This window comes from Streptomyces sp. NPDC002176, from assembly GCF_044903645.1.
Lineage (GTDB): Bacteria > Actinomycetota > Actinomycetes > Streptomycetales > Streptomycetaceae > Streptomyces.
Genome location: NZ_JBJDQW010000003.1, coordinates 729,695 through 844,595 on the forward strand (window position 1 = coordinate 729,695; position 114,901 = coordinate 844,595).

Here is a 114,901-nt window from a genome sequence, read left to right on the forward strand (position 1 = left end):
GCAGGCGGGCCCGGACGCGGTGCCGTCCCGCTGGCCGGACGCGCTGGACCGGCTGCTGACCCTGGGCGGCGAGGACGCGCTGTACGTACCCGGTCACGGAGCGGTGGTCGACGCGGCTTTCGTACGACGCCAACGGGACGCCCTGGCAGCGCGTTTCGGCGTGTCCTGAGTGTCGCGCGGCAACTTCTCCTATCGTCTGCGAAATGCGCGACTACTCCCCCGACCTGACCGCTCCCTGGAAGAAGCCGCAGCCGGTGCCCGAGGTGGCGGCGGAGGCGGGGCTGGTGGTGGAGGAGCCCGGTACCGGGTTCTGCGGGGCGGTGATCCGCTGCGAGGCGGGCACGGTCACGCTGGAGGACCGCTTCGGCAAGCACCGGGTGTTCCCGCTGGAGCCACGCGGCTTCCTGCTGGAGGGCCGCCCGGTCACCCTGGTCCGCCCGGCCGCCGCCCCGCTGAAGCCCGCCCGCACCGCCTCCGGCTCGCTCGCCGTCCCGGGCGCCCGTGCCCGCGTGGCCCGCGCCGGGCGGATCTACGTCGAGGGCAGGCACGACGCCGAGTTGGTCGAGAAGGTCTGGGGCGACGACCTGCGCATCGAGGGCGTCGTCGTGGAGTACCTGGAGGGCGTGGACGACCTGCCCTCGATCGTGGCCGAATTCGGCCCCGACGCGGATGCCCGGCTGGGCGTCCTGGTGGACCATCTGCTGCCCGGCACCAAGGAGTGGCGCATCGCGCAGTCGGTGACGAGTGAGCACGCGCTCGTGGTCGGCCACCCGTACATCGACATCTGGGAAGCGGTGAAGCCCTCAGCTCTGGGCATCCCCGCCTGGCCCCGCGTCCCCCACGGCCAGGACTGGAAGAAGGGCGTCTGCAAGGCGCTCGGCTGGCCGGAAAACACCGGTGCGGTGTGGCAGGCGATCCTGGCGAAGGTGACGTCTTATCGGGACCTGGAGCCGGAGTTGCTGGGGCGGGTGGAGGAGCTGATCGACTTCGTCACAGCAACGGGAAGCGGTGAGGCTTGACGTCGGGGAGGGTTCCGAAGCCGCTGGTGTCGATTTCGATTCCGAGCGCCTCGGGCGTCAGCGTCTCGCCGAACTTCTGCTTGTGCTGCCTCTTGTAGTCGGCCCGCTCCCCTTTACCCGTGGGCTTCTCCAACAGAACACACTGCGCCATGATCGGGTCGATGATCAGGTAGACCGGGATACCGGCAGCGGCATAGATCGATCGCTTCACGCTGTAATCCCGCTCGACGCTGGTCTTGGACACCACCTCGACGACCATGGTGACCAGGCTCGCCGGGAGGAGCCGTCCCGAGGGGGGAAGGACTTCGGGAGCCACGACCACGAGATCCGGGACGGGCTCACTGGCTTCGTCGACGATGTCGACATCTTGGGTCTGCAGGGGATACCAGCGATCCAACGGGATCTGCCTCTGCGTGAGCAACACGATGAGGTTGTGCACCAGATCCGGGCTCGCCATCATCACGATTTCCCCCCGCAGAAGCTCCACCTTGAGTCCGTCGGGCGGGACGAATCCCTCGAAGAACTCCGCGACTCCACGTTCGTCCACAGCGGTCATCTCCGTGGCCTCCACATTCGCCGCTTATTGTCAGCGGCAGCTTATGAACCAGGTTATGGACCAACCCGGCGTTCCGCAGTCATTCACCCCGGCGAGTGATCAGTCCACCAGATCCCGCACCACCGCGTCCGCCAGGAGCCGTCCGCGCAGGGTGAGGGCCGCGTGGCCCTCGGAATACCGCTCAGGGCGGAGGAGGCCGTCCGTCAGGGCGCGGGCGGCGGCGGCCAGACCGGCAGGCTTGAGCAGGGACAGCGGGACGCCGTCGCGGAGGCGGAGTTCCAGGAGGATGCGCTCCACCCGGCGGTCCTCCTCGGAGAGGAGTTCGCGGCCCGCGCCCGGGGTACGGCCGGAGGCGAGCGCGGCGGCGTACGCGCCGGGGTGCTTGACGTTCCACCAGCGCACCCCACCGACGTGGCTGTGGGCGCCGGGGCCCGCGCCCCACCAGTCGGCGCCGCGCCAGTACAGCTCGTTGTGCAGGCAGCGGGCGGCCTCGGTGGTGGCCCAGTTGGAGACCTCGTACCAGTGCAGGCCCGCCGCGGTGAGCAGCTCCTCGGCGATGAGGTACCGGTCGGCGTGGGTGTCGTCGTCGGTCATCGGGACCTCGCCGCGCCGGATGCGCCGGGCGAGCTGGGTGCCCTCCTCGACGATCAGGGCGTAGGCGCTGATGTGGTCGGGGCCCGCGCCGAGCGCCGCTTCCAGGGAGGCGCGCCAGTCGTCGTCGGACTCGCCGGGGGTGCCGTAGATCAGGTCGAGGTTGACGTGCTCGAACCCGGCGGCGCGGGCTTCGGCGACGCATGCCTCGGGGCGGCCGGCGGTGTGGGTGCGGTCGAGGATCTGGAGGACGTGCGGCTTGGCGCTCTGCATGCCGAAGGAGAGCCGGTTGAAGCCGCCTTCGCGCAGGGTGGCGAGGTAGGCGGGGTCGACGGAGTCCGGGTTGGCCTCGGTGGTGATCTCGGCGTCGGGCGCCAGGCCGAACTCGTCCCGGATCGCGGCCAGCATCCGCACCAGGTCCCCGGCGGCCAGCAGGGTGGGGGTGCCGCCGCCGACGAAGACCGTACGGACCTCGCGGGGGTCGTCGCCGAGCACCTTGCGGGCGAGCCGGATCTCCTCGACGACGGTGTCCGCGTAGTTGTCCCGCGAGGCGAGGACACCGCCCGTGCCGCGCAGCTCGGTGGCGGTGTAGGTGTTGAAGTCGCAGTAGCCGCAGCGGGTCGCGCAGTACGGGACGTGCAGATAGAACCCGAGGGGCCGCTCGGCGGCACCGGCGAGCGCGGCGGCGGGCAGCGCGCCGTCGTCGGGGACGGACTCGCCGTCGGGGAGTGCGGAAGGCATGTCCTCCATTGTCCCGCACCGCGCGCGGGACCCGGTTCACCGTGCCTGTCACTGCGCCTGGAGCACCAGCAGGGCGAGATCGTCCTCGGGTTCGTCCTCGCCGAAGCCATGCACCAGGTCGCGGATGCGGTCCGCGATGTGCTCGGCGCTCAGGCCCGTACAGCCGGACAGGGCCCGGGCGAGGCCGTCGCCGTCGTCGAACTGGTCGGTGCCGGAGCGGCGCTCGGTCACGCCGTCGGTGACGCACAGCAGGCTGTCGCCGGGGCGCAGCTCGATGGTGTCGCTGGTGTAGGTCTCGTCCTCGACGACGCCGAGCAGGGTCTGCGGGCGGGCGACGGTGCGCACCTCGCCGCCGGGGCCCAGCACCAGGGGCAGCGGGTGTCCGGCGGAGGCGAGGGTGCAGCGGACGCCGCCTTCGACGGGGGTCAGCTCGCCGTAGAGCAGGGAGAGGAAGCGGGTCTGTGGGCCGTCGCCGGGGGCGAAGGGGCCTCCTCCGGCGGCGATCAGGGCGCGGGCTGCGGCGTCGGCGGCCTCGGTGGCGTCGTCGAGGAGGAGCTGGTTGAGGCGGTCGAGGACGTCCGCGACGCCGTATCCCTCGCGGGCGAGCAGCCTGAGCCAGGGCCGGGCGAGCCCGATGACGACGGCGGCCTCGGGGCCCTTGCCCTGGACGTCGCCGACGGCGAAGCACCAGCGGCCCCGGCCCGTCGGGAACAGGTCGTAGAAGTCGCCGCTGGGGCCGCCCTGGTCGCGGGGTTCGTAGACGAGGGCGCTGGTCATGCCGGGGATCTCGGCGACGGCGCCGGGGAGCAGGCCGCGCTGGAGGACGGCGCTGATGGTGGCCTGCCGGGCGTACTGGCGGGCGGCGCCGATGGCGAGGGCGACCCGGCGGCCGAGGTCCTCGACCAGGCCGGTGACCTCGTCGGGGAAGCCGAGCAGTCCGCAGCGGCCGATGAGGAGCGTGCCCAGCGGGCGGCCGCCCGCGATCAGCCGGTAGGCGAGGGCGGTGCCGTGGGTGCCCTCGGGGCCGAGCGCGGTGCCGGGCCAGGGGTAGGGCTGGGGTCCGGAGCGCACGCCGTGGCCGGAGCGCGGCGGCTCCTTCTCCAGGGCCCCCTGGAGGTCCTCGATCCGGCTCTCGCTGGCGTGCCAGACGCGGGCGGGGCCGTCGGTGCCGCCGCGTACGGTCGCCTCGTCCTCCAGCCAGATGGCGCACCAGTCGGCGAGCCGGGGCACGATCAGCTGGCCGGTGAGGGCGGCGACCAGGTTCTCGTCGAGCTGTCCGGCGAGGAGGTCGGAGGCTTCGGCGAGGAAGGACAGGGCGCCCCGGCCGAGCCAGTCCCGGTCGCCCGCGGCGCGCTGCGGCTGCGGGGCGAGGGCTTCGGCGGCGACCAGTGCGGGGGCGGGCGCGGGGCCGTCGGGCTCCTCGGTGCCGCCGGGCGGCAGCCGGGCCCAGACGGTCTTGCGGCCGGTGCGGTAGGTGACGCCCCAGGACTCGGCGAGGGTGGCGACCAGGCGCAGCCCGCGCCCGTGCTCGGGGGTGTCGTACGGGGCCTCGCCGTCGGGGTCGCGCGGGGCGCGGGCGGGGTGCTGGTCGTGGACCTCCACGACGAAGGCGCCGTCCTCCTCCAGCCGCCAGTCGATCTCGACCGCGGTTCCGGCGTGGACGACGGCGTTGGTGACGAGTTCGCTGACGACGGCGGTGGCGTCGTCACCGAGCCGGGCGTCATCCGGGCCGGTGAGGCCGAGGTCGGCCCAGTCGGTGAACGCGGCGCGCACCAGGGCGCGGGCGGAGCCGGGTGCCGCGGGGCTGCCGGGGAGGGTGGCCCGGCCCGCGGCGAGCGTGCGCGTGCCGGAGAGCGCCGGTGCGCCGTCCGCTCCGGCGTCGCCCGCCCGTTGCACGGGTATGGCCGCCATGTCCATGCGGCCAGGGTGACAGACAGGCGGGACGCATAAGCACCGAGTCACCGAAGTGAACGCCCGTGACGACGAACTCGGCTACCGCCCGGCCAGAAGACGGTCAATTCCGGTCATGGCCGAAAGCGAACCCGCCGGAGCGGCCGAAAAACCACCCCGGCGGGTGCTCCTCACGCCTCGCGGGCCCCGCTGTACATCTCGTCGATCAGACCCTTGTACTCCCGCTCGACCACGGGCCGCTTCAGCTTCAGGCTGGGCGTGATCTCGCCGTGCTCCACGTCGAGGTCGCGCGGCAGCAGCCGGAACTTCTTGATGGTCTGCCAGCGCTGGAGCCCCTGGTTGAGCTCCTTCACGAAGCCGTCGACCAGCTCGACGGTCTGCGGCGCGGCCACCACCTCGGCGTACGACTTGCCCTCCAGGCCGTTGTCGGCGGCCCACTGGAGGATCGCGGGCTCGTCGAGGGCGATGAGGGCGGTGCAGTAGTTCCGGTCGGCGCCGTGCACCAGGATGTTGGAGACGAAGGGGCAGACCGCCTTGAACTGGCCCTCGACCTCGGCGGGCGCCACGTACTTGCCGCCCGAGGTCTTGATGAGGTCCTTCTTGCGGTCGGTGATGCGCAGATAGCCGTCGGCGGACAGCTCACCGATGTCGCCGGTGTGGAACCAGCCGTCGGACTCCAGCACCTCGGCGGTCTTCTCGGGCTGCCGGTGGTAGCCCTCCATGACGCCGGGGCCGCGCAGCAGGATCTCGCCGTCCTCCGCGATGCGCACCTCGCAGCCGGGCAGCGGCTTGCCGACCGTGCCGGTGCGGTACGCCTCGCCGGGGTTCACGAAGGAGGCGGCGGAGGTCTCGGTGAGGCCGTACCCCTCCAGGATGTGGATGCCGGCGCCGGAGAAGAAGTAGCCGATCTCGGGGGCGAGGGCGGAGGCACCGGAGACGCAGGCGCGCAGGTTGCCGCCGAACGCCTCGCGCAGCTTGCCGTAGACGAGGGCGTCGGCGGCCTTGTGCTTGGCGGCCAGCGCGAACGGCACGGAGGCGGTGCCGGTGCGGCGGAAGCTGTCCTGGGACGCCTTGGCGTAGTCGCGGGCGACCTCGGCGGCCCACTGGAAGATCTTGTACTTGGCCGCGCCGCCCTCGCGGGCCTTGGCGGCGACGCCGTTGTAGACCTTCTCGAAGATGCGCGGCACGGCGGCCATGTAGGTCGGCCGGACCACGGGCAGATTCTCGATGATCTTGTCCACGCGGCCGTCGACCGCGGTGACGTGGCCGACCTCGATCTGGCCGGAGGTGAGCACCTTGCCGAAGACATGGGCGAGCGGCAGCCAGAGGTACTGCACGTCGTCGGCGGAGATCAGGTCGGTCGAGGCGGTGGCCCGCGCCATGTAGGCCCAGTTGTCGTGCGGCAGGCGCACGCCCTTGGGGCGGCCGGTGGTGCCGGAGGTGTAGATGAGGGTGGCGAGCTGGTCGCGGGTGATCGCGCCGACCCGCTCCTTGATCAGCTCGGGGTGCTGCTCCAGGTAGGCGTTGCCGCGCTTCTCCAGCTCGGCGAGGGTGATCACCCAGTCGTCGGTCTCGGCGCCCTCGGGATCGATGACGACGACCTTGGTCAGCGCGGGCAGCTCCGCGCGCCGCTCCACCGCCTTGGCGACCTGGGCGGCGTCCTCGGCGATCAGCACCCGGCTCTCGGAGTCGGAGAGGATGAACGACGACTCGTCGGCGTTGGTCTGCGGATAGACCGTGGTGGTGGCACCGCCCGCGCACATGATGCCGAGGTCGGCCAGAATCCACTCGACCCGGGTCGAGGAGGCGAGCGCCACCCGCTGCTCGGGCTCGATCCCCAGCTCGATGAGACCGGCCGCGATCGCGTACACCCGCTCCGCCGACTGGCCCCAGGTCAGCGACCGCCACTCGTCGGGGCCCTCGCCGGAGGCCGCCGGGACCGGGTACCGGTATGCCTCGGCGTCCGGTGTGGCCGCCACGCGCTCCAGGAAGAGGGCCGCCACGGACGGCGGACGGTTCTCGATCAGGGTCTGTGTGTCGCTCACGACATCCTCCGGGGCCCGCGACGGTGCGGCTGACTCGGTGCGGCTGGGTGGACTCACTGGTTCGAAGCTGTTGTTTAACCCGCGAGTAACTAGCGAGCAGGCATCAGGGTAAGGGGCGACCGGCCACCGCGTAAGAGGCCACGGCCTGTGACTTCACACCGGAACCCCATCGAGATCCGCCCCCGGACGACCCCCCGTACGAGCGGGGGCCCGCCGTACACATGTACGGCGGGCCCCACTTTGCCCGTTTCGCTCCGACAACTCGGCGCCGGGGCGGGCTACTTCTTGCCCTTGCCCGAGCCTCCGCCGCTGTCGTCGCTGGAGAGCACCGCGATGAACGCCTCCTGGGGAACCTCCACGGAACCCACCATCTTCATCCGCTTCTTGCCCTCCTTCTGCTTCTCCAGCAGCTTCCGCTTACGGGAGATGTCACCGCCGTAGCACTTGGCGAGGACGTCCTTGCGGATGGCGCGGATGGTCTCGCGGGCGATGACCCGCGAACCGATGGCGGCCTGGATCGGCACCTCGAACGCCTGCCGCGGGATCAGCTCGCGCAGCTTGGCGACGAGCCGGACACCGTAGGCGTACGCCTGGTCCTTGTGGGTGACCGCCGAGAAGGCGTCCACCTTGTCGCCGTGCAGCAGGATGTCGACCTTGACCAGGCTGGACGCCTGCTCGCCGGTGGGCTCGTAGTCCAGGGAGGCGTAGCCGCGGGTCTTGGACTTCAGCTGGTCGAAGAAGTCGAAGACGATCTCCGCGAGCGGCAGCGTGTAGCGGATCTCGACCCGGTCCTCGGAGAGGTAGTCCATGCCGAGCAGGGTGCCGCGCCGGGTCTGGCACAGCTCCATGATCGAGCCGATGAACTCGGACGGCGCGAGGATCGTGGCGCGCACGACCGGCTCGTACACCTCCGCGATCTTGCCCTCGGGGAACTCGCTCGGGTTGGTCACCGTGTGCTCGGTGCCGTCCTCCATGTCCACGCGGTAGACCACGTTGGGCGCGGTGGCGATGAGGTCGAGGCCGAACTCGCGCTCCAGCCGCTCCCGGACCACGTCCAGGTGCAGCAGGCCGAGGAAGCCGACACGGAAACCGAAGCCGAGGGCGGCGGAGGTCTCCGGCTCGTAGACCAGGGCGGCGTCGTTGAGCTGGAGCTTGTCCAGCGCCTCGCGCAGCTCGGGGTAGTCGGAGCCGTCCAGCGGATACAGGCCCGAGAAGACCATCGGCTTCGGGTCCTTGTAGCCGCCGAGCGCCTCGGTCGCGCCCTTGTGCAGGGAGGTGATCGTGTCACCGACCTTGGACTGCCGGACGTCCTTCACACCGGTGATGAGGTAGCCCACCTCACCCACGCCCAGGCCGTCCGCCGGGAGCATCTCGGGCGAGCTGACACCGATCTCCAGCAGCTCGTGACTCGCGCCGGTCGACATCATCCTGATGCGCTCGCGCTTGTTGAGCTGGCCGTCGATGACACGGACGTACGTCACGACACCGCGGTACGAGTCGTAGACCGAGTCGAAGATCATCGCGCGGGCGGGGGCGTCCGCGTCGCCGACCGGGGCCGGGATCTCCTTCACGACCCGGTCCAGCAGCGCGTCCACGCCGAGGCCGGTCTTCGCGGAGACCTTCAGCACGTCGTCCGGGTCGCAGCCGACCAGGTTCGCCAGCTCCTCGGCGAACTTCTCCGGCTGCGCGGCCGGCAGGTCGATCTTGTTCAGCACCGGGATGATCTTGAGGTCGTTCTCCATCGCCAGGTACAGGTTGGCGAGGGTCTGCGCCTCGATGCCCTGCGCGGCGTCGACGAGGAGGACGGTCCCCTCGCAGGCGGCCAGCGACCGCGAGACCTCATAGGTGAAGTCCACGTGGCCCGGCGTGTCGATCATGTTCAGGATGTGCGTCGTGCCCTGGTCGGGGCCCTCGGTGGGGGCCCAGGGCAGACGCACCGCCTGGGACTTGATCGTGATGCCGCGCTCGCGCTCGATGTCCATGCGGTCGAGGTACTGAGCACGCATCTGCCGCTGCTCGACGACGCCGGTCAGCTGGAGCATCCGGTCGGCGAGCGTGGACTTGCCGTGGTCGATGTGCGCGATGATGCAGAAGTTGCGGATCAGAGCCGGGGCGGTACGGCTCGGCTCGGGCACATTGTTAGGGATCGCGGGCACGCAGGGTCCTGTCTCTTGAGGCGCCTTGTGCCTCGGGTCGGATCGATACGTAGACTCCATGGTCCCACGGAGAGCGACCAGGGAGCGTTTTGGGCCGCCGTCGGGGCCGCTGGTACTGTAGAGCGCTGTGCCTCATGCCCTCTCAGCGCGAGGCGCGACTGAAAATTTCTGGATCACCGGTACGGGACCTTTCACGGGCCCGTGCCTGAACCTGTAAAGGCTCCTTTCGTGGCGAACATCAAGTCCCAGATCAAGCGGATCAAGACCAACGAGAAGGCTCGGCTGCGCAACAAGGCCGTCAAGTCCTCCCTGAAGACCGCGATCCGCAAGGCCCGCGAGGCCGCTGCCGCGGGTGACGTCGAGAAGGCCACCGAGTACCAGCGCGCTGCCGCGCGTCAGCTCGACAAGGCCGTCTCGAAGGGCGTCATCCACAAGAACCAGGCCGCCAACAAGAAGTCGGCGCTCTCGGCCAAGGTCGCGGACCTCAAGGGCTGAACCTCCTTCTGATCTGACCGCCGGAAGGACCCAGAGCGGGCCCTCTCTCTCCGCTCCCGTCCGGCACCCCGAAGCCACACGCGGCCTGCGTTCGCCACGCGGGTGTGGCTTCAGCAACTTGGTCCCGAGGCCCCGGTGCCCTTCCTTCCCAGGAAGGCGCCGGGGCCTTCGGCATACTCCTCTACTGAGCCCGCCCCCGGGAGCGGGCCGCCCTGGCGATGGTCACGACCGCCTTCTCCAGCGCGTACTCGGGGTCGTCGCCGCCGCCCTTCACGCCCGCGTCGGCCTCCGCGACCGCGCGCAGCGCCACGGACACCCCCTCCGGGGTCCAGCCCCGCATCTGCTGCCGGACCCGGTCGATCTTCCAGGGCGGCATCCCCAGCTCACGGGCGAGGTCGGCCGGACGCCCGCCCCGCGCCGAGGACAGCTTGCCGATGGCCCGCACGCCCTGGGCCAGCGCGCTGGTGATCAGCACCGGTGCCACCCCGGTCGACAGCGACCAGCGCAGCGCCTCCAGCGCCTCCGCCGTACGCCCCTCCACCGCCCGGTCGGCGACGGTGAAGCTCGATGCCTCGGCCCGCCCGGTGTAGTACCGGCCGACCACGGCCTCGTCGATCGTGCCCTCGACATCGGCCACCAGCTGGGCCACGGCCGCGGCCAGCTCGCGCAGGTCGCTGCCGATCGCGTCGACCAGCGTCTGGCACGCCTCGGGCGTCGCGGACCGCCCGAACTCCCGGAACTCCCCTCTCACGAACGCCAGCCGGTCGGCCGGCTTGGTCATCTTCGGGCAGGCCACCTCGCGGGCGCCCACCTTCCTGGCCGCGTCCAGCAGGCCCTTGCCCTTCGCACCACCCGCGTGCAGCAGGACGAGCGTGATCTCCTCGGCGGGCGACCCGAGGTACGCCTTGACGTCCTTGACCGTGTCGGCAGAGAGATCCTGTGCATTGCGTACGACCACGACTTTGCGCTCGGCGAAGAGCGAGGGACTGGTCAGCTCGGCGAGGGTGCCGGGCTGCAACTGGTCCGGGGTGAGGTCGCGTACGTCCGTGTCGGCGTCGGCGGCCCTCGCGGCGGCCACCACCTCCCGCACGGCACGGTCGAGCAGGAGGTCCTCCTGGCCCACGGCAAGGGTCACCGGGGCGAGAGGGTCGTCATTCGCAGTCTTTCTTGCCATCACTCACAGCATCCCACGCGGCACCGACAACCAAGCGGGGCGTGCACCCTGGGCGGTCCCTGAGCGGACCCTGAGACGGGGGTCAGGGGCGTGAGGGGCGCGCGGTGCGGGGCGCGGGCGTGGGGTGCGGGCGCTGAGGTGCGGGGTGCGGAGGCGTGGGGTGTGCGGAGGCGTGGGTGCGGGTGCGGGTGCGTAAACAGGGGGCGGGGCTCACGGCTCCTCCCGCCAGCCCTCCCACTCACCCGCGAAGGCGTCCAGCTCGGCGGGGTCCAGCCGCTCCGCCTCGTCGTGCAGAAGCACCAGCCACTGAGCGTCCTCGGCATCGTCCTCACCGGCCAGCGCGTCCCGTACGAGCCGAGGCTCCTCGTCCACGCCGAACCGTGCCCGAAGCGCTTCGGCGGCCTCTTCGGCGGAGTCGCGGTCGGGCAGCACCAGGACATGTCTCACATCGCTCACGCGGCCATTCTCCGGCACGGCGCGGCGGCCCGATCGGCCGGGCGGGTGCTCAGACCCTGGGGACGATCTGCACGTCCAGGTCGACCCGGATGCTCGGGCCGATCGCCGCGATGCCACGGGCCAGCAGGGTCTGCCAGTTGATCGTGTAGTCGTCGCGGTGGAGTTCGGTGGTGGCGCGGCAGGCGGCGCGGGTCTCGCCCTCCATGCCGGTGCCGAGGCCGAGGTACTCGGTGTCGAGGGTGACGGTACGGGTCACGCCGTGCAGCGAGAGCCCGCCGGTGACGGCCCAGCGGTTGCCGCTCCGCCGGACGAACCGCTCGCTGTAGAACTCCAGCGTCGGATACCGCCCCACGTCCAGGAAGTCGGGCGAGCGCAGGTGGTCGTCGCGCATCCGGACCCCGGTGTCGATGGAGGAGGCGTCGATCACCACGTGCATCGCCGAGTTCTCGACCCGGTCGGAGATCCGTACCGCGCCCGCGAAGGCGTTGAACCGCCCGTGGATACGGGCCAGTCCGATGTGCCGGGCGGTGAAGACGATGGAGGAGTGGACCGGGTCGATGTCCCAGTCGCCGCGCATCGGGGGCTCGGTGGGCGGCGCGACCTGGAGGGTCACGTCACCGAGCGAGGCGAGAGAGTTCTCCGTGACCATGGCCGTGGCCCGGTAGGGCGTGTACCCCTCGGCGGACACCGCGAGCCGGTACTCACCGGCCGGGACGGTCGCCATGAAGGAGCCGTAGGGGTCGGTGCCGCCGGTGACGACCTTGCGGCCCATGCTGTCGCTGATGCTGAACTCCGCCGAGGCGACCGGCTGGTTGACCGGATCGAGCACCCGGCAGCTCAGCACCCCCGCGTCGGCCGGGGTGCGGACCGCCGCCAGTGGACTCGCCCGGTGGACCCGGTCCGTTCGTTTCTCCAGCCACCGGCCGAACATGTACGCCACTCCTGTGCGTCTCTGCATCCTGTGTTGCCGAAGGGTCATTCGATCACCGATGCGGCTTTCGAGCAAAACGGGCCCACATCACGGGAGTACGGCCCATGCGCCGGAAGTCACCCGAATTGGCCGCCCCGGACGGTGGGTACCGCGCTCAGCCCGATCCCGAACTCATCCCCGTACACCGCGAGCACCTCCTCGTCCGTCCCCAGCTCACGCACCGTCTTCCGCCCCTCCGCGTCCGTGGTCGTCAACGTCCGCCCGCTGAGTGTGATCCGCCCGCCGTCCTCCGTGATCCGCGAGCACACCAGCGACCGGGTGAAGTGCGACTCCGGCGAGGTCGAGTGCCACCAGGCTCCCGCCCGGAAGTCCGGGAGCGTCCGGGGCCGCGTCTCCAGCCGGTACTGCGGCTTGCCGTCCCGGAGAACGTCCAGGTCACCGTCCCCGACGTCTACCACCCGGAACGTCCCACCCGTGTCCACCTGATCCCCGCGCTCACCGAACTCCAGCGGACCGTGGCTGTGCGCCCCGAAGCCCACGTCGGCGATCAGGTCCCCGCCGTCCACCGTCCGTACTAGAAGGGCGAGATGGTCGTACGGAATACCGAGCCGCCCCTCGCCGACGTGGACCCGGCCCGCGAGGAGCTGGGCCTCGTAGCTGAGGGCGGCCAGCAACAGGCCGAAGGCACCGTTGAGTTCGTAGCAGGAGCCGCCCCGGCGGGCCGCGACCACCTTATCCAGCAGCGCTTCCTCCGTCAGGACGACGGGCTCACCGAGGTGGATCGACAGGTTCTCGAAGGACACCGTCCGCAGATGGCGCACCTGCAAGGTCCCGCACGTCGTGGGCGAGCCCTGTTCCTGTAAGAAGGAGGGAAAGGAACATCACTGGACGAGCACGAGTCAGCGCGGGAACAAGGACATGCCCACCTACACGGGCAAGAAGGACGGCAGGGGCTGGAACGGCCGGACCATCCAGATTATCGACTTGGAGCCGCTGATGGAGAAGCTCCTCTTCAAACGCCTGGAGGAGGTCGAGGCGGCGACCGAGGCGGACGAGAACGACCTCCGCCCCGAGCTGGAGGCCAGTCTGGCCCGCTGGGAACGCTGGAAGAAGTAGCTGAGGGACGAACTCCTGGATGGCGACCGTCCAGTCGGGAAATCCGAGGGGAACATCGACCCACTGAACGGCCGGATGGCCGGGGCCCGTAAAGAGATCGCCCAGTATGCGGCCCAAGGCCAACCTCTCCGAGGTTAGCGCCGTCGAACTGCGGGAGAATTGGAAGAGCTACTCCGTCGCCCGGAAGCAGTCGGTGCCGGGGCCTGATCAGAGAGATCCTGATCCACCCCGCGACCCGGCCATTCAACGTGTGGAATCCGGATCGAGCTGAGGTGAGATGGCGGTGAAGGGCGGGGCCCCATGCCCCGCAAAGTGGATCGACTCATCGCTCACGATCCGCCCTAGCGCGTCACCGTCGTAGTCGTTTGTCCCGCACCCCGCCGATACCACCATGTCGGGTCCAAGGCGAAGATGACTGCTCGGCGCGGCCACCGGTGTCAGGTTGAGGCGCACAGTGTGCGTCACCCGCTCCTCGCTCGCCTTCTTCCCGCTCGCTTCCACCACCCAGAACTTCGCTCCGCCGCCAAGCTCGTCCGACTCGCTCATCTCCATGGCCAGCTCAACTTCGACAGAGTCGTACCGAAGGTTCAGGCCGTCCTTCACTTGAATCGTCGTCATGGCTGTGTGTAGCTCTGTATAGAGGGTCTGGATTGCGGCGGCAAGGTTGGTGCGAGGCACAGCGGACTCCACTTCATCGGAGAGAGTGATCGGGTGACGCTGGCGAGGTCCCGTCGTGGCCAGACCTCAAACGCTCAACGGGTTTGCCTTCCGCCATGGCGCGTCGGCGTCTTCGAGGGTGTCCAGGATCAGCTCGCACCAAGTCACTGCGGCGTTGACCGTAAGGCGAGCATGGCGGATCCCCAGGCCAGAGGGCACGCTGGCCTGCCCGTGACCGCTGCCGAATCCCTGGTTGCGCAATTCGGCGACACCGACGGCGATGTTCACCGAGCCGGAGAGGATTTTCTTCACGGACTTGCTGCCGTCGGGTCCGTTGGGGGCCGAGCCGGCATCTAGCCTCAGCGCCTTCTGGACCGTGTTCACCAGCGTGGGAAGCTGGGCATTCCTGTCGACCTCGACGTTCAGCTCCCGGAGAGCCGTCTTCGCTGTGGCCTCGATGAGCTGCTTGGCGGCCCCGATCGCCCCGTGCGGATCGGTGGTCAGGTCTCGCCTTATCCTCTCCAGTTCGACCGCGATCCCTGAACCGTCGCTGAGGGTGCTCAGGTCTCGATCCAAAATGCGGACCGGTGCTCGCCGCCAGGAGATCCGGCCGCTCTTGTCAAGCAAGAAGCCGTCTCGCTCCAGTCGAACACCGATGTCCTCCAGCCACTTCGGAGTGCCCTGCTGGCCAGGGTCTCGGTACGCACGAATGAAGTCCTCGAAGACGAGGAGAGCCCGGCGGACATGCTCGGGATCGCCCCAGTCGACGCCCTCCGCATAGAGCATAAAGGTGGTCCGTCGCTGACCTGCATCGTCGTACTTCAGCTCCTCGGGCGGGATGGGCGCGAACCCATGGTCCTCCCACAGCTCGGCCACGATCCGGATAGTCAGATCCGTGGCAAGAGAGCGGAACGCATTACGGGTTGCTGGGCTCACCAGCTCCCGGCGGGCAGAGGCGGTCATGGTCTGAAGATACGAGTAGACCCTGACAGCGTCATGGCCTTTTCAGATAGAGGCCCTCAGTCGGTCTGTACCGCCCGCCTCAGCCATCTTCACCCGGCACAGTCAGTCGGGGCCGCTGTGGCCACGTGCCGCTCGCCCCGCAAGCCGATCATGTCGTCGCTCTTGCCAGCCTTCAACGCGCGAGCCGCCGTCTCGTCCTCCCGAAACCGGGGCCACAGGAACTCCACCATGACCTCGTTGATCTGCCTCATCGCTCCCCCTCGTCACTACTTGCTGAAGGGCTATTGAACCCCTCCAGGATCATCCCGAGACCCCGAGCAAGCGCCTCTTCAGCTCGGCCAGGGCGCCCTTCGAGACCACCGCGGCCTCCAACAATTCCTGAGCCGACCGCCGGTGAAGGGGGTCCAACAAGGGCACCTCCCTGACCTTCTCGACCAAGGTCTCCGGAGTGCTCGGGACGGGCCCGACCTCCTTGACCCTCTGGATCAGATGGGCGTGCATGGCCATCTTCTCACCCTGCTCCACCAGCTCCCTCCACTCGGCAGCGGCGCCCTCGGGCAGCTCGTCCAGGCACGCCTGGCACGTACGGGGGAGGTGGCGCGCCTGGCGGAGGTAACCCGCGCCTTCACGGAGCTGTACCTCACTCGGCGTCACCTGATCGCCCCGGAGGCTGAGAACGCCGCCTATGCGGGCCCAGCTCACCCCCTCATAGGAGCGGAAGCCGGACCCGTCGGGGTGACCTAGCTCCCATCCCCAGGCGTTCCTGGGGGATGGGTCGCCTGGGGCCGAGCCCTCAATCCGATCGCGCCTGCAGTAAAGGGGAGTTACCGTCCTCCCATGGACGATTCACTCTCGTTCGAGAGCTTCCTCGAAGGCGCCAAGAAGGCCGCCCACAGGGCCATGGACGACCACGGGCGACGCGAGTACGACGAGTTCGCCCTCCACGGGGGCGTCGCTTTCGAGCGACTCGCCAAGGCCGTCCTGGTCAAGAAGAATCCGGTCTACCTCCTGGACATGCGCAACGGGAACCACGACCTGATGCTCTACTTCGGTGGCCATCTGGAGATGGCAGGGGAGAAGGTCCGCACCGTTGGCGCCAAGGACGCCATCAAGCGGCTACGGACAATGGGACTGCTTCCTCCTGGCAGTCAACTCGACAAGCTCATCGAACTCCGCAACGGAACTGCTCACACAGGCGGTAGCGACGAAGCGAAATCGCTACTGGCACCGCTTGCGGAGAATGTCGCGCTGCTATTGAAGGACATGGGCATACCCATCGAAATCTTTTGGGAACGCTGGGCGAGCACGATCCACATGGCTGTGGACAAACGGCGCAACGAGATCGAGCGGGACGTCGAGATTCGCATTCGGCAGGCCCGCCACCGCTTTGACGACCGTTTCGCAGGACTGCCTGATGAGGCCATGAAGAAGCTTCTCCAAGAGACGATACCCCTCTTCGGAGGACTGCTGGGAGCAATCTCGATCAAGTCCGGTGACGACTTGGTGGCCCTGATCGGTTCCACTCCTTGTCCCGCCTGCAAGGGTCAGGCTCAGGTGAGAATGGCCCTCATCAAGTCCTCGCCGACTACTGGTGAGCTGATTCCGCAAAGCCTTCAATGCAGCATGTGTGCGCTGAAGCTGGAAAGTCCGGAAGAGGTCGAAGTTATCGGCACCCGCGCCATAGTGACTGGGACCCCCACCTCGGCACCCTTCTCATGGAACAAAAATCCTCCCGGCTTTGATATCAAAGAAACGCACATCGGCTGATCCCACTGCGTAGCCCTGGACCCGGCCAGGGCTATCGCGTGCTCGGAAGCGTCGTGCGCATGTCACCGTCGTCGGTCCGGAGTCGGTGGTGAGGGCCTCGAGTGCGTTCGCGGACGAGGTAAGGGACTTCAGGAACCAGCTTGTCCATGCCGCGCTCCGGGGCCACCCATTCCACCACAAGGGGAAGCTCGAACGACCACTGGAAGCCTTCGCCAAGGCAGCCCGAACTGCGCTCGAAGACGAAGGCCATCCACCGGCTGGGACTACTTGAGGGGCAACTCCGCCGACATGACGGCGTATACGGGCGAGTCCGGGAAGGGTTGGCGCTCGCCGACCTTCTTGAAGCCCCAGCCTTCGTACAGGGATTGCACGCGCGGGTGGGTAACGTCGACCAGGAGGACGGCCAGATCCTCGTCCCTGCCGTCCAAAAGAGCCCTCGTCACCCGCTCCGCCGTCCCGGTCTTGCGATGGGACATACGAACGGCCAGCTCGGAGTACGAGAACGTGAGGTGCTTGTCCGGGACTTCCTCCAAGTGCTCGCGCCACCACTCGCGGTCTGCCGTCGCCGGAGCCCCGTAGGCGAAAGCCACCGGAACGTCCCCGTCATACGCGATCACGCAGGCGAAGTCGGGGTTGCCGCCCCAGTGGTCCACGAACCAGGGAAAGCGCTGGTTGAACTCGTCGTCCAAGTCGTGCGCGTACGCATCACGGTGGACGTCGATGAGGGCCTGGCGGACCTGCGGGAGGTCCTCGTGGGTGAAGTGGCGGATCACCAGCTCTGGCGCTTTCAAGCTCGGCTCCATTCAGTGCGGTAGCGGTCTCCCCACTCTCGAGTGACAGCAGCGCGGGGCGCAAGAGTGATCAGGTCTCTGTAGTAGTCGCCGAGGAGAAATCGCATTCGCCCCGGGGATCGGTGAGTCGGCCATCAGGTCGAAGACGCCAGAGGCCGTAGCAGACCGAGCTCACCGGCGACCCGCTGCGGGGGCGCGGCCTGCTGATCGTGGACAGGCTGACGGACCGCTGGGGCACCGAGCTGTACCGGTGGGGCAAGCAGGTGTGGGGGCGAACTGCGGGGGGGGGACGAGCGATGAAGGACGGCAAGCCCTGGGTGGGCGACGAGGTACGCGACGGCGCCACCGGCAGGAGGGCCATCGTGACCGACGTCCGAAGGAACCAGGCGTACATCCTTCGGCCCCGTGCGGGTGGCGGCCCGAACTGGGTCGCCGAGGACCCCGAGGGGCTGACCGTGATCACGCCGAGGCGGGACGGGCCCGCATTCAGTCCCGGCTGACCTTCAGATCCCCGTGTGGTCCGCCCGTTCCGGTCAGGGCCAGGGCTCCGTCCCGGTCGGTGCGCAGGACCGTGGCTCCGGTGGAGCGGAGGGCCGACACAGTAGAAGGGGCCGGGTGGCCGTATGGGTTGCCGGTGCCGCAGGAGATGAGGGCTACTCGGGGGGCGGTGAGGTGGAGGAGGGCGGGGTCCTGGTAGGCCGAGCCGTGGTGGGCAACCTTCAGTACGTCCACTCGGGCCAGGTTCGCCGCCTCCGGTGTGTGCAGCAGCTCTCGCTGGGCGGGGGGTTCGAGGTCTCCGAGGAGGAGCAGGCGGAGGCCCGCGGTGTGGACCAGGAGGGTGATGCTGGCGTCGTTCGGGCCGTCCGGGGGCACCGGTGTATCGGCCTGTGGCCAGAGGACGCGCCAGGTGAGGGGGCCCGCTCGGCGTTCCTCGCCTGCCGCTGCTGTGGTGAGGGGGATGTGGTGGGTGGCGGCCTCGCGGCGTACCGACTCGGCCTGGTCGGCGGGTTCGGTGAACGCCGTCGTCTCGATCTCGGCCACCGAGCGGCCCCTCAGTACTCCGGAGAGTCCCCCTACGTGGTCGGCGTGGAAGTGGGTCAAGACCACCAGGGGGATGCGGGTGATGCCCAGTTCGCGCAGGCAGCGGTCGACCGGTGCCGGGTCGGGTCCGGCGTCCACGACGACGGCGGCGCCGGGTCCGGCGGACAGTACGGTGGCGTCGCCCTGGCCCACGTCGCAGACGGCGTAGCGCCAGTCGGGCGGGGGCCAGCCGGTGACCGCGCGGGTCAGCGGGGCGGGGCGTACGACCACCAGCAGGAGGAGCAGGGCGAGCGCCCCGCACCACCACGGGTGCCGGATCAGGCGCCGTCCGGCCAGGACGAAGGCCGCGGTGACGGCGGCCAGCAGCAGCGCCCCCTGCCAACTGCCCGGCCAGTCCACGCCCGCGCCGGGCTGGGCCGCGCCGGTACGGGCCACGGTGGCGATCCATCCGGCGGGCCAACCCGCGCACCAGGCCAGCGCCTTGGCCAACGGCATCGACGCCGGTGCCGCCGCCAGCGCCGCGAACCCCAGTACCGTCGCGGGGGCCACGGCCAGCTCGACCAGCAGGTTGCACGGCACCGCCACCAGGCTCACCCGGGCCGACAGCACTGCCACGACCGGCGCGCACGCCGCCTGCGCCGCTGCTGCCGCCGCCAGCCCCTCCGCGAGCCGGGCGGGCACGCCGCGCCTCCGCAGGGCCTCGCTCCAGCGTGGCGCCAGGAGGAGCAGCGCGCCGGTCGCCAGTACCGAGAGGACGAAGCCGTAACTCCGGCTCAGCCAGGGGTCGTACAGGACGAGCAGGAGTACGGCCGTGGCGAGCGCTGGGAGCAGGGATCTGCGGCGGCCGGTCGCCAGGGCCAGCAGGGCGACCGCACCGCACGCCGCCGCGCGCAGCACGCTGGGATCGGGGCGGCACACGATCACGAACGCCACGGTCAGCGCTCCCGCGAGCAGGGCCGTGGTGCGCAGGGACAGGCCGAGGAAGGGTGCGATGCCTCGGCGTTCGGCGAGGCCCGCCATTCCCGGTGGGCCGATGAGCAGGGCCAGCAGGATGGTGAGGTTGCTGCCGGAGACGGCCAGGGTGTGCGCGAGGTCGGTCGCCTTGAAGGCGTCGTCCAGGTCGGGGGTGATGCGTGAGGTGTCGCCTACGACCAGGCCCGGCAGCAACGCACGTGCGTCCGAAGGGAGTTCCTCGGTCGCTTCGCGCAGCCCGGCTCGGAGCCGTCCCGCCAGGCGTTGCGGAGGGGTCGGCCCGGACACGGTCTGCGGTGGCGGCCAGCTTCGTACGCGCAGGATGGCGGCGGTACGGTCACCGGCCGTCGTGGGAGGTGCGAGCCTGCCGGTCAGGCGGAGTCGGGTGGAGGGGAGCAGCCGGAGCCAGCCCGCACGTGCCTCGGCTCCGCCAGCGTGTGTTCCGGGCGCCGGTACATCCGCGTCCACTACGAGGAGTACGGGACTCCGGGTGAGGAGGGGCCCCTCCCCTCCCCCCACCCCCTCCTCCCCCACCCACCGCACCTCGCCCCTCACCAACACCCCCACCGGCGCCGCGCGATCCCCCCGCACCCGGGGCTTGCTCAGCCACGGGTCGCCGGTCAGTTCCACCTCGGCCTCCACGGTCCCGAACCTCCGCGCCGCCTCCGGCACCGGCCCGCGCCGTACGTCCGCCCCGTGCAGCCCCGCCGAGACGGCGGACGCGGCGACACAGAGCAGTACCGCCGCCACCGGGGTGCGGTGCCAGCCGAGCCGCAGCCGAACCCGGCCCCGGAGCAGCACGACCCCGGCGACGAGGCAGGCACCCGCGACCCCGAGGCTCCACTCCAGCGGAACGTCCAGCACCAGCGCCGCCGTCGCCCACGCGGCGAGCGCGGGTGGTACGAGCCGTAGGTCGAGCGGGCCCTCTTGCCGGGGGTGGGAGTCGCCCTTCCAGCCGGGGTCGTGCTCGGGCGTCACGGCCCCACCCGTGCCCGGAGGTCCGAGAATCGCCGGTCACCGATGCCGTCCACCTGGCGCAGCTCGTCCACTGAGCGGAAACCCCCGTGCTGGGTGCGGTAGTCGATGATGCGCTGGGCCAGCACCGGGCCCACGCCGGGCAGTGTGTCGAGCTGTTCGACCGTCGCCGTGCCCAGCGAGACCGGCGCCGAGGAAGCCGCCCCGGGTGGTGCGGGACCCGCGACAGCACCCGGCGCTCCCGACGCTCCCACCACGATCTGCTCCCCGTCCACCAGGAAGCGCGCCCGGTTCAGCCCCTCGGCCCGCACCCCCGGCCGCATTCCCCCAGCGGCCTTCAGCGCGTCCGCCACCCGCGACCCCGACGGCAGCCGCCGAATCCCCGGATCACGCACCTTGCCGCTGACGTCCACCACGATCTGCGCGCCCGGCGACCCCGTCACAGCGACGGAACCGGCGCCAGCCCCCGGCGCTTCCGGCCCCTTCACCCGCACCGGAGCCTCACGCACCACCTGAGGCGCGCTCACGCTCTCCGTACGCCCCGCCCAGAAATGCTGACCGGCGAGCACGGCGGCCAGCACCAGCACCACCCCGAGCGCCAGCACCCCCCGCCGCTCGACCCCGCACCGCGCCTGCACCCACATCGGCACCCGGTCCCGCAGCGCGAGCACCACCCGCTCCCGCCGACCGGAATCGACAAGTCGGCCCTCGCCACCCAGGGCCCCCGCACCCAAGGCTCCCCCACCGCGGGCCCCCGCCCCGAGAACCCGCGCCCCCCGAACCCCCGCGTCCAATCCCCCCGGCGGCCCACTCCCCGACTCCCCCGGAGCCTCGCCGAACAACCGCCCCGCCCGCCGCCGCACCTCCTCCCCGGGCACCGGCGCACGATGCCGCGTCCGCCGGCCCCGCTCAGGCGGACGCCGATGCCGCACGCGGCTGTCGGAGGAAGGTCCCCTGCCGGGACCGCTGGTCGGGGTGGCCGTACGAGTCAGTGATCGAAGTGTCATGACCCGAGGATCGGGCACTCCGCCGCAGCAAGTGGATCTTGCTCGATTTCCGTGGAAAGACAGCCCGTTGTGGATAACTTCGCCACTCACACGAGTGAGAGGCCACCTCGCGGGTGCCTTACCGAGGCGAAACCACAACCCCCAACAATCCAGGCCCAGTGTGCGCCCCGATCACCGCCCCCACCTCGCTGACATGCAACTCCGCCAGCCCAGGCACCCGTTCACGCAACCGATCCGCCAACACCCCGGCCCGTTCAGGCGCGGACAGATGATGGACGGCGATGTCCACCTCCGCGCCCCCCGCCCGCTCCACCACGATCTCCTCCAGCCGGGCGATCGCCTTGGACGCCGTGCGCACCTTCTCCAGCAGCTCGATGCGCCCGTTCTCCAGTCGGAGCAGGGGCTTGACGGCGAGGGCGGAGCCCAACAGGGCCTGGGCGGTGCCGATGCGGCCGCCCCGGCGGAGGTAGTCGAGGGTGTCGACGTAGAAGTGGGCGGAGGTGCCCGCAGCGCGTTTCTCGGCGGCGGTCACCGCCTCGTCGACCGTGCCGTCGCCCTCTGCGGCCTCGGCGGCGGACAGGGCGCAGAAGCCGAGGGCCATGGCGACCATGCCGGTGTCGACGACCCGGACCGGTACCGGTGCCTCGCGGGCGGCCATTACCGCCGCGTCGTAGGTGCCGGACAGCTCGGCGGACAGGTGCAGGGAGACGATGCCGTCGGCACCCGTGTCCGCGACCTCGCGGTAGGTGCGGGCGAACTCCTCCGGGCTGGGGCGGGAGGTGGTGACCGCGCGCCGCTTCTGGAGGGCCTGGGCCAGGGAGCGGGTGGAGATCTCGGTGCCCTCTTCGAGCGCCTGGTCGCCGAGGACCACGGTCAGCGGCACCGAGGTGATGCCGTGGCGCTCCATCAGCCCCGGCGGCAGGTAGGCCGTTGAATCGGTGACGATAGCGACATGGCGGGACATGAGCTGGAGGTTACCTGCCGTAGCGCCCGCACGGCAGTCCGGCCCCGGAGGAGGGCGTGGGTGGTCAGGCGGTGCTCTCCGGGCGGGGCTTCTTCTGCCAGGGGTAGGCCGGGCGGGCGGTGGGCGGGGTGATGGCGGGCTGGGCTTCGGGGACCTCGGGCCAGGTCTGGCGGTGGGGCGCCCCTCCGTCGGCACCCGGGGCCTCGGGCCAGGGGGCGGTCGGCGTGGTGGTCCAGTGGCGCAGGGCGCCCGCCTCGATGTCGATCTGGCTGCTGAGGGCGTCGAGGTCGTCCTCGGCGAAGCGGCTCGCGCGGTCGCGGGCGGCCCAGCGCAGGGAGTCGGCGGAGGCGGTGATGCGCTCGGTGCGGGTGCGCAGCTCGGGCAGGCGTGCGGTGAGAGTGGCGCGGTCCGGCTCGGACTCCAGGTGCCTGAGGACGACGTCCAGCTCGCGACCGTGCACGCTGAGCCGCTCGAAGAGGCCGAGGGATTCCTTGAGCGAGGCGTCCTCGGCCGGGCCCGTGTGCAGCGCGTCCTGGGTGGCGCGCATCGAGGTGCGCAGGGTGAGCCGGAGCTGGGCGATCTCCCCGGCGGGGCCGGGGCGGGTGAGCGACTTGGCGCGCAGGGTGTGGTCCTCGACCGTGCGGCGGCCCTGGGCGATGGTGCGGTCCACGCTGCGCTTGGCGGCGCCGACCGCCTTCACCGTGGCGTAGGTGCCGAGGACGACGAGCAGCACGAAGAGCACGGCGAACACGGTGATCACTGCTTCCATGACGCGTTCCTCCTCAGACCGCGGCCGCGAGCCGCCTCGCTCCGCGCCGCCTCGTTCTCCACCGTCTCCACGGTAAACGCAACGGGCAGGCCCCGGGTTCCATCGGAACCCGGAACCTGCCCGTAGGGGATCACCCCGACACGAGGCCCGACACGAGGCCCGGCACCCGGCCCGGCAGCCGAAGCACCGGCCGCTCAGCCAGGAACACCCCCTCAGCCGCTGACGATGTTCACCAGCTTCGGCGCCCGCACGATCACCTTCCGGATCGGCGCGCCACCCAGCGCGGCGACGACCTTCTCGTCGCCCAGCGCGGCCTTCTCCAGCTCCTCGTCGGAGATGCTCGGCGGCACCTCCAGGCGGGCCTTGACCTTGCCCTTGATCTGTACGACGCAGGTGACGGTGTCGTCGACCAGGTACTGCGGGTCCGCCACCGGGAAGTCCTGGTGGACGACGGAGTCGGTGCGGCCCAGCTTGCGCCACAGTTCCTCGGCGATGTGCGGGGCCAGCGGCGCGATCATCAGGACCAGCGGCTCGGCGACCGTGCGGGGCAGCACACCGGCGCTGCCGTACGCCTTGGTCAGGTGGTTGTTCAGCTCGGTGACCTTGGCGATGGCCGTGTTGAAGCGCAGCCCCTCCAGGTCCTGGCCGACGCCGTCGATCGCCTTGTTGAGGGCGCGCAGCGTGTCCTCGCCGGGCTCGGCGTCGGTGACGGTGACCTCGCCGGTCGTCTCGTCGACGATGTTGCGCCACAGCCGCTGCAGCAGCCGGAACTGGCCGACGACCGCGCGGGTGTCCCAGGGGCGGGAGACGTCCAGCGGGCCCATCGCCATCTCGTACAGGCGCAGGGTGTCGGCGCCGTACTCGGCGGAGATCTCGTCCGGGGTGACGGCGTTCTTCAGGGACTTGCCCATCTTGCCCAGCAGCCGGGAGACCTGCTCGCCCTGGTACCAGAAGGCGCCGTCGCGCTCCTCGACCTCGGCGGCCGGGACGGCGATGCCCCGGCTGTCGCGGTAGACGTACGCCTGGATCATGCCCTGGTTGTACAGCTTGTGGAACGGCTCGGCGGACGAGACGTGTCCCAGGTCGAAGAGGACCTTGGACCAGAAGCGGGCGTACAGCAGGTGCAGCACGGCGTGCTCGGCGCCGCCGACGTACAGGTCGACACCGCCGTGCGGCATGCCCTCGCGGGGGCCCATCCAGTACTGCTCGACCTGCGGGTCGACCATCTCGCGGTCGTTGTGCGGGTCCAGGTAGCGGAACTCGTACCAGCAGGAACCGGCCCAGTTGGGCATGGTGTTGGTCTCGCGGCGGTACTTGCGCGGACCGCGCCCGTCGCCCAGGTCCAGGGTGACGTGGACCCACTCGTCGTTGCGCGACAGCGGGGTCTCGGGCTGGGTGTCGGCGTCGTCGGGCTCGAAGGTGCGCGGGCTGTAGTCCTCGACCTCGGGCAGCTCCAGCGGGAGCATCGACTCGGGCAGCGCGTGGGCGATGCCGTCCTCGTCGTAGACGATCGGGAAGGGCTCGCCCCAGTAGCGCTGGCGGCTGAACAGCCAGTCGCGCAGGCGGAAGTTGACGGTGCCCTCGCCGATGCCGTTCTCGGCCAGCCAGTCGGTGACGCGGGCCTTGGCCTCGGGGACGGCCAGGCCGTCCAGGGTGACGGACTCGCCCGCGGAGTTGACCAGCTTGGCCTCGTAGGAGGAGAAGGCGTCGTCCCAGGTGCCGGTGTCGGTGCCGCGGCCGTCGGTCGGCTCGACCACGCAGCGGATCGGCAGCTCGAAGGCGCGGGCGAACGCGAAGTCACGCGTGTCGTGGGCGGGGACGGCCATGATCGCGCCGGTGCCGTAGCCCATCAGGACGTAGTCGGCGATGAAGACCGGGACCTGCTCGCCGTTGACCGGGTTGACCGCGAACACGCCGGTGAAGACGCCGGTCTTGTCCTTGGCCTCGGCCTGGCGCTCCACGTCGGACTTGGCGGCGGCTTGCGCGCGGTAGGCGGCGACGGCCTCGGCCGGGGTGGCGTGCCCGCCGGTCCACGCGTCGTGGGTGCCCTCGGGCCACGCCTCGGGGGTGAACTTCTCCACCAGCGGGTGTTCCGGGGCCAGCACCATGTAGGTGGCGCCGAACAGGGTGTCGGGGCGGGTGGTGAAGACGGTGATGCGCTCGCCGTCGACGGGGAAGTCGACGCGGGCGCCCTCGCTGCGGCCGATCCAGTTGCGCTGCTGCAGCTTGATGGCGTCGGGCCAGTCCAGCCCGTCCAGGTCGTCCAGCAGGCGGTCGGCGTAGGCGGTGATGCGCATGTTCCACTGGCGCAGCTTGGCCTTGAAGACCGGGTAGTTGCCGCGCTCGGAGCGGCCGTCGGAGGTGACCTCCTCGTTGGCCAGCACGGTGCCCAGGCCGGGGCACCAGTTGACCGGTGCGTCGGAGGCGTAGGCCAGGCGGAACTCGCCCAGGACGTCGGCGCGCTCGGCGGCGGTCAGCTCGCTCCACGCGCGCGTGTGGCCCGGTACGGGGCGCTCACCGGACTCGAAGAGGGCGACCAGCTCGGAGATCGGGCGGGCCTTGCCGGCCTCGTCGTCGTACCAGGAGTTGAAGATCTGGACGAAGATCCACTGGGTCCACTTGTAGTACTCGGGGTCGATCGTGGCGAACGACCGGCGCTTGTCGTGGCCCAGGCCCAGCCTGCGCAGCTGGGCCTTCATGTTCTCCATGTTGGCCTCGGTGGACACGCGGGGGTGCGTGCCGGTCTGCACCGCGTACTGCTCGGCGGGCAGGCCGAAGGCGTCGAAGCCCAGGGTGTGCAGGACGTTGTGCCCGGTCATGCGCTGGAAGCGGGCGTAGACGTCGGTGGCGATGTACCCCAGCGGGTGGCCGACGTGCAGGCCCGCGCCGGAGGGGTAGGGGAACATGTCCATGATGAACTTCTTGGGCTTCGCCGCCAGCGTGGCGTCGTCCGCCAGGTCCCCGGTGGGGTTGGGCGCGTCGTAGGTGCCGTCGACGTCCCAGAAGTCCTGCCAGCGTGCTTCGATCTCGGCGGCCAGGGCGGCCGTGTAGCGGTGCGGCGCGGCCTCCGCCGACGCGGCAGCGGTGGCGGCGGGGTTCGTCTCGCTCATGATCCTCAAAGCTCCATCGATCGTCTCTGCCCGCGGAAATCGGCCCACGGAGATCTGCCCGCGGAAACGAAAAAGCCCCTCACACAGGAGGGGACGCCGCGCCGATGCCGACCGTCCGTGGGGACCGGCGGTCGGTACTGATCAGCGCGGCTCGCTAAGCAGAAGGCGTACAGCACGCATGGCCACAGGGTACCGCAGCCCTTGAGCAAGCCGCGACGCGCGTGCGTATGCAGGTGAGACATGTCCGTACGGCCGCCAGATCTGAATCCGGGTCAAGGATTACTTCGCGTAACAGTCACTAAGGGACGACGCCGCAGGTGATTCGTCCGTTGATAACAACGCAATAACTCAAACCTCGTACTGATCGGTATGGCTCCACCTAGAGTTCGGCAGCGGGACCGCCTTCCCGAAACTGCTCGGAGTTGCCCCCATGAACCCTCGTCGTAGTAACAGCTCGCTCCCCAAGCCCGGCCGGTCGGCCTACGGGGTGGCGTCCGCTGTCTTCCTGCTGTTGATACCCGTGATCGTGCTGGTCGGAAGCAGCCAGTTCCAGGAGTTCCTGAACTTCGGCGCAGGCGTGCTCACCCTCGTCTCGCTCAGCTCCTCGGTGATCTGGGGGCTGGTCGCCCAGGACCGCATCCTGCTGAACACGCGCCAGCGGATCATCGGCCAGGCGGTCCACCGGACCATGTCGGTCGCCTCGATCGCGTTCCTGCTGCTGCACATCACCGCCAAGATCGCGCTGGACCACACCACGCTGATCGCGGCCCTCATCCCCTTCTCCGGCGGCCTCACCGCCAGCGGCGGCCTGATCGGACTGGGCTCGCTGGCCGGGCTCCTGATGATCTTCGTCGGCGTCACCGGCGCCCTGCGCAGCAACTTCGCCGCCCCGGCCCCCGTGGCCGCCCGCTGGCGCGCGATGCACATGCTCGCCTACCCGGCGTGGTGCGCGGCCCTGGTGCACGGCCTCTACGCGGGCCGTCAGGCCAAGCCGGTCTTCGTGATCCTCTACGGCCTCGCGCTGATCGGCGTGATGGCCGGCCTCGCCCTGCGCGCCGCGCCGCGCCCGGTCAAGCAGCGGCTCGCCGACCAGCTGATCGGGCTCCTCGGCGGCGGCGATCGCCTCGACCTGGACCGCCTGGAGGCGAGCCGCAGCCGGATGTCCGAGCCGGGCTTCGACAACCGGCGCGAGCCCCGCCGCGCCCCCGAGACCCCGTCCGGCCCGCTCTACCAGTCCCCGGCCGCGGACGCCACGGCGGGCTTCGCCGCCGCCTACCGCACGGCGAACGGGCCCGGGCAGCAGCAGTTCGGCGCCCAGGGCGGACGCCGGGACACCCCCGCGGACATGCGGCCCACCGAGGCGATGCCCCGGATGAACCCCACCGGCCCCGGTCCCGGCCCCAGCTGGCCGGTGCCGTCCCCGCCCCCGGTCCGCGAGGCCCCGCCGTCCTCCTACGACCCGCTCCAGGACACCGGATACAACATCCCCGCCTATGGCAATCCGGGCACCCCCGGATACGGCGGAAGTGATGTGTACAACACCGGTGAGACGAACGCCCGGTACGGGACGTACAACTCCTCCGAAACGTTCAACAGCGGTCCCGCCCCTGAAGCGACCCCCGGCGCAGGCTATGACGCGCCGGGTTCGGGCGAGCCCTGGAACACGCCTTCCGGAGGCCATAGGTGAACGAGGCCCTGCCCGACGTCCCCGAAGTCCGCGTGGTCGGACTTCCCCAGCTCACGTCGGGTTTCGACCTTGTGGAGCGGCTCGATCTGCCCATGCATCTGAAGGTGCACGGGCCGCTCGAGCCGCTCGGCGGTGAGCAGCTCGCGCAGCTCTCCGAGAGCATCAACCTGAAGGGCCGCGGCGGCGCGGGCTTCCCCTTCCACAAGAAACTCCGCTCGGTCGCCGAATCGGCGATCAAAAAGGGTGTGCGGCCCGTCGTCGTCGTCAACGGCAGCGAGGACGAACCGGCCTGCCGCAAGGACACGGTGCTGATCAACCGGGCCCCGCACCTCATCCTGGACGGCGCGCTGCTGTGCGCCGAGGCGATGGGCGCGCGCACCCTGGTGATCGGTGTGACCCGCGAGTCCACCCAGCGCTCCATGGAGGCGGCGCTCGCCGAGCGCGGCCTGAGCAACTCCCGCCGCTCGGCGCTGCGCGCCTGGGTGCAGCGCAACCCGGTGCGGATGGTCACGGGCGCCGCCGCGGCCCTGATCCGCTCGGTGGACGGCGGCCCGGCGATCCCGCCCGGCCGCAAGATCAGCGCCTCCCAGAGCGGCGTCGGCGGCGTCCCCACCCTGCTCTCCAACGCGGAGACCTTCGCCCAGCTGGCCATCGCCGCCCGCATCGGCCCCGAGCGCTACGGCAACACCGGTCTGTACGACGAGCCGGGCACCGTGATGCTCACGGTGTCCGGCGCGGTCGCCCGCCCGATGGTGATCGAGGCCCCCACCGGCGTGCCGCTGCGCTACATCCTCCAGCTGGCCGGTGCCCCGCCGGTCCCACAGGGCGTGCTGACCGGCGGCTACCACGGCAAGTGGATCGACGCGGCGACGGTGAACGAGGCGGTCGTCTCGCGCAACTCGCTCGACGCGGTGGGCGGCGCGCTCGGCGCGGGCGCGATCCTGCCGATCAGTCAGGAGACGTGCCCGCTGGGCGAGTCGCTGCGGGTGGCGCAGTGGCTGGCCGACGAGAGCGCCGGGCAGTGCGGCCCGTGCTACCTCGGACTGCCCGCCGCCGCGCGGGGCATGGAGGACATCATCAACGGCGGCGGCCCGGCCGCGCTGGAGGCGCTGAAGCAGGTCGCCAAGAACGTGAAGCGACGCGGGGCCTGTTCGCACCCGGACGGCTCGGCGATGTTCCTGGAGTCGACCATCAAGGCGTTCACGGACGACCTGGCCGCCCATGTCCTCGGCAACGGCTGCGGACGCCCCGTGGAGGGCGTGCTCCCGCTGTTCGAGGGCGGCCAGCTGCCCGCCGGGATCACGGGCGGCGCGGCACCGGAGGAGGCCGGCGGCAGCCGCCAGAAGATCTACGTCGACTGGACGCTGTGCCGGGGCCACGGCCTGTGCGCGGACATCCTCCCGGAGGTCTTCGAGCTGGGCGCGGACGGCTTCCCGACGGTCGCCCAGGCCCAGGTGCCGCGCTACGCCGAGGCGAAGGCGCTGCGCGCGGTACGCCGCTGCCCGGCGCTCGCCCTGCGGATCGAGGAGGACACCCGCGGCCAGGCGCCCGCGCGGAACCTCCCGGTGGTCTCCCAGGGCCGGGGCAGGCGCGCACTGGGCCGCTGACGCGACTGGGCGGGCCGTCCGCGAACGGCCCGCCCGGCCAAAGGCTGGAAGACGTCAACACGACGAAGGCGGACCGTCTTTACGACGATCCGCCTTCGTTCTCTGTGGAGCTAAGGAGAATTGAACTCCTGACCTCCTGCATGCCATGCAGGCGCTCTACCAACTGAGCTATAGCCCCTTGTTGTTTTCCGCCCGGTTTCCCCGGCGGCGATGCCAACATTACACGGACCCCGGGGTGGAACACCAAATCGGTTCCGCAATGTCCGTTATGCCGCGATGCAGGTCAAGCGGTGACGAAGGAGTAGAACCGCTTGAGCGTGCAGTGCTCCTCCAGCAGCCGTCCGTAGATCGGCTCCCCCTCCAGCTCGCGGTACGTCTCGATGGGGTCGCCTTTTATGATCAGCGCCCGCGCGCATTCCTCGCACCAGTACTGGTAGTCGGGGTTGATCGGCTCCATGTCGCGGACGATCGGGGTGCCGCTCCCGCACCAGTCGCACTTCCGCCTGTGTGCACCCATCGCTCAGCTCCAGCTATGGCCACAGGCCACCCGCGCGGAACCTCCAAGGATGCTCGCAGGCATCGCCACTCCCTCCCGTCGGGCCGAGCCCCCTTCCGGCCGTCTGATTCTGCCACGGCCGGGCCTGCACGGTCAGCGACGCCTCAGTACCGGTCCGGACACGGTCACCCCCGCACCGACCCCGTTCACAGAGGTATACGACCTTGGAACGTGAACGACTCAAGCCGGGGAGAAACAGAAGATCCCGCCCCTCGAAGGGACGGGATCTTCATCACCGATCTGTGACCACTCGGTACGAGTGTCGATCTGTGGAGCTAAGGAGAATTGAACTCCTGACCTCCTGCATGCCATGCAGGCGCTCTACCAACTGAGCTATAGCCCCTCGCGTTCTTCCCGCTCCGCGGGCCGAACAAGAAGAACTTTAGCCTGTGACCTGCCGGAAAGTGAAATCGGCTCAGTCGTCGTCGCCGAGGACCGGCTCGGGCAGGGTGCCCGCGTTGTGCTCCAGCAGCCGCCAGCCGCGGGCGCCCTCGCCGAGCACGGACCAGCAGCAGTTGGTCAGCCCGCCGAGGCTCTCCCAGTGATGGGACTCCAGGCCGAGTAGCCGGCCGATCGTCGTACGGATGGTGCCGCCGTGGCTGACCACCACGAGGGTGCCGTCCTCGGGCAGCTTCTCCGCGTGCCGCAGCACGACGGGGGCGGCCCGGTCGGCGACCTCGGTCTCCAGCTCGCCACCGCCGCGCCGGACCGGCTCGCCGCGCTTCCAGGCGGCGTAGTCGTCCCCGAACCTGGCGATGATCTCGTCGTGCGTCAGGCCCTGCCAGGCACCCGCGTAGGTCTCCCGCAGGGCCTCGTCCCGGACGATGTCCAGGCCGGTGAGGGCGGCCAGCTCGTCGGCCGTGTCCGAGGCGCGCTTGAGGTCCGAGGCGATGATCGCGTCCGGCCGCAGCGAGGCCAGCTGCCGGGCGGCCCGGCGGGCCTGGGCCACGCCGGTCCCGGTCAGCTCCACGTCCGTGGTGCCCTGGAAGCGGCGCTCCACGTTCCAGGCGGTCTGGCCGTGCCGCCACAGGATGACGCGGCGGCCCCGGCTCGGGCGGTCGGTCACCTCACCGGTGGCGCTCATCAGCGCTCCTGGCCGGGCTGGTCACCGGCCTCGTCCGCGTGCAGCTTGGCGTGCTCCTCGGCCTTGCCGCGGGTGGCGCGGGCCTCCTCGGGCAGCTCCAGCTCGGGGCAGTCCTTCCACAGGCGCTCCAGGGCGTAGAAGACGCGCTCCTCGCTGTGCTGGACGTGGACGACGATGTCGACGTAGTCCAGCAGGATCCAGCGGGACTCGCGGTCGCCCTCGCGGCGCACGGGCTTGGCGCCGAGCTCCTTCTGCAGGCGCTCCTCGATCTCGTCGACGATCGCCCGGACCTGGCGGTCGTTCGGGGCGGAGGCCAGCAGGAACGCGTCCGTGATCGACAGCACGTCGCTGACGTCGTAGGCGATGACGTCGTGGGCGAGCTTGTCGGCGGCCGCCTGGGCGGCGGTGTTGATGAGTTCGAGAGAACGGTCGGTGGCGGTCACTGTGCGGCTTTCGTTCGAGGACGGGGTGTGATGACGAAGAGTTCGGGGCGGCCTGCCGGGCGCGGGGCGCTTTCCGGAAGGCACCGGAACTCCAAGGGTCTCACGGGCGGCCGGGCGCACCCCACGTGTTCCGGTGCTCACGTGGGGTGTGCCGCGTCGCGTTCAGGAGGTTGTGGGCCGGTAGTCCTGGCCGAGGACGACGAGGACGTCGGCGCCGGAGGAGACCGCGCCCTTGGTCACCGACCCGGCGGGCAGGCCCAGGGTCTTGGCGACCTCGGCGGCGTTCTGCCGGTCGGCGGCGTCGGAGTAGACCACCTTGGAGGCGGCCCGGGCGCCGGAGGCGGTGCCGCCCTCGATGAAGCCGAAGCCGCCGCCGAGCAGGGTCACGCGGGCCTTGTCGGTGTCGTCCTTGGCGCCGGTGGCGTTCTGTACGGCGACCCGGACCGCGGAGCCCGCGTCGGGGCTCTTGGCGGTGCCGCCCAGGATGTTCTTGACCACGCTGTCACTGGTCCCGGCGGTCAGCGTGCCGTCGCTCTGCACCGGCAGCGGGACGGTCCGGTACTTCCCGCCCTTGGCGAGGTCGGCCAGCTTGGCGAGGAAGGTGCCCAGGTCCTTGTCGGTGAGCGGCGGGTCGAGGATCTGCGCGAGGGTCTGCACGGTGGTCGTCGCGGCCGACGGGTCGGACGACAGCTTGCGCAGCGCGCCCTGCATGACCGCACCGAACCGCTTGAGCTGGGCGTTCTCGGTCTCGCCGGGCCCCCGGTAGGTGGCGTAGGCGACGGCCATCTTCCCGCTGAGGGTCTGCGCCTTGCCCCGGTGGACGAGCGGGGCGGCGCCCTTCTTCTTGGCGTCGGGGTCGGGCACGTCGGTGTCGGTGTCGATCTCGATGTCGCCGACCAGCTCCACGAGGTTCTGCAGGTACGGCGTGTCCAGGCGCCAGGTGCCCTGGATGTCGGTGCCGAGGACGGTGTCGAGCTGGTCGCGGGTGCCGGAGGAGCCGTCGTCGTCGACCGACTTGGCGAGCGTGGTGGTGGTGCCCGAATCGTCGCTCAGCGCCAGGGAGTTGGGGAGCAGGACGGTGGTGCCGCGCCGGGTGGTGGTGTTGTCGACGAGCAGCACGGTGGAGGTGTCGCGCGTGCCGGTGTTGTGCAGGTGGACCACGATCACGTCGCGCTTCTGGGCGCCCGCGGCGACGGTGGTGCCGGTCCCGGCGCCGGGCGAGGAGACGCCGGGCAGCTTGCCGTCGTACCAGAGGTAGCCGACGCCGCCCGCCACGACCAGGCCGAGCACGACACCGAGGGCGACGACCCGGCCGCGGGCGCGACGGCGGGCCTCCTCGCGGCGCTCGGTGCGGTTCTCGGTGAACTTCAGCCAGTCGATGACGTCCTCGGACTCACCGTCCGGCTCCTCGGCGAACGCGAACTCCCCGCCCTCGCCCGCCTCTTGGCGCTCCGGTCCGGCCGGGGGCGGCGGTGTGCCGGGCTCCTCGCGCGGCTGCGGCTGCGGCTGTGACTGCGGCTGGGCGCCGGGGCCGGTCTGCTGCGGGATGTGCGCGGTCCGCTCGGTGACCCTCGGCTGCTGCCCACTGGTCGCCGCCTGCCCGTAGGGGTCGTAGCCGGGCGCGGGGTCCTGGCCGCCGTTCCCGTACGGGTCGTAGGGGGCGTGCTGGGTCCCGTAGGGGTCGTAGGCGGGGGGTACGGGCTGCTGCTGCCCGGTGTCGTAGCCGCCCTGGGGGTAGCCCTGACGCTGCCCGTAGGGGTCGTAGGTCTGCTGCTGCGGCGTGTGGCGGGGCGGGACCTGCTGGTACACGGGGCGGCCGTAGTCGTCGTAGCCGACGATCTCGTACTGGTCCTCACCTCCGTGACTCTCGTCGCCGTACCCAGCTTCGTATCGGTCGTTCACCGGTGCCCCTCTCGGCTCACTCGCCGCGGTACAGCTCACGCTTGTCGATGTAGCGGACGACGCCGTCCGGGACCATGTACCAGATGGGGTCGCCCTTGGCGACTCTCGCCCGGCACTCCGTGGAGGAGATGGCCAGCGCGGGCACCTCGACCAGGGAGACCCCGCCCGCGGGCAGACCGGCGTCGGTGAGCTGGTGGCCCGGGCGGGTGACGCCGACGAAGTGGGCGAGGGAGAAGAGTTCCTCGGAGTCGCGCCAGGTCAGCAGCTGGGCCAGGGCGTCGGCGCCGGTGATGAAGAACAGGTCGGTGTCGGGGTTGAGAAGGCTCAGGTCGCGCAGCGTGTCCACGGTGTAGGTGTGGCCGCCGCGGTCGATGTCGATGCGGCTGACCGAGAACTGCGGGTTCTCGGCGGTGGCGATGACCGTCATCAGATAGCGGTCCTCGGCCGGGGAGACGTTCCGGTGCGACTTCTGCCAGGGCTGGCCGGTGGGTACGAACACCACCTCGTCCAGCTGGAACCGGGCGGCGACCTCGCTGGCCGCCACGAGGTGTCCGTGGTGGATCGGGTCGAAGGTGCCGCCCATGACGCCGAGCCTGCGCCGGTCCGTGCGGGCGGGGCCGTGGCCGGCCGTGCTCGCGGCCGGATCGTTCACGGTGCCCTCCGCCGGACCGGTAGGCATGTCCTGCTCTCCCATGCGTGCAGACCCTACCGGCCCGGCCTGCGGCTTCTCGCCGGGGACCGGTCGGGTTTCAGCGGTCGCGGTTGAAGCGCGTGGTGATCCACAGCAGGAGCAGCAGGATGATCAGGGCGCCGCCGCCGGTGACCGCGGGGTTCAGGCTGTTGTGGTTGCCGCCGTGCTCGCCGCCCTCGGCGGCGAGAGTGACCAACTGGGCAGCGGTGCTGTGGAAGCTCATCTTCGGCAGGACCTATCGCGTGTGGGCGGGATAAAGACGTCGCTTCATCGTAAGCGGGTGCCCCCGCGACGATCACGCCGACTCCGGCAAAGGGCCCTCGGGGCGCGGCGCGCGGGAACCTCCGCCGCGCGTCAGTCGTCCTTCTGCTTGTAGCCGCGCAGGAGGAACCAGGCGGTCAGCGCGCAGCCCAGGACCATCACGATCAGGACGATCCGGAGCAGGTTTCCCGGCCCCTGCTGCTGGACGGCGCTCGCGGCGGCCTCGGTCAGCCAGGTGGCCGTGGGGTGGTGCTCCATGCGTGACTCCTTAGGGGTGCTGCCCGTCCACGGTATCTCCGCCTAGGCTGGGCCCGGTCCGGGGGGCGCAGCGGGTTTCCGAAGACGCAGGGGGAAGACATGTCCGACGACCGCCACGAGCAGGCCGGCCACGAGCGGGTGCCGGGCAGGCGCCGCAGCCGCTTCCCGGGGATCTCCTCGCGGGCCTACGAGCATCCGGCCGACCGGTCCGCGCTGGTGGCCCTGCGCAAACTGACCGGTTTCGACACGGTGTTCAAGGCGCTGAGCGGGCTGCTGCCCGAGCGGAGCCTGAAGCTGCTGTTCCTGTCCGACTCGGTGCGGGTCTCCGACCGGCAGTTCGCCCACCTGAGCGACATGCTCCGCGACGCCTGCTACATCCTGGACCTGGAGAAGGTCCCGGCGATGTACGTCACGCAGGACCCGAAGCCGAACGCGATGTGCATCGGCCTGGACGAGCCGGTCATCGTGGTGACCACCGGTCTGGTCGAGCTGCTGGACGAGGAGGAGATGCGGGCGGTCGTCGGCCATGAGGTGGGCCACGCGCTGTCCGGCCACTCCGTGTACCGCACGGTGCTGCTGTTCCTGACCTCGCTGGCGCTGAAGGTGGCGTGGATTCCGCTGGGCAATGTGGCGATCATGGCGATCGTGACGGCGCTGCGGGAGTGGTTCCGCAAGTCGGAGCTGTCGGCGGACCGGGCCGGGCTGCTGGTGGGCCAGGACCTCAGGGCGTCGATGCGCGGCCTGATGAAGATCGCGGGCGGCAACCACCTGCACGAGATGAACGTGGACGCGTTCCTGGAGCAGGCCGAGGAGTACGAGGCCGGGGGCGACCTGCGGGACTCGGTGCTGAAGATCCTGAACGTGCTGCCGCGCTCGCACCCGTTCACCACGATCCGGGCGGCCGAGCTGAAGCGGTGGGCCGAGTCGCGCGACTTCCAGCGGATCATGGACGGCCACTACCCGCGCCGCGAGGAGGACAAGGACGCCCGGGTCGGCGAGTCCTTCCGGCAGTCCGCGGCGAGCTACGCGAGCGACGTGCGCACCAGCAAGGACCCGCTGATGAAGCTGGTCTCGGATCTCGCGGGCGGTGCGGGCGACCTGGGCGGCCGGGTGAAGCGGGGCTTCAACGGCTTCGCCGGGCAGCCCCCGAAGGACGGTCCCGCGAAGGACGCCCCGGCGGAGGGCTGAGCCGCCCCGGCCCCGCGCTCACACGTGCGGCTGGGCGGAGTCGGCGAGCGTGCCGCACAGGGCCGCGGCGCCGGTCCCATAGGGGTCGGTGCCGGGCGGTCCGCCCGCCTTGGCCCGCTCACCGGCGAGCAGCGGCCGCAGATAGGCGCTGGTGTCCGTGTCGCAGGACAGCGGGCCCGCCTGGGTGCTGGAGGAGGTCAGCCGGGTCTGGCCGACGCGCAGGATCTCCTGGTCGAAGCGGAAGGTCAGCTCGCGGCGCACGGTGAACAGCGAGACGGGGCTCTTGCCCTCGGTTCCGGCGGCGCGCAGGGCGTAGACGAAGGTGCCGTCGGCCACGACCTGGAGGGTGGCCGAGTCGGTCTCGCTGACCCGGAGGGCGCCCCGGGTGCGGATGTCGTTGTCGGCGAGGGCGGTGCGGGCGGGGTCGAAGCGGATCATCCAGCCGGTGGGCGCGTGCCTGCCGTCGGCCGCGGGGGCCGCCATGCCGCGGTCGAACTGGTCGAGCTGGTCGGCGGCGATCAGGGCCCGTACGGGGCGGGTCTGGCGGCCGGTGAGCACGTCGGGGTCGAGCGCGGAGTGCAGGACGTACTTGCGGGCGGTGTCGAGGGCCGCGAGGACCTGGCTGTCGGAGAAGTGCGGGGTGGGCTGGGAGGGGGGCAGCGGCATCCCGGCTAGGCCCACCGCGAACCGGGCGGCGGGGCTGCGGGCGTACAGCGTGCGGGCGTCGGGGGCGCCGGGCACCTGGCCGCGCGGGGCGAGCGGGACGACGCTCATGCGCAGCGGTTCGGTGGATCTCTTCACGGGTGCTGAGCCGTACGGGTGGCGGAAGCCCATGAAGATGGCGGTGCCGAAGGCCACGGCGAGCAGCAGGAGGAGCACCATCGCCTGCCGGGTGATGCCCCGGCGCAGGGGCGGGCGGCGGCGTACGGCGGGGGCGTGGTCGCTGACGCGTTCGCGGGCGGAGGACTCCTGGAGCCGGGCAGCGCGGACGAACGACTCGTCGAACACGACGGATCGGTACTCGTCCTCGGCACCTCCGGGGCCGCCCTCGGGTGTCCCCTCCGGTGGGTCTCCAGGCCCGCCCATACATTCAGGGTAGGTCGCGGGAGGCTCGGGTAAACGCGCTGGTGCGCGACAAACTTCTGGCAGGTTCGCACCAAGAACGCCCGGGCGGGCGTCAGGGGGTGGGCGGGATCGCGGAGACGGTTGGCCGGGAGTAGTCGGCGGAGACGGAGGGCGCGGCCACGCCGTCCCGGCCGAGGCCGGTGGAGGCGGGGGCGGGCACCTGGTCGCGGGTGCCGGAGGAGGCGCCCCGGTAGACGGCGGCGAAGGCCAGCGCGACCATGCCGATGCCCATCACCACGGCGAGCACCCAGGCGACGGGCCGGTGCCAGCGGATCTTTCCGTAGGCGCCGAAGGGGCCCTCGTGGCCGTCGTGGGCGTAGCGGCCGTCGGGGTCGTCGTCGTCGAGGTCGTGGCCGAAACCGTTGCCGTCGGGGCCGTAGCCCTCGTCGTAGGGGTCGGCGGGGGCGTGGGTGCGGCGGCCGTCGGTGTCGGTCGCCTCGGCGCGGGCCTCGGCGGCGGCGAGGAGGCGTTCCACGGCGGTCGGCTCGTGGATGGTGGCGGCGGCGACGAAGGCCGCGTCGAACACCACGGAGGCGAACTCTTCGTCCGGCACCCCGTGGTCGTGGTCGTCGTCGGGCTCCCAGCCGTCAGGGAACGGCGTGCCCCCCACGTCCTCCGGCACGGGTCCAGAGTAGACCTGGGGGGTCAATTTGGGCAGACGGTATGGAAATTCGTCCGTCGTCCCGTGGGCGCTCGGTGGAGATGTTCAGGGGCGTACGTGGCCGTCGCCGGTGACGATGTACTTGGTGCTGGTCAGCTCCGGAAGGCCCATGGGGCCACGGGCGTGCAGCTTCTGGGTGGAGATGCCGATCTCCGCGCCGAAGCCGAACTGGCCGCCGTCGGTGAAGCGGGTGGAGGCGTTCACGGCGACGGTGGTGGAATCCACCAGACGGGTGAAGCGCCGGGCCGCCTGCTGACTGGTGGTGACGATCGCCTCGGTGTGCCCGGAGCTCCACCGCCGGATGTGCTCGACGGCCTGGTCGAGGGAGTCGACCACGGCGGCGGCGATGTCGTACGACAGGTACTCGGTCTCCCAGTCCTCCGGCACCGCCTCCACCACGGTCGCCTTCGTGCCCTCGGCGTGGGCCAGGACGCGCGGGTCGGCGTGCACGGTGACCCCGGCGTCGGCCAGCGCGTCCAGGGCGCGGGGCAGGAAGGCGGCGGCGATGTCCTGGTGGACGAGGAGGGTCTCGGCGGCGTTGCAGACGCTGACCCGGTGGGCCTTGGAGTTGACCAGGATGTCGATCGCCATGTCGATGTCGGCTTCGGCGTCCACGTAGACGTGGCAGTTGCCGGTGCCGGTCTCGATGACGGGGACGGTGGACTCGCTGACCACGGTCTGGATGAGCGAGGCGCCGCCGCGCGGGATGAGCACGTCGACGAGTCCGCGGGCGCGCATCAGCTCCCCCACGCTCTCCCGCCCCTCCCCCGGCACCAGCTGGACGGCGTCGGCGGGCAGCCCGGCGCCCCCGACGGCGTCCCGGATCACCTGGACGAGGGCGGTGTTGGACGCGTAGGCGGAGGCGGAGCCGCGCAGCAGGACGGCGTTGCCGGACTTCAGGCAGAGCGCGGCGGCGTCGACGGTGACGTTGGGCCGGGCCTCGTAGATGATGCCGACGACGCCGAGCGGGACGCGGACCTGGCGCAGGTCGATGCCGTTGGGCAGGGTGTTGCCCCGGACGATCTCGCCGACCGGGTCGGGCAGCTTCACGACGTCGCGCACGTCGGCGGCGATGGCGCGGACCCGCTCGGGGGTGAGGGTGAGCCGGTCCACGATGGACTCGGCCGTGCCGTTCTCCCGCGCCTTGGCCACGTCACGGGCGTTGGCGGCCACGATCTCGGCGGTGCGGACCTCCAGCGCGTCGGCCACGGCGAGCAGCGCGTCGTCCTTGGCGGCGCGCGGCAGCGGCGCGAGGTCGGCGGCGGCCGCCTTGGCCCGGTGGGCGGCCCGGGTGACCGGCGAGAGGGAGTCGTTCGGGGAGAGCGTGGTCATGGGGGAAGGGTAGTGCGCGGCGCGTGGCGCTCCGGGGGGCTTTCCACACCGCGAGACGCGGGGCGCTCAGAAGGGGTGGACCCCTACGGGGGTGGCCGGTGCGGGCCCGTAGCCCTCGGCGATGCGCTGGTGGTAGGTCTCGCGGTCGATGACCTCCAGGCCGACGATCTCCCAGGGCGGCAGTCCGGCGGTCTGCCGGTGCTCGCCCCACAGGCGCAGCGCGACGGCGGCCGCGTCGTGCAGGTCGCGGGCCTCCTCCCAGTACCGGATCTCGGCGTGGTCACCGGCGTATCTGCTGGTCAGGAGGAAGGGGTGGTCGTGGGCGAGCTGTTCCAGGGCCCGCCGCAGATCCTGGACGGGGACGTGTTCCCCGGAGACACTGAGGGTGACGTGCCACAGGCGGGGCAGGTCCTTGGGCTCCTCGTAGGTGTCCCCGGCCGCGACGCTCGTCAGAGCACCGCGGGACGCCGCCCCAGGACGGACTCGTCTCACGACGGCCTCCTTCACGCATGGCCCCTTGACGGAACGTGTCCCTTCAACATGTCCCCGCGACAAAGTTGAGCAGGCCGCAGGGCTCCGCGTGGCGGTTTTACGGAACGTCCCCCACCGGGGTCGCCCGGTGTGCCCGGCCTTTCCGGGGCGGGGGCGGCGGTCAGGGGTGCAGGAGTACCAGGTCGTCCCGGTGCACGACCTCGCGTTCGTAGGCCGGGCCCAGCTCGCGTGCCAGCTCGCGGGTCGAACGCCCGAGCAGCTGGGGCAGCTCCCGGGCGTCGAAGTTGACCAGCCCCCGCGCCACCGCGTGCCCGGCCCGGTCCCGCAGCTCGACCGGGTCCCCGGCGCTGAACTCGCCGGTGACGGCGGCGATCCCGGCCGGCAGCAGCGAGCTGTGCCGCTCGACCACCGCGCGCACGGCGCCGTCGTCCAGGGTGAGGGAGCCCTGCGGGGTGGAGGCGTGCTGCAGCCAGAGCAGTCGGCCCGCGGAGCGTTTGCCGGTGGGGTGGAAGCAGGTGCCGGTGTCGCCGCCCGCGAGGGCGTCGGCGGCGTGCACGGCGTTGGTGAGGACCACGGGGATGCCCGCGGCGGCCGCGATCCGGGCGGCCTCGACCTTGGTGACCATGCCCCCGGTGCCGACGCCCGCCTTGCCCGCGCTGCCGATCTCGACCCCGGCGAGGTCGGCGGGGCCGCGCACCTCGGCGATGCGGGAGGTGCCGGGGCGGGCGGGGTCGCCGTCGTAGACGCCGTCGATGTCGGAGAGGAGGACCAGCAGGTCGGCGTGGACGAGGTGGGCGACGAGGGCGGCCAGGCGGTCGTTGTCGCCGAAGCGGATCTCGTCGGTGGCGACGGTGTCGTTCTCGTTGACGATCGGGAAGGCGCCCATCGCCAGCAGCTTGTCCAGGGTGCGGGAGGCGTTGCGGTGGTGGGCGCGGCGGCTCATGTCGTCGCTGGTGAGCAGGACTTGGCCGACGCGGACGCCGTAGCGGGCGAAGGACGCGGTGTAGCGGGCGACCAGCAGGCCTTGGCCGACGCTGGCGGCGGCCTGCTGGCGGGCGAGGTCCTTGGGTCGGCGCTCCAGGCCGAGCGGGGCGAGTCCGGCGGCGATGGCGCCGGAGGAGACGAGCACGATCTCCTTGTCCCCGCCGCCGCGGACCTTCGCGAGCACGTCGACCAGCGCGTCCACGCGGTCCGCGTCGAGTCCGCCCGCGGCGGTGGTCAGCGAGGAGGACCCCACCTTGACGACGATCCGCCGGGCCTCGCCCACGGTCTGCCTTGCGCTTGCCACCTTGCCCGCTGTCCTCTCGTCCCGGTCCGGCTGCGTGTGCCCGCAATCTACGGGAACGCCGGTGGCCGGTGCAGCCGGGTTTCAGCAGGCGGACGGGGTGCGCGGTGGAGGCACGGGGTGCGGGCGGGGCGCGTTCTGCGACCATGGAGCCCATGCGAAAAGGCGGTGCGGTACGAGCGGTTGCGGCTGCGATGGGCGGGGCGTTGATCGTCCTCGGCGCGGCGGGGTGCGGGGGTCCGGACAACAAGGACTCGGGTTCCGCGCGGGCCCAGGACGACAGAAAGGCGCCCCAGACCGACCTGAAGCGGGTGCCCGGTGTCGGTGACCGGCTGTGGAAGCGCGTACCCGGGGAGTCCCGGCAGGTGCTGGTGGTCTCCGGCAAGGGGCGGGACTCGGCGGACTCGGACGCGGCGCTGTACACGAAGAAGGGGTCGACCTGGACGCGGGAGCGTGCCTGGGCCACCCACAACGGCCGCAAGGGCTGGACGACCGACCACCACGAGGACGATCTGCGCAGCCCTGTCGGGGTGTTCACGCTGAGCGACGCCGGTGGGGTGCTGGCCCAGCCCGCGGCCAAGCTGCCGTACACCGAGTCGGCCGCGTTCCAGGCGCCGCACTTCTGGAAGAAGTCGTACTGGCACGACTTCGACCTCGTCATCGCCATCGACTACAACCGCGTCAAGGGCACCCCGCCCAACGACCAGACCCGGCCGCAGGGCCAGTCCAAGGGCGGCGGCATCTGGCTGCACATGGACCACGGCAGCGGTACGTCGGCGTGCGTGAGCCAGTCGAAGGCGGACATGGAGTATCTGCTGCGCACGCTCGACCCTGCGCTCCACCCTGTCGTGGTGATGGGTGACAAGGCGGAGCTCAAGGTCTGAAGCGTGACGCGGGCTCAGCCGTGGCGGTGGCGCCAGCCCTGCCAGGCGGAGTCGATCATGTCGTCGAGGTCGAGGCGGGCGGTCCAGCCCAGTTCCTCGCGGATGCGGTCGGCGGAGGCGACGACCCGGGCCGGGTCTCCGGCGCGGCGGGGGGTCACGTCGGGCGTGCGGTCCTCGTTGTCCGTCACCTTGAGGATGCGGTCCACCACCTCGCGGACCGAACTGCCCTCGCCACGGCCGATGTTGAGGGTGAGGGAGGTGCCTTCCGGCGCCTCCTTCAGCCGGGTCGCGGCGGCCTGGTGGGCGGAGGCGATGTCCTGGACGTGGATGTAGTCGCGCACGCAGGTGCCGTCCGGGGTGGCGTAGTCGTCACCGAAGATACGGGGCGACTCCCCGGCCTCCAGCCGCTCGAAGACCATCGGGACCAGGTTGAAGACACCGCCGTCGGACAGCTCGGGGGCGGCGGCACCGGCCACGTTGAAGTAGCGCAGCGAGATGGCGCGCAGGCCGTGGGCCCGGGCGGCCGCGGCGATCAGCCACTCGCCGACGAGCTTGGTCTCGCCGTAGGGGCTCATCGGGGCGCAGGGGGTGTCCTCGGTCACGAGGTCGACGTCCGGCATGCCGTAGACGGCGGCGGACGAGGAGAACACGATCCGGCCGACACCGGTGTTCTTCATCGCCTCGAGGAGGGTCTGCAGGCCGGTGACGTTCTCGCGGTAGTAGTGGAGCGGCCGCTCCACCGACTCGCCGACCTGCTTCTTGGCCGCGATGTGCACCACACCCGTCACGGCGTGCTCACGCATCGTCCGCTCCAGAAGCTCCTGGTCCAGGACGCTTCCCACGACCAGCGGAACACCCGAGGGCACCCGGTCGGCACTGCCGGTCGACAGGTCGTCGTACACGACGACGCCTTCGCCGCTCTCCGCCATGACGCGCACGACATGGGCACCGATGTATCCGGCGCCGCCCGTGACCAGCCAGCTCATTCCGATTCCTCCTCGATGTTCACTACCCGGCAGCAGACTCCTTGATGGGCCAGGGAAAATCGAATCCGACATCCCATCCCGGACATTGAGAAATCGGGCATGCGTGGAGATATGAGATGGACCACTTCACGACCATCTCATGAGAGGAAGGGAACGATTCGCGCCGCGAGAGGGTCCTTGTACGCTGTGGCGGCGGCTCGCTCGGGCCCGTCGGCGGACAGAGTTCACTCCGGCCCCGGCCCACACTCATGTGATCGGCCCTCGGAACAGGTTGTAAAGGATGCCCAAACTCTCTCTCGTCGTCCCCGCGTACAAGGTGCAGGCGTACCTCGCGGAGTGTCTCGACTCGATCCTGGAGCAGGACTTCACGGACTTCGAGGTCATCGCCGTCGACGACTGCTCGCCCGATGCCTCGGGCGCCATTCTGGACGAATTCGCCGAGCGCGACCCGCGAATCCACGTGATTCACCTCACGGAGAACGTGGGCCTCGGTCACGCGCGCAACGCGGGCATGGAGAAGGCGACGGGTGAGTACCTTCTGTTCCTCGACAGCGACGACACCCTCACCGAGGGTGCGCTGCGGGCGATAGCCGAGCGGCTCGAGGCCGCGGGTGACCCCGAGATACTCGTCTACGACTACGCGCGCGGCTACTGGGACGGCAGGGTCTCCCCCAACCAGCGCGCCGCCCTGCTCCGCCCCGACGGGCCCGAGTCCTTCCCGCTCAGCGAGCGGCCGCAGCTGCTGGACCTGCTCCAGATCGTCTGGAACAAGGCGTACCGCCGGGACTTCGTCCTCCGCATGGGCCTGAGCTTCCCGTCCGGGTACTACGAGGACGCCCCCTGGACGTTCTGCTCGATGATCAGCGCCGAGCACATCGCCCTGCTGGACCGGGTCTGCGTGATGTACCGCCAGCGCCGTGAGGGCGGCAACATCCTGAAGACCGTCAGCCGCAAGCACTTCGACGTCTTCGACCAGTACGACCGGGTCTTCGACTTCGTCGACGCGCATCCCGAACTCGCCGAGTGGCGCGGGCCGTTGTTCCGCAAGATGGTCGACCACTTCCTCACCGTCCTCACCAAGCCCGGCCGACTGCCGCAGAACGCGCGTGCCGAGTTCTTCCATCGCGCCTCCGCCGACTACCGCAAGCGGCTCCCCGCGGGCTTCCAGCGGCCGGCCGGCAACCTCGGCCACAAGTACGCGATGATCGAGCGCGGCTCCTACGTGACGATGGCCGGTGCCCTGGGCGCGGTGAAGCTCCGCCAGGCGGTCAGGCGCCGGGCCCGCACCACCGTCAACAGGTCCAAGCGCAACGCGATGGGCGTCTACTACCAGTCGCAGCTCAAGCTGCCGCTGGACGAGAACCTGGCGCTGTTCTCCGCGTACTGGAGCCGCGGTGTCTCCTGCAACCCCGCCGCCATCGACGCCGAGCTGGCCCGGCTGGCGCCGAACGTGCGCCGGGTGTGGGCCATCAAGGCGGACGCGGTGGACAAGGTGCCCGCGGGCGTCGACTACGTCCGGGTCGGCTCCAGCGCGTACTGGTCGGCGCTCGCCCGCGCCAAGTACCTGGTGAACAACGTGAACTTCGCCGACGCGGTCGTGAAGCGCGAGGGTCAGGTCCACCTCCAGACGCACCACGGCACCCCGCTGAAGAGCATGGGGCTGGACCAGCGCAAGTACCCGGCGTCCACGAACATGGACTTCGCCCAGCTGCTGCGGCGCTGCGACCGCTGGGACTTCAGCGTCAGCTCCAACCGCTTCTCCACCGCCATCTGGGAGCGGGTGTACCCCTGCTCCTACGTCTCGCTGGAGACGGGCTACCCCCGCAACGACGTGCTGGCCAACGCGACCGCCGAGGACGTGCGGGCGGCCCGTACCGCGCTGGGGCTCGCCGACGGCACCAGGGCGTTCCTGTACATGCCGACGCACCGCGAGTACCAGGCCGGTTTCGTGCCGAGTCTCGACCTGGAGCGGCTCGCCGACGAGCTGGGCCCGGACGTCACCCTGCTGGTGCGCGGCCACTACTTCTACGGCGGCTCGTCCTCGCACCTGGCCGAGCTGTACCGGAGCGGCCGCATCGTCGACGTCTCGGACCACGGCCGGGTGGAGGAGCTGTACCTCGCCGCGGACGCGCTGATCACGGACTACTCCTCCGCGATGTTCGACTACGCCGTGCTGGACCGGCCGATCGTCATCCACGCGCCGGACTGGCAGATCTACTCCACCGTCCGGGGCACGTACTTCGACCTGCTCGAGGAGCCGCCCGGCGCGGTCAGCACCTCGCAGGCCGAGCTGACCGCCCTGCTGGACTCGGGCGCGTACCAGAGCCCGGACGCGACCGCGCGTCGCGCCGCCTTCCGCCGCCGGTTCTGCGAGCTGGACGACGGGCGGGCGGCCGAGCGCGTGGTCCGGCAGGTCTTCCTCGGGGAGTCGCTCACGCAGTTGCCGCCCGTCGTACCGCTGGACGAACGGGTGCCCGCACCGACGCCGTCAGACATCGCTCCGTCCGATTCGATATCCGTACTTTGACCAGAGGTAGCCGCTGCTGTGTCCCCGCGTGACAACGAAACACCCGACATCAGCGTCGTCGTCATCGTCTACAACGACGCGGAACGTCTTCCCACGGCAGTGCGGTCGGTCCTCGACCAGACCCTGCGAAACGTGGAAGTCGTCATCGCCGACGACCACTCCACCGACGGCTCCTTCGAGGTCGCCCAGCGGCTGGCGGAGGGCTCCGACCGCGTGCGGGCCATCCAGCTCGCCGAGAACAGCGGCGGCTGCGGCGAACCGCGCAACCAGGGCGTGGCCATCGCGCGCGGCCGGTACGTGATGTTCCTCGACAGCGACGACACGCTCGAGCCCAACGCCTGCCTGAACATGCTGGAGGCCGCCGAGCGCACGGGCGCCGACCTGGTCTCCGGTCTCTGCCTGCGCGTCCACATTGATAGCCGCGAGGGCAAGACCGCCAAGTGGTACGCCTGGCTGTACCGGCAGACGCGCACCTTCGACTCCGTCGACGAGATACCGGACCTCCTGGTCTTCGACACCCTCTCGACGAACAAGTGCTACCGGCGCGAGTTCCTCATCGAGAAGGGCCTGGTGTTCCCGCGCGGAATCCACTACGAGGACCTGCTCTTCTCCGCGCAGGCGTACCTGGCCGCGTCCCGGATCACGCTGATCCCGAACACGGTCTACCACTGGAACGTCGTCGAGAAGACCGAAGCGAAGTCGATCAGTAACCGTCGGCACGAGATCAACAACTTCGCCGACCGGCTGGAGATCCACCAGCGGATCGACCGCATCCTCGTCGAGGACGGCCACGACGCGCTGAAGCTGCACAAGGACATCAAGTTCCTCAAGCACGACCTGGTGCTCTACCTCCGCGAACTGCCGTTCCTGGACAACGAGTACCGGCACCTCTTCGCGGAGATGGCCCGCGGCTACATCCAGGACTTCCCCGAGGAGGCGTACGCCGGGCTCACCCCGATCCACCGGCTCTGCGCCTACCTGCTGCTGCGTGAGGACTGGGATCACCTCATGCCGGCCATCGACACGCTCCTCAACAAGAACAAGGTCTCCAGCCCGCTGGTGGAGCGGGACGGCCGGGTGTACTGGTGCGCGGAGCACCTGGACGACCCGTTGGCCCGCCGCATCCTCGACGTGACCGACCTCGGCTATCACGACAAGCCGGTGGAGAAGCTCAACCTGCGCAACGAGCTGACCCAGTACACGGAGAACCCGGCCGGGGTGACCCTGGCCGGAGCGCTGGTCAACCCGCTCGGCGTCATCGGTCCGGACGCCCGGATCGAGGCCGAACTGGAGTTCCGGGCCCGCCGCAAGAGCCTGCAGTCCTTCCGCTTCCCGGTGACGACGCTGCAGCACACGGACGGCGCCCTCACCTGGCAGGCCGCGCTCCCGCTGGCCCGGAAGCTGCGCCCGGTCGGCATCGTCGACGACGTCTGGGACGTGCGGATGCACCTGACGGTCGACGGGGAGCACACCACGAGCCGTCTCACCGTCGGCCGCACCGACCTGGAGGGCGCCGGAGCGGTCCGCGTCCGGCCGCGCCTCGGCCGACTGGTGGCCGACCGTGTCGTGCCGCACGCCTCGGCCAACGGTCACCTCGCCTTCCAGCTGGTCCAGCACGGCAAGCTCGCCCAGCAGACGTCGGCGCTCGTCCAGCGCAACATGCAGGGCAAGCCCGCGCAGGTCGCGAAGTCGGCGGTGCGCAAGGTCGCCTCCGCGCGCAAGGACCTCAACTCCGGCCCCCGCAAGGTCGAGATGTTCGAGCGGATGATCCGGCTGCTCCCGGTCCGCAAGGGCACCATCGTCTTCGAGAGCCACCTCGGCAAGCAGTACAGCGACAGCCCGCGCGCCATCTACGAGGAGCTGCGGCGGCGCGGTACGCCGGTCAAGGCCATCTGGTCGTACGCCGGATCGCGTCCCACCGGGTTCCCCAAGGACGTCGAGCTGGTGCGCCGCTGGTCCTGGCCGTACCTGCGGGCGCTGGCACAGGCCGAGTTCTGGATCGACAACCAGGGCTTCCCGCTGAAGCTGACCAAGCGGCCCGAGACGACGTACATCCAGACCTGGCACGGCACCGCGCTCAAGCGCATGGGCTTCGACGAGCCGCAGTACCGGATCAAGCCGGAGCACGAGCAGCAGGCGTACCAGCGGGCGATCGACCGCTTCGACCACTTCGTGGTCCGTGGTGAGCACGACGAGAAGACCCTCGGCCGGGCCTACCGGCTGCCGGAGGAGAAGCTGCTGCGCACCGGCTACCCGCGCAACGACGCCCTGGTGCGGGCGCGGGAGTCGGCGGAGCAGGCCCCGGCCGCGCGGGAACTGGCCAAGCGCCTCGGCATCCGGCAGGACCGTCCCGTCGTGCTCTACGCCCCCACGTTCCGGGCGCAGGACGACGGCAAGGTGCGCAAGTTCGAGTTCCCCTTCGACGTGGAGGAGTTCGCGGAGCGCTTCGGTGACCAGTTCACCCTGCTCATCCGCACGCACTACCTCAACAACGTCAGCCTCCCGCCGTCGGTCGCCGGGCGCGTCGTCAACGTGAGCGGGGTACCGGACATCACCCCGGTGCTGCTCCTGTCCGACGTGCTGATCACCGACTACTCGTCGGTGATGTTCGACTACTCGCTGCTCCAGCGGCCGATGGTGTTCTTCACCTACGACTGGGACGACTACGTGCGCAACAGCCGCGGCACGTACTTCGACCTCTCCGAGCAGGCTCCGGGCCCCGTCGTCGGGACCAAGGAGGAGCTCTTCGACGTGCTGTCCGACCTGGACGCCCTGTCGTCCGGCTCCGAGAGCAAGGTCAAGGAATTCATGACGCAGTACGGCGAGTACGACCGGGGCGACGCCGCCGCCCGCATCGTCGACCGCTTCTTCGGCTCCGAGGGGGAGGCGCGATGACCGAGCGAGACATCATCTTCGTGGCCAACGAGGTCAACGAACTGGGCGGTGTGGCCCGTTGGCAGGCCCTGATGGCCGCCCTGTTCGCCGAGCGGGGCCACCGGGTGACCATCGTGGGCATAGCCCCGCCCGAGGTGCCGATGGACCTCGGGGACAACCCGCCGTTCGACACGGTGACCCTCTACGACGTCCGGCCCCCCGGCCGCTGGCAGGCCCGCAACCTCCGTGACCGCGCCAACCTGACCGCCCGGAAGCGCGAAGCCGCCCGGGAGACGGAGATGCGCGCGGCCGCGGAGCGGCTGTCGGACATCTTCCGCGCGGCCCGGCCCGGCGCCATGATCATCGTGACCCAGGTGTGGGCCATGGAGTGGGTCGCCGCCGCGGACACCGCCGGTCACGCGGTCCTCGGCATGAGCCACGAGTCCTACGAGTACTCGCGGGGCTCCTCCCGGTTCGGGCGCGTCCAGAAGTTCTACAAGGACGTCGCCCGGCTGCTCCTGCTGACCCAGGAGGACGCCGACCTCTGGACCGGCCGCGGCCTCAACAACGTGGGCTTCATGCCGAACCCGCTGCCGATGATGCCGGAGGTGCCGTCGCCGCGCACCGAGAAGGTGGTCGTGAGCATCGGCCGCCTCGGGCACCAGAAGGGCATCGACATGCTCCTCGACACCTGGGCGGAAGCGGCACCGGGGCACCCCGGCTGGACCCTGCGCATCTACGGTTCCGGCCCCGACGAGGCGGCCCTGAAGCAGCAGTGCGCCGAGCTGGGCCTGGACGACTCGGTGGAGTGGGCGGGCCAGACCGACGACGTCGTCGGCGCGCTGCACGGCGCCTCGGTGTTCGTCCAGTCCTCCCGCGGCGAGGGCTTCCCGCTGGCGCTGCTGGAGGCGATGGCGTGCGGCGTGCCCTGCGCCGCCTTCGACTGCGCCCCCGGTGTCCGGGAGATCGTCCGGACCGAGGAGGACGGGCTGCTCGCCAGGCCCGGCAACACCAGTGAACTCGCCCGTCAGCTGGGCCGGATGATGGACAGCGCCGAACTCCGCGACGAGATGGGCGACAAGGCGCGCGCGAACGTGCAGCGCTACTCCCCCACGGCCATCACCGACCGCTGGGAAGAGCTGTTCGCCCTGCTGGAGCGCTGAGTCACCGTACGGCGAAGGGGCGGGTACCGGTTCGCTACCGGTGCCCGCCCCTTCGCCTTACCTCGGCCTAGAAAGGCTCGAAGTCGTCGAACTCGCGCTGGGACTCGTCGCGTTCGGCCTGGCGGTCCCTGCGGCGCTGGGCGGCCGGGCGCTCCTCCTCCAGGCGGTGGTCCTCGCCTCGGCGGCCGAGCATCTCGGCGCCCGCGGTGACCGTGGGCTCCCAGTCGAAGACGACCGCGTTCTCCTCGGGGCCGATGGCGACGCCGTCGCCGGTGCGGGCGCCCGCCTTCATCAGCCGGTCCTCGACACCGAGGCGGTTGAGCCGGTCGGCGAGGTAGCCGACGGCCTCGTCGTTGTTGAAGTCGGTCTGCCGCACCCAGCGCTCCGGCTTCTCGCCGCGCACCCGGAACAGCGGCTCGCCGTCGATCTCCTCGCGGGTGACGGAGAAGCCCGCGTCGTCCACGGCCTTGGGCCGGATGACGATCCGCGTCGCCTCCTCCACCGGCTTGGCGGCACGCGCCTGGCCGACCAGGTCACCGAGGGCGAACGTCAGCTCGCGCAGCCCGGTGTGGGCCACCGCCGACACCTCGAAGACCTTGTAGCCGCGCGCCTCCAGATCGGGGCGGACCATCTCGGCGAGGTCCTTGCCGTCGGGCACGTCGATCTTGTTGAGGACGACGATGCGGGGCCGGTCGTCGAGACCGCCGTACTGCCGCAGCTCGTCCTCGATGATGTCGAGGTCGGAGAGCGGGTCGCGGTCGGACTCCAGCGTGGCGGTGTCCAGCACGTGCACCAGCACCGAGCAGCGCTCGACGTGGCGCAGGAACTCCAGGCCCAGGCCCTTGCCCTGGCTGGCGCCGGGGATCAGACCGGGCACGTCGGCGATGGTGTAGACGGTCGAACCGGCGGTCACCACACCGAGGTTGGGCACCAGGGTGGTGAAGGGGTAGTCCGCGATCTTCGGCTTGGCGGCGCTGAGCACCGAGATCAGCGAGGACTTGCCCGCGCTCGGGTAGCCGACCAGGGCCACGTCGGCGACGGTCTTCAGCTCCAGGACCACGTCGTGGAAGTCACCGGGCTCACCGAGCAGCGCGAAGCCGGGCGCCTTGCGGCGGGCGCTGGCGAGGGCCGCGTTGCCGAGGCCGCCCCGGCCGCCCTGCGCGGCGATGTAGGAGGTGCCGTGGCCGATCAGGTCGGCCAGTACGTTGCCCTCCTTGTCGAGGACGACCGTGCCGTCCGGGACGGGCAGGACCAGGTCCTGGCCCTCCTTGCCGGAGCGGTTGCCGCCCTCACCGGGCTTGCCGTTGGTGGCCTTGCGGTGCGGGGAGTGGTGGTAGTCGAGCAGCGTGGTCACGGACTGGTCGACGGTCAGGATGACGTCGCCGCCCCGCCCGCCGTTGCCGCCGTCCGGACCGCCCAGCGGCTTGAACTTCTCACGGTGGACGGAGGCACAGCCGTGGCCCCCGTTACCCGCGGCGACATGCAGTTCGACGCGGTCCACGAAGGTGGTCATGGTTCGGTGCCTCCAGAAAAGTACGGGTACTACCTATGTCAACACGCGAAAGGCGGACCCGCCTTCCCGACCGGGAAGTGAGGTCCGCCTCGCGCAGCTTTAACGCTCGCGGCCGTGAATCAGAGGATTCAGGCGACCGGAACGATGTTCACGACCTTGCGGCCGCGGTTGGTGCCGAACTCCACCGCACCGGGCTGGAGCGCGAACAGCGTGTCGTCGCCGCCACGGCCGACGCCCGCGCCGGGGTGGAAGTGGGTGCCACGCTGGCGGACCAGGATCTCACCGGCGTTGACGAGCTGACCGCCGAAGCGCTTCACGCCGAGCCGCTGGGCATTGGAATCGCGACCGTTCCGGGTGGACGATGCGCCCTTCTTGTGTGCCATGTGTTCTCAGTCCCTTACTTCGCAGCCGCGGGGATCTCAGTGACCTTGATCGCCGTGTACTGCTGGCGGTGGCCCTGACGACGGCGGTAGCCGGTCTTGTTCTTGTAGCGCAGAATGTCGATCTTCTGGCCCTTGTGGTGGTCCACGATCTCAGCCTGGACCTTGATGCCGGCCAGCACCCACGGGTCGCTGGTCACGGAGTCGCCGTCGACAACGAGCAGGGTCGAAAGCTCGACCGTGTCGCCAACATTGGCGGTGGAAATCTTGTCAACCTCAACGATGTCGCCGACAGCAACCTTGTGCTGGCGACCACCGCTGCGCACGATGGCGTACACGCGGATCTCACTTTCGCTCGAAGAACGGCACCCCCGAAGGCCAGCCGCACCGGTAGAACACCACGGACGACCTCTCCCGACCGCCCAGGGCGACCGGGAGGAGAAGGTTTACGGGGATGTGGCATGTTCAAATGACACGCCGACGGTCAAGAGTACGGGGGGCGTCCCGTACGGGTCAAACCGGGCCCTGATCAGGGGCTCGGCTCAGGGGCTCAGCGGTCCAGCGAGGCCGTGTAGTCGGCGTACGCCCGCCGGATCTGGTCCGGGGACAGCTCCAGGTGCTCCAGGATCGTGTACCGGCCGGGCCGGGTCTCCGGCGCGAACTCCACGGCCCGGACGAACTCGTCCACACCGAACCCGATCTCCTCGGCCAGCACCGGCAGCCCGTGCCTGCGCAGCGAGGCGGCCATGAGGAACGAGCCCTCGTGGTCGCCGCGCAGATGCGTGGCGAAGGCCGCGCCGAGGCCCACCTGCTCGCCGTGGCTGGCGGCCCGCTCGGGGAAGAGCAGGTCGAGCGCGTGGCTGATCTCGTGGCAGGCGCCGGACGAGGGCCGGGTGTGGCCCGCGATCGACATGGCGATGCCGGACATCACGAGCCCCTCGGCGAGCACGGTGAGGAACGCGTCGTCGCCGCAGCCGCCGGGGTGCCGGAGCACCGCCTCGCCCGCCTGGCGGGCCATGGCCGCGGCGAGACCGTCGATCTTCTCGCCGCTGACCCGGTTGGCCAGCTCCCAGTCCGCGACCGCCGAGATGTTCGACACGGCGTCCCCGATGCCGGAGCGCACGAAGCGCACCGGGGTCTCCCGGATGATGTCCGTGTCGATCAGCAGCGCGATGGGCGTGGGCACGCCGTACGAGCCCCGGCCCGCGTCGTTGTCCAGGATGGACACCGGCGAGCAGATGCCGTCGTGGGAGAGGTTGGTGGCGACCGCGACCAGCGGCAGGCCGACGCGGGCCGCCGCGTACTTGGCGCAGTCGATGACCTTCCCGCCGCCGAGCCCGACCACGGCGTCGTAGCGGCCGGACTTCATCTCGTCGGCGAGCCGGACGGCGTCGTCCAGGGTGCCGCCGCCGACCTCGTACCAGGTGGCACCCGGCAGCTGCGGCGCGACCCGCTCCCGCAGCCGGGCGCCGGAGCCGCCGCTGATCGCGACCGCGAGGCGCCCGGAGTGCGAGATGCGCTGGTCGGCGAGCACGATGGCCAGGTCGGCGAGGGCACCCGGACGGATGTCCACGACGACCGGCGAGGGGATCAGCCGGGTCAGTATCGGCACGCGATCTCCCGTCCTCGTGCGAGGTCGTCGTGGTTGTCGATCTCGACCCAGGAGACGTCACCGATCGGCTGGACGTCGATCTTGAAGCCGCGGTTCACCAGCTCCTGGTAACCGTCCTCGTAGTACAGCTGCGGGTCCCGCTCGAAGGTCACCCGGAGCGCGTCCGCGAGGTCGGCCGCCGCGTCGCCCTCGATCAGGGTGACGCCGATGTACTCACCGGTCGCCTCGGCCGGGTCCATCAGCTTGGTGATCTTCTGGACGCCCTTGTCGGGGTCCACGACGACCTTCATCTCCTCGTCCGCCAGGGACTTCACGGTGTCCAGCGCGAGGATGATCTTCTTGCCGTCGCCGCGCGCGGCCAGCAGGGTCTTCTCGACCGAGACCGGGTGCACGGTGTCGCCGTTGGCGAGGATCACGCCGTCCTTGAGCGCGTCCCGGCCGCACCACAGGGAGTAGGCGTTGTTCCACTCCTCGGCCTTGTCGTTGTCGATCAGCGTGATCTTCAGGCCGTACTTGGCCTCCAGCGCGGCCTTGCGGTCGTAGACGGCCTCCTTGCGGTAGCCGACGATGACACCGACCTCGGTCAGGCCGACCTCCGCGAAGTTGCCCAGCGTCAGGTCCAGCACCGTCAGCGACTCCTCGTCGCCCTCCGGGCCCACCGGCACCAGGGCCTTGGGCAGCGTGTCGGTGTAGGGGCGCAGACGCCGTCCGGCGCCGGCCGCCAGCACGAGACCTATCATCGCGGGTTCTCCTTAACTTCCCCGGTGCACGGGGCGACTTCCCCGGTTCGCGGGGTGTGGGGGGTAAAGCCGTGTGGCCCTGCCGCGAACGGCAGGACCACACGAGGGGTGTTCGATCTCAGCTCTCGTCGTCCGACGCGGAGACCTTGGCGGTCTTCTTCGCCGTCGACTTGGCGGCCGTCTTGGCGGTCTTGGTGGCCGCCTTCTTGGCCGTCGTCTTCTTCGCCGTCGTCGTCTTGGCGGCCGTCTTCTTCGCGGCCGCCGTCTTCTTGGCGGGCGCGGCCTTCTTCGCGGCCGTCTTCTTCGCCGGTGCCTTCTTGGCCGCCTTGCGGGCGGTCTTCTTGGCGGGAGCGGCCTCTTCCTCAGCGGGCTGCTCGGCGGGCTGCTCGGCGGCGGGCGCCTCGGCGGCCTGCTCCGGCGCGGCCGACGGGACGACCAGGACGGCCGTCTCCTCGGACGCGGTCGGCGCGGTGGCCTTGCGCACCGCGCGGCGGCGCGGACGGGCCGGGGCGGCGCTCTCCTCGGCCGCCGGGGCGGCCTCCGGCTCCGGCTGCGGCTCCGGCGCGGCCACCGGCGCGGACTCGGCGACGGTCACCACGGCGGCCTCGGCCCCGGCCGGCGAACCGGCGGGCGCGGACACCTTGCGGGTGACCCGGCGCCGGGCACGGCCCTTGGGCGCGGCGTCCTCAGCGGCGGGCTCGGCTGCGGGCTCGGGCGCGACCACCGGGTCCTCGGCGGCCATCGGCGCGGCCTGCGCCTCGGCGGCGGGCTCCGGCTGGACGGGCCGGGCCGCGGCCTCCTCGGCGGAGACGGACGCGGCGGTCGGCGCCTCCTCGGCGGCCCGCTCGAACCGCTCGGCGCGCTCGGCGGAGCGGCGGTTGCCCTCCTTCGGCGCACCGGCCGGGGCCGAGGCCCGGCGCCCGGCGCGGCGGCGCGAGCGGCCCCGTCCGGCGGCGGCCTCCGCCTCGGCGACGGAGCTGTACAGCTCCTCGTCCGGGGTGAACTCCGCCGCGGGCAGCGCGATCGGCTCGGCGACCTCGGCGGCCACCTCGGCGGCCGTCTCGGCCTGCGTGTCGGGGGTCTCGGCCACGGCCGTCTCCACCGTCAGCGTCTCGCCGTCGCCCTCGTGGGTGTGGCCGTCGCCGCCGCGGCGCTTCTTGCGCTTGCCGCCACCGCCGCCACCGACGGCGGTGGGCTGCTCCATGTGGACGATGACACCGCGGCCGTTGCAGTGGACGCAGTTCTCGGAGAAGGACTCCAACAGGCCCTGGCCGACCCGCTTACGGGTCATCTGGACCAGGCCCAGCGAGGTCACCTCGGCCACCTGGTGCTTGGTCCGGTCCCGGCCCAGGCACTCCAGCAGACGGCGCATCACCAGGTCCCGGTTGGACTCCAGCACCATGTCGATGAAGTCGATGACGATGATGCCGCCGAGGTCGCGCAGCCGGAGCTGACGCACGATCTCCTCGGCCGCCTCCAGGTTGTTCCTGGTGACCGTCTCCTCCAGGTTGCCGCCCTGGCCGGTGAACTTGCCGGTGTTGACGTCGACGACGACCATCGCCTCGGTCCGGTCGATCACCAGCGAACCGCCGCTGGGCAGCCAGACCTTGCGGTCCAGCGCCTTGGCGAGCTGCTCGTCGATCCGGTACGTGGCGAAGACGTCGACCTCGCTGGTCCACTTCTGGAGCCGGTCGGTGAGGTCGGGGGCGACGTGGGAGACGTAGCCGTGGATGGTCTGCCAGGCGTCGTCACCGCTGATGATGACCTTGGAGAAGTCCTCGTTGAAGATGTCGCGGACGACACGGACGCTCATGTCCGGCTCGCCGTACAGCAGCGCCGGGGCGTTGCCCGTCTTCGCCTTCTTCTTGATCTCCTCCCACTGCGCCTGGAGCCGCTCGACGTCACGGCGCAGCTCGTCCTCGCTCGCGCCCTCGGCGGCGGTGCGCACGATCACGCCCGCGTCCTCGGGGACGATCTTCTTGAGGATGGTCTTCAGCCGGGCCCGCTCGGTGTCGGGGAGCTTGCGGCTGATGCCGGTCATCGAGCCCTCGGGGACGTACACGAGGTAGCGGCCCGGCAGGGAGACCTGGCTGGTGAGGCGGGCGCCCTTGTGGCCGATCGGGTCCTTGGTCACCTGGACCAGGACGGGCTGGCCGGACTTGAGCGCGACCTCGATACGGCGCGGCCCGTGGCCCATGCCGAGCGCCTCGAAGTTGACCTCACCGGCGTACAGGACGGCGTTGCGGCCCTTGCCGATGTCGATGAAGGCGGCCTCCATGGACGGCAGCACGTTCTGGACCTTGCCCAGGTAGACGTTGCCGACGTACGAGGTGGCCTGCTCCTTGTTGACGTAGTGCTCGACGAGCACGCCGTCCTCCAGGACGCCGATCTGGGTGCGCTCGCCGTGCTGGCGCACGACCATGACGCGCTCGACGGCCTCGCGGCGGGCCAGGAACTCGGCCTCGGTGATGATCGGCACCCGGCGACGGCCCTGCTCGCGGCCCTCGCGGCGGCGCTGCTTCTTGGCCTCCAGGCGGGTCGAGCCCTTGATGGACTGGACCTCGTCGGACGGCTCGGCGGCCTTGCGGGGCTCGCGGACCTTGACGACGGTGCGCTCGGGGTCGTCGCTGGGCTCACCCTCGCCGGAGTCACCGGCGCGACGGCGACGACGACGGCGGCGACGGCTGGAGCTGGAGCCACCGGACTCCTCGCTCCTCGTCTCCTCGGCGTCCTCGGCGTCTTCGGCGTCCTGCTCGGCGGTGTCCTCGGCGTCCTGCTCGGCCTGCTCGGCGGCCAGGTCGCCGGACTCGCCGTCCGTGCCCTCGTCGTTCTCGTCGTCGTCGTAGGCGTCGCCACGGCGGCGGCGACGGCCGCCCCGGCGGCGACGGCGGCGCGAGCCGGACTCCTCCGAGCCCTCGGCGTCGTCGGACTCGTCGTCCTCGGTGACGTCCTCGGCGGGCTCGTCGGCCGCCTCGGGCTTCTCCTCGACGGCGCGGGTCTCCTCGGCGGCGGCACCACGGCGGCGACGGCGACGGCGGCCGCTGTCGCGCTCGTCGGTGCGCTCCTCGGCGACGGCCTCGGTGGCGGTGGTCTCCGCGGGCTTCTCGGGCTCCGCGGGCGCCTCGGCCTCACCGGCACCGGCGGCCTGGGCCGCGGCCTCGGCGGCGGCGCGCTGCGGGGTCTGGAACCTCGGCTCGGTGAAGACGGGCGCCTGGAACGTGGCCACGGCGGGCCGGGCGGCGCGGCGCGGGGCGTCGCCCTCGGCGGGGGCGGGCGCGGAGAACCCGCCCGCGGCCTGGCGCACGGCACGGCGACGGCGGCGCGGGCCGCCCTCGGTCTCGGTCGTCTCGGGCTCGGCCTGCGTCGCCTTGCGGGCGGGGCGCGGCTCGGCCTCGGCGGCGGCCTCGGGCTTCTCCTCGGCGGCGGCCGGGGCACCGGCGGGCGCGGAGGCCCGCCGGGCGGCACGACGGCGGGTACGGCCCGCGGGCGCGGCCTCGGCCTCGGGCTCCGCCTCGGCGGCCGGGGTCGGGGTCGGCTCGGCCTCGGGGGTCACGGGCTGCTCCTCGGCGGCGGCCGGGGTCTCGGCGGGCGCGGAGGCCCGACGGGTGGCGCGACGGCGCGTACGCCCGGCCGGAGCGGCCTCGGCCTCGGCGGCGGGCTCGGCCTCGACGGCCGGAGCGGGCTCAGCGGGCGCGGCGGGCGTCTCGGTGGCGGCTGGGGTCTCGGCGGCGGGCGCGGACGCACGGCGCGTCGCACGGCGGCGCGGACGCGCGGCCGGAGCCTCGGTCGCCGTCTCCGTCGCGGTCTCCGTCTCGGCGGCCGGTGCCGGTTCGGCGGGCGTCTCGGCGGCGGGCGCGGCCTGGGGCGTCTCGTCGGCCTTGGGCGCCCCGGCCGGGGCGGAGGCGCGCCGGGTGGCGCGGCGGCGCGGGCGCGCGGGGGTCTCGGGGGTGGCCTCGGCGGGCGCGGCGCCCGTCTGGTCCTCGGTGTCCTGGGCCACGTCGGCCTCCTCGGCCTTGTTGTCCTCGGCGGCGATCTGGGCGGGGGCCCCGGCGGGCGCGGAGGCGCGGCGGCGGGTACGGCGCGGCGCGGCGGCGGTGCGGGAACCGCTCTCGGCGGACTCGGCGGGCTCGGCGGCGGGCGCGGCCGGTGCGGCCGGTGCGGCCGTCTCGGTGACGGTGACGGCCTCGGCGGGGGACCCGGCGGGCGCGGCGGCGCGGCGAGTGGTGCGGCGGCGCGGACGGGCGGCCGGGGCGGCCGTCTCGGCGGGGGCCTCGGGGGCCTCGGCCGGGGTGGTGGCCTCCGGCTGCGCGGTGGTCCCGGTGCCGCCGGCGGTGGCGGGCGAACCCGCCGGGCGGGAGGCGGCGCGGCGACGCCTGCGCGGAGGCAGGGTGTCGCTGGGGGTGTTCAGTTCGGAGCCCTCGTTGGGCTCGGTCGGTTCGAGCATGCGGGCATTTCTCCCGTCGGAGCTCCCGGGTCGCCGCACCTGGTCCGGGGCCGGTCTCGTAAAGACCGGCCACCGCTGACGTCCGCGGCCCGCGCGATGCGCGGTGGCCGCCGTCCGGGGCGCGGGCGCCGCACGGGAGCACGCTGTGTCCTGTCTCGCCGGTTCCGTACGCCTTGTCGGTACGGCCTGGCGAAAGTCTTCTGGTTCGGTGCGCTGCCCGACCCAGGTGGCTCCCGGATCAGAGGGCGGCGCTACGGCGTCCGTCCCTACACGGAACCTTCCGGCGTCGGCGCCGTCGCGGCGGCAGCCGGTTCGGCCTTCGGGGCCGGGGCTGCCTCGCGGTCGGGCGCGAGCGGGTCGGTCACCGTGCCGGTCTCTTCATCGAACAGCCCCTGCGCCAGCCTGGTCACCGCTGCGGGGACCGGCGGCGCCAGGTCGGCCACGGCGCGAAGACCGGACAGGACGTCGTCGGGTCGTACGGCAGGCGTCACGTGCCGAACAACCAGGCGCAGTATCGCACAGGGCTGGTCGCTGGGCCTATCAGCCGACTCGTCCCGCGTTTCCAGGGTGACGACGGCGGCGCGGGCGTCGAAGGTACGGACGCCGTTCTTGGCCATGCGCTGCACCTCCACCGTCTCCGCCGCGATGAAGGCGTCGGCGGCGCGCCGGGCCTCCTCGGGGTCGACGCCGTCCAGCCGCAGCTCCCACACGGAGGCGGTGAGCCGGTCGGCGAGCCCCGAGGTGCGGCCCTCCACGGCGTCGACGATGTCGAGCCCGGCGGGCATCGACTCGTCGAGCAGGGCGCGCAGGGTCTCGGGGTCGCGCGGTGCGGTCAGCGCGATCTCCAGGTACTCCGCCTCACTGCCCGTGCCGGTGGGTGCGGCATTGGCGTACGACACCTTCGGGTGCGGCGTGAACCCCGCCGAGTAGGCCATGGGTACGGCGGCGCGGCGCAGGGCGCGCTCGAAGGCGCGCTGGAAGTCGCGGTGGCTGGTGAACCGGAGGCGGCCGCGCTTGGTGTAGCGCAGTCGGATGCGCTGCACCGCGGGTGCGGGCGGCGGGCCTTCGGGCTGTCGCTTGCCCAGTGTCCTAGTCCTTCGTGAGAACGGTCGTACTGTCACCAAGAGTACGTGGGTCGCGCGCGGGAGGTTCCCGCCGGTCCACGGCCAGCGGCTGCCGGGGGTCGCTGAAGAGGGCCCGGCGCAGATCCCGGCGGGTCTCGCGGAGGGTGTCGCGGGCGGCGGCGAGGGTGAGCCGGGTGACCCGTCCGACCTCGCGCGCTACCCGGGCGACGGGCCGCAGGACCGCGTCGCGCACGGCGTGGCCGACCGGGGTCAGGATCGTCCGGTACACCCAGCGCGCGGGCTCCACGAAGATCCACCGGAAGAGGGTCCCCAGCGCCCGGCCCACGGCGAGGGAGACGCGCCCGGCGATCCGCCAGGCGTGCCCGAGCGCGTCGGCGACCTCGCGCACGACGACGGCCAGCACCCGGCCCACGGGGGCCAGGACCCAGCGCCACAGGGCGAGGGCGGGCAGCACCAGCAGGATGCGGAGCGTCCAGTACAGGGCGGGCGTCAGCACCCGGAGGTACAGCCACCGGGCGGGGACGACGAGCAGGTACCGGACGAGCCACGCCAGCCCCCGGCCGACCGGTGCCAGCAGATACGCGTACACCCCCCGCCCGAGGGGGGCGAGGAGATGGACGTACGCCCAGCACAGCGGGACGACCACCAGGACATGGCCGAGCCACCGCAGGGCCTTCCCTACCGGGACGAGCACCCAGCGCCACAGCGCCACGAAGGGCCACACGAAGAGGGCCCGGCCGACCCACAGCAGCGCGCGCCCGAGCGGCCGGAGCAGGGTGGCGTGCAGGTACCGTCCGGCCACGGCCAGCGCGTCCCACACCAGCCGTACCGGCACCACGAGCACCAGCACGACGATCCGGACGGGCAGCCGGACGGCGACGACGAGGCAGCCCTCCGGGGGCTGCGGGGCGGGCGGCTTGTCGAGGTCCATACCCACATGGACGCCACCGGCCCGCTTTCGGATGCCTTTTCAGGTCGCCGTGACCACCCGGGCCTTGTACGACTCCGGGTAGCGCTGGGTGAACTTGACCGCGATCACCAGCAGGGCGATGGGGATGACCCAGTTGAACCAGTCGTCCTGGTCGGGGAAGTGGATGGCGAGCCAGGTGGACGCCGTCATGATGGCGAAGGTGACGCCCCAGTACGTGGTGAGCACCCGGTTGATGTGCCGGAAGACGGGCGAGTCCCAGTACTGGCGCGGGGTCGACTCACGGGCGTACTGCGCGGTGAACGGGTCGTACAGCAGCGAGACGAACGCCACCACGGCGACCAGGCCGTTGGAGATGACCTGGGCGTAGGTCTCCACCCAGAGCAGGTCCGAGCGGTTCAGGGCGAGGGCGAGGACGGAGAGGACGGCGAAGAACACGATGCCGGCCGCGTCGAGGATGCGGATCTTCCCGTGCAGCAGGTCCTGCGCGGACAGCACGAGGGCCGCGACCAGTGCGGCCAGGGCCGCGTACTCCCAGGTGCTGGGGCTGGCCACCACTCCGAAGATGATCCAGGGGGCGAACGAGAGGAACACGCTGCCGGTACCGACGGGCTTCTTCTTGGGCGAGATCTGTTCCGTGGTCGCCTGCTGCACCATGAGGACGTCCTCCCGTGAGGTGTGCCGTCGTGGGATGTCGCGGCCCGCCCCCCTGTCCCATGGTGGCGCCGCTCGCCCCGGCCCGCACGCCGCCCGTGGTGCGGTGCGGCGGCCGGGCCCCTACCGTGAGAAGTGCGGTCCGGACCAGCGAGGGGTTCAGTCGGCCTGTCCGGGAGCCGTCATGACGTATCACTTCAGTGAGAACGACCAGTTCAACTACGAGATCCTGCTCGCCCTCGGTTCGGTGTGGCGGCAGGGAGCCGATGCGGGCGAAGTGCTCAGCACCGCCGCGTCGGTGGCGGACGGGGACGGGCAGGCGTGGTTCGACGCCTGGCTGGACCTGGGCCGCCGCGTCCGGGTGGAAGCGGAGGAGTGCGCGGCGGCCGGCCATCTGGTGAGCGCGCGCGAGGGCTGGCTGCGGGCGGCCGGCTATCTCGGTACCGCGATGGTGGGCGTGGACGCGGTCCCGGACGCGGAGAAACGCGCGGCGGAGGCGTTCGCCGAGCACCGCGCCTGCCTCGACCGGTTCCTGCTGGCCCTGGACCCGCCCGCCGAGCCGGTGTCGATCCCGTACGAGGGCACGACACTGCCCGGCTATCTGATCGGCCCGCCCGGCGCGGACGGGCCGCTGCCGACGCTGATCGCCAACAACGGCAGCGACGGCCCGCTCAGCTCCACCTGGACGCTGCTCGGCGCCCCGGCGGTGGAGCGCGGCTACCGGGTGCTGCTCTTCGACGGCCCCGGCCAGCAGTCGATGCTCTTCGAGCGCGGGGTGACCTTCCGGCCGGACTGGGAGAACGTCATCACCCCGGTCGTGGACTTCCTCCTCGCCCGCCCCGACGTGGACCCGCGCCGGATCGCGCTGGCCGGGATCAGCCAGGCCGGGTACTGGGTGCCGCGCGCGCTGGCCTTCGAGCACCGGATCGCGGCGGCGGTCGCCGATCCGGGGGTGGTGCGGGTCGCGGAGAGCTGGTGGCAGCATCTCGGGCCGGACCTGCGCGAGTTGTGGGAGTGCGGGGACCGGGACGCCTTCGACGCGATCATCGGGGAGGCGCTGGAGCAGAACCCGGCGCTGGCCGCGACCTGGCGCTGGCGGGCCAAGCCGTACGGCATCGAGGCGCCCTACGACCTGCTCCGCGAGGTCTCGCGGTACGACCTGCTGACCGAGGTCTCCCGGCACGACCTCACCCGGGTCGTGGACCACATCACCACCCCGCTGCTGGTCACCGACCCGGAGGGCGAGCACTTCTGGCCCGGCGCCTCCGAGCAGCTGTACGACGCGCTGCCGGGCGTGAAGGAGCTGGTCCGCTTCACCGAGGAGGAAGGTGCGCATCTGCACTGCGAGCCGCTCGGGCGGGCCCTGTTCGAGGAGCGGGTCTTCGACTGGCTGGACGCCCGGCTGGCCATCGCCGGGACGGTGTGATCCAGGGGTTTGATCACCGAACGGCTGCGGCCGCGTAACGCATTGATCTGACCACGCCAAAGCTATGGATTCCGGCCAGTGCTGCTGGTTCCATGGGAAGCCACTCACGCACTTCCCTGGGGGGACGAGAAATGCACTGGTACGTCGACGTGCTCAAGAAGTACGCGGTATTCAGCGGTCGCGCGCGGCGGCAGGAATACTGGATGTTCACGCTGTTCAGCTTCATCATCAGCGTCGTGCTGACGATCCTGGACAACGCGCTGGACATCAACTTCCTCGCCACCATCTACGGCCTGGTCGTGCTCCTGCCGTCCCTGGCCGTCACGGCCCGCCGACTGCACGACACGAGCCGCACCGGCTGGTGGATCCTGCTCGTGCTGATCCCCATCGTCGGCGCCATCATCCTCATCGTCTTCCTCGCCTCCGAGGGCAAGCCGGAGGCCAACGAGTACGGCCCCAACCCGAAGTACGCCCCGGCGGTCTGACGCCACCTCAGCCACACGACGAAGGGCCCACCGGAACATCCGGCGGGCCCTTCGTCGTACGCGCGGGTCAGAGCTCGGGGGCGAGCAGCGTCAGCCGGAGCAGCGCAGCCACCCCGAAGACCACGGGAACCACGTACCACCACCCCCGCACCCAGCCCGCCTTGACAAACCCCCACGTCAAAAGCCCCAGCACGACCGAGACGGCCAACGCGAACCCAGCGGCGAAGTTCGAGTGCGCGACGGTCTCACTGTCCCAAGGGCCGGCGGGCCGGGCCATGTAGGCGAGAAAGAGGAGATAGGCCGTGACCAGGTGTCCCAGCGTGAGAACAAGACCGCATAGCGCGGACCCGATCCGGGCGCGGATGCCAGGTCCGCTCCGTGTCGGCTCCGTCGGGGCCTGAGCAGCGGAGGAACGGACGTAGCGGCTCACCGCAGGGCCTCCTTGGCATTGTCCAGCTTGCGATCGAAGCCTCGGCCGTATGCCTGGGCGTTCGGGTCCTCGTAGTAGGGGCCACCGTTGTAACGGGCGGCAAGCTCTTGCATCTGGTCGCGAGTCATTTCTTCCGGGGGTACATCGGCGAAGCTGCTTCCCGCCTTGAGCTGGGCCAGGTACTCCGAGGCGATGAAGATGTTCTGGGCGGGGTCCTTGATGGCGTCGACGACCTGGTCCCGCTGCCCGTCGGTGAGGTGGTGCGGGTCGTAACCGAGCACCTCCGCGGCCCGACGGACCTGGATGGAAAGGGGACCCATCGACGTCTCGTCGGGGTCCTTGGCGAAGGGGAGGTACTTCCGGCCGTCGTATGCCAGGTCATCGGCGACGCCGGGGTCGCCCATGACCTCCTGCCAGGCGATACCGGCGACCATCTCCGGCGGCAGGCCGGCGTCGTGTGCGGCGGCCTTGATGAGTTCACTGTTGCCCTGGATGTACTCGCGGCGCCCCTCATCGGAGTTCGACGGCAACCAATAGTTGTTCCCGTGCCCGTCCGGCAGACCGTCCACGCGCATCTTGATCCGGTACAAGGTCTCGCTGATCAGCACGTCCTCGCCCGCCGGCAGGACCGGCATCGCGTCCACCTTGGGGCCGGAGCCCGGAAGCTGGACGTACGGGTTGTCGCTCGCCTGCCGCGCCTCGGCCTGGAGCGGTCCGAGGTTCTTCAGGAACTGTGCCGGATCAGCGACAGGGCTCTTGAAGTCAGGCAGGGACCGATACGCCGCCTTGATCCGGGAGACGCACAGGTCACGCGCCTCGGACTCCACGCGCCGGGCATCGCCGTAATGGCCCTTGGTCTGGTGGTAGTAGCGCTCGGCGTCCTCGCGGATCGCATCGACGTCGACGCCCATCTCCGCGAAGAAGTCCATGACTCCTGTGGTCCCCCGCAGGTCCTCCCACTGATGCAGGGGCTCTGCGGCGCGAGCGGTCGGCGTGATGGCCGTAGCCTCCTTGGCCATCACGCCCGCCAACTTACTCTCGGTGAGTCTGCCGCTCCGGTAGTGGCTCTTGGCCGTGGTGACGGCGGCGGCGTAATCCGTGAGGGCGCTCGCCACTTTGCGGAAGGCATCAGAGAGGTCATCGGTGAGGTCTCTCGCCTCGCTCAGCCGCTTGGCGTAGAGATCACGCGCCTCGCTCTGCCAGTCCACCTTGACCGCCTTGCCGAAGGCTCGGTCCGTAGTGCCGATCAAGTGGTGCAGACGCGAGAACTCGGCGGCACTGCGACCGATGAGGGCCGGATCGGCGTCCTCGAGAAAGGCGACATCTTCGCGATAGGCCACAGCCGATCACCGGCTTTCGGCTTCGACGTAACGTCCCGAGTCCAGGACCGAGGCCAGCCTCCGGCGCACGGCGTCATCGAAGTCCGCGTAGGCGTTGTTCGACGACTTGAGCTTGCTGGAGAGCGCCGCCAGTAGCACCACCGCGTCGTTGTACTGGTCCTGGGCGTGGCGGGCGAAGGTATCGATACTCGCCGCCACGTCAGGATGACAACGGGGTGCCCGGCACATGGCCGCGTTCTCCCCGTCCATACGCCCCTCGTACAGGACTCCCGCGATTTCCAGCAGCAGGTGCGAGCTGCCGTCGATGGAACCCGCGCTCAGCGAGAACCCGTCACCGCTACCGGAGCCCCCGCCACCATCGACCGCCAACTGGTTCAGTCGCATGTGCGCCGACTGCTGCTGCCGCGCAAGGGCACCAGCCTTGAGCTGAGCCCATTCCTCGTCCCACGACACTCCGCTTCCCCCGTCCCGCCACCCCATCACGAGCACATGTGCTCGACACCGACGAGTGTGTCATGGGCAGGTAAAAGTGATCGGGACTTTCGTGCACCGCGACGCACGAGGGGGACGGACCCGAAGGCTCGCCCCCCTCAAGGTGCGTTCGTGCTCAGTGCGAGTGGCCGGTCGGTGCCGGGGCCGCGTTCTTCACCGCCAGGGGCAACAGCTTCTTGCCCGTCGGGCCGATCTGGATGTGGGTGTCCATCTGGGGGCAGACTCCGCAGTCGAAGCAGGGGGTCCAGCGGCAGTCCTCGACCTCGGTCTCGTCGAGGGCGTCCTGCCAGTCCTCCCAGAGCCAGTCCTTGTCGAGGCCGGAGTCGAGGTGGTCCCACGGGAGGACCTCCTCGTAGGAGCGCTCGCGGGTGGTGTACCAGTCGAGGTCGACGCCGAACTCGGCCAGCGCCTTGTCCGCGCAGCCCATCCAGCGGTCGTAGGAGAAGTGCTCACGCCAGCCGTCGAAGCGGCCGCCGTCCTCGTAGACCGCTCGGATCACCGCGCCGACGCGCCGGTCGCCGCGCGAGAGCAGGCCCTCGATGATGCCGGGCTTGCCGTCGTGGTAGCGGAAGCCGATGGAGCGGCCGTACTTCTTGTCGCCCCGGATCTTGTCGCGGAGCTTCTGCAGGCGCGCGTCGGTCTCCTCGGCGGAGAGCTGCGGCGCCCACTGGAACGGGGTGTGCGGCTTGGGCACGAAGCCGCCGATGGAGACCGTGCAGCGGATGTCGCCCGAGCCGGAGACCTCGCGGCCCTTCTGGATGACGTGCGTCGCCATGTCGGCGATCTGGAGGACGTCCTCGTCGGTCTCGGTGGGCAGGCCGCACATGAAGTACAGCTTCACCTGGCGCCAGCCGTTGCCGTACGCGGTGGCGACCGTACGGATCAGGTCCTCCTCCGAGACCATCTTGTTGATGACCTTGCGCATGCGCTCGGAGCCGCCCTCGGGGGCGAAGGTGAGGCCGGACCGGCGGCCGTTGCGGGTCAGCTCGTTGGCCAGGTCGACGTTGAACGCGTCGACGCGGGTGGAGGGGAGGGAGAGGCCGATCTTGTCGTCGGTGTAGCGGTCCGCCAGGCCCTTGGCGATCTCGCCGATCTCGGAGTGGTCCGCCGAGGACAGCGAGAGCAGGCCGACCTCCTCGAAGCCGGTCGCGTTCAGGCCCTTCTCCACCATGTCACCGATGCCGGTGATGGAGCGCTCGCGCACCGGGCGGGTGATCATGCCCGCCTGGCAGAACCGGCAGCCGCGCGTGCAGCCGCGGAAGATCTCCACCGACATCCGCTCGTGCACCGTCTCCGCGAGCGGCACCAGCGGCTGCTTCGGGTACGGCCACTCGTCCAGGTCCATCACCGTGTGCTTGGAGACCCGCCACGGGACGCCGGAACGGTTGGGGACCACACGGCCGATGCGGCCATCGGGCAGGTACTCCACGTCGTAGAACGCCGGGATGTACACCGCGCCCGTCTTCGCCAGCCGGAGCAGGACCTCCTCGCGGCCACCGGGACGGCCCTCGGCCTTCCAGCCGCGGATGATCTCGGTCATGTCCAGCACGGCCTGCTCGCCGTCACCGATGATCGCGGCGTCGATGAAGTCCGCGATGGGCTCCGGGTTGAACGCCGCGTGCCCGCCCGCCAGGACGATCGGGTCGTCGACCGTACGGTCCTTGGACTCCAGCGGGATGCCCGCCAGCTCCAGCGCGGTGAGCATGTTGGTGTAGCCCAGCTCGGTGGAGAAGCTCAGGCCGAACACGTCGAACGCCTTCACCGGGCGGTGGCTGTCCACCGTGAACTGCGGGACGCCGTGCTCCCGCATCAGCGCCTCCAGGTCCGGCCACACGCTGTACGTGCGCTCGGCGAGGACGCCCCGCTGCTCGTTCAGTACCTCGTACAGGATCATGACGCCCTGGTTGGGCAGACCGACCTCGTACGCGTCGGGGTACATCAGCGCCCAGCGGACCTCGGCCTCGTCCCAGGGCTTGACCGTGGAGTTCAGCTCCCCACCGACGTACTGGATCGGCTTCTGCACATGCGGGAGCAAGGCTTCGAGCTGCGGGAAGACCGACTCGACAGACATCGCGGCATTACCTTCGTGAGCTGACTGCAGGGCATCTCCCGGCCGGAGGCTGGAAGGGTGACCATCAAGCCTAACCCGTCCGGGCGCCTCCCCCGTACGCCGGTGTCAGCGCGGGAACGCCGACCGGGCCTTGCGCCACCTGCGCGGCAGCTCCGCCTCCGCCCGCCGCGCGGCCTGTTCCTCCCGCTCGTACAACACCCCGTAGGTGAACGCGTTCTCCCCCGCCGCGTGCGCCACCGCGGCCAGCTCGCGCAGGGTCTGCCGGGCCAGCACGCTGTCCTGGTGCTCGCCGAGCAGGCTGGTCAGCTTCTTCGCCGCGCGGGCCAGGGCGCGGGCCGGGCCGCCGAGCGCCGGGACGGCCGCCTCGGCGGCGTAACGGGCGCGCTTGGCCCGCTTACGCGCCTCGTGCAGGGCGTGGTCGCGGTCCTCGCCGGGCGGCAGCGCCAGCGCGGCCGTCACCAGCCGGGACAGCTTCGCGCCCTCCTTCCGCAGCGCGCGGGTGAGCACCTTGTCCGGCTTCCGCGCGGCCCTCTTCCGCAGCGGCGGGTCCGCGAGCAGGGTGTCGATGCTGTCCAGCAGGGCGAGATAGCGGGCCGAGTCCAGCACCCCGAGCAGATGGCCGCGGGTGCTGCCGTGCCGGGCGGTGGCCCAGGAGGCGAGGCGCTCGCGCACGGGGCCGGTGGCCCGGCCGGGCGGCAGGGCGTCGAGGGCGGACGTCAGCCGGTCCGCCAGCACCTCCTGGTCGCGGCCGGTACCGAGTTCGCGCGCCAGCCACTTCAGCTCGGCGGCGACCGGCGCGGTGGCGTCCCGGTCCAGCACCGAACCGAAGGCGCGGAACGCGGACCGCATCCGGCGGGTGGCCACCCGCATCTGGTGCACGGAGTCCGGCAGGTCCCGGCGGACCCCGGGGTCGCGGGCGAGGATCGCCTCACGCTGCTCGCGGAGGTACGCCAGGACATGGTCCCCGGCCGTCACCGCCTCGGCCGCCCGCGCCGACCGGGCGCGGGAACCGCCGGTCCGGCGCAGCGCCTCGGCCACCTTGGACGCCGCCTTCGACGGCCGTACCCCCGCCTCGCCGAGCCGCTCCTCCACGGCGTCCAGCAGGGCCGGGTCGGCGCCGTCGGCCAGCTCCACCTCGATCTCGGTCCACCGGGCGTTACCGCCCGCCCGGTTGAGGCGCTCGGCGGTCACGGTGTCCACGCTCGCCTCGGCCAGCAGGGCGCCGTCCGCGTCGAGGAGGTGCCGCACATCGCGGGCGGACCGCAGCCGGACCACCGGCACCAGCTCGGCGCCCCGGACGCGCGAGCGGACCAGCGCGGCGATCTCCTCGGGCACGGTGTCCGCGAGCGGCGCCCGGATCTCGTCCCGGACACCGGGCGCGACCGGGAACTTCAGATGCCAGCCGGCGTCGGCGCCCCCGGTGCGGCGGCGCAGGGTGAGCGAGGCGGCGCCCAGGCGCTCGTCGGCGGTGTCGTAGTAGACGGCGTCCAGCTCGACCACCCCCTGGTCGACGACGTCCGCCACCGGTCCGGCCCCCGCCAGCTCGGGCAGCCCGCCGTCCGCCACCTCGTACTTCCGCTCGATCTCCCGCTTCACGTCCGTCATGAACCGAATCTAGAACGCGCCGCCGGTCTCAACCAGCCCCCGGATACGGGTGAGGGCCGGGAGATCGACTCCCGGCCCTCGCTCGGCACCGCGTCCGGCTCAGGCGGACATCGGGCGCTGCGCTCTGATCGACTGCAACAGCCCCACGGCGATCCACACCGCGAACATCGACGAGCCGCCGTAGGAGACGAACGGCAGGGGCAGACCGGTCACCGGCATGATGCCGAGGGTCATGCCGATGTTCTCGAACGCCTGGAAGGCGAACCAGGCGACGATCCCGGCGGCCACGATCGTGCCGTACAGCTCGGTGGAGTCGCGGGCGATACGGCAGGCGCGCCACAGGATGACGCCGAGCAGGAGGATTATCAGGCCGGCCCCGAGGAAGCCCAGCTCCTCCCCCGCGACCGTGAAGACGAAGTCGGTCTGCTGCTCGGGCACGAACTGGCCCGTGGTCTGCGAGCCGTGGAACAGCCCGGAGCCGGTCAGCCCGCCCGAACCGATGGCGATCCGGGCCTGGTTGGTGTTGTAGCCGACGCCCGCCGGGTCCAGCTCCGGGTTGGCGAAGGCGGCGAACCGGTTGATCTGGTAGTCGTCCAGGATGTGCAGCTGCCACACCGCGATGGCACCGGCGGCGCCCGCCGAGATGAGGCCGAACACCCAGCGGTTGGAGGCGCCGGAGGCGAGCAGCACGCCCAGGATGATGATCACCATCACCATGACCGACCCGAGGTCGGGCATGAGCAGCACGATGAGGATCGGCACCGCCGCCAGCCCGAGCGCCTGGAGCACCGTGCGGTGGTCGGGGTACGCCTTGTCGCCCGCGTCGACCCGCGCGGACAGCAGCATCGCCATGCCCAGGATGATCGTGATCTTCACGAACTCGGAGGGCTGGAGCGAGAAGCCGCCGCCGAAGACGATCCAGGAGTGGGCGCCGTTGACGGTGGAGCCGAGCGGGGTGAGCACCGCGAGGATGCCCGCCAGCGACAGCCCGTAGAGGATCGGCACCGCGTTGCGCAGGCCGCGGTGGCCGAGCCACAGGGTGCCGATCATCAGGGCGAGCCCGATGCCGGTGTTCATGAAGTGCCGGAACAGGAAGTAGTACGGGTCGCCCTGGTTGATCTCGGTGCGGTTGCGGGTCGCCGAGAACACCAGCAGGGAGCCGATCAGCGACAGCGCGAGGGCCGCCAGCAGCATCGGCCAGTCGAGTCTGCGGGCCAGCGAGTCACGGGCGAAGACCTTGGTCCAGCCCGCGCGCTCCGGGCCGTACCCGGAGACGGAGAAGGTGTTGCCGGTCATGTGCGTGTCCTCCGGCTCCCCCTCCGGCGGGGCCGCCTGCGGGTGTTGCTGTTGGTGTTGGGCGAGGGCGAGGTGGCGGCGGCGGGCTGGTCCTCGCCGTTGCTGGTGTTGTTCTTCTGGGCGTTCTCGACGTCCTTGGCCGGGTCGCTCTTGATCTTCGGGGCGGCCACGGTGCCGTCGGGGCGGACCTTCGGCAGGGTCTTCTGCGGCTCGGGCAGCAGGGCCGCGTTCTTGTCGATGGAACCGTCGCCCTTGACGCCGTAGAGCGCGCTGTAGATGTTGCGGACGGCCTCACCGGAGGCTCCGGAACCCGTACCGGCCTGGGCGATCGTCATGATCACCGTGTAGTCCTTGGAGTAGGTGGCCAGCCAGGAGGTGGTCTGCTTGCCGTAGACCTCGGCGGTGCCCGTCTTGGCGTGCAGGGGGATCTTGTTCTGCGGCCAGCCGCCGAACTTCCAGGCGGCGGTACCCCGGGTGACCACGCCCGCGAAGGCGTCGTTCATGCCCTTCAGCGTGGTCTGGGAGACCGGGAGACGGCCGCTCTTCCTCGGCGGGATCGGGGTCACGGTCTTGCCGTCCGCGCTGATGACGGCCTTGCCGATGGTGGGGTGGTACATGGTGCCGCCGTTGGCGACGGCGCCGTAGATCACGGCCTCCTGGATCGGCGTGACGAGGGTGTCGCCCTGGCCGATGGAGTAGTTGATCGAGTCGCCCTCACGCATCTTGTTGCCTTCGAGGCAGTTCTCGTACGCGATCTTCTCGACGTAGGAGCCGTCCTTCTTGCCGTACTTGCACCAGGCGTCCTTGTTGGCCTTCCAGTAGTCCAGCTTCCACTGGCGGTCGGGGACGCGGCCGGTGACCTCGTTGGGCAGGTCGACGCCGGTCTCCTTGCCGAGGCCGAACTGGTGGGCGGCCTTGTAGAAGTAGTCCTTCGGCTGACCCTTCTTCGGGTTGATGCCGCCGTCCTTCTTCCACTGCTGGTCGGAGAGGTAGTAGAAGACGGTGTCGCAGGAGACCTCGAGCGCCCGGCCCAGCGGGATGGGGCCGAAGCTCTCGCCCTCGAAGTTCTTGAAGACCTGGCCGCCCACCGAGTAGGAACTCGTGCAGGGGTAGCGGCCGTCGAAGTCGTACCCCGCCTCCACCGCGGCGGCGGTGGAGATGACCTTGAAGGTCGAGCCGGGTGCGGCCTGGCCCTGGATGGCCCGGTTCAGCAGCGGGTAGTCGGAGTTCTTGCCGGTGAGGGTCTGGTAGTCCTTGGCGGAGATGCCGCCGACCCAGACGTTCGGGTCGTAGTCCGGCGCGGAGGCCATGGCGACGATGCGGCCGGTCTTGGCCTCCATCACCACGGCGGCACCGGAGTCGGCCTTGTAGTTGGTGCCGGTGATCTTGTCGAACTGCTGGCGGGCGACCTTCATCGCCTTGTCCAGCTCGAACTCGGTGACCCGCTGGACGCGGGAGTCGATGCTGGTGACCAGGTTGGAGCCGGACTCCGCCGGGTCGGCCTGGGCCTTGCCGATGACCCGGCCGAGGTTGTCCACCTCGTAGCGGGTGACGCCCGCCTTGCCGCGCAGCTCCTTGTCGTACTGCCGCTCCAGCCCGGAGCGGCCGACCATGTCGGAGCGCAGGTACGGCGAGTCGGTGTCCTTGGCCTTCTGGATCTCGTCGTCGGTGACCGGCGAGAGATAGCCGAGGACCTGGGAGGTGTGGGCCTTGCCGGGGGCGCCGTACCGGCGGACGGCCTCGGGCTCGGCGGTGATGCCGGGGAAGTCCTCGGCGCGCTCACGGATCTGGAGGGCCTGCTTGGGGGTGGCCTCGTCGGTGATGGGGATCGGCTGGTAGGGCGAGCCGTTCCAGCAGGGCTGGGGGGTCTCGGCGTCGCACAGCCGGACCTTCTGCTGGACCTCGTCGGCCTTCAGGCCGAGGACGGCGGCGAGCTTGGCCAGCACGCCCTTGCCGTCGTCCTTCTGCTTGAGCAGGTCGGTACGCGAGGCGGAGACGACGAGGCGGGTCTCGTTGTCCGCGAGGGGCACACCGCGCGCGTCCAGGATGTCACCGCGCACGGCGGGGTCGACGACCTGCTGGACGTGGTTGCCGGACGCCTCCTTCTGGTACTCGGCGCCCTCGCGGATCTGGAGGTACCACAGGCGGCCGCCCAGGGTGCCGAGCAGCGAAAGGACGAGGATCTGGATGACGACCAGCCGGATCTGGACCCGTGGGGTCCGCCCGGTCTCGGGAATGTTCGTCACTGCTGCTGACTCCCCCTCTCAGCGCGGGAACTGATGTACGGACGACCGGTGAACTGGGGCGCTGTCACAGCCGCTTGACCCCCTTGATGCGGCCGACCCGGGCCGAGCGGGTGCGGGCCTTGGCCTTCAGGGCGCCCAGGCCCCGCTGGGAGCCCAGGCGCAGGCCGGTGCCGGAGGAGAGCCAACCCGAGGAGATGTTCCCGGCCTTGGCGGCGGGGCCGGACTCGGCCAGCGGGTCGTTGTCCGCGCGGCGGGCCAGCCACATCACGCCGGGCACCACGAAGGGGGCCAGCAGCAGGTCGTACAGCGCGGCCGAGAACAGCAGGCCGGGCAGGCCGACATGGCGGGCGGCGGTGTCGCCGACGAGGGCGCCGACGCCCGCGTAGAGCAGGGTGGAGCCGATGGCGGCGGCGACCACGACGGCCATCGGGCCGGTCGCCGACTTCAGACGGCCGGTCTCGGGCTTGACGAGCCCGGCGAAGTAGCCGATGACGCACAGCACGAGGGCGTAGCGGCCGGCCGCGTGGTCGGCGGGCGGCGCGAGGTCCGCGAGGAGTCCGGCGCCGAAGCCGACGAGGGCGCCGCCGACATGGCCGTACACCAGGGCGAGGCCGAGGACGGTGAGGAGGAGCAGGTCGGGCACGGCACCGGGCAGGTGGAGGCGGGCGAGGACACTCACCTGGATCACCAGGGCGACGACGACCAGCACCGTGGAGAGCAGGACACGGTTGAGGCGCATGGGGGTTCAGCTCCTACTGCTGCTGGCCGTTGGTGTCGGAGTCGTCCGGCGCGGAGCCGTCCGCCGAGGGGGTGACCGTGACGGTCACCGTGGGCGTCGGGACCGGCTTGGGCTTGGCCGGGAGGACCTCGTCGCGCGGGTCCTTCTTCGGTCCCGCGACGACCACGCCGACGATGTCGAGCTTGCTGAAGCCGACGTACGGGGTGACGTAGAGGGTGCGGGTCAGGCCGCCGCCGGAGGGGTCGACACGGGAGACCACGCCGACCGGGACGCCGGGCACGAAGGGCTTGTCGGCCTGGGAGCCGAAGGTGACGAGCCGGTCGCCCTTGTTCACCTCCGCCTTGCCGTTGAGGAGTTCCACGCGCAGCGGGCGGTCGCCCTGCCCGGAGGCGAAGCCGAGTTCGTCGTTGCCCTCCATCCGGGTGCCTACGGTGAAGTCGGGGTCGTTGGCGAGCAGCACGGTGGCGGTCTCGGGGCCGACCGTGGTGACGCGGCCGACCAGGCCGTCGCCGTTGAGCACGGTCATGTCCCGCTTGATGCCGTCGTCGGCGCCCGCGTCGATGGTGATGGTCCAGGAGAAGCCCTGAGCGGCTCCTATGGCGATGACCTGGGCGCCCTTGATGCCGTACTGGCCCTGACCGGCGACCTTCAGCATCCGGTCGAGCTGGTTCAGACGGCTGCGGTTGCGGTCGTCGCTGCCCAGCTTGGCCTTGAGTGCCGCGTTCTCCTTCTCCATGACGGCGAGCCGGTCATGGCGGTCTCCGGAGTCCCGGACGGCCGAGACGGCGTTGCCGACCGGATCGACCGCCGTGGACAGCCCGTTCTCGATCGGGCCGAAGGCCGCGGCCGCGGCCTGCCGGGCTCCGTCGACCGGGGAGTTCCGGCCTCCGCGGATGTCCACCGTGATCAGTGCGAACGCGATGGCGATCAGCAGGACCAGGAGCAGGCGGCTCTCTTTCGTGTCCCTCACGTGCGGCGGCCGTGCCCTTCCTCTATAGGAATTCGGGGACCCCGATAAAGCGCCGTTGCCGATGCGCGAATCGAAGGGGGTCCGTTGGGGGAGCTTATGCCTCTATATCAACGATCCGCCGTACGAGAGCAGAACGTCTCGTACGGCGGAATCGAAGTGTCATGTCATCGGCGCGGCTGGGCGTCGAGCACCTGCTGCAGCGCCTCGAACTCCTCGACGCACTTGCCGGAACCGAGCGCGACGCTGTCGAGCGGGTCCTCGGCGATGTGGATCGGCATACCGGTCTCCCGGCGCAGCCGCTCGTCGAGACCGCGCAGCAGGGCGCCGCCGCCGGTCAGCACGATGCCCCGGTCCATGATGTCGCCGGACAGCTCCGGCGGGCACTTGTCCAGGGTCGTCTTGACGGCGTCGACGATCGCGTTGACCGGTTCCTCGATCGCCTTGCGTACCTCCGCCGCGGAGATGACGACGGTCTTGGGCAGCCCGGACACCAGGTCCCGGCCGCGGACTTCGGTGTGCTCGTCGGAGTCGAGGTCGTACGCCGAACCGATCGTGATCTTGATCTGTTCGGCCGTCCGCTCACCCAGCAGAAGGCTGTACTCCTTCTTGATGTACTGGATGATCGCGTTGTCCAGTTCGTCACCCGCGACGCGGATGGACTGGGCGGTGACGATGCCGCCGAGGGAGATGACCGCGACCTCCGTGGTGCCGCCGCCGATGTCCACCACCATGTTGCCCGTGGCCTCGTGGACCGGCAGGCCGGAGCCGATGGCCGCGGCCATGGGCTCCTCGATGATGTGCACCTGGCGGGCGCCCGCCTGAGAGGAGGCTTCGATGACGGCGCGCCGCTCGACGCCTGTGATGCCCGAGGGGACACAGACGACGACCCGAGGCCGGGCCAGATACCGCCGCTTGTGGATCTTCAGGATGAAGTAGCGGAGCATCCGCTCGGTGATCTCGAAGTCGGCGATCACGCCGTCCTTCAGCGGCCGCACGGCCACGATGTTGCCCGGCGTGCGGCCGATCATCTTCTTCGCTTCGGCGCCGACCGCGAGGATGCCACCGGTGTTGGTGTTGATCGCCACGACGGACGGCTCGTTGAGTACGATCCCGCGACCCCTGACGTACACCAGCGTGTTGGCGGTCCCGAGGTCGACAGCCATGTCACGGCCGATGAACGACATTGAGTTCCCCATCAGGATTCGACGGGCCTTCCCTGGGAGCTTTTGAGGGCTTTTCAGGTCGGCGAGGTGGGTGCGGTGACGTGAAGGCTTCCATCGTAGACGCGCCTGCACGAACACCGCGCGAGGGTCTTCGCCCATTGTCAGCAGATGGCGCGGCGCCTCGCTTGTGGAGACGGTCCATCGGGGGCATGCGTTCCCCCGATCGGCAACGCATATGCCGAGGGACGGCCGAAATGGTACGGCCGCCCGGCGGCGGGATATCCGGGAAGCCTGACGGCCCCTCAGAAAAAATTCCCTAAAACTCCTTACGGCGTGGCCCGGACGGGCCCGTACCGCACCGGTCAGTCACGACCCGGAAAGAAAATCTTCACCTCGCGCTCGGCGGACTCCTCCGAGTCCGAGGCGTGGATCAGGTTCTCGCGCACGATGACCCCGAAGTCGCCGCGGATGGAGCCGGGAGCCGCCGCGATCGGATCCGTCGGCCCGGCGAGCTGCCGCACACCCTCGATGACCCGCTCCCCCTCGACGATCATGGCGACGACGGGGCCGGAGGACATGAACTGCACCAGCGGCTCGTAGAACGGCTTGCCCTCGTGCTCGCCGTAGTGCTGCTCCAGCGTGCCCCGGTCCAGCTCGCGCAGCTCCAGCGCCGCGATCCGCCAGTCGGCCTTGCGCTCGATACGGCCGATGATCTCGCCGATCAGGCCACGACGGACGGCGTCGGGCTTGAGCAGGACGAGGGTGCGCTGGGTCACGGAAGGCTCCTTACGACTGACGTGCGGTGGCACGAGGTTACAGGGCGTGTCCGCACCCTCGTCACGCAGCGTCAGCCTTGGGGGAGGGCTCGGCGGCAGCGGCCGCCGCGAAGCGGGCCTTGGCCTCGTCGACCTTGCGGCCGTAGTGCACCGACGCCCACCACAGGGCCGCGAACACCGCGCCCATGAAGTACATCATCGGCACGAAGAACCCGGACGCGATCAGCGCGATCTGCAGCGCCCAGCCGAGGACGACACCGCCCGGCCGGGACACCATGCCGCACAGCAGCACGGACAGCACCATGGCGACCCCGCAGACCCACCACACCGTGGACATGGCCAGCGAGGGGTCCTTCATGGCGACCAGACCGGCGAACCCGATGACGAAGAACTCGCCGATCAGCGTCGAGGAACAGAGCGTACGCACGAGCGGTTTACCTCAGCTCTTCCGAAGCAGCAGGCGGGCCTCGCCCACCGTGATGACCGAGCCGGTGACCAGGACGCCGCCACCGGCGAACTCGCCCTCCTCCTCGGCCAGGGTGATCGCGGCCTCCAGCGCCTCCGGCAGCCGGGGCTCGACCTGGACGCGGTCCTCGCCGAACACCTCGACGGCGATACCGGCCAGTTCGTCCGCGTCCATCGCGCGATGGCTGGAGTTCTGCGTGACGACGACCTCCGCGAAGATCGGCTCGAACGCCTCCAGCACCCCGCGCACGTTCTTGTCCGCGCTCGCGCCGACCACACCGATCAGCCTGCTGAAGTCGAACGACTCCCGCACCGCCTCGGCGGTCGCCTCGGCACCGGCCGGGTTGTGCGCCGCGTCCAGCACGACGGTCGGCGAACGCCGGACGATCTCCAGGCGGCCCGGCGAGGAGACGGCCGCGAACGCCTTGCGCACGGTGTCGATGTCCAGCGGCTCGGCGCGCTCGGCGCCGACCCCGAAGAACGCCTCGACGGCGGCGAGGGCGACGGCCGCGTTGTGCGCCTGGTGGGCGCCGTGCAGCGGGAGGTAGACCTCGGGGTACTCGCCGCCCAACCCGCGCAGGGTGAGCAGCTGGCCGCCGACGGCGACCTGGCGGTCCACCACACCGAACTCCATGCCCTCGCGGGCCACGGTGGCGTTCTCCTCGACGGCCTTCTTCAGCAGCACCTGCGCCGCGTCGACCGGCTGCTGCGCCATGATCACGGTCGAGTCCGGCTTGATGATGCCGGCCTTCTCGGTGGCGATCTGCTCCGGCGTCTCGCCCAGGCGGTCGGTGTGGTCCAGCGAGATGGGCATGACCACGGCGACGTCACCGTCGATCACGTTGGTCGCGTCCCAGCTGCCGCCCATGCCGACCTCGACGACGGCGACGTCCACGGGCGCGTCCGCGAAGGCGGCGTACGCCATGCCGGTCAGCACCTCGAAGAAGGACAGCCGGTGCTCCTGGGCGGTGTCGACCATCCCGATGTACGGCTTGATGTCCTCGTACGTCTCGATGAACCGCTCGGCGCTGATCGGGGCGCCGTCCAGGCTGATGCGCTCGGTCACCGACTGCACGTGCGGGCTGGTGTAGCGGCCGGTGCGCAGCTCGAAGGCGCCGAGCAGGGCCTCGATCATGCGGGCGGTGGAGGTCTTGCCGTTGGTGCCGGTGATGTGGATGGAGGGGTACGTGCGCTGGGGGTCGCCCAGTACGTCCATCAGGGCGGCGATCCGAGTGACGGAGGGCTCCAGCTTGGTCTCGCCCCAGCGGGTGGCCAGCTCGGTCTCCACCTCGCGCAGGGCGCGGTCCACCTCGGGGTCCTCGGGCCGGGCCGGTACGTCGGCCTCCGGCGGGCCGCCCTGGGTACGCAGGGTGCGGCTGCCCGCCTCGATCACGGCGAGGTCGGGGTCGCGGTCGGTCTCCTCGGCGATGATGTCGTCGAACTCGGCGAGGGGGTCGGGCGTGTCGTTATTACCGGGCGAGTCGCTCACATCGCCCAGTCTACGGAGGGGGCGGTGTCTTGCGCGTGGTGGTCCTTCTGCGGCGCCTTCGTGGTTCGGCTGCGGCACCGTCGTGGCTGGTCGCGCAGTTCCCCGCGCCCCTGGGCATCTGCGGCCGAGCCCCGCTGGATCGCTCGCGCGTGCGCCTGTCGTGTTCGGCCGCGGGCCCGTCGTGGCCTGTCGCGCAGTTCCCCGCGCCCCTGGGTATCTGCGGCCGAGCCCTGCTGGATCGCTCACGTGTGTGCCTGTCGTGTTCGGCTGCGGCGCCGTCGTGGCTGGTCGCGCAGTTCCCCGCGCCCCTAGGTATCCGCAGCCAAGGCCCGCTGGATCGGCCCCCACCTCGCCGCGCCCCACCCCACCCACCCAGCTGCGGGCAGTCGTGCCGCAGGGCGGCACGGGTGGGCGCAGCGGCACCCCCGCGGCGCCGCAGGTACGCGAAGGCCCCCGGCATCCAGTGGACGCCGGGGGCCTTCGTTGGTTCACGCCTGCGGGAGGCGGTCCAGTTGGGACTGGAGGCGGCGGATGTCTTCCTCGGACTTGGTCAGGCGGGTGCGGATCTTGTCGACGACCGCGTCGGGCGCCTTCGCGAGGAACGCCTCGTTGCCGAGCTTGGCCGTGGCGGCCGACTTTTCCTTCTCAGCGGCCGCGAGGTCCTTCGCGAGGCGCTTGCGCTCCGCCGCGATGTCGATCGTGCCGGAGAGGTCCAACGCCACTTCCGCCCCCGCCACCGGCAGCGTGGCCGTCGCCGTGAAGGCGTCGCCCTCCGGCTGGAGACGGAGGAGCTGACGGATCGCCGCCTCGTGCGGGGCGAGGGCCGTACCCGTCAGGGTGAGGCGGGCCGGGACGCGCTGGCCGGGCTGGAGGCCCTGGTCGGCGCGGAAGCGGCGGACCTCGGTGATGACCGACTGGAGCGACTCGATCTCCCGCTCGGCGGACGCGTCACGGAACCCTGAGTCCGTCGGCCAGTCCGCGATGACCAGCGACTCGCCCCCCGTCAGCGTCGTCCACAGCGTCTCCGTGACGAACGGGACCACCGGGTGCAGCAGCTTCAGCGTGACGTCGAGGACCTCGCCCAGCACCCGCTTGGAGACCTCGGCCGCCTCCCCGCCCGCCTGGAACGTGGTCTTGGACAGCTCGACGTACCAGTCGAAGACCTCGTCCCACGCGAAGTGGAACAGCGCGTCGGACAGCTTGGCGAACTGGTAGTCCTCGTAGTGCGCGTCGACCTCGGCCACGACCGAGTTGAGGCGGGACAGAATCCAGCGGTCGGACGCCGACATGCGCGACGCGTCCGGCAGCGGGCCCTCGATCGTCGCGCCGTTCATCATGGCGAACCGGGTCGCGTTCCAGATCTTGTTGGCGAAGTTCCGCGAGCCCTGGACCCAGTCCTCGCCGATCGGCACGTCGACGCCGGGGTTGGCACCACGGGCCAGCGTGAAGCGCAGCGCGTCGGAGCCGTACTTGTCCATCCAGTCCAGCGGATTGACCGCGTTGCCGAAGGACTTCGACATCTTCTTGCCGAACTGGTCGCGGACCATGCCGTGCAGGGCGATGGTGTGGAACGGCGGGGTGCCGTCCATCGCGTAGAGGCCGAACATCATCATCCGGGCGACCCAGAAGAAGAGGATGTCGTAGCCGGTGACCAGGACGGAGTTCGGGTAGAACTTCGCCAGCGACTCGGTCTGCTCGGGCCAGCCCAGGGTGGAGAATGGCCACAGGCCGGAGGAGAACCAGGTGTCGAGGACGTCGGTGTCCTGGTGCCAGCCCTCGCCGGTGGGCGGCTGCTCGTCGGGGCCGACGCAGACGACCTCGCCGTCGGGGCCGTACCAGACCGGGATGCGGTGGCCCCACCACAGCTGGCGCGAGATGCACCAGTCGTGGAGGTTGTCGACCCAGTCGAAGTACCGCTTCTCCATCTCCTGCGGGTGGATCTTGACCTTGCCGTCGCGGACCGCGTCACCGGCGGCCTTGGCGAGCGGGCCGACCTTGACCCACCACTGCATGGACAGCCGCGGCTCGATGGTGGTCTTGCAGCGCGAGCAGTGGCCGACCGAGTGGACGTAGGGCCGCTTCTCGGCGACGATCCGGCCCTCGGCGCGCAGCGCGGCGACGATGGCGGAGCGGGCCTCCAGGCGGTCCAGGCCCTGGAAGGGGCCGGGGGTGGTGATGACGGCGTGCTCGTCCATGACGGTGATGGACGGCAGGTCGTGCCGCTGGCCGATCTCGAAGTCGTTCGGGTCGTGCGCCGGGGTCACCTTGACGGCGCCGGTGCCGAACTCGGGGTCGACGTGCTCGTCCGCGACGACCGGGATGGAGCGGTCGGTCAGCGGGAGCCTGATCAGCTTGCCGATGAGGTGCCGGTACCGCTCGTCCTCGGGGTGGACGGCGACGGCGGTGTCACCGAGCATCGTCTCGGCGCGGGTGGTGGCGACGACGATGGTCTCGTCCCCGTCGCCGTACTTCATGGAGACGAGCTCGCCGTCGTCGTCCTGGTACTCGACCTCGATGTCGGAGATCGCGGTGAGGCAGCGCGGGCACCAGTTGATGATGCGCTCGGCGCGGTAGATCAGCTCGTCGTCGTAGAGGCGCTTGAAGATGGTCTGGACGGCCTGGGAGAGGCCCTCGTCCATGGTGAAGCGCTCGCGGGACCAGGCGACGCCGTCGCCGAGGCGGCGCATCTGGCCGGAGATCTGGCCGCCGGACTCGCCCTTCCACTGCCAGACGCGGTCGACGAACGCCTCCCGGCCCAGGTCGTGGCGGGACTTGCCCTCCTTGCCCAGCTCGCGCTCGACGACGTTCTGGGTGGCGATACCGGCGTGGTCCATGCCCGGCTGCCACAGGGTCTCGAAGCCCTGCATGCGCTTGCGGCGGGTCAGGGCGTCGATGATGGTGTGCTCGAAGGCGTGGCCCAGGTGGAGGCTGCCGGTGACGTTGGGCGGGGGGATGACGACGGTGAAGGGCGGCTTGTCGCTCTTCACGTCGGCCTCGAAATAGCCCCGCTCCACCCAGCGCTCGTACAGCGGCCCCTCTACGTCGGCCGGCGCGTACTGGGTCGGCAGTTCGGTCTCGGGCGCTGATGGCTGCTGCTGAGCGTTCTCGGTCACGGGGGTCAGTTTAGAGGTGCCACGGGGTGCTCCCGAAACGCGTTTGTTCTGTAACGGTGCGGCCCCCGGTGCCACCCCTCCCCCGCCGCTGGGCAAGGATGGCGGCAACACCTGAACATCTGGAGGGGAACCCAGCCATGAGCAGCAACCAGCCGGGCCCGTACGGCGGGCAGCCCCCGCAGCCGGGTCCTTACGGTCAGGCTGGTCAGCCCGGCCCCTACGGGCAGCAGCCCCCGGCCCAGCCCGGCCCCTACGGGGCACCCGGACCATACGGTCAGCCCCCGCAGGCGCCCCAGCCGGGCTACGGCTACCCGCAGTCCCCGCCGCCCCCGCCCGGCCCTCCGGGCACCCCCTACGGGTACCCGCAGCAGCAGGGCGTCCCCCAGCAGCCGGGCCCCTACGCCCAGCCCCAGCAGAACCCCTACGGGCAGCAGCCCCCGTACGGGCAGCCGCAGCAGGCCCCCTACGGCGCCCCGCAGCCCCCGGTGCAGGGCCGCAACAACTCCAAGCGCAACGGGCTGATCATCGGCGCGGTGGCCGTGGTCGTCGCCGTGGCGGTGGGCGTCTACTTCCTGACCAGCGGCGGCAGCGGCGGCGATGTCGCCGACGACGGCCCGCACAAGCTGGTCGCGCCCTCGACGGTGCTCTCGGAGTACAAGAAGGGCAAGAGCGCCAACGGCGCGATGACCCAGGACGACCTGAAGGACGCCGAGAACTGGGGCGTGGAGAACCCGAAGGACGTCAGCGCCGAGTACGCGGCCGGGAACGTCGACAACCCGCTGAGCAAGAAGGTCATCGAGTTCGGCGGGGTCTACGGCACGATCGCCGACCCGGAGAAGACGGTCGACGAGATGTTCGCCTACATGAAGGACCAGAGCGCCAAGGACGCCGAGCACAAGTACGAGCTGATCGGCGAGCCGAAGCCGTACGAGCCGGAGGCGCTCGACGGCGCGGTCCTCAAGTGCCAGCAGGCGAAGGGCGATACGTCGGGCAGCGGCGAGGGCGTGCCGAAGGAGATGACGTTCTCGCTGTGCGTGTGGGGCGACCACAGCACCGTCGGTTTCGTGATGCCGATGGACATCGCCACCCTGGCGGCGGGCCGCACCAGCGACCCGGCGCAGGACGCGGAGCTGACCGCCAAGTTCCGCTCGGCGGTACGCGTCAAGGCGTGACCGCGCACAGATGAGAAGGGCCCCGGCCGGTCGGCCGGGGCCCTTCCTCGTGCTGCGGGGGTTACGCGGTCTTCTGCTCGCCCTGGCCGCGCCCGCGGGAGTCCCTCGGGATCAGCGTCGGGTTGACGTTGGAGTGGACGACGTCGGCCGTGATGACGACGCGGGCCACGTCCTTGCGGGACGGCACCTCGTACATCACCGACATCAGGACCTCCTCCATGATGGCGCGCAGGCCGCGCGCGCCCGTCTGGCGGAGGATGGCCTGGTCCGCGATGGCCTCCAGCGCCTCGCGCTCAAAGTCCAGCTCCACGCCGTCGAGTTCGAAGAGCCGCTGGTACTGCTTGACCAGGGCGTTGCGCGGCTCGACGAGGATCTTCAGCAGGGCCTCGCGGTCGAGGTTGTGCACCGAGGTGATGACCGGGAGACGGCCGATGAACTCGGGGATCATCCCGAACTTCACCAGGTCCTCGGGCATGATGTCCTCGAAGATGTCCTTGGCCGCCAGCTCGCGCTTGGAGCGGATGGTGGCGCCGAAGCCGATGCCCTTCGCGCCCGCCCGCGCCTCGATGATCTTCTCCAGACCGGCGAAGGCGCCGCCCACGATGAACAGCACGTTCGTCGTGTCGATCTGGATGAACTCCTGGTGCGGGTGCTTGCGTCCGCCCTGCGGCGGCACCGAGGCGGTGGTGCCCTCCAGGATCTTCAGCAGCGCCTGCTGGACGCCCTCGCCGCTGACATCGCGGGTGATCGACGGGTTCTCGCTCTTGCGGGCGACCTTGTCGATCTCGTCGATGTAGATGATGCCCGTCTCGGCCTTCTTGACGTCGTAGTCGGCGGCCTGGATGAGCTTCAGCAGGATGTTCTCGACGTCCTCGCCGACATACCCCGCCTCGGTCAGCGCGGTCGCGTCCGCGATGGCGAACGGGACGTTGAGCATGCGGGCCAGGGTCTGGGCCAGCAGGGTCTTGCCGGAGCCCGTGGGGCCGAGCAGAAGGATGTTGGACTTCGCCAACTCGATGGCGTCCTCGCGGCCTTGGCCGCCGCCGTTCTCACCGGCCTGGACCCGCTTGTAGTGGTTGTACACCGCGACGGAGAGGGCCTTCTTGGCCGGTTCCTGACCGACCACGTAGCTCTCGAGGAACTCGTAGATCTCGCGGGGCTTGGGGAGTTCCTCCCAGCGCACCTCGCTGGTCTCGGCCAGCTCTTCCTCGATGATCTCGTTGCAGAGATCGATGCATTCGTCGCAGATGTACACACCGGGACCTGCGATGAGCTTCTTGACCTGCTTCTGGCTCTTGCCGCAGAACGAGCACTTGAGCAGATCGCCGCCGTCACCGATGCGTGCCACGGTGTGCTTCCCCTTCGCCTGGGAGACGACTGGACACTGAAGATCCAGCGGCTCCTGGTGCTGCCTTATGTCGACGGTACCTTGCCGGGCACCGTGTTCGGGCCCCCCTTGGCAGGGTTCACTTTGACGTGCACCCTGCCAAGAAGGCCCGGACGTGCGCAACCGCGGTCAGCGGACCGATTCGTTGTTCATCTTGCGGGTGGAGATGATCTGGTCGACGATGCCGTACTCCAGCGCCTCCTCGGCCGTGAGGATCTTGTCGCGCTCGATGTCCTCGCGGATCTTCTCGATCGGCCGCTTGGTGTGCGTGGCCAGCATGTCCTCCAGCTGCTCACGCATCCGGGTGAACTCCTTGGCGATGATCTCCAGGTCGGAGAGCTGACCGCGCCCGGTGGAGCCCGCGGGCTGGTGGATCAGCACCCGCGAGTTCGGCAGCGCCATGCGCTTGCCGGGGGTACCGGCGGCGAGCAGGATGGCCGCGGCCGAGGCCGCCTGGCCCATGCACACCGTCTGGATGTCGGGCTTCACGAACTGCATGGTGTCGTAGATGGCCGTCAGGGCCGTCATGTCACCGCCGGGGCTGTTGATGTAGATCGAGATGTCCCGGTCGGGGTCCATCGACTCCAGGCACAGCAGCTGCGCCATGACGTCGTTGGCGGAGGCGTCGTCGATCTGGACGCCCAGGAAGATCACGCGCTCCTCGAAGAGCTTCGCGTACGGGTCGTACTCGCGGACGCCCTGGGAAGTGCGCTCGACGAAGCGCGGGATGATGTAACGGCTGTCGGGGCGGGGGCCCTCGTACATGCCGCTGGCGGCGCCGGGGAAGTCGTTCATGGGGTGTTCACCGTCCTGGTGGCGTTCTGGGAGCTGTCGGTGGCGTGCGTGCGGAGCGTGGCCGGGCCGGTCAGGCGCCGGTGCCGCCGCCTCCCGGAACACCCGAGGCGTGCGTGATGATCTCGTCGATGAGACCGTACTCCTTGGCCTCTTCCGGGGTGAACCAGCGGTCGCGGTCGCCGTCGCGGATGATCGCTTCCACCGTCTGGCCGGAGTGCTGGGCGGTCAGCTCGGACATCCGCTTCTTGGTGCGCAGCAGGTACTCGGCCTGGATCTTGATGTCCGAGACCGTACCGCCGAGGCCCGCGGAGCCCTGGTGCATCATGATGTCCGCGTGCGGCAGCGCGAAGCGCTTGCCCGCGGCGCCGCCGGTGAGCAGGAACTGGCCCATCGAGGCCGCCATGCCCATCGCGATCGTGACCACGTCGTTCGGGATGTACTGCATGGTGTCGTAGATCGCCATGCCGGCCGTCACCGAGCCGCCGGGGCTGTTGATGTAGAGGTAGATGTCCTTCTCGGGGTCGGCGGCGAGGAGGAGCAGCTGTGCGGTGATCTTGTTGGCGATGTCGTCGTCGACCTGCTGGCCGAGGAAGATGATCCGCTCGCCCAGCAGCCGGTTGTAGACCTGGTCACCGAGGCCACCACCGATGGAGGGCTCGCCGGCGGCGGTAGGCATCAGATTCGTCACGTATCCACCTGCTCGTCTTACGACGGCGCCGGGCCGTCTCACGTTGTCCTGCGGGGTCCTGCTGGGGCTTCGTGGGGGGCCGGTGGGCTCCCCTGCCCCTCGTATTCATGGACCCTAACGCTCTGCTCCCCCGGGTGAATCCCGTGGAAGCAGGTGTTCGCCGGGGGCGTAGAGCGCCATGGGGGTGAGCTGTGATGCCGGGTGCGGGTGCGTTGTGGCTTGTCGCGCCCCGCGGCGGAGCCGCAGATCGACACAGCCCCGCGCCCCTAAAAGCAACTGCAGCTGAACCAAGACAGCAGGCCCCCGGGAGACGCGCTCCCAAGGGCCTGCTGTCAGGTTGAGGTGCCTTGGGCTCAGCCCTCGGTCTTCTCCTCGGTGACCTCGGTGACCTCGGTGGTCTCCTCGTCCTCGTCGTCCAGGTCGACGATCTCGCCGTTGGTGTCCTTGACCGTGGCGGACTCGACGACGACGGCCAGGGCCTTGCCGCGGGCGACCTCGCCGACGAGGAGGGGCACCTGGCCACCCTCGACGACGGCCTGGGCGAACTGGTCGGGGGACATGCCGGAGGAGGCGGCGCGGCGCATGAGGTGCTCGGTGAGCTCCTCCTGGTTGACGCCGAGGTTCTCCTTCTTCACCAGCTCGTCCAGGACGAACTGGGTCTTGATGCCCTTGACCGCGGCCTCACGGGTCTCGGTGTCGAACTCCTCGGCGGTCTTGCCCTGGATCTCCAGGTACTTGTCGAGGGTCAGGCCCATCTGGCCGAGCTGGTGGTGCTCCAGGTTGTGCTTGCGGGTGTTGACCTCGTCCTCGAGGAGCTTCTCGGGGACGGGGACCTCGACCAGCTCGAGGAGCTTGTCGAGCACGCGCTCCTGGGCCTGGGTGGCCTGGTCGTACTGCTTCATGTTGGCCAGGCGCTTGGTGCTGTCGGCCTTCAGCTCGTCCAGGGTGTCGAACTCGGACGCGAGCTGCGCGAAGTCGTCGTCCAGCGCGGGCAGTTCGCGGGCGGCGACCTGGGTGACCTTGACGGTGACCTCGGCCTCGCGGCCCGCGGCGGAGCCACCCTTCAGCTCGGAGGTGAAGGTGCCCTCCTCACCGGCGGACAGGCCCTTGACGGCGTCGTCGATGCCGTCGAGCAGCTCGCCGGAGCCGATGGTGTAGGAGACGCCGCTGGCGACGCCGTCCTCCAGGACCTCGCCGTCGACCTTGGCCTCGAGGTCGATCGTGATGACGTCGCCGTCCTCGGCGGCACGCTCGACCGGGGAGGTGGAGGCGAAGCGCTCACGGAGCTGCTCGACCGACTTCTCGACGTCCTCGTCGCTGACCTCGATGGCGTCGACCTCGACCTCGATGCCGGAGTAGTCCGGGATCTCCAGGGTCGGGCGGATGTCGACCTCGGCGGTGAAGTTCAGCGTCTCGCCGTCCTTCAGCTCGGTGATGTCGACCTCGGGCTGGCCCAGCGGGGTCAGCTCGGCCTCGTTGACCGCCTCGGTGTAGAACTTCGGGAGCGCGTCGTTGACGGCCTCCTCGAGCACGGCGCCCCGACCGAACCGCTGGTCGATGACGCGGGCCGGGATCTTGCCCTTGCGGAAGCCCTTCACCGTGACCTGCTGGTTGATCTTCTGGTACGCCGCGTCGAGGCTGTCCTTGAGCTCCTCGAAGGGCACCTCGACAGTGAGCCGAACCCGAGTCGGGTTCAGGGTCTCCACGGCGCTCTTCACGGTTCGGTCTCCTTGTGGCTGACTTCTTGGGTTCTGCCGGAGCCAGAGGGCACCGGCGGATAGCCGCCCGGAGGAGTAGCAGGCCATGAGGCCGGACACACGGGCGCGCAGCTTGCATAGTAACCGCAGCCGGTCAGCGCCCCAAAAGGCGATCATCACGACACCGTGGGCCAAGTGGTCGGGGTGGCGGGATTTGAACCCACGGCCTTCCGCTCCCAAAGCGGACGCGCTACCAAGCTGCGCCACACCCCGTCTGGTGCGAGTCGTAGGGTACATGCCCCGGACGGGCGCGTCGTCGCGTAGCGCGGGGGCTTCCGGAGCACGTCAGGTTGGCCTCCGCGCCGAGGTACCCGCTACGATGCTCCCGTACCGCGGTCACCGACTTGCGGTGCGCTCCTCGCGGGCGTAGCTCAATGGTAGAGCCCTAGTCTTCCAAACTAGCTACGCGGGTTCGATTCCCGTCGCCCGCTCTTCATGATTCAGGGGCCCGGCAGCCGCTTCGACGGTGCCGGGCCCCTGAGCCGTTTCCGGGGGCACGTCGGGCCCCCTCAGAAGCTGATCGAGTTGACCATCTCCGCTATCGAGTTGAGGAAGCGGCTGATGGAGGGCGCCATCCCGGTGGAGGCGAGGAAGAAACCGAAGAGGATGGCCACGATGGCCGGGCCCGCCTTGATGTTCCCTCCTCGCATCAACACCACCAGGATGATCGCCAACAGCAGCACCACGGACAGTGAAATGGCCACAACTGATCACACCCTCGGTCGGTTCGCTCTCCCGGCCTGGAGGCACCGTGCAGCACACCTCCGCCAGAACCATCGTGCCACCAACCCGCCCTCTGTATGCGGCTCGTGACACATCGTCGGCCAACCGTCCCGGCGCGCGGCCCGGCCCGGCCGCCGCTCCAGGGCCCCATCAGGGGTGTCGGCGACGGTAATTGCCCAACATCATTTCCATACCCACACATCGGCGGGGCGGGTAATTCGAATTGCGCGGCGACCGGTCGATCATGACCCAATTAGGCTGGATTAATCGGGACATCCAGCAACAAAGAGCCCGCTCTATTGTGCTCGCCATCACCCTGGTGACATCGGCAAGTTGTGCGATTTCCGGGGTATTCGAAGCCGATAAACGTGAATGACCTGGATGGTTTTACGGACTCACACACGCGAGGCTAGGGTGCCTGAGATGTTCGACGCCTCCCCGTCCCCCGGCCAGACCCGCGCGCCCACGCTCCCGGCTGCCCAGCCGGTGCCGGAGAGATCCGCCAGGAAGCGCGACTCGTTCTTCGACAACGCGAAGTACCTGGCGATCGTGCTCGTGGCGATGGGGCACTCGTGGGAGGCGCTGTACTCGGACAGCCGGATACTCCGGGCGCTCTACATCTTCGTCTACACCTTCCACATGCCGGCGTTCATCATCATCTCCGGCTACTTCTCGCGCAGTTTCGACATGCGGCCGGACCGGCTGAAGCGGCTGATCACCGGGGTCGCCGTGCCGTACGTCGTCTTCGAGACGGTCTACTCCCTCTTCCGCGACCACTTCGGCGAGGACTCCGAGACCGGGATCACCCTGCTCGACCCGTACTTCCTGTGCTGGTTCCTGGCGGCGCTGTTCGTGTGGCGGCTGACCACCCCGCTGTGGAAGGTGGTGCGCTGGCCGCTGCCGCTGGCCCTCGGCATCGCCATGCTGGCGACCGTCTCCCCCTCGATCAGCAACGACCTGGACTTCCAGCGGCTGTTGCAGTTCCTGCCCTGCTTCGTGCTGGGGCTGTGCCTGAAACCGGAGCACTTCCGGCGCGTACGCACCCGCGCCATGCGGATCGCCTCGGTGCCCGTCGTCGCGGGCGCGCTGGCCTTCGCCTGGCTGGTGGTGCCGCACCTCGACTTCGGCTGGTTCTACCGCCGGGACGCGGCCCAGGAGATGGGCGCGCCGTGGTGGTACGGGCCGCTGATGGCGCTGGCCCTGTTCGCCTGCTCGGTGGTCCTGACAGCCTGCTTCCTGGCCTGGGTGCCGGGGCGCCGGATGTGGTTCACCTCGCTGGGCACGGGCACGATCTGCGGCTATCTGCTGCACGGCTTCGTCCTCAAGTACACCCGCTGGGAGGGCTGGTACGACGCGCACTGGCTGCACACCCCGCTCGGCGCGGTCCTGGTGACGTCCTTCGCGGTCGCGGTCGTCACGGTGCTGTGCACGGCCCCGGTACGCCGGGTGTTCCGCTTCGTGATGGAGCCGAAGATGGAATGGGCCTTCAAGCGGGACCCCGCCCAGCAGGCGCGGGAGCGTCAGCACGAGGGGCCGAGGCAGCCCGTACGGGAGAAGGCGAGCGTGTAGCGCCTCCCCTCACCCCTGTCGCCTCCCCTCACCCCTGTTCCGGCTGGCCGAGAAGCGCGCGCATCCGTGCGTACTTCCCGGCCAGTCGCGTGCGGGTCGGCTCGTCCAGCACCGCGAGGCGGGCCGGGTCGGCGTTGTGCGCGAGGTCGGCGTGCTTGACCAGGGGGGCGCCCGGTGTGGCGAGGATGCGGCGCGCGTACTCCTCGGGCGGCTCACCGGCCCGCTTGGTGAGGGCGAGCACGATGGCCTTGGTGCGTGCGGTGAGCGCGGCACCGGCCAGCCACTCCTCGGTGAGCGCGTCGTCCTCGACGGCGTCGTGCAGCCAGGCCGCCGCGATCTGCTCCTCGTCACCGCCGCGTTCCCGTACGCCCTCGGCGACGGCGGCGAGGTGTTCGGCGTAGGGACGGCCCGCCTTGTCGGTCTGTCCGGCGTGGGCCCGGCGGGCGAGGTCTTCGACCTGGGCAACGGTGAGCGGTGTCATCGGCCCAGTCTGGCACCGGGGGTTCAGCGGACGGGCGCGGATGCCTCGCGGCAGATCAGCAGCAGCGCGCGGTCGTCGTTGACGTCCTTGGCGACGGCCTCGATGAGGTGCCAGGCGGCGCCGTGGAAGCCGCCCGCGACATAGCGGTCCGCCTCGCCGGTGAGGCGGTCGATGCCCTCGGCGATGTCCCGGTCGGAGGCTTCCACCAGGCCGTCGGTGAAGAGCATCAGGACGTCGCCGGGCCGCAGGGTGCCCTTCTTGGAGTCGAACTGGGCGCCGTCGTACACCCCGAGCAGCGGGCCCTCGGCGGCCGTCTCCTCCCAGCGGCCGGTGCCCGCGCTGAGCTGGAGGCCCGGCGGGTGGCCCGCGGAGTACAGCTCGTAGTCGCCGGAGTCGAGGTCGAGCACCAGGTGGATGGAGGTGGCGAAGCCCTCGTCCCAGTCCTGGCGGAGCAGATAGCCGTTGGCGGCGGGCAGGAAGGAGTGCGGGGGCAGCGAGCCGATCAGGCCGCCGAAGGCGCCGGACAGCAGCAGGGCGCGGGAACCGGCGTCCATGCCCTTGCCGGAGACGTCGGTGAGGACGACCTCCAGGGTGCGGCCATTGTTGGTGCGGGCGGCGACGACGAAGTCACCGGAGAAGGACTGGCCGCCCGCCGGGCGCAGTGCCATCTCCTGGTGCCAGCCCCGGGGCAGCTTGGGCAGCTCGCTCTGGGCCCGGATGCGTTCGCGGAGGTCGAAGAGCATGGTGCCGCCGCGCCGCCAAGGCACGCCGACCCGGCTGCGGAACTGCGCGGTCAGCAGCCCGAAGAGGCCGCAGGCGGCGACGACCAGCACGATGCCGGGGGTGACCCTGGAGGGTCCCTCGGTGTACGGCCCGAGCTGCACCGATTCCACGATGAGGGCGGCGGCGGCCGTGGCGTACAGGCCGAGCAGGCTGGCCGGGCGCAGCACCAGTCCGCCCGCGACGATCGGGATGACGAGGGTGGCCGGGGAGCACCAGACGGAGTTGGCCAGTGTGAGGGCCATGAGCGCGGGAATGGTGAGGAGCAGGCCGACCAAGGCGATCCAGTCGGGGCCGTCGCCGCGGAAGTAGTCCACCGCGCTTCTGCGCAGCGCGACGCGGACCCGGTGCCACTGCATCTTCCACCGGGCCGTGAACGTCTCGGCCTTCGCGCGCCGTTCTCGTCCTGCTGCCATCAGTTCGGGACCCTATCCATCCAACCGGCCGCATGGCACGGGAGGTCCCACTTGTCCCCCGTGCGAGGCTCCGCTTCGCGTTTCGGCCCCGCGTCACGACCACGCCGTCCGACTACACAGTGAACGGCACGAACGGCCGTCGCGCTGCCACCCGGCGGAAATTCCCCGCCCTGTTCGGCGGCGGGCTGCGGGCCTGGCACGACGGAACGGGGCGCACGACCGGTTCACGGATGCGCACGGGGCGCACGGGTCAGCCGAGTTGGCAGGCGGGGCACCAGAAGAGGTTGCGGGCGGCGAGGTCGGCGGTACGGATCTCGGTGCCGCAGATGTGGCAGGGCAGGGTGGCCCGGCGGTAGACGTAGACCTCGCCGCCGTGGTCGTCGACGCGGGGCGGGCGGCCCATCGCCTCGGGGGTGTGTTCGGGGCGGACGGTGTCGATGCGGTTGTGGCGCACGCCGTCGCGCATCAGCGCCACGAGGTCGGCCCAGATCGCGTCCCACTCGGCCCGGGTGAGGTCGCGGCCGGTGCGGTAGGGGTCGATGCCGTGCCGGAAGAGGACCTCGGCGCGGTAGACGTTGCCGACTCCGGCGATGGTCTTCTGGTCCATCAGCAGTGCGGCGACGGAGGTGCGGCTGCGGCTGATCCGCCGGTAGGCGACGGCCGGGTCGGCGTCGGGGCGCAGCGGGTCCGGGCCGAGGCGGTCGTGGACGGCGCGCTTCTCGGCGTCGGTGATCAGGGCGCAGGTGGTGGGGCCGCGCAGGTCGACGTAGGCGGTGTCGTTGGCGAGGCGGAGCCGGACGGTGTCGGTCGGCGGGGGCGCGGGGGCCGGGCCGAAGGCGACCTTGCCGAAGAGGCCGAGGTGGATGTGGACCCAGTCGCTGTCGCGGAAGCCGAGGAAGAGGTGCTTGCCGTGGGCGTCGGTGGTGGTCAGCTCGGCGCCGTCCAGCAGCTCGGCGGCGTCGGTGAACTTGCCCTGGGGGCTGGTGACCAGCGGGGCGGTGCCGCGAAAGCGCTCGGCGTAGTCCTGCGCCAGCCGGTGGATCGTGTGCCCTTCTGGCAAGGCCGGAGGGTCCTTCCTCGGGTGCGGGCCCCCGCCACGGTCGGGCGGCGGGGGCGGCGCGGGGTTACTGCTGGGGGTGGTGCGCCGGGATGGGCGGGAGGTCGCCGGTGTTCTCGTAGTCCGTGAGCATGTCGATGCGGCGGGAGTGGCGCTCCTCGCCGGTGAACGGGGTGTTCAGGAAGATCTCGACGAACTTGGTCGCCTCGTCCTCGGTGTGCTGCCGGGCGCCGACGGCGATGACGTTGGCGTCGTTGTGCTCGCGGCCGAGCGCGGCGGTGGCCTCGCTCCAGGCGAGGACGGCGCGCACCCCCTTCACCTTGTTGGCGGCGATCTGCTCGCCGTTGCCGGAACCGCCGATGACGATGCCGAGGGAGCCGGGGTCGGCCACCGTGCGCTCAGCCGCCCGGAGGCAGAAGGGCGGGTAGTCGTCCTGGGCGTCGTAGATGTGCGGCCCGCAGTCGACGGGCTCGTGCCCCGCCGCCTTCAGCCACTCGACGAGGTGGTTCTTGAGTTCGTAGCCCGCATGGTCGGAGCCGAGATACACGCGCATGCACCGAGTGTGTCACGCCCGATTCCGGGCAGCAGCTCCGGGTTCGACAGGAGATATGTGAGGCAGACCATAGAACCTCAAGGGAACCTCAAGTAACAATCCGGATTCAGAGGTTCCCGAATTCGTTCCCCTCAGATTCACTGGACCGCCTCGTACACCGCTCGTGCGAGACCCCGTACGACGACGTACGACTGCTTCGCCGTACGTACGGGAACCGCTCCACCTGGCGCAAAGGAATTCCGCCCATGTCCCATGGTTCCGGGCTGCAAGCAGGTCTCAAGAACCGTCACCTTTCGATGATCGCCATCGGTGGTGTGATCGGCGCCGGCCTTTTCGTCGGCTCCAGTACGGGTATCGCCACGGCGGGACCCGGCATCCTGCTGTCCTACGCCCTCGTCGGCACGCTCGTCGTCCTCGTGATGCGGATGCTGGGCGAGATGTCGGCGGCGAACCCGACCTCCGGCTCCTTCTCCGCGCACGCCGACCGTGCGCTGGGTCGCTGGGCCGGTTTCTCCATCGGCTGGCTGTACTGGTTCTTCTGGGTCGTGGTGCTCGCCGTCGAGGCGACGGCCGGCGCGAAGATCCTGGAGGGCTGGATACCGGCCGTCCCGCAATGGGGCTGGGCGCTGATCGTGATGCTGGTGCTCACGGCCACCAACCTGGTCTCCGTCGGCTCCTACGGTGAGTTCGAGTTCTGGTTCGCCGGGATCAAGGTCGTGGCGATCGGCGCGTTCATCGTCGTCGGCGCCCTCGCGATCTTCGGTGTGCTGCCGGGTGCCCACACCGACAAGGCGGGCCTGTCCAACCTCACCGCCCACGGCGGCTTCCTGCCGCACGGTCCGGGCGCGATCCTCACCGGTGTGCTGCTGGTCGTCTTCTCCTTCATGGGCTCCGAGATCGCCACGCTGGCGGCCGGTGAGTCGGAGAACCCGCAGCGCGCGGTCACCAAGTCGACCAACAGCATCATCTGGCGCATCGCGGTCTTCTACCTGGGCTCAATCCTCGTCGTGGTCTCGCTGCTGCCGTGGAACGACCCGTCGATCAAGACCGACGGTTCCTACGTCGCCGCACTGAACTCCCTCGGTATCGCGCACGCCGGTCAGATCATGAACTTCATCGTGCTGACCTCGGTGCTGTCCTGCCTGAACTCGGGTCTGTACACCGCGTCCCGCATGGCCTTCTCGCTCGGTGAGCGGGGTGACGCCCCGAAGATGTTCGCCAAGACCAACGCCCGCGGTGTGCCGATGGCGGCCATCCTGGCCTCGGTGCTGTTCGGCTTCGTCGCGGTGTTCTTCAACTACAAGTTCCCGGACTCGGTCTTCCTGTTCCTGGTGAACTCCAGCGGCGCGGTCGCGCTCTTCGTGTGGCTGGTCATCTGCTTCTCGCAGCTGCGGATGCGGAAGATCATCCAGCGGGAGGCGCCGGAGAAGCTCGTCGTGAAGATGTGGCTGTACCCGTACCTCACCTGGGCCACGGCCGCGATGATCGTCTTCGTCCTCGGCTACATGCTGACCGACACGGAGCATGACGGCCGCGAGACGGTCCTGCTGTCCCTGATGGTGGCGGCGGTGGTCCTGATCATCGCCTTCGTCAAGCAGTCGATCACGGCGAAGAAGACCCAGCCGGAGATCCCGGCCACCGAGGACCCGGAGAAGGTCCCGGCGGCCTAGCCACCGGCCCCCGCACCTGACGCGGACACGAAAGAGCCCCGGGACCAGTTCATGGTCCCGGGGCTCTTCGGCGCTTGGGGTCAGCTCTTGTTCGTCAGCTTCCACGCCGTGGGCAGTGCGCCCATCGCCAGGGCGGCCTTCAGGGCGTCGCCGATGAGGAAGGGGGTGAGGCCCGCCGCGATGGCCGCCGTGGCGGACATGTGGGCCGCGAAGGCGAGGTAGGGGACGCCGACGGCGTAGATGATGGCCTCGCCCAGGAGCATCGTCCCGGCCATGCGCAGCGGCGAGCGGTCCGCGCCGCGGCGGGCCAGGGCGCCGACGGCCGCGGCGGCGAGCAGCATGCCGAGGACGTAGCCGAAGGAGACCGACAGGCCGGAGCCGCCCTGGGCGAACCACGGCACCCCGGCGAGGCCCGCGGCGGCGTACAGCGCGAGGGCGGCGACACCGCGGCGGGCGCCGAGCGTCGTGCCGACCAGCAGTGCGGCGAAGGTCTGTCCCGTCACCGGCACCGGGGAGCCGGGCACCGGCACCGCGATCTGGGCCGCGAGACCGGTGAGCGCCGCGCCGCCGAGCACGAAGGCGGCGTCGCGCACGCGCGAGGACGGAAGGAGGTCGGCGAGGACGGCGCCGGGCCGGGCGGTGACGCTGGCGGTGCTCATGGGGACTCCGCGGGTGTGTGGACAGGGACAGGGGGCAACATCTGGACGCTATACCGGCCCGCACGCGCCGATCACCGTCTGTGCTCGACAAAGGCGTGAACAGCGGCTTGGTGGGCTTCGCACAAAGGATGCGTCGTACACCGGATGCGGCGTGATACCCGTCACCGACCTCTCCGCCGTACGGTAAGTGGACGTAAGCATTCCGTAAGCGAGGCGTCCGCATACCGGACACACCCCCTACCCGCAGGCCGACTTCGCCCAGACTGGGGGAGTTTTTACCCACCTACCGCACTGGACGAGCCGCGCCGATGCCCAGCACCACCACGCAAGCGCCGCAGGAGCAGCAGCAGGGCGTCCCGCTCTCCTCCGGCCTCAAACAGCGCCACCTGTCCATGATCGCCCTGGGCGGTGTGATCGGCGCGGGCCTGTTCGTCGGCTCCGGCGCCGGTATCGCCGCCGCGGGCCCGTCCATCGTCGTCGCCTACACCCTCTCCGGACTGCTGGTCCTGCTGGTGATGCGGATGCTGGGCGAACTGTCGTCGGCGTACCCGTCGTCGGGTTCGTTCTCCGCGCACGCCGAGCGGGCGATCGGGCCGTGGGCCGGGTTCACCGTCGGCTGGTCGTTCTGGGTCATGCAGTGCACGGTCGTCGGCCTGGAGGGCATCGGCGCCGGGAAGATCGTCAGCGGCTGGCTGCCGGGGACCCCGCAGTGGGCCTGGGTCGCGCTGTTCATGCTGGTCTTCTGCGGGGCGAACCTGACCGCGGTGAAGAACTTCGGCGAGTTCGAGTTCTGGTTCGCCGCCCTGAAGGTCGCCGCGATCTGCGCGTTCCTGCTGCTCGGCGTGCTGGCCATCGCGGGCGTGCTGCCCGGCACCCACTCCCCCGGCACCTCCCACCTCACCGACCTCCTGCCCCACGGGAGCCAGGGCCTGGTCCTCGGCCTGCTCGCGTCGGTGTTCGCGTACGGCGGTCTGGAGACGGTGACCATCGCGGCCGCCGAGTCCGAGGACCCGGTCCGGGGCGTGGCGAGCGCGGTGCGCACCACGATGTGGCGGATCGCGCTGTTCTACATCGGCTCGATGGCCGTCGTGGTCACCCTGGTGCCGTGGGACTCGAAGGAGGTCGTGGAGCGCGGCCCGTACGTCGCCGCCCTGGACACCCTCGGCATCCCCGGCGCGGGCCAGGTGATGGACGTCGTGGTGCTGGCCGCGCTGCTCTCCGCGATGAACGCCAACATCTACGGCTCCTCGCGCATGCTGCACTCCCTCGTCCAGCGGGGCCTGGGCCCGAGGGTGCTGGCGAGGGTGTCCGGCGGGGTGCCCCGGATCGCGGTCCTGGTCTCGTCGGTGTTCGGCTTCGGCTGTGTGCTGCTGAGCTACTGGCGTCCGGACGACGTGTTCATGTGGCTGCTGAACATGATCGGCGCGGTCATCCTGGTCGTCTGGATCTTCGTCGGCGTCTCCCAGCTCCTGCTGCGCCGCCGCGCCGAGCGGGCCGGTGAGGCGCCGCCCGCCGTGCGGATGTGGGCGTTCCCGTGGCTGACCTGGGCCGCGCTGCTGGGCATGGTGGTGATCCTGGTCCTGATGGCCGAGCAGCCCGACACGCGCGTACAGCTGTACTCCACCGGCGGCCTGACCCTGGCCCTGGCGGCGGCCGGGTACGTCCGACAGCGGGCGCGCGCCCGTAGCTGAGCCCTTCCCGACAGGCCCCCGCGTGGACGACACGCGGGGGCCTTCGCGTACCCCCGTACCCAAGACCCGCGTTCTGTTGCTAGCGTGTAGTTGCAAGTAACTTGCAATAAGGCTCCCGCCTCGTGATCGTCTTCTCAACCTTCACCGGCGGGCGGATGAAGGAAGCCCCCCGCGAGGACAGGACTCGCGGGGGGCTTCTTCACGCGCCGGTCAGAGGTTGCTGAAGTCCGGGCCGACCGTGCGGCTGCGCTTCAGCTCGTAGAAGCCCGGTACCGAGGCGACCGCGACGGTGCCGTCCCACAGGCGGGCCGCCGCCTCGCCCTTGGGGGCCGGGGTGACCACGGGGCCGAAGAAGGCGATCTGCTCGCCGTCCGGGCCGGGGACCGCGATGACCGGGGTGCCCACGTCCTGGCCGACCTTCTCGATGCCCTCCTTGTGGGAGGCGCGCAGCTCGGCGTCGAACTCGAAGTCGGTCTGGTCGAAGTAGTCGATCAGGTCGGCGGGCAGGCCGACCTCGGCGAGCGCGCCCACGACGGCCTCGCGGGTCGGGCCCTCGCCCTCGTTGTGGATACGGGTGCCGAGCGCGGTGTACAGCGGGCCGAGGACGTCCGCGCCGTGCTTCTGCCAGGCGGCGGTGACCACCCGGACCGGCTGCCACGCCTTGGTGGCGAGCATGTCCCGGTACTCCTCGGGCAGCTCGTCGATCCGGGGCTCGTTGAGGACGGCGAGGCTCATGATGTGCCAGCGGACCTCGATGTCACGGACCTTCTCCACCTCCAGCACCCAGCGGGAGGTCATCCAGGCCCAGGGGCAGAGCGGGTCGAACCAGAAGTCCACCGGGGTCTTGCCCGACGTGGTCGCGGTCTCGGACATGTCTCTCCTCGCGAGAAGGTCTTTTCCAGCGGCAACAGCGCCCCCCGCCCCGCAATTCCCCGCTGCCGCCGGTCAGGGCCGCATGGCAGGATCGTGCCGTTCAGAGCCTGAATCTTGCGACCCCAAGGGAGTGCCGCCCGTGCCCGGTGAGAATCTGTCCCGCGACGAGGCCCGCGAGCGAGCCGCCCTGCTGTCCGTCGACGGGTACGACGTGGCGCTGGACCTGCGCTCCGCCGTGGGCGAGTCCGACGGCGAGCCCCGCACCTTCCGCTCGGTGACCACGATCCGTTTCCGCTGCGCCGAGCCGGGCGCGACCAGCTTCGCCGACCTGATCGCGCCGAGCGTGACCTCGGTGACGCTCAACGGCCGCGATCTCGACCCCGGCGAGGTGTTCGACGGCACCCGGATCGCGCTCACGGACCTGGCCGCCGACAACGAGCTGACCGTGGACGCCCAGTGCGCCTACTCCCGCACCGGCGAGGGCCTGCACCGCTTCGTGGACCCCGAGGACGGCGAGGTCTACCTCTACACCCAGTACGAACCGGCCGACTCCCGGCGGGTGTTCGCCAACTTCGAGCAGCCCGACCTCAAGGCGCCCTACCGCTTCGAGGTGCGCGCCCCCGAGGGCTGGACGGTGTGGAGCAACGGCGCCGGTGAACTCACCGACGGTGTCTGGCGGTTCGCGGAGACCAAGCCGATCTCGACGTACATCACCTGCGTGGTCGCGGGCCCGTACCACTACGTCACGGACTCCTACGAGCGCGTGCTGGAGGACGGGTCCACGCTGGAGATCCCGCTCGGCGCGATGTGCCGCAAGGGTCTGGCGCCCTACTTCGACGCCGACGACATCTTCCTGATCACCAAGCAGGGCCTGGACTTCTTCCACGAGAACTTCGACTACCCGTACCCCTTCGGGAAGTACGACCAGGCGTTCGTGCCCGAGTACAACCTCGGGGCGATGGAGAACCCCGGACTGGTGACCTTCCGGGAGGAGTACATCTTCCGGGGCAAGGTCACGCAGGCGTCGTACGAGGCGCGGGCCAACGTGATCCTGCACGAGATGGCGCACATGTGGTTCGGCGACCTCGTCACCATGGTCTGGTGGGACGACCTGTGGCTGAAGGAGTCCTTCGCGGACTTCATGGGCACCTTCGGCAACGTCGGCGCGACCCGGTTCAAGGACGCCTGGACGACGTTCGCCAACCGCCGCAAGGCATGGGCGTACCGCGCCGACCAGCTGCCCTCCACGCACCCCATCACCGCCGACATCCGCGACCTCCAGGACGCCAAGCTCAACTTCGACGGCATCACCTACGCCAAGGGCGCCTCCGTCCTCAAGCAGCTGGTGGCGTACGTCGGCCAGGACGCCTTCCTGGAGGGCGCCCGGCGCTACTTCAAGCGGCACGCCTACGGCAACACCCGGCTGGCGGACCTGCTGTCGGTGCTGGGCGAGACCAGCGGACGGGACATGTCGGCGTGGTCCCGCTCCTGGCTCCAGACGGCCGGGGTCAACTCCCTGACTCCGCAGGTGCTGTTGGACGACGAGGGCCGGATCGCGGAGCTGGCCGTGGTGCAGGAGGCGCCGGAGTCGCATCCCGAACTGCGCCCGCACCGGGTGAAGGTGGGGCTGTACCGCCTCACCCCCGAGGGGGAGCTGAAGCGGTACTCCTGTGAGGAGCTGGATGTCGACGGGCCCCGCACGGTCGCCGGGTACACGGTCGGCGCCGAGGCTCCCGACCTCGTCCTGGTCAACGACGACGACCTCACCTACTGCAAGATCCGCTTCGACGAGACCTCCCTCGCCACCCTCCGCGAGCACCTCGGCGACCTGACCGACCCCCTCGCCCGCGCCCTGTGCTGGTCCGCGCTGTGGAACCTGACGCGGGACGGCCTGCTGCCCGCGCGGGAGTTCGTGGCGCTGGTGCTGCGGTTCGCGGGCCGGGAGTCCGACATCGGCGTGCTCCAGATGCTGCACGCCTGGGCCGGTACCGCCCTGGAGCGGTACGCGGCGCCCGAGTGGCGGGCGGCGGGCGGCGAACTGCTGGCGCAGGGCGCGCTGAAGGAGCTGCGGGCCGCCGGGCCGGGCAGCGAACAGCAGCTGGCCTGGGCGCGGTTCTTCGCCACGGTCGCCTCCGGCCCGGCCGACCTGGCCCTGCTGACGGAGCTGCTGGACGGCACCGAGACGGTCGAGGGCCTGGCCCTGGACCAGGAGCTGCGCTGGGCGTTCCTGGAGCCGCTGGCCGCGCACGGGGTGGCCGACGAGGAGGTGCTCGCGGCCGAACTGGCCCGCGACGACACCGCGTCGGGCAAGCGGCACCAGGTGCGCTGTCTGGCCGCGCGGCCCTCGGCGGCGGTCAAGGCGCAGGCGTGGGCGCAGGTCGTGGAGTCGGACGCCCTGTCCAACGCGCTGGTGGAGGCGACCATCGCGGGCTTCGGCCAGCCGGGGCAGCGGGAGCTGACGGCGCCGTACGTGGAGAAGTACTTCGCGGCGCTCGAGCGGGTGTGGCGGGAGCGGTCGATCCAGATCGCCATGCACCTCGTCAGCGGGCTGTTCCCGGCGTACCAGGACCGGCCGGAGACCCTGGCGGCGACCGACGCGTGGCTGGCGGAGCACGCGGACGCGGCCCCGGCGCTGCGGCGGCTGGTGCTGGAGGCGCGGGACGACCTGGCACGGGCGCTGCGCGCACAGGAGTGCGACGCCGACGCCTGATCTTTGGCCTGAGCTTCATCGCCCGGTGACCGTTACGGAATCCGGGCACGGCGACCCGTAACCCCTGGTCCTCCCCCGAACGGACCAGGGGTTTTCGCGGCCTATTCGGCACCCGAACACCCGTCCTTTAGTACCGTGTTGTCCGCATTTTTCGACGGCTGTGTAACAGCGGTTACGGGTGGGCCGGAAGTAGGGCATTCCAGAGCCATGACGCACGACACCCCGCTCTCCCCCCGCCCGCTCCGCCACCTCACCGAGGTCCACCGCCGGGTCCTGACCGCCGCCCAGCTGCGCACCCACGGGGTGACGACGGCCGAGCTGAACGAGCGGTGCCGGGCCGACGGCCCCTGGCGGCTGCTGTTGCCCAACGTGGTCCTGCTGCACTCCGGGGCGCCCACGAGCGAGGAGCGCCTGCACGGCGCGCTGCTGTACGGCTCCCGCGAGTCGGTGCCGGGTGTGCCCGCCCAGCCGGGCGCGGGCGACCCGCACCGGGGGGCCTACGCGGAGGCGATGCTCACCGGCCTGGCCGCGCTGGCCCTGCACGGGCTGCCGTCCGCTCCCCCGCTGGTGTCCCTGGAGCGGATCGACGTCCTGGTCCCGAGGCTGCGCCGACTGCGCTCGACCGGGTACGTGCGGGTGGTGCGCACCCCGGACCTCCCCGTCGCCCGGCCGGTGGCGGGTCTGCCGGTGGCGCCGGTGGTACGGGCGGTGGCGGACGCGGTGGCCCACCTGAGCGACGCGGACACGGTACGGCGGCTGCTGGCCGAGGCGGTGCGCGACGGGCACTGCGATCCGGCCGCGCTGGTACGGGAGTTGACCGAGGCGAGGCTGATGGGCCGGGCCCATGTGGTGGACGCGGTGGACTCCCTGGTGGCCGAGGGCCGCGCGGTCGCGGAGGACCGGCTGTACCGGATGGTCACCGGGTACGGGCTGCCCGACCCGGTGTGGAACGTGGACCTGCGGCTGCCCGGCGGCCCCCACCTGGGCGGGCTCGACGCCTACTGGCCCGAGCAGGCGGTCGCCGTCGAGCTGGACACCCGGGCCCCGCGCCAGGACGAGGACGCGACCTGGTCGGAGTACGCCCGCAAGCGGGAGCACCTGGAGCGGCTCGGGATCACGGTCGTGCACATCACCCCGAGGAAGCTGAGGGAGTCGGCGGAGCAGCAGGCCGCGGTGGTCCGCACGGCACTGATGGCCGCCGGTGACCGCGATCCGGCGGCGTACGTGGTGGTGCTGCCCCGCTAGGGCGTCTCGCTCAGCGCGCCCAGGCGGCCGGTGGGCGGGCGGTCGCGCCACAGGCGCAGGGCGGTGTCGATCAGGGAGACACGGGGCAGCCCGGACACCGCGTCGAGGTCGTGCCAGGCGGCGAGGTCGGTGGAGCCGCCCACCTCGTTGCGCAGTTCGCCGCCGGTGACGTGCGCCGCGTACAGCAGCCGGACGCCGTGGTGGTCGACGGCGCGGCCGGGGAAACGGCCGGGCAGCACCGCCCGGTTGGTGTGCACGCCGAGCAGGTCGGTCACCTCCACCCGGTAGCCGGTCTCCTCCGTCACCTCGCGGCGCACGGTGTCGTACGGGTCCTCGCCGAACTCGGCGCCGCCGCCCGGCAGTACCCACTCATGGCCACCGCCGCGCGCGGGTGAGCGGGCGAGCAGGAGCTGTCCGTCCCGGACACACACGGCGTAGGCCGCCACCCTCAACTTACGTCGCATGCCCGGACGTTAGCGCGCGCCGCCGGGGAACCGAGCGAATTCATGCTTATTCGGTCCCCAACCGCACACATCGCATCGCGGGTTTTCCCCATACATGGATTTCGATTCGGTCAACGAACCCCAAAGATCGGTCGCTTGGGAAAGGCTGCGCTGGTCCGGCACTGGACCTCGCGGACAACCCTCACCGACTAAGGGATGCGATGACCCACTCCCCCGACCGTGATCCGATATCCGGCCCGAGACGCCTGGCGCGTCTGAGCGTGGCCGTCGGCGTGGTGGCCGCCCTCTGTGCGGCCGGCCCCGTGCCGATGGCCCTCGCCGCCGACGCGCCGCCCGCCGACCCGGGCGCCAAGTCCGCGCCCCGCAAGCTCGGTCCGGACGACGCCGACCGGCTCGCGGAGGCCAAGGCGGACGGCGCCAAGAGCGTCACGATGATGATCGCCACCGCGCCGGGCTCCACCGAGCAGGTCGCCGCGCAGCTGGACACGGTCGGCACCGTGGGCCGCACCTTCGACAAGGTCGGCTACGTCCGCGCCACCGTCCCGACCGCCCAGGCGGACTCGGTCATCGCCGCCGCGGCCAAGCTGTCCTCGGTGCACGCGATCGACCTGCGCCAGGAGATCCCGCTGGACGACCCGGCGCCGGGCGCGGACACCGCGAAGGACGCCAAGGACGCCCGTGCGGCCGCCACTTACCCGGCGCCCGACAGCAAGACCCCGGCGAAGAACCCGTACAACCCGTCCTTCGAGACCGGCGCCGTCGACTTCGTGAAGAACAACCCGAAGGCGGACGGGCGCGGGGTCACCATCGGCATCCTGGACTCCGGTGTCGACCTCGGCCACCCGGCGCTCCAGAAGACCACCACCGGTGAGCGCAAGATCGTGGACTGGGTCACCTCCACCGACCCGGTGAACGACAGCGACGGCACCTGGCGGCGGATGACCGCCGCGGTCTCCGGCCCGTCCTTCTCGGTCGGCTCCGGCGCGAACGCGGAGACCTTCAAGGCCCCGGCCGGTGCCTACAAGTTCAACTACCTGTACGAGTCCGCCACCACCGGCGGCGACATGAAGGGCGACCTCAACCGCGACGGGGACACCACCGACGCCTGGGGCGTGCTGTACGACCCGGCCACCGGCACGGTCCGCGTCGACACCGACGACGACCTGGACTTCGGCAACAACGCGCCGATGAAGGCGTACAAGGACGGCTACCAGGTCGGCTACTTCGGCACCGACGACCCGAAGACGGACGTCGTCGAGCGCATCCCGTTCGTGGTCGAGGTCCGCAAGGACGTCGTCTACAACGCCTCGGGCGCCAAGGCCGACTACGTCAACATCGGCGTGATCGAGTCCGAGCACGGCACCCATGTCGCGGGCATCACCGCCGCCAACGGGCTGTTCGGCGGCAAGATGAACGGTGCCGCGCCCGGCGCGAAGATCGTCTCCTCGCGCGCCTGCACCTGGTCCGGCGGCTGCACCAACGTCGCCCTGACCGAGGGCATGATCGACCTGGTGACCAACCGGGGCGTGGACATCGTCAACATGTCCATCGGCGGTCTCCCGGCGCTGAACGACGGCAACAACGCCCGTGCCGAGCTGTACACCCGGCTCATCGACACCTACGGCGTGCAGCTCGTCATCTCGGCGGGCAACTCCGGCCCCGGCGCCAACACCATCGGCGACCCCGGCCTGGCCGACAAGGTCGTCTCGGTCGGCGCCGCCATCTCCAAGGAGACCTGGGCGTCGAACTACGGCTCGGCGGTGGACACCAAGTACGCGCTGATGCCGTTCTCCTCGCGCGGCCCGCGTGAGGACGGCGGCTTCACGCCGACCATCACCGCGCCCGGCGCCGCGATCAACACCACCCAGACCTGGCTGCCCGGCTCCCCGGTCGCCGAGTCGGGCTACACCCTGCCCGCCGGTTACTCGATGCTCCAGGGCACCTCGATGGCCTCCCCGCAGGCCGCGGGCGCGAGCGCGCTGCTGATCAGCGCCGCCAAGCAGAAGAACATCGACCTCACCCCGGCCGTGCTGCGCACCGCGCTGACCTCGACCGCGCACCACATCCCGGGCGCGCAGGCGTACGAGGAGGGCTCCGGCCTGATCGACGTCGTGGACGCCTGGACCGCGATCCGGCTCGGCGCCTCGGCGCACGAGTACACGGTGAAGGCCCCGGTCGACACCGCGATCGACTACGCCCTGAAGACCCCCGGCTTCGGCACCGGCCTCTACGACCGCGAGGGCGGCCTGAAGTCCGGCCAGCGCAAGACGTACGACGTCACGGTCACCCGCACCACCGGTGCCGACCGCGCGGTCTGGCACCTGCTGAGCTTCGGCAACGACCCGGAGCACACCTTCCGCGTCGTCGGCAGCCCGCTGGTGAAGCTGCCGCTGAACCAGCCGGTCACCGTCAAGGTGGAGGCCGCCCCGAAGTCGGCCGGGCTGAAGAGCGCGATCCTGCGCGTCGACGACCCGCTGACCGTGGGCGTCGACAAGCAGATCCTCAGCACGGTCGTGGTGGCGAGCCCGGTGGACTTCACCCGCTCCGTCTCCGGCTCGGTGCAGCGCAACAGCACCCGCTCGTACTTCCTGACCGTGCCCGAGGGCGCCAAGTCGCTGGAGGTGGCCATCGGCGGCCTGAAGTCCGGCAGCCAGACCCGGTTCATCGCCATCCACCCCTACGGCACGCCGGTCGACAACACCGGCACCCCGTACTGCTACAACAACTACCTCGACGGCAACGGCTGCAAGGCCGACGTGCGCTCCTACGCCGACCCGCAGGCCGGTGTCTGGGAGGTCGAGGTCGAGGCGCGCCGCACCTCGCCCCTGCTGGACAACCCCTACCAGCTGGACGTCTCCGTGCTCGGCGCGGTCTTCGACCCGGAGACCGTGACGGTGCCCGAGGCCAAGGTGGGCGTCCCGGCCACCGCGTCCTGGAAGGTCACCAACAAGTACGCCGCGCTCGACGGCAAGCTGGTCGGCGGCCCGCTCGGCTCCGCGAAGGCCGCCCGCCCGGCGATCAAGGAGGGCGAGACCGCGACCACCACGGTGGACGTCCCGGCCGGTGCCAAGTCGCTCGACGTGGCCATCGGCAAGGTCTCGGACCCGGCCGCCGACCTCGACCTCACGGTCTACGACGCGTCCGGCAAGGTGGTCGGCACGTCCGCCGACGGCGACTCGGAGGAGGCGGTCTCCGTCCCGTCCCCCGCCGCGGGCACGTACACGGTCGAGGTCGTGGGCTACTCGGTCCCGGCCGGTTCCACCGACTACGACTACCGGGACGTGTTCTTCTCCGACGCCCTCGGCGCGGTCACGGTCGACGGTTCGGCCCCGGTGAAGCTCGCCACGGGCGCCTCCGCCACGGTGTCCGGCCAGGTCACGGCCGCCGCCGAGGCCCCGGCCGGCCGCGAGTTCTTCGGCCGCGTCCAGCTGGTGAACGCGCGCGGCACGGTCGCGGGCACCGCGAGTGTGCAGATCGGGAAGGTCACGCCGTAACCGGCTGATTTCCCTGGTGGAGGGGGCGGGCGTCCTGGTGGGCGCCCGCCCCTTCGGCGTGTGCGGCGTGCGTCACACCTCCGTATGGCGGGGGGCCGGACGGGCAGGGACCGGACAGCACGGCTTGCGGCCGACGGGTCCGGGGGAGGGAACTTCTGCGGCCGCTCCCCGCGTGGGACCGCAGGTCCGCGGGCCGTCCGCCCGGCCACGGGTGTCCCCCACTTCGGGCACACCCGTACAAAGGATTGGACACGCGGCCCTGTGTCGGCCGCATGATGGAAAAGTGCCGGTCAAGCAAGTGACCCGGTACTGGGACAGACAGAGGGAGTCGTCGTGAGGGTCGGAATCGTCGGAGCCACCGGTCAGGTCGGCACGGTCATGCGCAAGATCCTCAAGGAGCGGGACTTCCCGGTCACCGAGCTGCGCCTGTTCGCCTCCGCCCGCTCGGCCGGGACCGTGCTGGACGGCGTGACGGTGGAGGACGCCTCGACCGCCGACTACTCCGGCCTCGACATCGTGCTCTTCTCCGCGGGCGGCGCCACCTCCAAGGCGCTCGCGGAGAAGGTCGCCGCGCAGGGGCCCGTCGTGATCGACAACTCCTCGGCCTGGCGCCGGGACCCCGAGGTGCCCCTGGTGGTGTCCGAGGTGAACCCGCACGCCATCGCGGACCGCCCCAAGGGCATCATCGCCAACCCGAACTGCACCACGATGGCCGCGATGCCGGTGCTGCGCCCGCTGCACGAGGAGGCCGGGCTCGAGGCGCTGGTCGTCGCCACCTACCAGGCCGTCTCCGGCTCGGGTCTCGCGGGCGTGGCCGAGCTGCACGGGCAGGCACAGAAGGTCGTCGCCGACGCCGACAAGCTCACCCACGACGGCGACGCGGTCGACTTCCCCGAGCCGGGCGTCTACCAGCGCCCGATCGCCTTCAACGTGCTCCCGCTGGCCGGGTCCATCGTGGACGACGGCCTGAACGAGACCGACGAGGAGCAGAAGCTCCGCAACGAGTCCCGCAAGATCCTGGAGATCCCGGAGCTGAAGGTCTCCGGCACCTGCGTGCGCGTCCCGGTCTTCTCCGGCCACTCCCTCCAGGTCAACGCCCGCTTCGCCCGCCCGATCTCCGCCGAGCGCGCGACCGAGCTGCTGGCGCAGGCGCCGGGTGTCGCCCTCTCCGAGATCCCGACCCCGCTCCAGGCGGCCGGTCAGGACCCGTCCTACGTGGGCCGCATCCGCGCCGACGAGACGGTGGACCACGGCCTCGCCCTGTTCATCTCCAACGACAACCTCCGCAAGGGCGCCGCGCTGAACGCCGTGCAGATCGCGGAGCTGGTGGCGGCGGAGCTGAAGGGCTGAGTCTGCTGGGGGGCGCGCCGTTTTTTAGCGGTGCGCCCCCTTTTTCATGGCCTGCGCACCTCGTACAGGAAGCAGCCGTACTCCACCGCCCGGACGTGTACGAGCGCCACCTCGGGGTCGGTGAACGCCTCGCTCAGGGCGGCCTCGAAGTCCTCGGGCGGGGTGACCAAGCGGCCGCCGAGGATGTGGCCGTCGGGCGAGTAGCGGCGCAGCACGCGGTGCGCGTCGGTGAAGGCGAGCCCGCCTTCGGACGCCGGTCCGCCGCAGGGGTCGGCGTGGATGAACACCGGGCCCTGCTCGTCGTACGCGCCCGGTTCGGCGCCGGTGTGGGCGGCCCAGCGGCGCAGGGGCGCGTAGGAGACCAGGGCGATGTGCTCACCGGGTTCGCTGCGGCGCAGGCAGCAGCGCAGCGGGGCGCCGCCCTCGGGGTCGGCGAGGGGGGTCGTCGGGCGTCCGGCGTCGTCCGAGGCGCGCAGTGCGGCGAGGACCGTTGCCGTGATGGCGCGCGCGGTGTGGAGGGTCGTGGCGTGTGTCGTCATGTGTCCCAGGCTGGTCCCGCGAAGGCCCGGTGACCGGCGGGATAAGGACATCGCGTTCGCGGATCTCCCGTGGAAGGATGGCGCAACCCACACATAACGAGGAGATGACCGCGTGCCTGGCACAAACCTGACTCGGGAAGAGGCGCAGCAGCGGGCTGAGCTGCTCACCGTGGACTCGTACGAGATCGATCTCGACCTTTCCGGCGCGCAGGAGGGGGGCACCTTCCGGTCCGTGACCACGGTGCGCTTCGACGTGGCCGAGTCCGGCGCCGAGTCCTTCATCGACCTGGTCGCACCGGCCGTGCGCGAGGTGACGCTGAACGGGGACGCGCTGGACCCGGCGGAGGTCTTCAAGGAGTCGCGGATCGCGCTGCCCGGTCTGCTCGACGGCCGCAACATCCTGCGGGTGGTGGCCGACTGCGCGTACACCAACACCGGTGAGGGTCTGCACCGGTTCGTGGACCCGGTCGACGAACAGGCGTACCTGTACACGCAGTTCGAGGTGCCGGACGCGCGGCGCGTGTTCGCCAACTTCGAGCAGCCGGACCTCAAGGCGACGTTCCGCTTCACGGTGACGGCCCCCGAGGGCTGGACGGTGATCTCCAACTCCCCGACGCCGGAGCCCAAGGACAACGTCTGGGCGTTCGCGCCGACCCCGCGCATCTCGTCGTACATCACGGCGCTGATCGTCGGCCCGTACCACTCGGTGCACAGCGTGTACGAGAAGGACGGGCAGTCCGTGCCGCTCGGCATCTACTGCCGTCCCTCGCTCGCGGAGTTCCTCGACTCCGACGCGATCTTCGACGTCACCCGGCAGGGCTTCGACTGGTTCCAGGAGAAGTTCGACTACGCGTACCCCTTCGAGAAGTACGACCAGCTGTTCGTACCGGAGTTCAACGCGGGCGCGATGGAGAACGCGGGCGCGGTGACCATCCGCGACCAGTACGTCTTCCGGTCCAAGGTGACCGACGCGGCGTACGAGGTGCGGGCGGAGACGATCCTGCACGAGCTGGCGCACATGTGGTTCGGCGACCTGGTCACCATGGAGTGGTGGAACGACCTGTGGCTGAACGAGTCGTTCGCCACCTTCACCTCCATCGCCTGCCAGGCATCGGCGCCGGGCTCGAAGTGGCCGCACTCGTGGACCACGTTCGCCAACTCGATGAAGACGTGGGCGTACCGCCAGGACCAGCTGCCGTCCACGCACCCGATCATGGCGGACATCCGCGACCTGGACGACGTGCTGGTCAACTTCGACGGCATCACGTACGCCAAGGGCGCCTCGGTGCTGAAGCAGCTCGTGGCGTACGTCGGTGAGGACGAGTTCTTCCGGGGCGTGCAGGCGTACTTCAAGCGGCACGCGTTCGGCAACACGCGGCTCTCCGACCTGCTGGGCGCGCTGGAGGAGACCTCCGGGCGCGATCTGAAGACCTGGTCGAAGGCGTGGCTGGAGACGGCGGGCATCAACATCCTCCGTCCCGAGCTGGAGACCGACGCGGACGGTGTCATCACCTCCTTCGCGGTCCGCCAGGAGGCCCCGGCGCTCCCGGCCGGTGCCAAGGGCGAGCCGACGCTGCGCCCGCACCGCATCGCGATCGGCCTGTACGACCTGGACGACGCGGGCAAGCTGGTCCGGGTGAAGCGGGTCGAGCTGGACGTGGACGGCGAGCTGACGGCCGTACCCGAGCTGTCCGGCGTGCGCCGCCCCGCGGTGATCCTCCTCAACGACGACGACCTGTCGTACGCGAAGGTCCGCCTGGACGAGGAGTCCCTCGCGGCCGTCACCGAGCACCTCGGTGACTTCACGGAGTCGCTGCCGCGCGCGCTGAGCTGGGCGTCGGCCTGGGACATGACCCGTGACGGCGAGCTGGCCACCCGTGACTACCTCTCGCTGGTGCTGTCCGGCATCGGCAAGGAGTCCGACATCGGTGTCGTGCAGTCGCTGCACCGGCAGGCCAAGCTGGCGATCGACCTGTACGCCGACCCGGCCGCCCGCGAGACCCTGCTGACCCGCTGGACCGAGGCGACGCTGGCCCACCTGCGCACGGCGGAGGGTGGCAGCGACCACCAGCTCGCCTGGGCGCGTGCGTTCGCCGCGACCGCCCGTACGCCGGAGCAGCTCGACCTCCTCGAGGCGCTGCTCGACGGCTCGCAGACCGTCGAGGGCCTCGCCGTCGACACCGAGCTGCGCTGGGCGTTCGTGGAGCGCCTCGCCGCGGTGGGCCGCTTCGACGAGACGGAGATCGCCACCGAGTACGAGCGTGACCGCACGGCGGCGGGCGAGCGCCACGCGGCCACCGCCCGCGCGGCCCGCCCGACCGCCGAGGCGAAGGCGGAAGCCTGGGCCTCGGTCGTCGAGTCCGACAAGCTCCCCAACGCCGTCCAGGAAGCCGTCATCGGCGGCTTCGTCCAGACCGACCAGCGCGAACTCCTCGCCCCCTACACGGACCGCTACTTCGAGTCCGTCAAGACGGCCTGGGACTCCCGCTCCCACGAGATGGCCCAGCAGATCGCGGTGGGCCTCTATCCGTCGGTCCAGGTCTCGGAAGAGACGCTGACCAAGACGGACACGTGGCTGACGGCCACGGAGCCGACCCCGGCCCTCCGCCGCCTCATCTCCGAGTCCCGCGCGGGCGTGGAGCGGGCGCTGAAGGCGCAGCGGGCGGACGCGGCTTCGGCGTAGCTCGGTTGACGTGGAGAAGGGGCGCTCGGCACTGTGCCGGGCGCCCCTTCTCGTTGCCCTGACGCGAACCGGCCCGAACCTAGCGGCATCTAGCTTTTGCCGGCCGTGACGTTGGCGCTCGCGCGGTCTCGCAGCCCGAGTTCGTGTATGTCACCTGAGCACCTCGGTGCTCCTGCCGGCCGTGATGGTGGTGAGGAGGGGGAACGCGATGAGCAGCGCGACCGCGACGAGGAGTCCGCTTGCCCAGAGCGGCCCGAGGTCGCCGGCTTCGGTGCTGAGGGTGGCCGCAGCGATGACCGGGCCGACGGCGGCGCCCACGTTGAGCGCCGCGGTCGCATACGAGCCGGCCATGGTGGTGGCTCCCGCGGCCTCGTAGAGGACCCGCGTGATCAGCGTGCTGCCCAGCGCGAACGACAGTGCGCCCTGCATGAACAGGAGAATGAACAGGGCGACCGGCTCGTCGGCCAGCATCGCAAGGGCCGGCCAGCCGATGAGCAGCAGCGGGCCGCCGACTGCGATGACCGGGCCGGGACGCCGGTCGGAGAGCCGGCCGGCGACGGTGACGCCCACGAAGGAACCGGCGCCGAAAAGCACCAGAGCTACAGAGATCCACAACTCGCCCAGGCCGGCGCTGTCGGTCACCACGGGAGCGAGAAAGGTGAGGCTTCCGAAGGTTGCCGCGTTCACCAGAGCGCCAAGCAGCATCACCAGAATCAACCGCGGCCGTGCGAGCTGGGCGAGCTCCGCTCGCAACGCCGGCCTGCCGGTCGCCTCATCTTCATCACGTCCTGCTGGGATTCCCTTCAGGATGCCGAGAGCCACCGGCAGGCAGAGAGCGGCGACGGCCCAGAATGCGGCCCGCCAGCCGAGCAACGTGCCGAGCACCGAGCCGCCAGGGACACCGGCGATCGTGGCCACCGTCGTGCCGGACAGCAGCACGGCCAGCGCGCGGCCCTTCCTGTCGGGTGAGACCAGCGTGGCGGCAGTCGTCAGAGCGACGGCAAGGAACCCCGCGTTGGCGAGCGCGGCAACGACCCGGGTGGCGAACAGGACCGGGAAGCTGGTGGTCATGGCGCCCACGGCATGAGCTGCCGCGAAAGTGAGGATGAACCCGAGAAGGCTGGAGCGCCTGGGCCAGTTGCGGGCAAGCGCGGCCACAAGTGGTGCACCGACGATCATGCCGACCGCGAAGGCCGAGGTGAGCGTTCCGGCTGCCCCGACTGTGACATCGAGGTCTGAGGCGATGTCCGGCAAGAGGCCGGCAAGCATGAATTCCGAGGTGCCCATGGCGAAAACCGCCATGGCAAGCAGGTACAGCGGGAGAGGCATCGAGTGGCTCCGAGGTGAGGAGAAGCGCGAGAAGGTCATCTCGTCACCGCGGCCAGCCCCAAGGGCACACTCGGCCCGGCCGCAGAGTGCGGCGCGACGACAGGGCTACGAGCTCAGTGGTTCAGGGGCTGACGGCGTGACCGAAAGCCCCCACCTTGTCTGACTCAGGACTCGACATGGCCCGCACGGTATCCGACCGATGCCCGTCGAGGCATCTTGATTTCACTGACATCGGCCTGTGTCACCAACGTCATGTCCCGCAGCATCCTGCGGGTTCCAGCGGCGGCTCTGCGATCCTGAAGGCCGATCGAGAGGGGCCGCAGCGATGCAGTGGAAGATCCACGGGGAACGTCCGATCTATGAGAACAAGTGGGTCGACCTCTGGCTCACCGACGTGGAGACGCCGGACGGCAGCCGCTGGGAGCACCACGTCGTCAAGCTCCGCCACTTGGCCGTGGCCGCCGTGGTCAACCAGCGACGCGAGGTGCTGATGATGTGGCGGCACCGCTTCATCACGGACACCTGGGCGTGGGAACTGCCCATGGGCCTCATTGAGGAGGGCGAAACTCCCGCCGACGCGGCCGCCCGCGAGGTCCTGGAGGAAACGGGCTGGCGCCCCGGCCCGATGAAGCCCCTGATCTACGCCGAACCCGCCAACGGCATCACCGACTCCCAGCACCACGTCTTCCGCGCCGACGGCGCGACGCACGTGGGCCCACCGACCGAGCAGAACGAGTCGGACCGCATCGAGTGGGTCCCACTGACCGACATCCGAGCCATGATCGACCGCCGCGAGATCGTCAGCAGCGGCTCACTGGTGGGGCTGCTCTACGTACTCATGGACGACGCGCTTCGCTGACCTGCCGGGGTGCATGGCCTCGAAAGCGGCGCCCCACCGAGGGGCGCCCGAACATCGTCCGAGCACCCCTCGTTTGCACTTCCAGCCACTCTCAGGGCTCGACCGCGAGCGCACCCCCGAGGACGGACTTGAACACCGTCCAGACTGTTTTGCCGGGGTTGTTGGACGTCACGCCGAAGTCGTCGGCAAGAGCTTGAACGAGGAGGAGTCCTCGGCCGCCGCACTCTTCGAGTCCGCCTGTTCTGACCATCGGCACTCCCCCGCCGCTGTCCCGTACCTCGACGCGGATCGAAGCACCGTCTCCAGTGAGGGCGAGCAGAAATTCGCGCCCCGGCGGTACGCCGTGCAGGACGGCGTTCGTGGCCAACTCCGAGACGCAGAGCCGGATGTCTTCTTGCCGGTCGTGGCACCCCCACTCCAGCAAGGTCTCCACGGCGAACTCACGGGCAGCTCCAACTGATCTGCGTGCGCGGGGAAATCGTCGTTGACGTAACAGAGGCATGGCTCATCACCTACTTGCCGCTGAGATGCGAGATCGACGAGACCGTACCACTATTCGCGAAAAGCGGTCAGCTACTCTGGCTGCAAGTAACTCGGACGGGTCGCCTAACGTGTAGTCCGGGAAGCCCGATTGAGGAGGACGCCGTGAGTGACAGCAGGTGGGTCAGTGCCTCGATGCCGTATCTGGCGCCGCGGGAGCGGGGGCAGGCCGACGCGTGGGGTGCGGAGGCGGCTGCGCGGGGTGGGAAGGGCGGCCAGCGGATCGTGCACGCCGGTGAGGTCCCCGCCTCGGACGAGGTGGCCGCCCTGCTCGGAGTGACTGCCGGAGAAGCGGTCGTCGTGCGGCGGCGGGTCATTGAGCTGGACGGGCGGCCCGTCGAGTTGACCGACACCTACTACCCGACCGCCATCGCGCGGGGCACCCGTCTCGCCGAGCGAGGCAAGATCCCTGGCGGGGCGGTGACGCTGCTCGCCGAACTCAGTCATCGTGGCGTGCGGGTGCGCGAGGACGTGACGGCCCGGATGCCCGACGCGGAGGAGCGCGAGGCGCTGCGTCTGGACGCTGGTGAGCCCGTCCTGCGACTGAGCAGGGTCACCTTTGACGACACCGACCGGCCCATCCAGGCCGACTTGATGGTGATGCCCGCCCATCGTCAGCAACTTCGCTACGAGATTCGGATCGGATGACCGTGCCCACCGACGACACCCCTGACCGACGGTCCCTGCACGAGCGGATCGCCGCCGATCTGCGCGACGAGATCATGTGCGGCGACCTGGCGGCGGGAGCCAGCCTGCCCTCGACCGTCAAGCTCAAAGAGCGCTTCGACGCTTCCAACGCCACCATCCAGAAGGCGTTGCAGCTGCTGAAGGACGAGCGGCTCGTGGTCGGTCGGGCCGGAGCCGCTGTCACGGTCCGCGAACACCGTCAGCGCACCATGCGCCCCGCCTCGTACATGGCTCCGGCGCCTTCCGGGGAGCCCTACCGCTGGCTGACCGAGGCGGCGAAGCTGGGTGCGCGGCCCGACAGTTCGCTGCTGGATGTGCGCGAGACCTCCGCACCCGCCGACGTGGCCGCCGCACTGCGCATCTCGGGCGACGAGACCGTACTCCTGCGAGAGCAGGTCCTCACCCTCGACGACGAGCCCGTGGAACTGGTCAAGTCGTACTACCCGATGGCCATCGCACTAGGTACCGCCATCATGGAGAAGCGGAAGATCAGGGGCGGCACTCCGGCGCTCCTGGCCGAACTCGGCTTCCCGCCGCGCACCAGTGTGGACCGGGTCTCCGCGAGGGTGCCGACGCAGGAGCAGTACCGCGCACTGAGGCTGCCCAGCGACCTTCCCGTGCTCCGCACGCTGCGGGTGGTGTTCAGCGACGACGAGCGGCCCATCGAAGCGACCGTCATGGTCAAGGCAGGCCATCTCTACGAGCTTCAGTACGAGTTCTCAGCGGAGTGAGCCGGGCCCACGTGTTCAAGTAGAACCTTTTCCAGCTCCGTTGGGGATGGGGACTTTGCCGACCAAGCGATGTAGCCGTCCGGGCGGATCAGGAGCGTCCTAGGGCCCGCCCACTCGGAAATGGTGAGGTGAGGGTGGGCACCCTGGTACGGGCCCTGGGTCAGGAGGACGAAGTTGCCCCGGCGTAGGGCCTCGTAGAGGCGGGTGTTGCCCGGCAGAGGGATGTCCGGGGCTCGTTTGCCGGTTAGGGGGCCGGGGCCGTAGGAGTAGGCCAGGCCCGTTACCTGGTGCATCGCCTTGCGGCGTAGGGCGGGGATGTGAGTGACCAAGGTCGTCAGGACGGATCGCAGGCCCCGCGTCCACGGACGGTTCGCCATCGCCAGGCGGATCAGGGCGCCGCTGCTGCGGAGGACCGTGCGGCCCACCGGGTGGCGTTCGGTGTTGTACGTGTCCAGGAGGGACGCGTCCGCGCGGCCCGAGACGACCGCGGCCAGCTTCCAGCTCAGGTTCGCCGCGTCCTGGAGCCCCGTGTTCATGCCCTGGCCGCCTGCCGGGGAGTGGACGTGGGCGGCGTCGCCCGCCAGGAAGACGCGGCCCGACCGGTAGGACGGGGCCTGGCGTTCGTCGCTGTGGAAGCGGGACAGCCAGCGTGGGTCGCGCATGCCGTAGTCGCGGCCGAGGGCGGTGCGGACGATGTCCTGGATCTCGGCGAGGTCGAGAGGGGCGTCGTCGGGGACGTCGTGCGAGCGGTGCCAGCCGACGACCCGGTGGTAGCCGTCGCCGAAGGGGATCAACAACGCGAAGGCGTCGCCCGTCGTGCCTGCGGTGAGCAGGTCCGGTGGGTTCTCGGAGAGGCGTACGTCCGCGAGGACCACGGAGCGGATGACCGACCGGCCGGGGAAGGGGAGGCCCACCGCCTCGCGTACCGCGCTGCGCATGCCGTCCGCGCCGACCACGTACGCGGCCCGCAGCGGCTCCATGCCCCGCCCGAGGACCGTCACCCCGGACGCGTCCTGGGTCAGCGCGGTCACCTCGGCCTCGTGGACGAACTTCGCGCCCGCCTCCCGCGCCCGGCGCTCCAGTACCCGTTCCACCTCGTACTGCGGGATCACCAGGACGTGCGGGAAGCGGGTGGGGAGTTCGGCGAGGTCGAGGGTGAGGCCGTCGAAGAGGCCGAGCCGGGTCATCGGGTGGCCGAGGGACTCGAGTTCGTCGGCGAGGCCCCGCATGTCGAGCTGTTCCAGCGTGCGGGCGTGCAGCGCGAAGGCGCGGGTGAGGTTGCTGATGCCGGGTGGCCGCTTCTCCAGCACGGTGACCGGGACCC

Annotated in this window: 98 protein-coding genes and 4 tRNA genes (2 of these 102 cut by a window edge); 28 read left to right on the forward strand and 74 right to left on the reverse strand. The window is 70.6% G+C overall.

What is annotated here, in order from left to right; translation table 11 throughout:
- Both ACI2LY_RS17175 and ACI2LY_RS17180 read left to right on the forward strand, forming a co-directional pair.
- A protein-coding gene (locus ACI2LY_RS17175; RefSeq protein ID WP_404707843.1) for an MBL fold metallo-hydrolase crosses the window boundary here: on the forward strand, nt 1-169 show its final stretch. The gene continues 554 nt to the left of window position 1, outside the view; 169 of the gene's 723 nt are visible here — the last part of the coding sequence; its start codon lies off the left edge, out of view; the stop codon is at nt 167-169.
- A 34-nt stretch (nt 170-203) separates the two neighbouring features.
- Entirely contained in the window at nt 204-1,019 is an 816-nt protein-coding gene (locus ACI2LY_RS17180; RefSeq protein WP_404707844.1) for a DUF3097 domain-containing protein, read from the forward strand.
- Here ACI2LY_RS17180 and ACI2LY_RS17185 read toward each other — a convergent pair.
- The 5 genes from ACI2LY_RS17185 to lepA form a co-directional block, all read right to left on the reverse strand.
- Complete coding sequence (locus ACI2LY_RS17185) at nt 991-1,575, reverse strand: Uma2 family endonuclease (RefSeq protein WP_404707845.1); 585 nt, start codon at nt 1,573-1,575, stop codon at nt 991-993. The genes ACI2LY_RS17180 and ACI2LY_RS17185 overlap by 29 nt on opposite strands.
- Before the next feature lie 99 nt (nt 1,576-1,674).
- The gene (gene hemW, locus ACI2LY_RS17190; RefSeq protein ID WP_404707846.1) at nt 1,675-2,907 is read right to left on the reverse strand and encodes a radical SAM family heme chaperone HemW; all 1,233 of its coding nucleotides are present in this window, start codon (nt 2,905-2,907) and stop codon (nt 1,675-1,677) included.
- Nucleotides 2,908-2,955: 48 nt separating this feature from the next.
- A complete protein-coding gene (locus tag ACI2LY_RS17195; protein WP_404708166.1) occupies nt 2,956-4,818 on the reverse strand; it encodes a SpoIIE family protein phosphatase in 1,863 nt (620 codons plus the stop codon).
- A 170-nt stretch (nt 4,819-4,988) separates the two neighbouring features.
- Nucleotides 4,989-6,863: an AMP-dependent synthetase/ligase gene (locus tag ACI2LY_RS17200; RefSeq protein WP_404707847.1), complete on the reverse strand. Its 1,875-nt coding sequence runs from the start codon at nt 6,861-6,863 to the stop codon at nt 4,989-4,991.
- Between the two features lie 278 nt (nt 6,864-7,141).
- Nucleotides 7,142-9,019, reverse strand: a complete 1,878-nt coding sequence (lepA, locus tag ACI2LY_RS17205) for a translation elongation factor 4 (protein ID WP_404707848.1) — start codon at nt 9,017-9,019, stop codon at nt 7,142-7,144.
- A gap of 228 nt (nt 9,020-9,247) precedes the next feature.
- Between lepA and rpsT the strand changes: the two genes are divergently transcribed.
- Nucleotides 9,248-9,514 carry a 30S ribosomal protein S20 gene (gene rpsT / locus ACI2LY_RS17210; RefSeq protein ID WP_030814907.1) on the forward strand — a complete coding sequence of 89 codons (267 nt, stop codon included), beginning with the start codon at nt 9,248-9,250 and terminating at the stop codon, nt 9,512-9,514.
- Nucleotides 9,515-9,695: 181 nt separating this feature from the next.
- On the opposite strand, the gene holA is transcribed toward rpsT, so the two are convergent.
- From holA to ACI2LY_RS17230, 4 genes are all read right to left on the reverse strand, one after another.
- Nucleotides 9,696-10,688: a DNA polymerase III subunit delta gene (gene holA, locus ACI2LY_RS17215; protein WP_404707849.1), complete on the reverse strand. Its 993-nt coding sequence runs from the start codon at nt 10,686-10,688 to the stop codon at nt 9,696-9,698.
- Nucleotides 10,689-10,898: 210 nt separating this feature from the next.
- Nucleotides 10,899-11,144: a hypothetical protein gene (locus ACI2LY_RS17220; protein ID WP_393913515.1), complete on the reverse strand. Its 246-nt coding sequence runs from the start codon at nt 11,142-11,144 to the stop codon at nt 10,899-10,901.
- Between the two features lie 49 nt (nt 11,145-11,193).
- The gene (locus ACI2LY_RS17225) at nt 11,194-12,075 is read right to left on the reverse strand and encodes a YceI family protein (protein ID WP_404707850.1); all 882 of its coding nucleotides are present in this window, start codon (nt 12,073-12,075) and stop codon (nt 11,194-11,196) included.
- Nucleotides 12,076-12,191: 116 nt separating this feature from the next.
- On the reverse strand, nt 12,192-12,902 hold the full coding sequence (locus tag ACI2LY_RS17230) for an arylamine N-acetyltransferase (protein WP_404707851.1): 711 nt from the start codon (nt 12,900-12,902) through the stop codon (nt 12,192-12,194).
- Nucleotides 12,903-12,993: 91 nt separating this feature from the next.
- On the opposite strand from ACI2LY_RS17230, the gene ACI2LY_RS17235 reads away from it, so the two are divergent.
- A complete protein-coding gene (locus ACI2LY_RS17235) occupies nt 12,994-13,191 on the forward strand; it encodes a hypothetical protein (RefSeq protein WP_404707852.1) in 198 nt (65 codons plus the stop codon).
- Nucleotides 13,192-13,434: 243 nt separating this feature from the next.
- On the opposite strand, the gene ACI2LY_RS17240 is transcribed toward ACI2LY_RS17235, so the two are convergent.
- From ACI2LY_RS17240 to ACI2LY_RS17255, 4 genes are all read right to left on the reverse strand, one after another.
- On the reverse strand, nt 13,435-13,869 hold the full coding sequence (locus ACI2LY_RS17240; RefSeq protein WP_404707853.1) for a trypco2 family protein: 435 nt from the start codon (nt 13,867-13,869) through the stop codon (nt 13,435-13,437).
- A gap of 66 nt (nt 13,870-13,935) precedes the next feature.
- A complete protein-coding gene (locus tag ACI2LY_RS17245; protein ID WP_404707854.1) occupies nt 13,936-14,811 on the reverse strand; it encodes an abortive infection family protein in 876 nt (291 codons plus the stop codon).
- Between the two features lie 89 nt (nt 14,812-14,900).
- Nucleotides 14,901-15,062, reverse strand: a complete 162-nt coding sequence (locus ACI2LY_RS17250) for a hypothetical protein (protein WP_404707855.1) — start codon at nt 15,060-15,062, stop codon at nt 14,901-14,903.
- Nucleotides 15,063-15,111: 49 nt separating this feature from the next.
- Nucleotides 15,112-15,336, reverse strand: a complete 225-nt coding sequence (locus ACI2LY_RS17255; protein WP_404707856.1) for a hypothetical protein — start codon at nt 15,334-15,336, stop codon at nt 15,112-15,114.
- Nucleotides 15,337-15,648: 312 nt separating this feature from the next.
- Between ACI2LY_RS17255 and ACI2LY_RS17260 the strand changes: the two genes are divergently transcribed.
- On the forward strand, nt 15,649-16,578 hold the full coding sequence (locus ACI2LY_RS17260; RefSeq protein WP_404707857.1) for a hypothetical protein: 930 nt from the start codon (nt 15,649-15,651) through the stop codon (nt 16,576-16,578).
- Nucleotides 16,579-16,841: 263 nt separating this feature from the next.
- Here the strand turns inward: ACI2LY_RS17260 and ACI2LY_RS17265 are convergent, their stop codons facing one another.
- Nucleotides 16,842-17,381: a GNAT family N-acetyltransferase gene (locus ACI2LY_RS17265; protein WP_404707858.1), complete on the reverse strand. Its 540-nt coding sequence runs from the start codon at nt 17,379-17,381 to the stop codon at nt 16,842-16,844.
- Between the two features lie 197 nt (nt 17,382-17,578).
- Between ACI2LY_RS17265 and ACI2LY_RS17270 the strand changes: the two genes are divergently transcribed.
- Complete coding sequence (locus ACI2LY_RS17270; RefSeq protein WP_404707859.1) at nt 17,579-17,869, forward strand: hypothetical protein; 291 nt, start codon at nt 17,579-17,581, stop codon at nt 17,867-17,869.
- On the opposite strand, the gene ACI2LY_RS17275 is transcribed toward ACI2LY_RS17270, so the two are convergent.
- The 5 genes from ACI2LY_RS17275 to leuS form a co-directional block, all read right to left on the reverse strand.
- Nucleotides 17,856-20,360 (reverse strand): ComEC/Rec2 family competence protein, encoded by a 2,505-nt coding sequence (locus ACI2LY_RS17275; protein WP_404707860.1) that lies wholly within the window; start codon nt 20,358-20,360, stop codon nt 17,856-17,858. The two genes, ACI2LY_RS17270 and ACI2LY_RS17275, sit on opposite strands and share 14 nt — an antisense overlap.
- Nucleotides 20,357-21,091: a helix-hairpin-helix domain-containing protein gene (locus ACI2LY_RS17280; RefSeq protein WP_404707861.1), complete on the reverse strand. Its 735-nt coding sequence runs from the start codon at nt 21,089-21,091 to the stop codon at nt 20,357-20,359. The genes ACI2LY_RS17275 and ACI2LY_RS17280 overlap by 4 nt, the downstream gene beginning before the upstream one ends.
- Before the next feature lie 391 nt (nt 21,092-21,482).
- Nucleotides 21,483-22,328 (reverse strand): DegV family protein, encoded by an 846-nt coding sequence (locus tag ACI2LY_RS17285; RefSeq protein ID WP_404707862.1) that lies wholly within the window; start codon nt 22,326-22,328, stop codon nt 21,483-21,485.
- Between the two features lie 64 nt (nt 22,329-22,392).
- Complete coding sequence (locus tag ACI2LY_RS17290; RefSeq protein ID WP_404707863.1) at nt 22,393-23,097, reverse strand: hypothetical protein; 705 nt, start codon at nt 23,095-23,097, stop codon at nt 22,393-22,395.
- A 212-nt stretch (nt 23,098-23,309) separates the two neighbouring features.
- Nucleotides 23,310-26,207 (reverse strand): leucine--tRNA ligase, encoded by a 2,898-nt coding sequence (gene leuS, locus ACI2LY_RS17295; RefSeq protein ID WP_404707864.1) that lies wholly within the window; start codon nt 26,205-26,207, stop codon nt 23,310-23,312.
- Nucleotides 26,208-26,637: 430 nt separating this feature from the next.
- On the opposite strand from leuS, the gene ACI2LY_RS17300 reads away from it, so the two are divergent.
- On the forward strand, nt 26,638-27,894 hold the full coding sequence (locus ACI2LY_RS17300) for a cytochrome b/b6 domain-containing protein (protein ID WP_404707865.1): 1,257 nt from the start codon (nt 26,638-26,640) through the stop codon (nt 27,892-27,894).
- Nucleotides 27,891-29,501, forward strand: coding sequence for an NADH-ubiquinone oxidoreductase-F iron-sulfur binding region domain-containing protein (locus ACI2LY_RS17305; protein ID WP_404707866.1), 1,611 nt, complete (start codon nt 27,891-27,893; stop codon nt 29,499-29,501). Before ACI2LY_RS17300 ends, ACI2LY_RS17305 begins: the two co-directional genes overlap by 4 nt.
- A gap of 105 nt (nt 29,502-29,606) precedes the next feature.
- Here ACI2LY_RS17305 and ACI2LY_RS17310 read toward each other — a convergent pair.
- The 9 genes from ACI2LY_RS17310 to ACI2LY_RS17350 form a co-directional block, all read right to left on the reverse strand.
- Nucleotides 29,607-29,679, reverse strand: a tRNA-Ala gene (locus ACI2LY_RS17310).
- A 105-nt stretch (nt 29,680-29,784) separates the two neighbouring features.
- The gene (locus ACI2LY_RS17315) at nt 29,785-30,018 is read right to left on the reverse strand and encodes a hypothetical protein (RefSeq protein WP_006136074.1); all 234 of its coding nucleotides are present in this window, start codon (nt 30,016-30,018) and stop codon (nt 29,785-29,787) included.
- Between the two features lie 309 nt (nt 30,019-30,327).
- Nucleotides 30,328-30,400, reverse strand: a tRNA-Ala gene (locus ACI2LY_RS17320).
- 72 nt (nt 30,401-30,472) lie between these two features.
- Nucleotides 30,473-31,141: a histidine phosphatase family protein gene (locus ACI2LY_RS17325; RefSeq protein ID WP_404707867.1), complete on the reverse strand. Its 669-nt coding sequence runs from the start codon at nt 31,139-31,141 to the stop codon at nt 30,473-30,475.
- Nucleotides 31,141-31,584, reverse strand: a complete 444-nt coding sequence (rsfS, locus tag ACI2LY_RS17330; protein WP_393913529.1) for a ribosome silencing factor — start codon at nt 31,582-31,584, stop codon at nt 31,141-31,143. Before rsfS ends, ACI2LY_RS17325 begins: the two co-directional genes overlap by 1 nt.
- A gap of 162 nt (nt 31,585-31,746) precedes the next feature.
- Nucleotides 31,747-33,486 carry a LytR C-terminal domain-containing protein gene (locus ACI2LY_RS17335; protein WP_404707868.1) on the reverse strand — a complete coding sequence of 580 codons (1,740 nt, stop codon included), beginning with the start codon at nt 33,484-33,486 and terminating at the stop codon, nt 31,747-31,749.
- 16 nt (nt 33,487-33,502) lie between these two features.
- Complete coding sequence (nadD, locus tag ACI2LY_RS17340) at nt 33,503-34,180, reverse strand: nicotinate-nucleotide adenylyltransferase (protein WP_404707869.1); 678 nt, start codon at nt 34,178-34,180, stop codon at nt 33,503-33,505.
- Between the two features lie 55 nt (nt 34,181-34,235).
- Complete coding sequence (locus tag ACI2LY_RS17345; RefSeq protein ID WP_361660069.1) at nt 34,236-34,400, reverse strand: hypothetical protein; 165 nt, start codon at nt 34,398-34,400, stop codon at nt 34,236-34,238.
- 131 nt (nt 34,401-34,531) lie between these two features.
- Entirely contained in the window at nt 34,532-34,696 is a 165-nt protein-coding gene (locus ACI2LY_RS17350) for a hypothetical protein (RefSeq protein ID WP_388993555.1), read from the reverse strand.
- A 99-nt stretch (nt 34,697-34,795) separates the two neighbouring features.
- Here ACI2LY_RS17350 and ACI2LY_RS17355 point away from each other — a divergent pair, with 99 nt between their 5' ends.
- Nucleotides 34,796-35,884 carry a M48 family metallopeptidase gene (locus tag ACI2LY_RS17355; RefSeq protein ID WP_404707870.1) on the forward strand — a complete coding sequence of 363 codons (1,089 nt, stop codon included), beginning with the start codon at nt 34,796-34,798 and terminating at the stop codon, nt 35,882-35,884.
- A gap of 18 nt (nt 35,885-35,902) precedes the next feature.
- On the opposite strand, the gene ACI2LY_RS17360 is transcribed toward ACI2LY_RS17355, so the two are convergent.
- From ACI2LY_RS17360 to proB, 5 genes are all read right to left on the reverse strand, one after another.
- On the reverse strand, nt 35,903-36,970 hold the full coding sequence (locus ACI2LY_RS17360) for a hypothetical protein (protein WP_404707871.1): 1,068 nt from the start codon (nt 36,968-36,970) through the stop codon (nt 35,903-35,905).
- A gap of 91 nt (nt 36,971-37,061) precedes the next feature.
- Nucleotides 37,062-37,658: a hypothetical protein gene (locus ACI2LY_RS17365; RefSeq protein WP_404707872.1), complete on the reverse strand. Its 597-nt coding sequence runs from the start codon at nt 37,656-37,658 to the stop codon at nt 37,062-37,064.
- Nucleotides 37,659-37,715: 57 nt separating this feature from the next.
- Nucleotides 37,716-39,002: a glutamate-5-semialdehyde dehydrogenase gene (locus tag ACI2LY_RS17370; protein WP_404707873.1), complete on the reverse strand. Its 1,287-nt coding sequence runs from the start codon at nt 39,000-39,002 to the stop codon at nt 37,716-37,718.
- Nucleotides 39,003-39,068: 66 nt separating this feature from the next.
- Nucleotides 39,069-39,494, reverse strand: coding sequence for a hypothetical protein (locus ACI2LY_RS17375; protein WP_388993569.1), 426 nt, complete (start codon nt 39,492-39,494; stop codon nt 39,069-39,071).
- Between the two features lie 160 nt (nt 39,495-39,654).
- Nucleotides 39,655-40,761, reverse strand: coding sequence for a glutamate 5-kinase (gene proB / locus ACI2LY_RS17380; RefSeq protein WP_404708167.1), 1,107 nt, complete (start codon nt 40,759-40,761; stop codon nt 39,655-39,657).
- 212 nt (nt 40,762-40,973) lie between these two features.
- Here proB and ACI2LY_RS17385 point away from each other — a divergent pair, with 212 nt between their 5' ends.
- Nucleotides 40,974-41,663, forward strand: coding sequence for a L,D-transpeptidase family protein (locus ACI2LY_RS17385; protein ID WP_404707874.1), 690 nt, complete (start codon nt 40,974-40,976; stop codon nt 41,661-41,663).
- A 14-nt stretch (nt 41,664-41,677) separates the two neighbouring features.
- On the opposite strand, the gene galE is transcribed toward ACI2LY_RS17385, so the two are convergent.
- A complete protein-coding gene (gene galE, locus ACI2LY_RS17390) occupies nt 41,678-42,649 on the reverse strand; it encodes a UDP-glucose 4-epimerase GalE (protein WP_404707875.1) in 972 nt (323 codons plus the stop codon).
- Between the two features lie 280 nt (nt 42,650-42,929).
- Between galE and ACI2LY_RS17395 the strand changes: the two genes are divergently transcribed.
- The 3 genes from ACI2LY_RS17395 to ACI2LY_RS17405 are packed head-to-tail and all read left to right on the forward strand — an operon-like array spanning nt 42,930 to nt 49,213.
- Entirely contained in the window at nt 42,930-45,176 is a 2,247-nt protein-coding gene (locus ACI2LY_RS17395) for a CDP-glycerol glycerophosphotransferase family protein (RefSeq protein ID WP_404707876.1), read from the forward strand.
- An 18-nt stretch (nt 45,177-45,194) separates the two neighbouring features.
- Nucleotides 45,195-48,071, forward strand: a complete 2,877-nt coding sequence (locus ACI2LY_RS17400; RefSeq protein ID WP_404707877.1) for a CDP-glycerol glycerophosphotransferase family protein — start codon at nt 45,195-45,197, stop codon at nt 48,069-48,071.
- Nucleotides 48,068-49,213: a glycosyltransferase family 4 protein gene (locus ACI2LY_RS17405; RefSeq protein WP_393913541.1), complete on the forward strand. Its 1,146-nt coding sequence runs from the start codon at nt 48,068-48,070 to the stop codon at nt 49,211-49,213. Before ACI2LY_RS17400 ends, ACI2LY_RS17405 begins: the two co-directional genes overlap by 4 nt.
- A gap of 67 nt (nt 49,214-49,280) precedes the next feature.
- On the opposite strand, the gene obgE is transcribed toward ACI2LY_RS17405, so the two are convergent.
- From obgE to ACI2LY_RS17450, 9 genes are all read right to left on the reverse strand, one after another.
- Entirely contained in the window at nt 49,281-50,726 is a 1,446-nt protein-coding gene (gene obgE, locus ACI2LY_RS17410) for a GTPase ObgE (protein ID WP_404707878.1), read from the reverse strand.
- Nucleotides 50,727-50,854: 128 nt separating this feature from the next.
- Nucleotides 50,855-51,109, reverse strand: coding sequence for a 50S ribosomal protein L27 (rpmA, locus tag ACI2LY_RS17415; RefSeq protein ID WP_388993590.1), 255 nt, complete (start codon nt 51,107-51,109; stop codon nt 50,855-50,857).
- A 14-nt stretch (nt 51,110-51,123) separates the two neighbouring features.
- On the reverse strand, nt 51,124-51,444 hold the full coding sequence (gene rplU / locus ACI2LY_RS17420) for a 50S ribosomal protein L21 (RefSeq protein ID WP_161145910.1): 321 nt from the start codon (nt 51,442-51,444) through the stop codon (nt 51,124-51,126).
- Nucleotides 51,445-51,656: 212 nt separating this feature from the next.
- Nucleotides 51,657-52,718, reverse strand: coding sequence for an iron-containing alcohol dehydrogenase family protein (locus tag ACI2LY_RS17425; RefSeq protein ID WP_404707879.1), 1,062 nt, complete (start codon nt 52,716-52,718; stop codon nt 51,657-51,659).
- Nucleotides 52,706-53,458, reverse strand: coding sequence for a sugar phosphate nucleotidyltransferase (locus ACI2LY_RS17430; RefSeq protein ID WP_404707880.1), 753 nt, complete (start codon nt 53,456-53,458; stop codon nt 52,706-52,708). Before ACI2LY_RS17430 ends, ACI2LY_RS17425 begins: the two co-directional genes overlap by 13 nt.
- Before the next feature lie 118 nt (nt 53,459-53,576).
- Nucleotides 53,577-57,902, reverse strand: coding sequence for a ribonuclease E/G (locus ACI2LY_RS17435; RefSeq protein ID WP_404707881.1), 4,326 nt, complete (start codon nt 57,900-57,902; stop codon nt 53,577-53,579).
- A 266-nt stretch (nt 57,903-58,168) separates the two neighbouring features.
- Nucleotides 58,169-58,945 carry a TIGR03936 family radical SAM-associated protein gene (locus tag ACI2LY_RS17440; RefSeq protein ID WP_404707882.1) on the reverse strand — a complete coding sequence of 259 codons (777 nt, stop codon included), beginning with the start codon at nt 58,943-58,945 and terminating at the stop codon, nt 58,169-58,171.
- 46 nt (nt 58,946-58,991) lie between these two features.
- Complete coding sequence (locus ACI2LY_RS17445) at nt 58,992-59,918, reverse strand: hypothetical protein (protein ID WP_404707883.1); 927 nt, start codon at nt 59,916-59,918, stop codon at nt 58,992-58,994.
- Nucleotides 59,919-59,957: 39 nt separating this feature from the next.
- Nucleotides 59,958-60,572 carry a hypothetical protein gene (locus tag ACI2LY_RS17450; RefSeq protein WP_404707884.1) on the reverse strand — a complete coding sequence of 205 codons (615 nt, stop codon included), beginning with the start codon at nt 60,570-60,572 and terminating at the stop codon, nt 59,958-59,960.
- Between the two features lie 181 nt (nt 60,573-60,753).
- On the opposite strand from ACI2LY_RS17450, the gene ACI2LY_RS17455 reads away from it, so the two are divergent.
- Entirely contained in the window at nt 60,754-61,995 is a 1,242-nt protein-coding gene (locus ACI2LY_RS17455) for an alpha/beta hydrolase family protein (RefSeq protein WP_404707885.1), read from the forward strand.
- A gap of 131 nt (nt 61,996-62,126) precedes the next feature.
- Nucleotides 62,127-62,480 (forward strand): DUF805 domain-containing protein, encoded by a 354-nt coding sequence (locus ACI2LY_RS17460; protein WP_404707886.1) that lies wholly within the window; start codon nt 62,127-62,129, stop codon nt 62,478-62,480.
- 67 nt (nt 62,481-62,547) lie between these two features.
- On the opposite strand, the gene ACI2LY_RS17465 is transcribed toward ACI2LY_RS17460, so the two are convergent.
- The 14 genes from ACI2LY_RS17465 to ACI2LY_RS17530 all read right to left on the reverse strand — a co-directional run bounded on the left by ACI2LY_RS17465 (nt 62,548) and on the right by ACI2LY_RS17530 (nt 80,675).
- Entirely contained in the window at nt 62,548-62,910 is a 363-nt protein-coding gene (locus ACI2LY_RS17465; protein ID WP_404707887.1) for a hypothetical protein, read from the reverse strand.
- Nucleotides 62,907-64,250 carry a hypothetical protein gene (locus tag ACI2LY_RS17470; RefSeq protein ID WP_404707888.1) on the reverse strand — a complete coding sequence of 448 codons (1,344 nt, stop codon included), beginning with the start codon at nt 64,248-64,250 and terminating at the stop codon, nt 62,907-62,909. The genes ACI2LY_RS17465 and ACI2LY_RS17470 overlap by 4 nt, the downstream gene beginning before the upstream one ends.
- A 6-nt stretch (nt 64,251-64,256) precedes the next feature.
- Complete coding sequence (locus tag ACI2LY_RS17475) at nt 64,257-64,703, reverse strand: hypothetical protein (RefSeq protein ID WP_404707889.1); 447 nt, start codon at nt 64,701-64,703, stop codon at nt 64,257-64,259.
- Nucleotides 64,704-64,857: 154 nt separating this feature from the next.
- Nucleotides 64,858-66,813 (reverse strand): TIGR03960 family B12-binding radical SAM protein, encoded by a 1,956-nt coding sequence (locus ACI2LY_RS17480; RefSeq protein ID WP_404707890.1) that lies wholly within the window; start codon nt 66,811-66,813, stop codon nt 64,858-64,860.
- A 105-nt stretch (nt 66,814-66,918) separates the two neighbouring features.
- Entirely contained in the window at nt 66,919-68,418 is a 1,500-nt protein-coding gene (locus tag ACI2LY_RS17485; RefSeq protein ID WP_404707891.1) for a CHAD domain-containing protein, read from the reverse strand.
- Nucleotides 68,419-68,517: 99 nt separating this feature from the next.
- The gene (gene rodA, locus ACI2LY_RS17490) at nt 68,518-69,714 is read right to left on the reverse strand and encodes a rod shape-determining protein RodA (RefSeq protein WP_404707892.1); all 1,197 of its coding nucleotides are present in this window, start codon (nt 69,712-69,714) and stop codon (nt 68,518-68,520) included.
- Nucleotides 69,711-71,960: a penicillin-binding protein 2 gene (gene mrdA / locus ACI2LY_RS17495; protein WP_404707893.1), complete on the reverse strand. Its 2,250-nt coding sequence runs from the start codon at nt 71,958-71,960 to the stop codon at nt 69,711-69,713. The genes rodA and mrdA overlap by 4 nt, the downstream gene beginning before the upstream one ends.
- Nucleotides 71,961-72,024: 64 nt before the next feature.
- Nucleotides 72,025-72,699 carry a rod shape-determining protein MreD gene (mreD, locus tag ACI2LY_RS17500; RefSeq protein WP_393913554.1) on the reverse strand — a complete coding sequence of 225 codons (675 nt, stop codon included), beginning with the start codon at nt 72,697-72,699 and terminating at the stop codon, nt 72,025-72,027.
- A 13-nt stretch (nt 72,700-72,712) separates the two neighbouring features.
- Nucleotides 72,713-73,669 (reverse strand): rod shape-determining protein MreC, encoded by a 957-nt coding sequence (gene mreC / locus ACI2LY_RS17505; protein WP_404707894.1) that lies wholly within the window; start codon nt 73,667-73,669, stop codon nt 72,713-72,715.
- A 164-nt stretch (nt 73,670-73,833) separates the two neighbouring features.
- Nucleotides 73,834-74,853: a rod shape-determining protein gene (locus ACI2LY_RS17510; protein ID WP_020940056.1), complete on the reverse strand. Its 1,020-nt coding sequence runs from the start codon at nt 74,851-74,853 to the stop codon at nt 73,834-73,836.
- Between the two features lie 341 nt (nt 74,854-75,194).
- Nucleotides 75,195-75,608, reverse strand: coding sequence for a nucleoside-diphosphate kinase (ndk, locus tag ACI2LY_RS17515; protein ID WP_030814145.1), 414 nt, complete (start codon nt 75,606-75,608; stop codon nt 75,195-75,197).
- A gap of 61 nt (nt 75,609-75,669) precedes the next feature.
- Nucleotides 75,670-76,035 (reverse strand): DUF4233 domain-containing protein, encoded by a 366-nt coding sequence (locus ACI2LY_RS17520; protein WP_404707895.1) that lies wholly within the window; start codon nt 76,033-76,035, stop codon nt 75,670-75,672.
- A 12-nt stretch (nt 76,036-76,047) separates the two neighbouring features.
- Nucleotides 76,048-77,562, reverse strand: a complete 1,515-nt coding sequence (locus ACI2LY_RS17525; protein ID WP_404707896.1) for a bifunctional folylpolyglutamate synthase/dihydrofolate synthase — start codon at nt 77,560-77,562, stop codon at nt 76,048-76,050.
- A 488-nt stretch (nt 77,563-78,050) separates the two neighbouring features.
- On the reverse strand, nt 78,051-80,675 hold the full coding sequence (locus ACI2LY_RS17530) for a valine--tRNA ligase (protein WP_404707897.1): 2,625 nt from the start codon (nt 80,673-80,675) through the stop codon (nt 78,051-78,053).
- 137 nt (nt 80,676-80,812) lie between these two features.
- Here ACI2LY_RS17530 and ACI2LY_RS17535 point away from each other — a divergent pair, with 137 nt between their 5' ends.
- Nucleotides 80,813-81,847 carry a hypothetical protein gene (locus ACI2LY_RS17535; RefSeq protein WP_404707898.1) on the forward strand — a complete coding sequence of 345 codons (1,035 nt, stop codon included), beginning with the start codon at nt 80,813-80,815 and terminating at the stop codon, nt 81,845-81,847.
- A gap of 61 nt (nt 81,848-81,908) precedes the next feature.
- Here ACI2LY_RS17535 and clpX read toward each other — a convergent pair whose 3' ends face one another.
- From clpX to ACI2LY_RS17560, 5 genes are all read right to left on the reverse strand, one after another.
- A complete protein-coding gene (clpX, locus tag ACI2LY_RS17540; protein ID WP_384366724.1) occupies nt 81,909-83,195 on the reverse strand; it encodes an ATP-dependent Clp protease ATP-binding subunit ClpX in 1,287 nt (428 codons plus the stop codon).
- 168 nt (nt 83,196-83,363) lie between these two features.
- A complete protein-coding gene (locus tag ACI2LY_RS17545; protein ID WP_404707899.1) occupies nt 83,364-84,029 on the reverse strand; it encodes an ATP-dependent Clp protease proteolytic subunit in 666 nt (221 codons plus the stop codon).
- 70 nt (nt 84,030-84,099) lie between these two features.
- Nucleotides 84,100-84,705: an ATP-dependent Clp protease proteolytic subunit gene (locus ACI2LY_RS17550; RefSeq protein ID WP_031182283.1), complete on the reverse strand. Its 606-nt coding sequence runs from the start codon at nt 84,703-84,705 to the stop codon at nt 84,100-84,102.
- Between the two features lie 365 nt (nt 84,706-85,070).
- Nucleotides 85,071-86,435 carry a trigger factor gene (gene tig, locus ACI2LY_RS17555; protein WP_404707900.1) on the reverse strand — a complete coding sequence of 455 codons (1,365 nt, stop codon included), beginning with the start codon at nt 86,433-86,435 and terminating at the stop codon, nt 85,071-85,073.
- Nucleotides 86,436-86,610: 175 nt separating this feature from the next.
- A tRNA-Pro gene (locus ACI2LY_RS17560) sits at nt 86,611-86,687 on the reverse strand.
- A gap of 147 nt (nt 86,688-86,834) precedes the next feature.
- On the opposite strand from ACI2LY_RS17560, the gene ACI2LY_RS17565 reads away from it, so the two are divergent.
- Nucleotides 86,835-86,905, forward strand: a tRNA-Gly gene (locus ACI2LY_RS17565).
- Nucleotides 86,906-86,983: 78 nt separating this feature from the next.
- Here ACI2LY_RS17565 and ACI2LY_RS17570 read toward each other — a convergent pair.
- Nucleotides 86,984-87,178: a hypothetical protein gene (locus tag ACI2LY_RS17570; protein ID WP_030814126.1), complete on the reverse strand. Its 195-nt coding sequence runs from the start codon at nt 87,176-87,178 to the stop codon at nt 86,984-86,986.
- Between the two features lie 442 nt (nt 87,179-87,620).
- Between ACI2LY_RS17570 and ACI2LY_RS17575 the strand changes: the two genes are divergently transcribed.
- A complete protein-coding gene (locus tag ACI2LY_RS17575) occupies nt 87,621-88,766 on the forward strand; it encodes an acyltransferase family protein (protein WP_404707901.1) in 1,146 nt (381 codons plus the stop codon).
- A gap of 28 nt (nt 88,767-88,794) precedes the next feature.
- On the opposite strand, the gene ACI2LY_RS17580 is transcribed toward ACI2LY_RS17575, so the two are convergent.
- The 4 genes from ACI2LY_RS17580 to ACI2LY_RS17595 form a co-directional block, all read right to left on the reverse strand.
- Complete coding sequence (locus ACI2LY_RS17580; RefSeq protein ID WP_404707902.1) at nt 88,795-89,247, reverse strand: HD domain-containing protein; 453 nt, start codon at nt 89,245-89,247, stop codon at nt 88,795-88,797.
- Nucleotides 89,248-89,270: 23 nt separating this feature from the next.
- Nucleotides 89,271-90,443: a PP2C family protein-serine/threonine phosphatase gene (locus ACI2LY_RS17585; protein ID WP_388993664.1), complete on the reverse strand. Its 1,173-nt coding sequence runs from the start codon at nt 90,441-90,443 to the stop codon at nt 89,271-89,273.
- A gap of 250 nt (nt 90,444-90,693) precedes the next feature.
- Nucleotides 90,694-91,503, reverse strand: coding sequence for an Fpg/Nei family DNA glycosylase (locus tag ACI2LY_RS17590; RefSeq protein ID WP_404707903.1), 810 nt, complete (start codon nt 91,501-91,503; stop codon nt 90,694-90,696).
- Between the two features lie 64 nt (nt 91,504-91,567).
- The gene (locus ACI2LY_RS17595) at nt 91,568-92,053 is read right to left on the reverse strand and encodes a ribose-5-phosphate isomerase (protein ID WP_404707904.1); all 486 of its coding nucleotides are present in this window, start codon (nt 92,051-92,053) and stop codon (nt 91,568-91,570) included.
- A 245-nt stretch (nt 92,054-92,298) separates the two neighbouring features.
- On the opposite strand from ACI2LY_RS17595, the gene ACI2LY_RS17600 reads away from it, so the two are divergent.
- On the forward strand, nt 92,299-93,723 hold the full coding sequence (locus ACI2LY_RS17600; protein WP_404707905.1) for an amino acid permease: 1,425 nt from the start codon (nt 92,299-92,301) through the stop codon (nt 93,721-93,723).
- Nucleotides 93,724-93,803: 80 nt separating this feature from the next.
- On the opposite strand, the gene ACI2LY_RS17605 is transcribed toward ACI2LY_RS17600, so the two are convergent.
- Nucleotides 93,804-94,382: a biotin transporter BioY gene (locus ACI2LY_RS17605; RefSeq protein ID WP_404707906.1), complete on the reverse strand. Its 579-nt coding sequence runs from the start codon at nt 94,380-94,382 to the stop codon at nt 93,804-93,806.
- Between the two features lie 308 nt (nt 94,383-94,690).
- Here ACI2LY_RS17605 and ACI2LY_RS17610 point away from each other — a divergent pair, with 308 nt between their 5' ends.
- The gene (locus ACI2LY_RS17610; RefSeq protein WP_404707907.1) at nt 94,691-96,073 is read left to right on the forward strand and encodes an amino acid permease; all 1,383 of its coding nucleotides are present in this window, start codon (nt 94,691-94,693) and stop codon (nt 96,071-96,073) included.
- Nucleotides 96,074-96,283: 210 nt separating this feature from the next.
- Here ACI2LY_RS17610 and ACI2LY_RS17615 read toward each other — a convergent pair whose 3' ends face one another.
- Nucleotides 96,284-96,946 (reverse strand): DsbA family protein, encoded by a 663-nt coding sequence (locus ACI2LY_RS17615; protein ID WP_404707908.1) that lies wholly within the window; start codon nt 96,944-96,946, stop codon nt 96,284-96,286.
- Between the two features lie 139 nt (nt 96,947-97,085).
- On the opposite strand from ACI2LY_RS17615, the gene pepN (ACI2LY_RS17620) reads away from it, so the two are divergent.
- Nucleotides 97,086-99,656, forward strand: coding sequence for an aminopeptidase N (gene pepN / locus ACI2LY_RS17620; protein WP_404707909.1), 2,571 nt, complete (start codon nt 97,086-97,088; stop codon nt 99,654-99,656).
- A 207-nt stretch (nt 99,657-99,863) separates the two neighbouring features.
- Nucleotides 99,864-100,901, forward strand: a complete 1,038-nt coding sequence (locus ACI2LY_RS17625; RefSeq protein WP_404707910.1) for a hypothetical protein — start codon at nt 99,864-99,866, stop codon at nt 100,899-100,901.
- Here ACI2LY_RS17625 and ACI2LY_RS17630 read toward each other — a convergent pair.
- Nucleotides 100,898-101,365, reverse strand: coding sequence for an NUDIX hydrolase (locus ACI2LY_RS17630; RefSeq protein WP_404707911.1), 468 nt, complete (start codon nt 101,363-101,365; stop codon nt 100,898-100,900). The genes ACI2LY_RS17625 and ACI2LY_RS17630 overlap by 4 nt on opposite strands.
- Before the next feature lie 200 nt (nt 101,366-101,565).
- Between ACI2LY_RS17630 and ACI2LY_RS17635 the strand changes: the two genes are divergently transcribed.
- The gene (locus ACI2LY_RS17635; RefSeq protein WP_404707912.1) at nt 101,566-104,859 is read left to right on the forward strand and encodes a S8 family serine peptidase; all 3,294 of its coding nucleotides are present in this window, start codon (nt 101,566-101,568) and stop codon (nt 104,857-104,859) included.
- Between the two features lie 333 nt (nt 104,860-105,192).
- On the forward strand, nt 105,193-106,209 hold the full coding sequence (locus ACI2LY_RS17640; RefSeq protein WP_404707913.1) for an aspartate-semialdehyde dehydrogenase: 1,017 nt from the start codon (nt 105,193-105,195) through the stop codon (nt 106,207-106,209).
- Between the two features lie 44 nt (nt 106,210-106,253).
- On the opposite strand, the gene ACI2LY_RS17645 is transcribed toward ACI2LY_RS17640, so the two are convergent.
- A complete protein-coding gene (locus tag ACI2LY_RS17645; RefSeq protein ID WP_404707914.1) occupies nt 106,254-106,748 on the reverse strand; it encodes a DUF1203 domain-containing protein in 495 nt (164 codons plus the stop codon).
- A 112-nt stretch (nt 106,749-106,860) separates the two neighbouring features.
- Here ACI2LY_RS17645 and pepN (ACI2LY_RS17650) point away from each other — a divergent pair, with 112 nt between their 5' ends.
- Nucleotides 106,861-109,431 (forward strand): aminopeptidase N, encoded by a 2,571-nt coding sequence (pepN, locus tag ACI2LY_RS17650; protein ID WP_404707915.1) that lies wholly within the window; start codon nt 106,861-106,863, stop codon nt 109,429-109,431.
- A gap of 150 nt (nt 109,432-109,581) precedes the next feature.
- Here the strand turns inward: pepN (ACI2LY_RS17650) and ACI2LY_RS17655 are convergent, their stop codons facing one another.
- A complete protein-coding gene (locus ACI2LY_RS17655) occupies nt 109,582-110,760 on the reverse strand; it encodes a Cmx/CmrA family chloramphenicol efflux MFS transporter (protein WP_404707916.1) in 1,179 nt (392 codons plus the stop codon).
- Between the two features lie 325 nt (nt 110,761-111,085).
- Between ACI2LY_RS17655 and ACI2LY_RS17660 the strand changes: the two genes are divergently transcribed.
- The gene (locus tag ACI2LY_RS17660) at nt 111,086-111,619 is read left to right on the forward strand and encodes an NUDIX hydrolase (protein ID WP_404707917.1); all 534 of its coding nucleotides are present in this window, start codon (nt 111,086-111,088) and stop codon (nt 111,617-111,619) included.
- Between the two features lie 91 nt (nt 111,620-111,710).
- On the opposite strand, the gene ACI2LY_RS17665 is transcribed toward ACI2LY_RS17660, so the two are convergent.
- Complete coding sequence (locus ACI2LY_RS17665) at nt 111,711-112,121, reverse strand: ATP-binding protein (RefSeq protein ID WP_404707918.1); 411 nt, start codon at nt 112,119-112,121, stop codon at nt 111,711-111,713.
- 143 nt (nt 112,122-112,264) lie between these two features.
- On the opposite strand from ACI2LY_RS17665, the gene ACI2LY_RS17670 reads away from it, so the two are divergent.
- Entirely contained in the window at nt 112,265-112,807 is a 543-nt protein-coding gene (locus ACI2LY_RS17670; protein ID WP_404707919.1) for a GntR family transcriptional regulator, read from the forward strand.
- A complete protein-coding gene (locus tag ACI2LY_RS17675) occupies nt 112,804-113,577 on the forward strand; it encodes a GntR family transcriptional regulator (RefSeq protein WP_404707920.1) in 774 nt (257 codons plus the stop codon). The genes ACI2LY_RS17670 and ACI2LY_RS17675 overlap by 4 nt, the downstream gene beginning before the upstream one ends.
- Here the strand turns inward: ACI2LY_RS17675 and ACI2LY_RS17680 are convergent.
- A protein-coding gene (locus ACI2LY_RS17680; protein WP_404707921.1) for an FAD-dependent monooxygenase crosses the window boundary here: on the reverse strand, nt 113,553-114,901 show its 3' portion. 79 nt of this gene lie beyond the right edge of the window; the window shows 1,349 of its 1,428 coding nt (coding positions 80-1,428); its start codon lies beyond the right edge, outside the window; it ends in the stop codon at nt 113,553-113,555. The two genes, ACI2LY_RS17675 and ACI2LY_RS17680, sit on opposite strands and share 25 nt — an antisense overlap.

Excerpts from the sequence above, each read along its gene's own strand:
- ACI2LY_RS17345 (WP_361660069.1), bottom strand. The coding sequence starts at position 34,400 with ATGAGCTTCCACAGCACCGCTGCCCAGTTGGTCACTCTCGCCGCCGAG.
- ACI2LY_RS17405 (WP_393913541.1), top strand. The coding sequence starts at position 48,068 with ATGACCGAGCGAGACATCATCTTCGTGGCCAACGAGGTCAACGAACTG.
- ACI2LY_RS17675 (WP_404707920.1), top strand. The coding sequence starts at position 112,804 with ATGACCGTGCCCACCGACGACACCCCTGACCGACGGTCCCTGCACGAG.
- ACI2LY_RS17395 (WP_404707876.1), top strand. The coding sequence starts at position 42,930 with ATGCCCAAACTCTCTCTCGTCGTCCCCGCGTACAAGGTGCAGGCGTAC.
- ACI2LY_RS17430 (WP_404707880.1), bottom strand. The coding sequence starts at position 53,458 with ATGATAGGTCTCGTGCTGGCGGCCGGCGCCGGACGGCGTCTGCGCCCC.
- ACI2LY_RS17600 (WP_404707905.1), top strand. The coding sequence starts at position 92,299 with ATGTCCCATGGTTCCGGGCTGCAAGCAGGTCTCAAGAACCGTCACCTT.
- ACI2LY_RS17595 (WP_404707904.1), bottom strand. The coding sequence starts at position 92,053 with ATGCGCGTGTATCTCGGCTCCGACCATGCGGGCTACGAACTCAAGAAC.
- ACI2LY_RS17180 (WP_404707844.1), top strand. The coding sequence starts at position 204 with ATGCGCGACTACTCCCCCGACCTGACCGCTCCCTGGAAGAAGCCGCAG.
- ACI2LY_RS17185 (WP_404707845.1), bottom strand. The coding sequence starts at position 1,575 with ATGACCGCTGTGGACGAACGTGGAGTCGCGGAGTTCTTCGAGGGATTC.
- ACI2LY_RS17550 (WP_031182283.1), bottom strand. The coding sequence starts at position 84,705 with ATGCCTACCGCCGCCGGCGAGCCCTCCATCGGTGGTGGCCTCGGTGAC.
- mreD (WP_393913554.1), bottom strand. The coding sequence starts at position 72,699 with ATGCGCCTCAACCGTGTCCTGCTCTCCACGGTGCTGGTCGTCGTCGCC.
- ACI2LY_RS17455 (WP_404707885.1), top strand. The coding sequence starts at position 60,754 with ATGACGTATCACTTCAGTGAGAACGACCAGTTCAACTACGAGATCCTG.
- ACI2LY_RS17665 (WP_404707918.1), bottom strand. The coding sequence starts at position 112,121 with ATGCCTCTGTTACGTCAACGACGATTTCCCCGCGCACGCAGATCAGTT.
- ACI2LY_RS17300 (WP_404707865.1), top strand. The coding sequence starts at position 26,638 with ATGAACCCTCGTCGTAGTAACAGCTCGCTCCCCAAGCCCGGCCGGTCG.
- holA (WP_404707849.1), bottom strand. The coding sequence starts at position 10,688 with ATGGCAAGAAAGACTGCGAATGACGACCCTCTCGCCCCGGTGACCCTT.
- hemW (WP_404707846.1), bottom strand. The coding sequence starts at position 2,907 with ATGCCTTCCGCACTCCCCGACGGCGAGTCCGTCCCCGACGACGGCGCG.
- ACI2LY_RS17660 (WP_404707917.1), top strand. The coding sequence starts at position 111,086 with ATGCAGTGGAAGATCCACGGGGAACGTCCGATCTATGAGAACAAGTGG.
- ACI2LY_RS17235 (WP_404707852.1), top strand. The coding sequence starts at position 12,994 with ATGCCCACCTACACGGGCAAGAAGGACGGCAGGGGCTGGAACGGCCGG.
- leuS (WP_404707864.1), bottom strand. The coding sequence starts at position 26,207 with ATGAGCGAGACGAACCCCGCCGCCACCGCTGCCGCGTCGGCGGAGGCC.
- ACI2LY_RS17195 (WP_404708166.1), bottom strand. The coding sequence starts at position 4,818 with ATGGCGGCCATACCCGTGCAACGGGCGGGCGACGCCGGAGCGGACGGC.
- ACI2LY_RS17385 (WP_404707874.1), top strand. The coding sequence starts at position 40,974 with ATGGGCGGGGCGTTGATCGTCCTCGGCGCGGCGGGGTGCGGGGGTCCG.
- ACI2LY_RS17535 (WP_404707898.1), top strand. The coding sequence starts at position 80,813 with ATGAGCAGCAACCAGCCGGGCCCGTACGGCGGGCAGCCCCCGCAGCCG.
- ACI2LY_RS17290 (WP_404707863.1), bottom strand. The coding sequence starts at position 23,097 with ATGGAAGCAGTGATCACCGTGTTCGCCGTGCTCTTCGTGCTGCTCGTC.
- ACI2LY_RS17260 (WP_404707857.1), top strand. The coding sequence starts at position 15,649 with ATGGACGATTCACTCTCGTTCGAGAGCTTCCTCGAAGGCGCCAAGAAG.
- ACI2LY_RS17445 (WP_404707883.1), bottom strand. The coding sequence starts at position 59,918 with ATGGACCTCGACAAGCCGCCCGCCCCGCAGCCCCCGGAGGGCTGCCTC.
- ACI2LY_RS17575 (WP_404707901.1), top strand. The coding sequence starts at position 87,621 with ATGTTCGACGCCTCCCCGTCCCCCGGCCAGACCCGCGCGCCCACGCTC.
- ACI2LY_RS17610 (WP_404707907.1), top strand. The coding sequence starts at position 94,691 with ATGCCCAGCACCACCACGCAAGCGCCGCAGGAGCAGCAGCAGGGCGTC.
- ACI2LY_RS17510 (WP_020940056.1), bottom strand. The coding sequence starts at position 74,853 with ATGTCGTTCATCGGCCGTGACATGGCTGTCGACCTCGGGACCGCCAAC.
- ACI2LY_RS17250 (WP_404707855.1), bottom strand. The coding sequence starts at position 15,062 with ATGAGGCAGATCAACGAGGTCATGGTGGAGTTCCTGTGGCCCCGGTTT.
- ACI2LY_RS17355 (WP_404707870.1), top strand. The coding sequence starts at position 34,796 with ATGTCCGACGACCGCCACGAGCAGGCCGGCCACGAGCGGGTGCCGGGC.
- ACI2LY_RS17370 (WP_404707873.1), bottom strand. The coding sequence starts at position 39,002 with ATGACCACGCTCTCCCCGAACGACTCCCTCTCGCCGGTCACCCGGGCC.
- nadD (WP_404707869.1), bottom strand. The coding sequence starts at position 34,180 with ATGGGAGAGCAGGACATGCCTACCGGTCCGGCGGAGGGCACCGTGAAC.
- ACI2LY_RS17485 (WP_404707891.1), bottom strand. The coding sequence starts at position 68,418 with ATGACGGACGTGAAGCGGGAGATCGAGCGGAAGTACGAGGTGGCGGAC.
- ACI2LY_RS17360 (WP_404707871.1), bottom strand. The coding sequence starts at position 36,970 with ATGGGCGGGCCTGGAGACCCACCGGAGGGGACACCCGAGGGCGGCCCC.
- ACI2LY_RS17605 (WP_404707906.1), bottom strand. The coding sequence starts at position 94,382 with ATGAGCACCGCCAGCGTCACCGCCCGGCCCGGCGCCGTCCTCGCCGAC.
- ACI2LY_RS17585 (WP_388993664.1), bottom strand. The coding sequence starts at position 90,443 with ATGGCAGCAGGACGAGAACGGCGCGCGAAGGCCGAGACGTTCACGGCC.
- ACI2LY_RS17630 (WP_404707911.1), bottom strand. The coding sequence starts at position 101,365 with ATGCGACGTAAGTTGAGGGTGGCGGCCTACGCCGTGTGTGTCCGGGAC.
- ACI2LY_RS17625 (WP_404707910.1), top strand. The coding sequence starts at position 99,864 with ATGACGCACGACACCCCGCTCTCCCCCCGCCCGCTCCGCCACCTCACC.
- ACI2LY_RS17645 (WP_404707914.1), bottom strand. The coding sequence starts at position 106,748 with ATGACGACACACGCCACGACCCTCCACACCGCGCGCGCCATCACGGCA.
- ACI2LY_RS17545 (WP_404707899.1), bottom strand. The coding sequence starts at position 84,029 with ATGAACGACTTCCCCGGCGCCGCCAGCGGCATGTACGAGGGCCCCCGC.
- galE (WP_404707875.1), bottom strand. The coding sequence starts at position 42,649 with ATGAGCTGGCTGGTCACGGGCGGCGCCGGATACATCGGTGCCCATGTC.
- ACI2LY_RS17225 (WP_404707850.1), bottom strand. The coding sequence starts at position 12,075 with ATGTTCGGCCGGTGGCTGGAGAAACGAACGGACCGGGTCCACCGGGCG.
- ACI2LY_RS17315 (WP_006136074.1), bottom strand. The coding sequence starts at position 30,018 with ATGGGTGCACACAGGCGGAAGTGCGACTGGTGCGGGAGCGGCACCCCG.
- obgE (WP_404707878.1), bottom strand. The coding sequence starts at position 50,726 with ATGACCACCTTCGTGGACCGCGTCGAACTGCATGTCGCCGCGGGTAAC.
- ACI2LY_RS17350 (WP_388993555.1), bottom strand. The coding sequence starts at position 34,696 with ATGGAGCACCACCCCACGGCCACCTGGCTGACCGAGGCCGCCGCGAGC.
- ACI2LY_RS17435 (WP_404707881.1), bottom strand. The coding sequence starts at position 57,902 with ATGCTCGAACCGACCGAGCCCAACGAGGGCTCCGAACTGAACACCCCC.
- rpmA (WP_388993590.1), bottom strand. The coding sequence starts at position 51,109 with ATGGCACACAAGAAGGGCGCATCGTCCACCCGGAACGGTCGCGATTCC.
- ACI2LY_RS17480 (WP_404707890.1), bottom strand. The coding sequence starts at position 66,813 with ATGTCTGTCGAGTCGGTCTTCCCGCAGCTCGAAGCCTTGCTCCCGCAT.
- ACI2LY_RS17450 (WP_404707884.1), bottom strand. The coding sequence starts at position 60,572 with ATGGTGCAGCAGGCGACCACGGAACAGATCTCGCCCAAGAAGAAGCCC.
- ACI2LY_RS17460 (WP_404707886.1), top strand. The coding sequence starts at position 62,127 with ATGCACTGGTACGTCGACGTGCTCAAGAAGTACGCGGTATTCAGCGGT.
- ACI2LY_RS17615 (WP_404707908.1), bottom strand. The coding sequence starts at position 96,946 with ATGTCCGAGACCGCGACCACGTCGGGCAAGACCCCGGTGGACTTCTGG.
- ACI2LY_RS17265 (WP_404707858.1), bottom strand. The coding sequence starts at position 17,381 with ATGGAGCCGAGCTTGAAAGCGCCAGAGCTGGTGATCCGCCACTTCACC.
- ACI2LY_RS17580 (WP_404707902.1), bottom strand. The coding sequence starts at position 89,247 with ATGACACCGCTCACCGTTGCCCAGGTCGAAGACCTCGCCCGCCGGGCC.
- ACI2LY_RS17245 (WP_404707854.1), bottom strand. The coding sequence starts at position 14,811 with ATGACCGCCTCTGCCCGCCGGGAGCTGGTGAGCCCAGCAACCCGTAAT.
- ACI2LY_RS17285 (WP_404707862.1), bottom strand. The coding sequence starts at position 22,328 with ATGTCCCGCCATGTCGCTATCGTCACCGATTCAACGGCCTACCTGCCG.
- ACI2LY_RS17325 (WP_404707867.1), bottom strand. The coding sequence starts at position 31,141 with ATGAGCGCCACCGGTGAGGTGACCGACCGCCCGAGCCGGGGCCGCCGC.
- ACI2LY_RS17635 (WP_404707912.1), top strand. The coding sequence starts at position 101,566 with ATGACCCACTCCCCCGACCGTGATCCGATATCCGGCCCGAGACGCCTG.
- ACI2LY_RS17655 (WP_404707916.1), bottom strand. The coding sequence starts at position 110,760 with ATGCCTCTCCCGCTGTACCTGCTTGCCATGGCGGTTTTCGCCATGGGC.
- rodA (WP_404707892.1), bottom strand. The coding sequence starts at position 69,714 with ATGACCGGCAACACCTTCTCCGTCTCCGGGTACGGCCCGGAGCGCGCG.